This window comes from Agromyces kandeliae, from assembly GCF_009674665.1.
Taxonomy (GTDB): Bacteria; Actinomycetota; Actinomycetes; order Actinomycetales; family Microbacteriaceae; genus Agromyces; species Agromyces kandeliae.
On sequence record NZ_WKJD01000012.1, the window covers coordinates 1 to 111,360 of the forward strand.

Annotated in this window: 110 protein-coding genes (1 of these 110 only partly in view); 42 read left to right on the forward strand and 68 right to left on the reverse strand. The window is 72.5% G+C overall.

The genetic code is table 11. The features are described 5' to 3' along the window. Positions 1 to 421: 421 nt before the first annotated feature. Entirely contained in the window at positions 422 to 2,035 is a 1,614-nt protein-coding gene (locus GJR97_RS07090) for a solute symporter family protein (protein ID WP_154345816.1), read from the reverse strand. Continuing rightward, complete coding sequence (locus tag GJR97_RS07095) at positions 2,035 to 2,403, reverse strand: DUF485 domain-containing protein (protein WP_154345817.1); 369 nt, start codon at positions 2,401 to 2,403, stop codon at positions 2,035 to 2,037. Before GJR97_RS07095 ends, GJR97_RS07090 begins: the two co-directional genes overlap by 1 nt. Positions 2,404 to 2,583: 180 nt before the next feature. Between GJR97_RS07095 and GJR97_RS07100 the strand changes: the two genes are divergently transcribed. The 4 genes from GJR97_RS07100 to GJR97_RS07115 are packed head-to-tail and all read left to right on the forward strand — an operon-like array spanning position 2,584 to position 6,432. After that, on the forward strand, positions 2,584 to 3,816 hold the full coding sequence (locus tag GJR97_RS07100) for a sensor histidine kinase (RefSeq protein ID WP_154345818.1): 1,233 nt from the start codon (positions 2,584 to 2,586) through the stop codon (positions 3,814 to 3,816). Then, positions 3,813 to 4,550 carry a LytR/AlgR family response regulator transcription factor gene (locus tag GJR97_RS07105; RefSeq protein WP_324613255.1) on the forward strand — a complete coding sequence of 246 codons (738 nt, stop codon included), beginning with the start codon at positions 3,813 to 3,815 and terminating at the stop codon, positions 4,548 to 4,550. The genes GJR97_RS07100 and GJR97_RS07105 overlap by 4 nt, the downstream gene beginning before the upstream one ends. Next, on the forward strand, positions 4,547 to 4,969 hold the full coding sequence (locus GJR97_RS07110) for a DUF485 domain-containing protein (protein ID WP_195760632.1): 423 nt from the start codon (positions 4,547 to 4,549) through the stop codon (positions 4,967 to 4,969). The genes GJR97_RS07105 and GJR97_RS07110 overlap by 4 nt, the downstream gene beginning before the upstream one ends. Beyond that, complete coding sequence (locus tag GJR97_RS07115) at positions 4,966 to 6,432, forward strand: sodium/solute symporter (RefSeq protein WP_324613256.1); 1,467 nt, start codon at positions 4,966 to 4,968, stop codon at positions 6,430 to 6,432. Before GJR97_RS07110 ends, GJR97_RS07115 begins: the two co-directional genes overlap by 4 nt. Before the next feature lie 73 nt (positions 6,433 to 6,505). Here the strand turns inward: GJR97_RS07115 and GJR97_RS07120 are convergent, their stop codons facing one another. Both GJR97_RS07120 and GJR97_RS07125 read right to left on the reverse strand, forming a co-directional pair. Beyond that, positions 6,506 to 7,690 (reverse strand): choice-of-anchor L domain-containing protein, encoded by a 1,185-nt coding sequence (locus tag GJR97_RS07120; RefSeq protein ID WP_154345819.1) that lies wholly within the window; start codon positions 7,688 to 7,690, stop codon positions 6,506 to 6,508. Between the two features lie 207 nt (positions 7,691 to 7,897). Then, entirely contained in the window at positions 7,898 to 8,551 is a 654-nt protein-coding gene (locus GJR97_RS07125; protein WP_324613257.1) for a GNAT family N-acetyltransferase, read from the reverse strand. A gap of 507 nt (positions 8,552 to 9,058) precedes the next feature. On the opposite strand from GJR97_RS07125, the gene GJR97_RS07130 reads away from it, so the two are divergent. Then, positions 9,059 to 10,171, forward strand: a complete 1,113-nt coding sequence (locus GJR97_RS07130) for a hypothetical protein (protein ID WP_154345821.1) — start codon at positions 9,059 to 9,061, stop codon at positions 10,169 to 10,171. A gap of 85 nt (positions 10,172 to 10,256) precedes the next feature. Here the strand turns inward: GJR97_RS07130 and GJR97_RS07135 are convergent, their stop codons facing one another. The 4 genes from GJR97_RS07135 to GJR97_RS07150 form a co-directional block, all read right to left on the reverse strand. Continuing rightward, complete coding sequence (locus GJR97_RS07135) at positions 10,257 to 11,543, reverse strand: adenylosuccinate synthase (protein ID WP_154345822.1); 1,287 nt, start codon at positions 11,541 to 11,543, stop codon at positions 10,257 to 10,259. Between the two features lies 1 nt (position 11,544). After that, on the reverse strand, positions 11,545 to 12,084 hold the full coding sequence (locus GJR97_RS07140; protein ID WP_324613258.1) for a DUF3151 family protein: 540 nt from the start codon (positions 12,082 to 12,084) through the stop codon (positions 11,545 to 11,547). Between the two features lie 61 nt (positions 12,085 to 12,145). After that, complete coding sequence (locus GJR97_RS07145; RefSeq protein ID WP_154345824.1) at positions 12,146 to 12,925, reverse strand: NAD(P)H-hydrate epimerase; 780 nt, start codon at positions 12,923 to 12,925, stop codon at positions 12,146 to 12,148. Between the two features lie 118 nt (positions 12,926 to 13,043). Further along, complete coding sequence (locus GJR97_RS07150) at positions 13,044 to 14,486, reverse strand: S8 family peptidase (RefSeq protein WP_154345825.1); 1,443 nt, start codon at positions 14,484 to 14,486, stop codon at positions 13,044 to 13,046. Between the two features lie 208 nt (positions 14,487 to 14,694). Here GJR97_RS07150 and argG point away from each other — a divergent pair, with 208 nt between their 5' ends. Both argG and cls read left to right on the forward strand, forming a co-directional pair. Further along, positions 14,695 to 16,122 carry an argininosuccinate synthase gene (gene argG / locus GJR97_RS07155; RefSeq protein ID WP_154345826.1) on the forward strand — a complete coding sequence of 476 codons (1,428 nt, stop codon included), beginning with the start codon at positions 14,695 to 14,697 and terminating at the stop codon, positions 16,120 to 16,122. Positions 16,123 to 16,260: 138 nt separating this feature from the next. Continuing rightward, positions 16,261 to 17,736 (forward strand): cardiolipin synthase, encoded by a 1,476-nt coding sequence (cls, locus tag GJR97_RS07160; RefSeq protein WP_324613259.1) that lies wholly within the window; start codon positions 16,261 to 16,263, stop codon positions 17,734 to 17,736. A gap of 28 nt (positions 17,737 to 17,764) precedes the next feature. On the opposite strand, the gene GJR97_RS07165 is transcribed toward cls, so the two are convergent. The 3 genes from GJR97_RS07165 to GJR97_RS07175 all read right to left on the reverse strand — a co-directional run bounded on the left by GJR97_RS07165 (position 17,765) and on the right by GJR97_RS07175 (position 19,534). After that, on the reverse strand, positions 17,765 to 18,133 hold the full coding sequence (locus GJR97_RS07165; RefSeq protein ID WP_154345827.1) for a DUF4440 domain-containing protein: 369 nt from the start codon (positions 18,131 to 18,133) through the stop codon (positions 17,765 to 17,767). Between the two features lie 109 nt (positions 18,134 to 18,242). Next, entirely contained in the window at positions 18,243 to 18,875 is a 633-nt protein-coding gene (locus GJR97_RS07170) for a TetR/AcrR family transcriptional regulator (protein ID WP_154345828.1), read from the reverse strand. Positions 18,876 to 18,922: 47 nt separating this feature from the next. Continuing rightward, on the reverse strand, positions 18,923 to 19,534 hold the full coding sequence (locus GJR97_RS07175; RefSeq protein WP_154346201.1) for a TrmH family RNA methyltransferase: 612 nt from the start codon (positions 19,532 to 19,534) through the stop codon (positions 18,923 to 18,925). A 171-nt stretch (positions 19,535 to 19,705) separates the two neighbouring features. On the opposite strand from GJR97_RS07175, the gene GJR97_RS07180 reads away from it, so the two are divergent. The 7 genes from GJR97_RS07180 to GJR97_RS07210 all read left to right on the forward strand — a co-directional run bounded on the left by GJR97_RS07180 (position 19,706) and on the right by GJR97_RS07210 (position 25,962). Next, a complete protein-coding gene (locus tag GJR97_RS07180; RefSeq protein ID WP_154345829.1) occupies positions 19,706 to 20,623 on the forward strand; it encodes a metal ABC transporter substrate-binding protein in 918 nt (305 codons plus the stop codon). Next, complete coding sequence (locus GJR97_RS07185) at positions 20,620 to 21,408, forward strand: metal ABC transporter ATP-binding protein (RefSeq protein WP_154345830.1); 789 nt, start codon at positions 20,620 to 20,622, stop codon at positions 21,406 to 21,408. The genes GJR97_RS07180 and GJR97_RS07185 overlap by 4 nt, the downstream gene beginning before the upstream one ends. A gap of 1 nt (position 21,409) precedes the next feature. Continuing rightward, positions 21,410 to 22,306, forward strand: coding sequence for a metal ABC transporter permease (locus tag GJR97_RS07190; RefSeq protein ID WP_154345831.1), 897 nt, complete (start codon positions 21,410 to 21,412; stop codon positions 22,304 to 22,306). 33 nt (positions 22,307 to 22,339) lie between these two features. After that, on the forward strand, positions 22,340 to 22,999 hold the full coding sequence (locus GJR97_RS07195; protein ID WP_154345832.1) for a metal-dependent transcriptional regulator: 660 nt from the start codon (positions 22,340 to 22,342) through the stop codon (positions 22,997 to 22,999). A gap of 52 nt (positions 23,000 to 23,051) precedes the next feature. After that, the gene (locus tag GJR97_RS07200; protein ID WP_154345833.1) at positions 23,052 to 24,695 is read left to right on the forward strand and encodes an FAD-dependent oxidoreductase; all 1,644 of its coding nucleotides are present in this window, start codon (positions 23,052 to 23,054) and stop codon (positions 24,693 to 24,695) included. Next, positions 24,692 to 25,087 carry a UBP-type zinc finger domain-containing protein gene (locus tag GJR97_RS07205; RefSeq protein ID WP_154345834.1) on the forward strand — a complete coding sequence of 132 codons (396 nt, stop codon included), beginning with the start codon at positions 24,692 to 24,694 and terminating at the stop codon, positions 25,085 to 25,087. Before GJR97_RS07200 ends, GJR97_RS07205 begins: the two co-directional genes overlap by 4 nt. 77 nt (positions 25,088 to 25,164) lie before the next feature. Then, positions 25,165 to 25,962 (forward strand): HAD-IIA family hydrolase, encoded by a 798-nt coding sequence (locus GJR97_RS07210; protein ID WP_154345835.1) that lies wholly within the window; start codon positions 25,165 to 25,167, stop codon positions 25,960 to 25,962. Positions 25,963 to 25,966: 4 nt separating this feature from the next. Here GJR97_RS07210 and GJR97_RS07215 read toward each other — a convergent pair whose 3' ends face one another. The 8 genes from GJR97_RS07215 to GJR97_RS18490 all read right to left on the reverse strand — a co-directional run bounded on the left by GJR97_RS07215 (position 25,967) and on the right by GJR97_RS18490 (position 34,009). Then, positions 25,967 to 26,674 carry an NUDIX hydrolase gene (locus GJR97_RS07215; RefSeq protein WP_407643581.1) on the reverse strand — a complete coding sequence of 236 codons (708 nt, stop codon included), beginning with the start codon at positions 26,672 to 26,674 and terminating at the stop codon, positions 25,967 to 25,969. A gap of 28 nt (positions 26,675 to 26,702) precedes the next feature. After that, positions 26,703 to 26,906, reverse strand: a complete 204-nt coding sequence (locus GJR97_RS07220; protein WP_154345836.1) for a hypothetical protein — start codon at positions 26,904 to 26,906, stop codon at positions 26,703 to 26,705. A 10-nt stretch (positions 26,907 to 26,916) separates the two neighbouring features. Further along, positions 26,917 to 27,864, reverse strand: a complete 948-nt coding sequence (locus GJR97_RS07225; protein ID WP_154345837.1) for a nucleoside hydrolase — start codon at positions 27,862 to 27,864, stop codon at positions 26,917 to 26,919. Further along, positions 27,861 to 28,799, reverse strand: a complete 939-nt coding sequence (locus tag GJR97_RS07230; protein ID WP_324613261.1) for a ribokinase — start codon at positions 28,797 to 28,799, stop codon at positions 27,861 to 27,863. Before GJR97_RS07230 ends, GJR97_RS07225 begins: the two co-directional genes overlap by 4 nt. Then, complete coding sequence (locus tag GJR97_RS07235; RefSeq protein WP_154345838.1) at positions 28,796 to 31,588, reverse strand: septum formation family protein; 2,793 nt, start codon at positions 31,586 to 31,588, stop codon at positions 28,796 to 28,798. The genes GJR97_RS07230 and GJR97_RS07235 overlap by 4 nt, the downstream gene beginning before the upstream one ends. Then, positions 31,585 to 32,154, reverse strand: coding sequence for an orotate phosphoribosyltransferase (gene pyrE, locus GJR97_RS07240; RefSeq protein ID WP_324613262.1), 570 nt, complete (start codon positions 32,152 to 32,154; stop codon positions 31,585 to 31,587). Before pyrE ends, GJR97_RS07235 begins: the two co-directional genes overlap by 4 nt. 101 nt (positions 32,155 to 32,255) lie before the next feature. Next, complete coding sequence (locus GJR97_RS07245; RefSeq protein WP_154345839.1) at positions 32,256 to 33,662, reverse strand: threonine/serine exporter family protein; 1,407 nt, start codon at positions 33,660 to 33,662, stop codon at positions 32,256 to 32,258. Between the two features lie 224 nt (positions 33,663 to 33,886). Next, positions 33,887 to 34,009, reverse strand: coding sequence for a hypothetical protein (locus tag GJR97_RS18490; protein WP_267873409.1), 123 nt, complete (start codon positions 34,007 to 34,009; stop codon positions 33,887 to 33,889). 138 nt (positions 34,010 to 34,147) lie between these two features. Here GJR97_RS18490 and GJR97_RS07250 point away from each other — a divergent pair, with 138 nt between their 5' ends. After that, positions 34,148 to 35,095 carry a LysR family transcriptional regulator gene (locus GJR97_RS07250; protein WP_154345840.1) on the forward strand — a complete coding sequence of 316 codons (948 nt, stop codon included), beginning with the start codon at positions 34,148 to 34,150 and terminating at the stop codon, positions 35,093 to 35,095. Between the two features lie 7 nt (positions 35,096 to 35,102). Here GJR97_RS07250 and GJR97_RS17850 read toward each other — a convergent pair whose 3' ends face one another. Further along, the gene (locus tag GJR97_RS17850) at positions 35,103 to 35,210 is read right to left on the reverse strand and encodes an SHOCT domain-containing protein (protein WP_195760633.1); all 108 of its coding nucleotides are present in this window, start codon (positions 35,208 to 35,210) and stop codon (positions 35,103 to 35,105) included. Here GJR97_RS17850 and GJR97_RS07255 point away from each other — a divergent pair. After that, on the forward strand, positions 35,209 to 36,003 hold the full coding sequence (locus GJR97_RS07255; protein ID WP_154345841.1) for an enoyl-CoA hydratase/isomerase family protein: 795 nt from the start codon (positions 35,209 to 35,211) through the stop codon (positions 36,001 to 36,003). The two genes, GJR97_RS17850 and GJR97_RS07255, sit on opposite strands and share 2 nt — an antisense overlap. 59 nt (positions 36,004 to 36,062) lie before the next feature. On the opposite strand, the gene GJR97_RS07260 is transcribed toward GJR97_RS07255, so the two are convergent. Genes GJR97_RS07260 through GJR97_RS07275 form a run of 4 tightly spaced genes read right to left on the reverse strand, consistent with a single transcriptional unit; the run spans position 36,063 to position 39,230 of the window. Continuing rightward, positions 36,063 to 36,827 carry an HPr family phosphocarrier protein gene (locus GJR97_RS07260; RefSeq protein ID WP_154345842.1) on the reverse strand — a complete coding sequence of 255 codons (765 nt, stop codon included), beginning with the start codon at positions 36,825 to 36,827 and terminating at the stop codon, positions 36,063 to 36,065. Then, on the reverse strand, positions 36,824 to 37,483 hold the full coding sequence (dhaL, locus tag GJR97_RS07265) for a dihydroxyacetone kinase subunit DhaL (RefSeq protein WP_154345843.1): 660 nt from the start codon (positions 37,481 to 37,483) through the stop codon (positions 36,824 to 36,826). The genes GJR97_RS07260 and dhaL overlap by 4 nt, the downstream gene beginning before the upstream one ends. Before the next feature lie 2 nt (positions 37,484 to 37,485). Beyond that, complete coding sequence (gene dhaK, locus GJR97_RS07270) at positions 37,486 to 38,478, reverse strand: dihydroxyacetone kinase subunit DhaK (protein WP_154345844.1); 993 nt, start codon at positions 38,476 to 38,478, stop codon at positions 37,486 to 37,488. After that, complete coding sequence (locus GJR97_RS07275) at positions 38,475 to 39,230, reverse strand: MIP/aquaporin family protein (RefSeq protein ID WP_154345845.1); 756 nt, start codon at positions 39,228 to 39,230, stop codon at positions 38,475 to 38,477. The genes dhaK and GJR97_RS07275 overlap by 4 nt, the downstream gene beginning before the upstream one ends. 136 nt (positions 39,231 to 39,366) lie before the next feature. On the opposite strand from GJR97_RS07275, the gene GJR97_RS07280 reads away from it, so the two are divergent. Beyond that, positions 39,367 to 40,152, forward strand: a complete 786-nt coding sequence (locus tag GJR97_RS07280; RefSeq protein WP_154345846.1) for an IclR family transcriptional regulator — start codon at positions 39,367 to 39,369, stop codon at positions 40,150 to 40,152. 25 nt (positions 40,153 to 40,177) lie between these two features. On the opposite strand, the gene GJR97_RS07285 is transcribed toward GJR97_RS07280, so the two are convergent. From GJR97_RS07285 to GJR97_RS07325, 9 genes are all read right to left on the reverse strand, one after another. After that, a complete protein-coding gene (locus GJR97_RS07285; protein ID WP_154345847.1) occupies positions 40,178 to 41,713 on the reverse strand; it encodes a CoA-acylating methylmalonate-semialdehyde dehydrogenase in 1,536 nt (511 codons plus the stop codon). Positions 41,714 to 41,801: 88 nt separating this feature from the next. Then, entirely contained in the window at positions 41,802 to 43,121 is a 1,320-nt protein-coding gene (locus tag GJR97_RS07290; RefSeq protein WP_154345848.1) for an aspartate aminotransferase family protein, read from the reverse strand. A 73-nt stretch (positions 43,122 to 43,194) separates the two neighbouring features. Continuing rightward, positions 43,195 to 44,337: an ABC transporter substrate-binding protein gene (locus GJR97_RS07295; protein WP_154345849.1), complete on the reverse strand. Its 1,143-nt coding sequence runs from the start codon at positions 44,335 to 44,337 to the stop codon at positions 43,195 to 43,197. 119 nt (positions 44,338 to 44,456) lie between these two features. After that, on the reverse strand, positions 44,457 to 45,332 hold the full coding sequence (locus tag GJR97_RS07300; protein WP_229276088.1) for an ABC transporter permease: 876 nt from the start codon (positions 45,330 to 45,332) through the stop codon (positions 44,457 to 44,459). Next, on the reverse strand, positions 45,329 to 46,222 hold the full coding sequence (locus GJR97_RS07305) for an ABC transporter ATP-binding protein (protein ID WP_154345850.1): 894 nt from the start codon (positions 46,220 to 46,222) through the stop codon (positions 45,329 to 45,331). Before GJR97_RS07305 ends, GJR97_RS07300 begins: the two co-directional genes overlap by 4 nt. Beyond that, a complete protein-coding gene (locus GJR97_RS07310; RefSeq protein WP_154345851.1) occupies positions 46,219 to 47,148 on the reverse strand; it encodes an ABC transporter permease in 930 nt (309 codons plus the stop codon). Before GJR97_RS07310 ends, GJR97_RS07305 begins: the two co-directional genes overlap by 4 nt. Then, positions 47,145 to 48,161: a TIGR03842 family LLM class F420-dependent oxidoreductase gene (locus GJR97_RS07315; protein ID WP_154345852.1), complete on the reverse strand. Its 1,017-nt coding sequence runs from the start codon at positions 48,159 to 48,161 to the stop codon at positions 47,145 to 47,147. Before GJR97_RS07315 ends, GJR97_RS07310 begins: the two co-directional genes overlap by 4 nt. Positions 48,162 to 48,180: 19 nt before the next feature. Then, complete coding sequence (hydA, locus tag GJR97_RS07320; protein ID WP_154345853.1) at positions 48,181 to 49,617, reverse strand: dihydropyrimidinase; 1,437 nt, start codon at positions 49,615 to 49,617, stop codon at positions 48,181 to 48,183. Between the two features lie 27 nt (positions 49,618 to 49,644). After that, positions 49,645 to 50,493: a nitrilase-related carbon-nitrogen hydrolase gene (locus GJR97_RS07325; protein ID WP_129234631.1), complete on the reverse strand. Its 849-nt coding sequence runs from the start codon at positions 50,491 to 50,493 to the stop codon at positions 49,645 to 49,647. 262 nt (positions 50,494 to 50,755) lie between these two features. Here GJR97_RS07325 and GJR97_RS07330 point away from each other — a divergent pair, with 262 nt between their 5' ends. After that, positions 50,756 to 52,153, forward strand: a complete 1,398-nt coding sequence (locus GJR97_RS07330) for an aminotransferase-like domain-containing protein (RefSeq protein ID WP_324613266.1) — start codon at positions 50,756 to 50,758, stop codon at positions 52,151 to 52,153. A 13-nt stretch (positions 52,154 to 52,166) separates the two neighbouring features. Here the strand turns inward: GJR97_RS07330 and GJR97_RS07335 are convergent, their stop codons facing one another. The 3 genes from GJR97_RS07335 to GJR97_RS07345 form a co-directional block, all read right to left on the reverse strand. Then, the gene (locus tag GJR97_RS07335; protein WP_154345855.1) at positions 52,167 to 54,227 is read right to left on the reverse strand and encodes an elongation factor G; all 2,061 of its coding nucleotides are present in this window, start codon (positions 54,225 to 54,227) and stop codon (positions 52,167 to 52,169) included. A 110-nt stretch (positions 54,228 to 54,337) separates the two neighbouring features. After that, entirely contained in the window at positions 54,338 to 55,207 is an 870-nt protein-coding gene (locus GJR97_RS07340) for an LLM class flavin-dependent oxidoreductase (protein WP_154345856.1), read from the reverse strand. Positions 55,208 to 55,216: 9 nt separating this feature from the next. After that, on the reverse strand, positions 55,217 to 55,864 hold the full coding sequence (locus GJR97_RS07345; protein ID WP_154345857.1) for a phosphoribosyltransferase: 648 nt from the start codon (positions 55,862 to 55,864) through the stop codon (positions 55,217 to 55,219). Between the two features lie 183 nt (positions 55,865 to 56,047). Between GJR97_RS07345 and GJR97_RS07350 the strand changes: the two genes are divergently transcribed. Further along, a complete protein-coding gene (locus tag GJR97_RS07350; RefSeq protein WP_154345858.1) occupies positions 56,048 to 57,037 on the forward strand; it encodes a zinc-dependent alcohol dehydrogenase family protein in 990 nt (329 codons plus the stop codon). A gap of 29 nt (positions 57,038 to 57,066) precedes the next feature. After that, on the forward strand, positions 57,067 to 58,128 hold the full coding sequence (gene cofD / locus GJR97_RS07355; RefSeq protein WP_324613267.1) for a 2-phospho-L-lactate transferase: 1,062 nt from the start codon (positions 57,067 to 57,069) through the stop codon (positions 58,126 to 58,128). Between the two features lies 1 nt (position 58,129). On the opposite strand, the gene GJR97_RS07360 is transcribed toward cofD, so the two are convergent. From GJR97_RS07360 to GJR97_RS07390, 7 genes are all read right to left on the reverse strand, one after another. After that, the gene (locus GJR97_RS07360) at positions 58,130 to 58,603 is read right to left on the reverse strand and encodes a hypothetical protein (protein WP_154345859.1); all 474 of its coding nucleotides are present in this window, start codon (positions 58,601 to 58,603) and stop codon (positions 58,130 to 58,132) included. Positions 58,604 to 58,761: 158 nt separating this feature from the next. Next, on the reverse strand, positions 58,762 to 59,109 hold the full coding sequence (locus GJR97_RS07365) for a hypothetical protein (protein ID WP_129235066.1): 348 nt from the start codon (positions 59,107 to 59,109) through the stop codon (positions 58,762 to 58,764). Beyond that, entirely contained in the window at positions 59,109 to 59,951 is an 843-nt protein-coding gene (locus tag GJR97_RS07370) for a DODA-type extradiol aromatic ring-opening family dioxygenase (protein ID WP_154345860.1), read from the reverse strand. Before GJR97_RS07370 ends, GJR97_RS07365 begins: the two co-directional genes overlap by 1 nt. 32 nt (positions 59,952 to 59,983) lie before the next feature. Then, positions 59,984 to 60,847 (reverse strand): amidohydrolase family protein, encoded by an 864-nt coding sequence (locus GJR97_RS07375; protein ID WP_129235070.1) that lies wholly within the window; start codon positions 60,845 to 60,847, stop codon positions 59,984 to 59,986. Beyond that, positions 60,844 to 62,064 (reverse strand): CaiB/BaiF CoA transferase family protein, encoded by a 1,221-nt coding sequence (locus tag GJR97_RS07380; RefSeq protein WP_154345861.1) that lies wholly within the window; start codon positions 62,062 to 62,064, stop codon positions 60,844 to 60,846. The genes GJR97_RS07375 and GJR97_RS07380 overlap by 4 nt, the downstream gene beginning before the upstream one ends. Beyond that, positions 62,061 to 62,657, reverse strand: a complete 597-nt coding sequence (locus tag GJR97_RS07385; protein ID WP_154345862.1) for an OsmC family protein — start codon at positions 62,655 to 62,657, stop codon at positions 62,061 to 62,063. Before GJR97_RS07385 ends, GJR97_RS07380 begins: the two co-directional genes overlap by 4 nt. After that, positions 62,647 to 63,654 (reverse strand): alcohol dehydrogenase catalytic domain-containing protein, encoded by a 1,008-nt coding sequence (locus GJR97_RS07390; RefSeq protein WP_154345863.1) that lies wholly within the window; start codon positions 63,652 to 63,654, stop codon positions 62,647 to 62,649. The genes GJR97_RS07385 and GJR97_RS07390 overlap by 11 nt, the downstream gene beginning before the upstream one ends. A 228-nt stretch (positions 63,655 to 63,882) precedes the next feature. Here GJR97_RS07390 and GJR97_RS07395 point away from each other — a divergent pair, with 228 nt between their 5' ends. Beyond that, entirely contained in the window at positions 63,883 to 64,968 is a 1,086-nt protein-coding gene (locus GJR97_RS07395; protein WP_154345864.1) for an ABC transporter substrate-binding protein, read from the forward strand. Between the two features lie 142 nt (positions 64,969 to 65,110). Here GJR97_RS07395 and GJR97_RS07400 read toward each other — a convergent pair whose 3' ends face one another. Then, on the reverse strand, positions 65,111 to 65,737 hold the full coding sequence (locus GJR97_RS07400; RefSeq protein ID WP_154345865.1) for a hypothetical protein: 627 nt from the start codon (positions 65,735 to 65,737) through the stop codon (positions 65,111 to 65,113). 134 nt (positions 65,738 to 65,871) lie between these two features. On the opposite strand from GJR97_RS07400, the gene GJR97_RS07405 reads away from it, so the two are divergent. Then, entirely contained in the window at positions 65,872 to 66,546 is a 675-nt protein-coding gene (locus GJR97_RS07405) for a hypothetical protein (RefSeq protein ID WP_154345866.1), read from the forward strand. A gap of 284 nt (positions 66,547 to 66,830) precedes the next feature. Here GJR97_RS07405 and GJR97_RS07410 read toward each other — a convergent pair whose 3' ends face one another. Genes GJR97_RS07410 through GJR97_RS07440 form a run of 7 tightly spaced genes read right to left on the reverse strand, consistent with a single transcriptional unit; the run spans position 66,831 to position 73,197 of the window. Beyond that, positions 66,831 to 67,277, reverse strand: a complete 447-nt coding sequence (locus GJR97_RS07410) for a RidA family protein (RefSeq protein ID WP_154345867.1) — start codon at positions 67,275 to 67,277, stop codon at positions 66,831 to 66,833. 8 nt (positions 67,278 to 67,285) lie between these two features. Next, a complete protein-coding gene (locus GJR97_RS07415) occupies positions 67,286 to 68,125 on the reverse strand; it encodes an ABC transporter permease (RefSeq protein WP_129234293.1) in 840 nt (279 codons plus the stop codon). Continuing rightward, complete coding sequence (locus tag GJR97_RS18170; protein WP_129234292.1) at positions 68,122 to 68,955, reverse strand: ABC transporter permease; 834 nt, start codon at positions 68,953 to 68,955, stop codon at positions 68,122 to 68,124. The genes GJR97_RS07415 and GJR97_RS18170 overlap by 4 nt, the downstream gene beginning before the upstream one ends. Beyond that, positions 68,952 to 69,788 carry an ABC transporter ATP-binding protein gene (locus GJR97_RS07425; RefSeq protein ID WP_129234291.1) on the reverse strand — a complete coding sequence of 279 codons (837 nt, stop codon included), beginning with the start codon at positions 69,786 to 69,788 and terminating at the stop codon, positions 68,952 to 68,954. Before GJR97_RS07425 ends, GJR97_RS18170 begins: the two co-directional genes overlap by 4 nt. Before the next feature lie 39 nt (positions 69,789 to 69,827). Continuing rightward, positions 69,828 to 70,835: an LLM class flavin-dependent oxidoreductase gene (locus GJR97_RS07430; RefSeq protein ID WP_229276089.1), complete on the reverse strand. Its 1,008-nt coding sequence runs from the start codon at positions 70,833 to 70,835 to the stop codon at positions 69,828 to 69,830. Positions 70,836 to 70,837: 2 nt separating this feature from the next. Next, positions 70,838 to 72,250 (reverse strand): dihydroorotase, encoded by a 1,413-nt coding sequence (locus tag GJR97_RS07435; protein ID WP_324613268.1) that lies wholly within the window; start codon positions 72,248 to 72,250, stop codon positions 70,838 to 70,840. Next, entirely contained in the window at positions 72,247 to 73,197 is a 951-nt protein-coding gene (locus GJR97_RS07440) for an alpha/beta hydrolase (RefSeq protein ID WP_154345869.1), read from the reverse strand. Before GJR97_RS07440 ends, GJR97_RS07435 begins: the two co-directional genes overlap by 4 nt. A gap of 234 nt (positions 73,198 to 73,431) precedes the next feature. Here GJR97_RS07440 and GJR97_RS07445 point away from each other — a divergent pair, with 234 nt between their 5' ends. From GJR97_RS07445 to GJR97_RS07465, 5 genes are all read left to right on the forward strand, one after another. Further along, complete coding sequence (locus tag GJR97_RS07445) at positions 73,432 to 74,442, forward strand: putative F420-0 ABC transporter substrate-binding protein (protein ID WP_154345870.1); 1,011 nt, start codon at positions 73,432 to 73,434, stop codon at positions 74,440 to 74,442. Next, entirely contained in the window at positions 74,442 to 75,557 is a 1,116-nt protein-coding gene (locus GJR97_RS07450; protein WP_229276091.1) for a putative F420-0 ABC transporter permease subunit, read from the forward strand. The genes GJR97_RS07445 and GJR97_RS07450 overlap by 1 nt, the downstream gene beginning before the upstream one ends. Next, on the forward strand, positions 75,554 to 76,486 hold the full coding sequence (locus GJR97_RS07455; protein WP_195760657.1) for an ATP-binding cassette domain-containing protein: 933 nt from the start codon (positions 75,554 to 75,556) through the stop codon (positions 76,484 to 76,486). The genes GJR97_RS07450 and GJR97_RS07455 overlap by 4 nt, the downstream gene beginning before the upstream one ends. Before the next feature lie 348 nt (positions 76,487 to 76,834). Then, on the forward strand, positions 76,835 to 77,320 hold the full coding sequence (locus GJR97_RS07460; protein ID WP_154345871.1) for a hypothetical protein: 486 nt from the start codon (positions 76,835 to 76,837) through the stop codon (positions 77,318 to 77,320). 34 nt (positions 77,321 to 77,354) lie between these two features. After that, positions 77,355 to 77,981, forward strand: a complete 627-nt coding sequence (locus GJR97_RS07465; protein ID WP_154345872.1) for a pyridoxamine 5'-phosphate oxidase family protein — start codon at positions 77,355 to 77,357, stop codon at positions 77,979 to 77,981. A gap of 33 nt (positions 77,982 to 78,014) precedes the next feature. Here the strand turns inward: GJR97_RS07465 and GJR97_RS07470 are convergent, their stop codons facing one another. The 9 genes from GJR97_RS07470 to cofE form a co-directional block, all read right to left on the reverse strand. Then, complete coding sequence (locus tag GJR97_RS07470) at positions 78,015 to 78,824, reverse strand: ABC transporter permease (RefSeq protein WP_229276093.1); 810 nt, start codon at positions 78,822 to 78,824, stop codon at positions 78,015 to 78,017. 94 nt (positions 78,825 to 78,918) lie between these two features. Next, positions 78,919 to 79,938, reverse strand: coding sequence for an ABC transporter ATP-binding protein (locus GJR97_RS07475; protein WP_324613269.1), 1,020 nt, complete (start codon positions 79,936 to 79,938; stop codon positions 78,919 to 78,921). Positions 79,939 to 79,948: 10 nt separating this feature from the next. Next, the gene (locus tag GJR97_RS07480) at positions 79,949 to 81,259 is read right to left on the reverse strand and encodes a LolA family protein (protein WP_154345874.1); all 1,311 of its coding nucleotides are present in this window, start codon (positions 81,257 to 81,259) and stop codon (positions 79,949 to 79,951) included. A gap of 157 nt (positions 81,260 to 81,416) precedes the next feature. After that, positions 81,417 to 82,451, reverse strand: a complete 1,035-nt coding sequence (gene fgd / locus GJR97_RS07485; protein WP_324613270.1) for a glucose-6-phosphate dehydrogenase (coenzyme-F420) — start codon at positions 82,449 to 82,451, stop codon at positions 81,417 to 81,419. Next, complete coding sequence (gene cofC, locus GJR97_RS07490) at positions 82,448 to 83,221, reverse strand: 2-phospho-L-lactate guanylyltransferase (RefSeq protein WP_154345875.1); 774 nt, start codon at positions 83,219 to 83,221, stop codon at positions 82,448 to 82,450. Before cofC ends, fgd begins: the two co-directional genes overlap by 4 nt. Then, positions 83,218 to 84,069 (reverse strand): coenzyme F420-0:L-glutamate ligase, encoded by an 852-nt coding sequence (locus GJR97_RS07495; RefSeq protein WP_154345876.1) that lies wholly within the window; start codon positions 84,067 to 84,069, stop codon positions 83,218 to 83,220. Before GJR97_RS07495 ends, cofC begins: the two co-directional genes overlap by 4 nt. Further along, on the reverse strand, positions 84,066 to 85,037 hold the full coding sequence (locus tag GJR97_RS07500) for a TIGR03557 family F420-dependent LLM class oxidoreductase (protein WP_229276148.1): 972 nt from the start codon (positions 85,035 to 85,037) through the stop codon (positions 84,066 to 84,068). The genes GJR97_RS07495 and GJR97_RS07500 overlap by 4 nt, the downstream gene beginning before the upstream one ends. 169 nt (positions 85,038 to 85,206) lie before the next feature. Beyond that, the gene (locus tag GJR97_RS07505) at positions 85,207 to 85,977 is read right to left on the reverse strand and encodes a GntR family transcriptional regulator (RefSeq protein WP_154345877.1); all 771 of its coding nucleotides are present in this window, start codon (positions 85,975 to 85,977) and stop codon (positions 85,207 to 85,209) included. 91 nt (positions 85,978 to 86,068) lie between these two features. Beyond that, a complete protein-coding gene (gene cofE, locus GJR97_RS07510; RefSeq protein ID WP_324613272.1) occupies positions 86,069 to 86,851 on the reverse strand; it encodes a coenzyme F420-0:L-glutamate ligase in 783 nt (260 codons plus the stop codon). Between the two features lie 98 nt (positions 86,852 to 86,949). On the opposite strand from cofE, the gene GJR97_RS07515 reads away from it, so the two are divergent. From GJR97_RS07515 to GJR97_RS07540, 6 genes are all read left to right on the forward strand, one after another. Next, positions 86,950 to 87,315: a hypothetical protein gene (locus GJR97_RS07515; protein ID WP_154345878.1), complete on the forward strand. Its 366-nt coding sequence runs from the start codon at positions 86,950 to 86,952 to the stop codon at positions 87,313 to 87,315. 9 nt (positions 87,316 to 87,324) lie between these two features. Further along, positions 87,325 to 87,834, forward strand: coding sequence for a DUF6328 family protein (locus GJR97_RS07520; protein ID WP_229276098.1), 510 nt, complete (start codon positions 87,325 to 87,327; stop codon positions 87,832 to 87,834). Between the two features lie 118 nt (positions 87,835 to 87,952). Beyond that, the gene (locus GJR97_RS07525; protein WP_154345879.1) at positions 87,953 to 89,443 is read left to right on the forward strand and encodes a cell wall-binding repeat-containing protein; all 1,491 of its coding nucleotides are present in this window, start codon (positions 87,953 to 87,955) and stop codon (positions 89,441 to 89,443) included. Between the two features lie 123 nt (positions 89,444 to 89,566). Continuing rightward, positions 89,567 to 90,412, forward strand: coding sequence for an exodeoxyribonuclease III (locus GJR97_RS07530; RefSeq protein ID WP_154345880.1), 846 nt, complete (start codon positions 89,567 to 89,569; stop codon positions 90,410 to 90,412). Between the two features lie 64 nt (positions 90,413 to 90,476). Next, positions 90,477 to 91,739, forward strand: coding sequence for a serine/threonine-protein kinase (locus tag GJR97_RS07535; protein ID WP_154345881.1), 1,263 nt, complete (start codon positions 90,477 to 90,479; stop codon positions 91,737 to 91,739). Beyond that, positions 91,736 to 92,203: a hypothetical protein gene (locus GJR97_RS07540; protein WP_154345882.1), complete on the forward strand. Its 468-nt coding sequence runs from the start codon at positions 91,736 to 91,738 to the stop codon at positions 92,201 to 92,203. The genes GJR97_RS07535 and GJR97_RS07540 overlap by 4 nt, the downstream gene beginning before the upstream one ends. Positions 92,204 to 92,209: 6 nt before the next feature. Here GJR97_RS07540 and GJR97_RS07545 read toward each other — a convergent pair whose 3' ends face one another. After that, on the reverse strand, positions 92,210 to 93,046 hold the full coding sequence (locus GJR97_RS07545; RefSeq protein ID WP_154345883.1) for an SDR family NAD(P)-dependent oxidoreductase: 837 nt from the start codon (positions 93,044 to 93,046) through the stop codon (positions 92,210 to 92,212). A 70-nt stretch (positions 93,047 to 93,116) separates the two neighbouring features. Between GJR97_RS07545 and GJR97_RS07550 the strand changes: the two genes are divergently transcribed. The 4 genes from GJR97_RS07550 to GJR97_RS07565 all read left to right on the forward strand — a co-directional run bounded on the left by GJR97_RS07550 (position 93,117) and on the right by GJR97_RS07565 (position 96,716). Further along, positions 93,117 to 93,599 (forward strand): GNAT family N-acetyltransferase, encoded by a 483-nt coding sequence (locus GJR97_RS07550; protein ID WP_195760634.1) that lies wholly within the window; start codon positions 93,117 to 93,119, stop codon positions 93,597 to 93,599. A gap of 128 nt (positions 93,600 to 93,727) precedes the next feature. Then, on the forward strand, positions 93,728 to 94,591 hold the full coding sequence (locus tag GJR97_RS07555) for an ABC transporter ATP-binding protein (RefSeq protein WP_154345885.1): 864 nt from the start codon (positions 93,728 to 93,730) through the stop codon (positions 94,589 to 94,591). Between the two features lie 69 nt (positions 94,592 to 94,660). Continuing rightward, positions 94,661 to 95,686, forward strand: a complete 1,026-nt coding sequence (locus GJR97_RS07560) for an aliphatic sulfonate ABC transporter substrate-binding protein (protein WP_324613273.1) — start codon at positions 94,661 to 94,663, stop codon at positions 95,684 to 95,686. 118 nt (positions 95,687 to 95,804) lie between these two features. Then, positions 95,805 to 96,716 (forward strand): ABC transporter permease, encoded by a 912-nt coding sequence (locus GJR97_RS07565; protein ID WP_407643587.1) that lies wholly within the window; start codon positions 95,805 to 95,807, stop codon positions 96,714 to 96,716. 28 nt (positions 96,717 to 96,744) lie between these two features. On the opposite strand, the gene GJR97_RS07570 is transcribed toward GJR97_RS07565, so the two are convergent. From GJR97_RS07570 to GJR97_RS07585, 4 genes are all read right to left on the reverse strand, one after another. Further along, positions 96,745 to 98,394: a DUF5671 domain-containing protein gene (locus GJR97_RS07570; protein ID WP_154345887.1), complete on the reverse strand. Its 1,650-nt coding sequence runs from the start codon at positions 98,392 to 98,394 to the stop codon at positions 96,745 to 96,747. Then, complete coding sequence (locus GJR97_RS07575) at positions 98,391 to 98,855, reverse strand: nuclear transport factor 2 family protein (protein WP_154345888.1); 465 nt, start codon at positions 98,853 to 98,855, stop codon at positions 98,391 to 98,393. Before GJR97_RS07575 ends, GJR97_RS07570 begins: the two co-directional genes overlap by 4 nt. Before the next feature lie 186 nt (positions 98,856 to 99,041). Then, positions 99,042 to 99,389 carry a hypothetical protein gene (locus GJR97_RS07580; RefSeq protein ID WP_154345889.1) on the reverse strand — a complete coding sequence of 116 codons (348 nt, stop codon included), beginning with the start codon at positions 99,387 to 99,389 and terminating at the stop codon, positions 99,042 to 99,044. A 116-nt stretch (positions 99,390 to 99,505) separates the two neighbouring features. Then, positions 99,506 to 101,080, reverse strand: coding sequence for a polysaccharide deacetylase family protein (locus GJR97_RS07585; RefSeq protein WP_154345890.1), 1,575 nt, complete (start codon positions 101,078 to 101,080; stop codon positions 99,506 to 99,508). 242 nt (positions 101,081 to 101,322) lie between these two features. Between GJR97_RS07585 and GJR97_RS07590 the strand changes: the two genes are divergently transcribed. Together GJR97_RS07590 and GJR97_RS07595 are read left to right on the forward strand one after the other, a co-directional pair. Further along, positions 101,323 to 102,786 carry a DUF6421 family protein gene (locus tag GJR97_RS07590; protein WP_154345891.1) on the forward strand — a complete coding sequence of 488 codons (1,464 nt, stop codon included), beginning with the start codon at positions 101,323 to 101,325 and terminating at the stop codon, positions 102,784 to 102,786. A 106-nt stretch (positions 102,787 to 102,892) separates the two neighbouring features. Next, on the forward strand, positions 102,893 to 103,552 hold the full coding sequence (locus GJR97_RS07595) for an SDR family NAD(P)-dependent oxidoreductase (protein WP_324613274.1): 660 nt from the start codon (positions 102,893 to 102,895) through the stop codon (positions 103,550 to 103,552). Here GJR97_RS07595 and GJR97_RS07600 read toward each other — a convergent pair. Then, positions 103,521 to 103,988, reverse strand: coding sequence for a hypothetical protein (locus GJR97_RS07600; RefSeq protein WP_154345893.1), 468 nt, complete (start codon positions 103,986 to 103,988; stop codon positions 103,521 to 103,523). The genes GJR97_RS07595 and GJR97_RS07600 overlap by 32 nt on opposite strands. 198 nt (positions 103,989 to 104,186) lie before the next feature. Here GJR97_RS07600 and GJR97_RS07605 point away from each other — a divergent pair, with 198 nt between their 5' ends. After that, on the forward strand, positions 104,187 to 105,020 hold the full coding sequence (locus GJR97_RS07605) for an alpha/beta fold hydrolase (RefSeq protein ID WP_324613275.1): 834 nt from the start codon (positions 104,187 to 104,189) through the stop codon (positions 105,018 to 105,020). A 9-nt stretch (positions 105,021 to 105,029) separates the two neighbouring features. On the opposite strand, the gene GJR97_RS07610 is transcribed toward GJR97_RS07605, so the two are convergent. After that, positions 105,030 to 106,430, reverse strand: coding sequence for an FAD-binding oxidoreductase (locus tag GJR97_RS07610; protein ID WP_154345894.1), 1,401 nt, complete (start codon positions 106,428 to 106,430; stop codon positions 105,030 to 105,032). Positions 106,431 to 106,463: 33 nt separating this feature from the next. Next, entirely contained in the window at positions 106,464 to 107,861 is a 1,398-nt protein-coding gene (locus tag GJR97_RS07615; protein WP_229276100.1) for an MFS transporter, read from the reverse strand. A 283-nt stretch (positions 107,862 to 108,144) separates the two neighbouring features. On the opposite strand from GJR97_RS07615, the gene GJR97_RS07620 reads away from it, so the two are divergent. Further along, a complete protein-coding gene (locus tag GJR97_RS07620) occupies positions 108,145 to 109,287 on the forward strand; it encodes a sugar phosphate isomerase/epimerase family protein (RefSeq protein ID WP_154345895.1) in 1,143 nt (380 codons plus the stop codon). Between the two features lie 129 nt (positions 109,288 to 109,416). After that, on the forward strand, positions 109,417 to 111,360 hold the 5' portion of the coding sequence (locus tag GJR97_RS07625) for a PQQ-dependent sugar dehydrogenase (RefSeq protein ID WP_154345896.1). The gene runs 819 nt beyond the window's last position; only the first 1,944 of its 2,763 coding nucleotides appear in the window; the start codon lies at positions 109,417 to 109,419; its stop codon lies beyond the right edge, outside the window.

Here is a 111,360-nt window from a genome sequence, read left to right on the forward strand (position 1 = left end):
TGGGTCGGGCTGGCCCGGCGTCGCCGATCGCGCTGAGCGCCGCCGCCGACCGCCTCGCACCCCACCCCGCCCCACCGCGCCCCACCCCACCGCACCCACCCCACCGCACCCACCGCGGCGCACCCACCGCGTGCTGCCCGCGCTCGGGAGGAACTTCCGGCCGACACGCCGGCAGCTCCGGGTGCCGAGCCCGCGTGTCCTCGGGAACTTCCTCCCGAGGGATGGTGAGCCCGACTTCCGCGGCACGGCGGTCGGCGGTGATGGGCACCGGCCGCAGCGCAACGGGGGCGGATGCCGGGCCGTGGGCCCGAGGCATCCGCCCCCGTCGTGCCGGCGACGAGGTCGTGGGCAGGCGGTCCCACCCCGTCGCAGTCGTGTCCGGCGGCCGCCGCTCCCCCATCCCGGGCGGCCGCCGGAGTCTCTAGTGGCTTACCGCCTTCTCGGCGCCGAGGCCGGTGAGCGAGCGGACCTCCATCTCGGCCTGCTTCTCGGGGCTCTCGACCGTCTTGTCCATGACGCTCACGATCCACCCGAGGAGGAAGGCCAGGGGGATCGAGACGATGCCCGGGTTCGACAGCGGGAAGATCGCGAAGTCGATCGCCTCGGTCTTCAGCATCGACGTCTCGGAGCCCGAGACCACCGGCGAGAAGACGATGAGCACGATCGCCGAGATCAGGCCGCCGTACATGCTCCAGAGGGCGCCCTTGGTGGTGAACCCCTTCCAGAACAGCGAGTAGACGATCGTCGGCAGGTTCGCCGACGCGGCCACCGCGAACGCGAGCGCCACGAGGAACGCGACGTTCTGGCCGTTCGCGCCGATACCGCCGATGATCGCGACGACGCCGATGATGACGACCGTGCGACGGGCCACCTTCACCTCGGCGCCCGGCTCGGGCTTGCCCTTCTTCACGACCGACGCGTAGATGTCGTGCGCGAACGACGCGGCGGCCGTGATGGTGAGGCCCGCCACGACCGCGAGGATCGTCGCGAACGCGATCGCGGAGATCAGGCCGAGGAGCACCGGGCCGCCGAGCGCGAAGGCGAGCAGCGGGGCCGCCGAGTTCGGGCCGCCCGGGGCGCCGGCGATGACGGCGGGACCCACGAGGGCGGCAGCGCCGTAGCCGAGCACGAGCGTGAACACGTAGAAGATGCCGATGAGCCAGATCGCCCAGACGACCGACTTGCGGGCTTCCTTGGCCGTGGGCACCGTGTAGAACCGCATGAGCACGTGCGGGAGCGCGGCGGTGCCGAGCACGAGCGCGAGGCCGAGCGACATGAAGTCGACCTTGCTGATCTCGGAGACGCCGTACTTCAGGCCCGGGTCGAGGATCGCCGGGTTCTCCGCCACGGCGACGGCCTTGTCGAGCAGCGCCGAGAAGTCGAAGCCGTTGAGCGCGAGCACCCAGACCGTCATGACACCGGCGCCCGCGATGAGCAGCACCGCCTTGATGATCTGCACCCACGTGGTGCCCTTCATGCCGCCGACGAGCACGTAGAGGATCATCAGCGCGCCGACCACCGTGATGACGACGGCCTGGCCGACCTGGTCGCCCACGCCGAGCAGCAGCGACACCAGGCCGCCGGCGCCCGCCATCTGCGCGAGCAGGTAGAAGAAGCACACCACGAGCGTGGTCGTCGCCGCGGCGATCCGGACGGGCCGCTGCTTCAGACGGAACGAGAGCACGTCGGCCATCGTGAACTTGCCGGTGTTGCGGAGCAGCTCGGCGACGAGCAGCAGGGCGACGAGCCACGCGACGAGGAAGCCGATCGAGTAGAGGAACCCGTCGTAGCCGTTCAGGGCGATCGCGCCGACGATGCCGAGGAACGACGCCGCCGACAGGTAGTCGCCCGCGATGGCCGAGCCGTTCTGGCCGCCGGTGAACGAGCGTCCGGCCGCGTAGTAGTCGGCCGCGGTCTTGTTGTTCCGGCTGGCGCGGAACACGATGACCATCGTCACCGCGACGAACGCGCCGAAGATGCCGATGTTGAGCCAGGGGTTGCCGGGCGAGCTGGTCGCCGCTTCGAACGCGATCATCAGCGCACCGCCTTCTCGGTCTCGAAGTCGCCGGACTCGATCTCGGTGCGGATCCGCTCCGACTGCGGGTCGAGCCGCTTGTTGGCGTAGTGGACGTACCACATCGTCACGGCGAAGGTGGTGACCACCTGTGCCAGCCCGAGCACCATCGCCACGTTCACGCTGCCGAACACGCGCGTCGACATGAAGTCGACCGCGTAGACGGCGAGGAGGACGTAGGCGAAGTACCAGACGAGGCACGCCGAGAGGACGGGGAAGACGAAACTGCGGTGGGTCTTGCGGAGTTCCTGGAACTCCGGGGATTGCTGCACGGCGGGGTAGTCGACGTGACTCAGGTCGACTTCCGCACTCAGGGCGTCGTTGCCCATGGCGTCTCTCCTTCGAGGGGATGCGGCCGGGGCAGGCCCCGCGCCGCTGCGGTCGCAATGCGTCCATGCTGACCGCGCGGATGCCTCGCATGGGGCCCGGACCGCTCGTCGTCGGTGAGCGGCGCCGACCGTGCGACGAACGGCGCGGGGCGGCGACGAACGACGGCTACAGTGACGTGCATGCCCGAGTCGATGCTGCTCGCCGCCGCTGCCGGCGTCGTCGCGGGCGCGCTCGCGGTGGGCGTCGTGGTGCTGCTCCGGCGCCTCGCCGTGCAGTCGAAGGACCTCGGCACCGACGCCGAGCGGGCCACGTACGAGACGCTGCACCTGGCCTCCCGCGCCGCGAAGCACCTGCGGGGCGACATGACCGGGACGGATGCCGCGCGCGCCGCGCGGCACCTCAAGGCGATGCTCGGCGCCGACACGCTCGCGCTCGTCATGACGGGCGGTCCGGTCGCGGTCGACGGCGACGAGACGCTGGTCTCCGCCGCGGAGCGGCTCGCCGACGAGGCCGTCGAGACCGGCCGGTCGCAGGTCGAGCGGCGCGTGCCGTCGCCGTCCGGCGAGACGGATGCCGCGGCCGCGCCGATCGTCGCCGACGGCGTCGCGGTCGGTGCGGTGGTCGCGTTCGCAGGGCGCGTCCGCGCGGGCCTCGTGCGTGCCACGGGGGAGGTCGCCGAGTGGGTCGCCGCGCAGGTCGAGCTCGGCGAGCTCGACGCCTCGCGTGCGGCGCTCGCCGAACTCGAGGTGCGTGCGCTCCGCGCGCAGATCAGCCCGCACTTCATCTACAACTCGCTGAACGCGATCGCGTCGTTCATCAACACCGACCCGGCGAAGGCGCGCGAGCTCGTGCTCGAGTTCGCAGACTTCACGCGCTACTCGTTCCGCCGGCACGGCGACTTCACGACCGTCGCCGAGGAGCTGCGCTCGATCGACTCGTACCTGAAGCTCGAGCGCGCACGGTTCGGCGACCGGCTGAAGGTGACCCTCCAGGTCGCGCCCGAAGTGCTCTCGACCGTCATCCCGTTCCTGTCGATCCAGCCGCTCGTCGAGAACGCCGTGCGGCACGGCCTCGAGGCGAAGGAGGGCGGCGGAAGAATCACGATCACGGCCGAGGACCGCGGCGCCGTCGCCGAGATCACCGTGGAGGACGACGGCGTCGGCATCGACCCCGAGGTCGCCGCGCAGGTGCTCGCGGGCGGCACGCCGGGCGAGCACGTCGGGCTGCGCAACGTCGACGCGCGGATGCGGCAGGTGTACGGCGACGAGCACGGGCTCGTCGTCGAGACGAACGTGGGCGCGGGCACCCTGGTGCGGATGAGCGTGCCGAAGTCGCAGCCCGGTCGCTCCGCGGCATCCGTCGACGTTCGCCCAGGCCGGCCCGCCGAACCCGATGGGAGACTGGTGCCGTGATCTCGGTCCTCATCGCCGACGACGAGCAGCCCGCCGTGGACGAGCTCGCGTTCCTGCTCGGCCAGGACCCGCGGATCGGGACCATCCACCGCGCGACCTCGGGCGCCGAGGCCATCCGCATCCTCACGCGCGAGCCCGTCGACGCCGCCTTCCTCGACATCCACATGCCCGGGTTGTCGGGCTTCGACCTCGCCCGCGCACTGCAGCGCTTCGAGCACAGGCCGGCCTTCGTGTTCGTCACGGCCGACGAGGAGGGTGCGCTCGAGGCGTTCGACCTCGCCGCGGTCGACTACCTGCTGAAGCCCGTGCGCACCGAGCGACTGCACCGGTCGATCACGCGGGTCGTCGAGTCGATGGGCCAGGCGCAGGCGACGGATGCCGCGCCCGCGCGCCCCGAGATGGTCGCCGTCACGCTCGGCGGCACGACCCGCATGATCCGCCGCGACGACGTGCGCTACGTCCAGGCGCAGGGCGACTACGCCCGCCTGCACACCGACGAGGCGAGCTACCTCGTCCGCGTGCCCATGTCCGACCTCGAACGGCAGTGGGCGGAGGCCGGCTTCGTGCGCGTGCACCGGTCGTACCTCGTCGCGCTCCCCCATGTCACGCGGGTCCGGCTGGGCGGCGATCGGCCGACGATCGTGGTCGGGCAGGCGGAACTGCCGGTGAGCCGGCGGCTGCTGCCCGGGCTCCGCGAACGACTCGAGGCGGCGACGCCGCGGGCCAGGCCGTGAGCGGGGGAGCGCCGGGCGGCGACGAGCACGCACCGGCGGCGCCGCCGCCCCGGGTGCGGGTGACCGCTCCGCGGAACGGCGGCCGCGCGGCATCCGACCGCCGACCCGCGGCGCGGGGGCGCAGGCCCGGGACCGACACCGGCCCGACCGACATCCACTCGGTCTACGTGCGCTCGCTGATCCGGTCGCAGCTCCGTCTCGCGCTGATCTGCGCCGGCGGGTTCGTGCTCGCGACCGTCGTGTTCGTCCTCGCCGTCGTGGCGCCCGCGCTCGACGGCGCGTTCGTCGCCGGCGTGCCCGTCTCGTGGCTGCTCCTCGGCTTCGGGGTGTACCCGCTCGCGATCACCGTCGCCGCGCTGTACGTGCGCGCCGCATCGCGCAACGAGGCCCGGTACCGCTCCCTCGCGGAGGAGGAGTGAGCCCCGCGGTCGGCTACGCGGCGATCGTCGCCGTGGCCCTCGTGTCGGTGCTGATCGGGTTCTACGGGCTGCGGATCTCGCGCACGACGAGCGACTTCTACGTCGCGAGCCGCACGGTGCGGCCGTGGTGGAACGCGTCGGCCATCGGCGGCGAGTACCTCTCGGCGGCGTCGTTCCTCGGCATCGCGGGGCTGATCCTGCTCACCGGCGCCGGGGGCATGTGGTTCCCGATCGGCTACACGGCCGGGTACCTCATGCTGCTGCTCTTCGTCGCCGCCCCCCTCCGGCGATCGGGCGCGTACACGATCCCCGACTTCACCGAGGCCCGGCTCGAGTCGGTCGCCGTGCGGCGCGTCACGAGCGTGCTCGTCGTGGTCATCGGATGGCTCTACATCGTGCCGCAGCTCCAGGGCGCGGCACTCACGGTCCGGATCACCACCGGGCTGCCGAGCTGGGTCGGCTCGGTCGCCGTCGCGGCGCTCGTCGCGGTCGTCGTCGCGTCGGGCGGCATGCGCTCGATCACGTTCGTGCAGGCGTTCCAGTTCTGGCTGAAGCTCGCGGCCATCGCGGTGCCGGTCGTCGCCCTGCTCCTCGTCACGGGCGCCGTCGAACCCGAGCTCGCGCCGCCGCAGGCCTTCCCGGCCTCCGACGGACCCGGCGCGCTCGACGTGTACCGCACGGTCTCGCTCATGGTCGCGCTGCTCCTCGGCACGCTTGGCCTCCCCCACGTCCTGGTGCGGTTCTACACGAACCCCGACGGGCCCGCGGCCCGCCGCACGACCGTCATCGTGCTCGTGCTGCTCTCGGTGTTCTACGCGTTCCCGACCCTGTTCGGGCTGCTCGGCCGGGCGTTCGCCCCCGATCTCGCGACACCGGGCGACGCCGACGCCCTCGTGCTCGTGCTGCCCGACCGCCTGCTCCCGGGCGTCTGGGGCGACCTGCTCACCGCGCTCGTGATCGGCGGCGCGTTCGCGGCGTTCCTCTCGACGTCATCGGGCCTCGTGGTCTCGGTCGCGGGCGTCATCTCGCAGGACCTCCTCGGCGGGAGCGTCCGCGGCTTCCGCATCGCGGCGTTCGCCTCGACCGCGGTGCCGCTCGTCGTCGCGTTCGCGACCGAACCGGCAGGGCTCGCGGGCAGCGTGGGCCTCGTGTTCGCGTTCACGGCGTCGACGCTCTGCCCGGTGCTGCTGCTCGGCATCTGGTGGCGCGGGCTGACCGCGCGCGGCGCGATCGCGGGCATGGCCACCGGTGCGACCCTGTCGGGCGCGGCGATCCTCGGCGGCGCCCTCATCACGGCGGCGGCTCCCGCCATCCGCCCGCTCATCGAGCAGCCCGCGGCCTGGACGGTGCCCATCGCCGTGCTCGTGACCGTGCTCGTCTCGCGAGCCGACCGTCGACGGATGCCGCGCGGCACCGACGCGTTCCTCGCGCGGTTGCACCTGCCGGAGCGCGATCGGAGCTGAGGCGGTCGCGCCGCGGTGTCCACGCATGCCGCGGCCCCGCCCGCGGCGGCGGACGGGGCCCGGCACCCCCGGCCTAGTGGTGGACGGTGATGTTGCCGCGAAGCAGGTCGACCGCCGGGTCCATGCTCCAGACGACCGCTCCCGTGTCATCCATGATGACGATCGAGATGGTGTCGGGCGCACCCTTCTTGGCCGCGTTGCCGTTGCGGTTGTCGACGACGGTCACCTCGAACGAGTAGCCGTCCTCGCCGTTGAAGCGCCCGTCGCCCGACCAGGTCGCCTCGCTGCCGCTCGTGGAGAACGCGAGCACGTCGTACCCGTGGAACCGGTCGCCCGTGCGGTGGTCGTTCACCTGCAGGTTGCCCCGCATGCCCTGCTCGTCGTGGATCACGGTCGTCCCGAAGGTCACCGTGCCATCGGCGAGGTCGACGCGTCCGCCGCCGGTCACCTTGCCGCTGCCCGCGGGCGGCGTGATCGAGAGCGAGCCGGCCTCGATGAAGACCGCGCTGTCGAGGATCCGATCGCTCGCGTCGGCGATCGCCAGCTTCATGTGGTTCGTGATGTTCGGGTCGACCGGCGCCATGCAGGTCAGCGGGATCGTGAGCCCGTCGAGCTCGGTCGGGTACGGGTTCGGGCTGGCCGTGTTGTCCTTGAACAGGGCGCCGTTCACGCCCGAGTTGATCGAGTTGACCGTCACCGGCAGCGTGCCGCCCGGCACGTTCGGGTCCGGTACGACGGCGCAGTTCACGCCGTTCACGAAGAAGGCGAAGGCATCGTTGTACGGGCTCCCGACCCACTCGTTGTACTCCTCCGACCCGAAGGCGTACCGGAAGTAGATGGTCGTCGCCCCGGCCGGGACCGTGAAGTCGAACTCCATCACGGCGGCGTCGTAGGTGGTGAATCCGGAGAGCGCATCCAGGTCGGCGTCTCCGCCGGCACCGGTCTGCGTCCCGGTGCCGCCGGCATCGTTGGTCGGGCCGACGGTGTCGGCGATGTCACCGCTGCCGAGCGTGACTCCCGAGTCGAATCCGACGGAGGCCGCGCCGCCGCTGAACGATCCGGCGCTGACCGGATCGCCGACGTAGGTCACGTTCGAGATCCCCACTCCTGCCCCCACCAGCGTCTGGGCGAGCGCAGCCGGATCGACGGGATCGACGTAGGTGGTCGCGCCGATCGCGACCGCCGGCGTCGCGCCCCCGATGAGCGCGGCGATCGAGAATCCGGCGACCGCGATGGTCGCCGTTGTCGTGCGTTGCATGTTCGTGCCTTTCGACGTCGAACGGGCATGCGGATGCCGCCGGCATCCGCATCGCGAGCGTTCCCCCGAGCGCTCGCCCCCCGTGTCCGATGCCAGAGAGTCCCCCCTGACACGGACTGCCTACTCCCGGCGATCCGGGGCGGCAATGCGGAGCGGAGCATTTCCCCCGTTCTGGGGGCGCGACCTCGGACGGCCCGGCCGGTGGGGCTACTCGGAGCCGTTCGCACCGGCGAGGGTCATTGGTCGATCCCCCCACGCCGCGAGCCGCGCCTCGAGGCCGGCGCGCACGGCGGGCCACTCGTCGACGAGGATCGCGTACACCGCGGTGTCGCGCCACGTGCCGTCGGGGCGACGCATCGCGCGGCGGTGGACGCCCTCGAAGCTCGCCCCGAGCTTCAGGATGGCGGCGCGCGAGCGCGAGTTCACGGCATCCGCCTGCAGCTTCACCCGGCCGAAGCCGTGGTCGAACGCGAGCCCGAGCATGAGCAGCTTGACCTCCGGGTTCACCACGGTGCCCCACACGCGCGGGTCGAAGCCCGTCCAGCCGATGTGGGCGGACTCGTTCGGCAGGTCGAGGTCGCCGAGCTTGGTCGCGCCCACGAGGGCGCCGTCGTCGGGCCCGCCGCGCAGCCGCACCCCGAACGGGATCGCGTCGGCGGCGGGGGTGTAGGACGCGCGGGCGAAGGCCTCGAACGCCGCGTCATCGGCGGGCAGCCCGGACGGGCCGCCGCCGAACCCGCCGGCGAACACCTCGGGGCGTCCGATCGCCGTGCGCAGGGACGGGAAGTCGTGCTCGGTGATCGGCGTCAGCGCGAGGTAGCGGCCTTCGAGGGTGTGGACGAGCGGACGACTGGCGGGCACCCGGCAAGTCTGGCACGCGCCGACGCGGGGGGTCGGCCCCGCAGCACTCGGCGATCCACGACCCGCTCGCCTCGGCATCTCCGGGCGCGGCTCGCTCCGATTCGCAGGATGACGCGTGCCATGCCCACGCGCATTCCGCGGCCCGATCGGGCACCGCATGCGGCCGCGCATGCCCGTTCGGCCCTACCCTCGGCCGCGAGGGGGTCGTACTGTCGAGCCGTGCGCGGTTCCCGGCCGGCGCGAGCCGATGCAGAAGCCATGGCCGCCGCCGACGGCATCCGGAGGCGGCCTCCGACTCCCGTCACGCCTCACGCGACACCGAGCGGAACCGACCTGCCCACGACGTCGGCGTCCACGTTGATGCGTCTGCAGCGAACCGCCGGCAACACCGCCGTGACCGCTCACATGCAACGCGACGACGGAGCAGCCCCGGCGGTCGCACCGGCGGCGCCCGTCGCAGCCCCCGTTCCCGCCACGGCGCCACCGAGGATCGACTACGTGTTCCTGATGGGGAGTTCGAGGCGGGACTCGTTCTACGCGGCGGCCGACCTGTACTTCCGTCAGCACGAGCCGGGCGCCCAGATCAATCGCGACAAGCGCACGCTCGCGGACGTCATCGCCCACGTGAACGCCGGTGCGGCACCGGCGCTCAGGATCATCATCGTGTCCCACGCCAACGAGGAGGGAAACCTCGGATTCTCAGTCGACGCCGCCGACCTGCGGCGGGACACCCGTCGAGGCGACCGGAAGCCGAGGATCGAGTTCAAGGAGCTCCGGGATGCCGTCGCCGGAGGCGCGTTGCCGATCGCGGATGTCGCGAAGATCGACGGCTCTACGAGGGTCGAGATCCGCGGCTGCAATATCGGACGCTCCACGCGGATGCTGGACGCCCTCGATCAGGCATTCGGCGGCGCCACGCAGGTCACGGCTCCGACGCACAAGCAGGAGTACTCCGCACGAAGCGGCGGCCGGGGCAGGCCGAGGGTCACCGATGAAGCCCTCTTCCAGTACTCGATCGAGGACCCCGGGCACCCGACGGTGAGTTCCGCCGACCGAGGGGCGCGCTTCCGGGCGAAGTACCCCGATGTACCGGCACGGCTGTGGCCGGCCCTGCTCGCCGCCGCCAGGGAGAGGCACGTGAAGCGGAAGGCCTACGAGTGGACCGGCGTGAACCCCCCGGCCGACGACGCGGCCTCCGTATTCGCGCGGCTCGGCACCAATCGGATGTTCCCGGCCCGGCGTGGTTGGGTCGTCACCTACAAGGGACGGACGACGGTCGGAGACAACTGGCGTTTCGAGGTGCAGGCCGACCGCGTGACGTCGACCGCCTCCGAAACGAGGACGAGCTTCGTCCAGACGGCCATCCCTCCCGACGGTGCAGTGCTGAGGGAGCGGGAGATGGCGGACTCGGGCCGACCCGATGCCGCCGACTGGACCGTCGTGGACCGCATCGTCGGCAGGAGGCTCGTGCGAACGGTGTATGCGGAGCACACCGAGTGGGTCATCAATCGACGGATCGTCGGGGCATCGGGTACGGCGCACCCGCCGATGACGGACCCCACCTTCTTCGGGCAGTCGACCTTCACCCCGACGGTGGCGCCGAACCCTCCATCGCCGTGATCCCCGACTGACGTCCGCCGTCGACGCACGCATCGGCCGGCCCGCGCCCGGCCGCGATCCACACGGACCGTGGCGTCGGCGCCGGCTAGTCGAGCAGGTCGTGCAGCTGCACGATCTCCTCGCGGCCGGGGCCGACGCCGATCGCCGAGAAGCGCGCGCCCGACATCGCCTCGAGCTCGCGCACGTAGCTCTGGGCGTTCGCGGGCAGGTCCTCGAACGAGCGCGCTCCCGAGATGTCCTCGGTCCAGCCGGGGAACTCCTCGTACACCGGCTTGGCGTGGTGGAAGTCGGACTGCGAGACCGGGACCTCCTCCATGATCACGCCGTCGACGTCGTAGGCGACCGCGACGGGGATCCGGTCGATGCCGGTGAGCACGTCGAGCTTGGTCAGGACGAAGTCGGTCACGCCGTTGACGCGAGCCGTGTATCGGGCGATGGGCGCGTCGTACCAGCCCGTGCGACGACGACGCCCCGTCGTGGTGCCGAACTCGTGGCCCTTCTCGGCGAGGAACTCGCCCCATTCGTCGAAGAGCTCGGTCGGGAACGGACCCGAGCCGACGCGGGTCGTGTACGCCTTCACGATCCCGATGACGCGGTCGATGCGGTTCGGCGCGATGCCCGAGCCCGTGACCGCGCCGCCCGACGTCGCATTGGACGAGGTCACGAACGGGTACGTGCCGTGGTCGACGTCGAGCATGGTCGCCTGGCCGCCCTCGAACAGCACGGTCTGGCCGGCCTCGAGCGCGCGGTGCAGCAGCAGCGAGGTGTCGGTCACCATGGGGCGAAGGCGCTCGACGTAGCCGAGCAGGTCGTCGACGATCTCGTCGACGCCGATGGCGCGGCGGTTGTAGACCTTGACGAGCAGGTGGTTCTTCTGGTCGAGGGCCCCCTCGACCTTCTGCCGCAGGATGTTCTCGTCGAAGAGGTCCTGCATGCGGATGCCGACGCGATTGATCTTGTCGGCGTAGCTCGGGCCGATGCCGCGGCCCGTCGTGCCGATCTGGCGCTTGCCGAGGAAGCGCTCGGTGACCTTGTCGAGCGTGCGGTGGTACTGCGTGATCACGTGCGCGTTCGCCGAGATCTTCAGCTGCGACGTGTCGACGCCGCGCGACTCGAGTCCCTCGATCTCCTCGAAGAGCACCTCGATGTCGACGACGACGCCGTTCGCGATCACGGGCGTGACGCCCGCCGTGAGGATGCCGGAGGGCAGCAGGTGCAGGGCGTACTTCTCGTCGCCGACGACGACCGTGTGCCCGGCGTTGTTGCCGCCGTTGAACTTGACGACGTAGTCCAGGCGCGAGGAGAGCAGGTCGGTCGCCTTGCCCTTGCCCTCATCGCCCCACTGTGCTCCGATCAGCACGACTGCGGGCATGTCAGTCCTCTCGTGCCGCACCCGGCGCGGCGGATTCGTCGGACGGGTCGCCGTCCGTCGCCTCGGGCGACGGCAGGGGCGGCAGGGGATCCGTGATGACGCTGATGACCTGCGTGGGCGTGAACTCGGAGGCGATGCGCGCGGGCGCCTCGGCGTCGGCGGCCTCGAGGTCGGAGGCGGCGCGCGCGGCGCGCTCGTCGAGCCCGAGCCGCGCTGCGGCCCTGCGCTCGGCGTCGAGGGCGCGGAGGTACGCCCGGTTCGGCTCCTCGGACCACGAGACGGGCGAGCCCGGCTCCCAACCGGATGCCTCGAGCGAGCCGCGCGCGAGGTCGACGGCGACGACGGCGTACGCGAACGCGTCGAGCGCACGGCCCTCGGAGTCGGCGAGGTCGGCCAGTTCCGCCCAGGCGAGGGGCGATGACGGATGGTCGGCGACGACCCCGGCGACCGACGCCCGGTCGGCTTCGCTCAGTGCCCGCCTGACCTCGGGTTCGTCGGCGAGCACCGCCTCGGCCTCCGATGGGGTCTGTTCCTGAGTCACACTCAACCGTAACGCATGGGGTTCCGGCGGCCCGGGAGCGCGGCGCGGTCGTGCGCGCGCCTCAGGGCCTGCGCCGCACGACCGGCGTCACCTCGGCCAGCGCGGGCCCGAGCCCGAGGTCGACGAGGACGACCCGGCCGGCGAGCGCGGCGGCGGGGTCGAGCAGCAGGCCCGCCTTCACGGCGCCCATGGTCACGGTCACGTCGGCGGGCAGCACCGTCGGGTCGGGCACGCGGCCGTCGTCGGGCGAGATCCCGCTCGGCAGGTCGACTGCGACGACGAGCGGATGCCGCGTGCCGCGCCCCGCACGCGCGACCCATCCGGTGCCGAGCGTCGCGCGCACGCGCGCCACGACCTCGCGCGCCCTCCCCCGCAGCGCGGGGCTCGCGGCGGCGCCGATGCCGAGGATGCCGTCGATGAGCACGTCGGCCGCCGCGACGACCTCGGAGAAGGTCACCGGGTCCGTGTCCGGGTCGAGGTCGCGGGCCCCCGCGGCGTGCGCGGCCTCGGCGCCGCCGTCGTGCAGGCGCGAGCCGATCGCCGCGATCCGGACGTCGGCGCCGCGTGCGGCGAGGTGCGCGCCCGCGAAGAGCGCGTCGCCGCCGTTGTCTCCGGACCCGGCGAGCACGAGGACCAGCGGTCGCGCTGCGGCATCCGTCCCTCGGTCGCTGGTGATGCCGTTCGCGCCGAGGAGCCCGGAGACCTCGTCGGCGAGCGCCTCGGCCGCGCGCCGCATGAGGGGCTCGCCCGCCTCGAGCAGCGGTCGCTCAGCCGCGCGGACCTGCTCGGCCGTGTAGCCGTCGCGCGGCGACGGGGCGGCGGAGCGGGCATCGGCGTCCATGCGCCCGAGCCTACGCCGAGGCATCCGCATCGCCACCGGTTCGTGAGCTCGCGGGCCCGCGCACGCGAGAGGGGCCGGGCCGGTCGGCCCGACCCCTCACGGTCGATCGCTCAGCGCGTCACTGGACGACGTTGAACGCGTTGACGTTGCCGGCTCCGTAGAAGCCGTTGCGCTCGCCGCCGGTGCAGGTCGCCGGGTAGCCGGGACGCGGCTCGTAGACGCCCTCCGGGCACTCGAGTGCGGTGGCGGTGCGCTCGAGGAACGATGCGAGCTGGCCGACCTTCATGTCGGGGTGCGCCGAGATCGCCAGCGCCGCGACGCCGGCCGCGTGCGGCCCCGCCATCGACGTGCCCTGCGACCAGCCCCAGCCGCCCGGGACGGTCGAGAGCACGGCGTCCGTGATGGTGGACGACGCGCCACCGGTGCGGAAGCGCGTGTCACCGCCGGGTGCCGTCACGTCGACGACGCCCTGGCCGTACGAGGAGTAGTAGCTCTTCTGCTCGGTCGGGCCGACGGCCGACACGGTCACGACGCCGGGCGCCTCGGCGGGCAGGTCGCGGCACGCGCCGTTGACGGTGCGCTCCTCGACCGGGCCGCTGCCGTCGTTCGGGCTGCCGTCGTCGATGAACTTGTGCTGCAGGTCGACGTTGCTGTTGCCGGCCGAGGCGATCGTCAGGGTGCCCTTCGACTGCGAGTAGCTCAGTGCGCGCTGCACCGCCTGCCAGACCGGACGCTGGCGCGGGTCGTTCACGCAGTTGAACTCCCACGGGTCGATGTAATAGCTGTTGTTCGTGATCGGCATGCCGTGGTCGGCCGCCCAGAGGTACGCGCAGACCGCGGCCTCGGGGAAGATGTAGCCGTCGTCGTTCACGACCTTCACCGAGGCGACCTTCACGCCGGGCGCGACGCCCGCGATGCCCACGCCGTTGATCGCCGCGGCGATCGTGCCGGCGACGTGCGTGCCGTGCGACGACGTCGTGTTCTTCCACGCGGCCGGGTCGGTGTCGACGACGCCGCCGAGGCACGAGGCGCTCTGGTCGAACGCGACCTGCGACGCGAGGTCGGGGTGCGTGTAGTCGATGCCCGAGTCGAGCACGCCGACGACGACCGACGGGTCGCCCGTGGTCACCGCGTGCGCCTCGGGCACGTCGATCTGCTCCATGTCCCACTGGTAGCTCCAGTAGGGCTCTGCCGTCGGGTCGCCGGTCGCCTCGAGGGCGGACTCGTCGAGCACCTCGATGGTCTCGTCGTCGATCAGCGTGGTGCCGAGCCCGTCGGTCGAGGCGACGGACTGCACGCCCGCCCCGACGACCGAGGTCTCGAACGACGTGTTCGTCGACGACGCGACGAGCACGCCGATCTGGTCGTAGCTGGCGACGACGGTGCCGCCGGCCGCCGCGACGCGCTTCGCGGCGGCCTTCGTGTTCGCGCCCTGCGGCGCGAGCACGAGGTAGGTGCTCTCCGGGCCGACCGCGGCGGCGGGCACGGCGGCCGCCGTCCCGACCAGGCCCACGGCCAGGGCGACGGCGGATGCCGCGCCGATCACCTTGTGGTTCCTCATCCTGTCTCCGTTCGATGTGCGTGGAGTGGTGCACCGACGGCAGCTTGGGCCGTCGGACCGGCGTGTCCAGTGGATGCGACGATCGGCGGCGTCGGTGTAGGGCCGCGCGGCCGGTTCGGCGAGCCTATCGGCGCGCCCCCCGTCCGGGGGATAGCCGGTGCCGTCGGCGCGTCGTCTCGCGCGCATGCGCGCAAGTAGGCTTGACGGCATGTCGAAAGTCCTCTCGAGCCTTCCCGTCGGCGAGCGCGTCGGCATCGCCTTCTCCGGGGGTCTCGACACCTCCGTGGCGGTCGCCTGGATGCGCGAGAAGGGCGCCGTGCCCTGCACGTACACCGCCGACCTCGGCCAGCCCGACGAGCCCGACGTCGAGGCCGTTCCCGGCCGGGCGGTCGAGTACGGCGCCGAGATCAGCCGACTCGTCGACGTGAAGACCGCGCTCGTCGAGGAAGGCCTCGTCGCGCTGCAGTGCGGTGCGTTCCACATCCGCTCGGGCGGGAAGACGTACTTCAACACCACGCCCCTCGGACGCGCGGTCACGGGCACCATGCTCGTGCGCGCCATGATGGAGGACGGCGTCGACATCTGGGGCGACGGCTCCACCTACAAGGGCAACGACATCGAGCGGTTCTACCGCTACGGCCTCATGGCCAACCCCCGGCTGCGCATCTACAAGCCCTGGCTCGACAGCGCGTTCGTCACCGAGCTCGGCGGACGCAAGGAGATGAGCGAGTGGATGCAGGCCCGTGACCTGCCCTACCGCGCCTCCGTCGAGAAGGCGTACTCGACCGACGCCAACATCTGGGGTGCCACGCACGAGGCGAAGAAGCTCGAGGACCTCGACGCGGGGGTCACGATCGTCGAGCCGATCATGGGCGTCCGCTTCTGGGACGAGGCCGTCGCGATCCCGACCGAGGACGTCTCGGTCCGCTACGACCAGGGCCGCCCGGTCGCGCTCAACGGCGTCGAGTTCGACGACCCGGTCGAGCTCGTGCTCGAGGCGAACCGCATCGGCGGACGCCACGGCCTCGGCATGAGCGACCAGATCGAGAACCGCATCATCGAGGCGAAGTCCCGCGGCATCTACGAGGCGCCGGGCATGGCGCTGCTGCACATCACCTACGAGCGGCTCCTCAACGCCGTGCACAACGAGGACACCGTCGCGAACTACCACAACGAGGGCCGCCGCCTCGGGCGTCTCATGTACGAGGGCCGCTGGCTCGACCCGCAGTCCCTCATGCTGCGCGAGTCCATCCAGCGCTGGGTCGGCTCGGCCGTGACCGGCGAGGTCACGCTCCGCCTCCGCCGCGGCGACGACTACACGATCCTGAACACCACGGGCCCCGCGCTCAGCTACCACCCCGACAAGCTCTCGATGGAGCGCGTGGGCGACCAGGCGTTCGGCCCCGAGGACCGAATCGGCCAGCTGACCATGCGCAACCTCGACATCGCCGACTCGCGTGCGCGCCTCGAGCAGTACGCGACGCTCGGCATCGTCGGCGGCGCGACCGCGCAGCTCGTCGGCGAGATCGCGGCGGGGCAGGCCGCGCAGATCGCGGCGGGCGAGGTCGAGACCGCGCTCGACGCCGCGACGGATGCCGCGAACGAGGCGGCCGCGTTCGACCTCGGCACCGACTGAGGTCGCCCGACCCTCGCGCGCACGCCCGATCGGGTGGGATACTCGGGCGACATCCGCTGCCCCGCGCCGGGGCCGCGTGATCGCGACCGCTCGGGAGGCTGCGATGGACGACCGATTCGACCGACGGGGTGGCCGGGCGTGAGCGGCGGGGAGTGGTCGGCGCTCATCGGCGGCATCGTGATCGTCGCCGACTGGGTGATCCGCATCGCGGCGCTCATCATCATCCCCCGGGAGCGGAAGCCGACGGCGGCGATGGCGTGGCTGCTTGCCATCTTCCTGATCCCCTTCATCGGCATCCTGCTCTACCTCCTCATCGGCAACATCCGCCTGCCGAAGCGACGGATGGAGCGCCAGGAGGAGGCCGACCGCATGATCGCGGAGCGGACCGCGAACGTCGACCTCGTCGCCGACCACGACGCCTGGCCGGCGTGGTTCGACTCGGCGGTCGCGCAGAACACCCGGCTGACCGGCCTCCCCGCGACGTCCGGCAACCGCGCGACCCTCATCGACGACTACCAGGGCTCGATCGACGCGATGGCGGCGGACATCGCGACCGCGACGCGCTTCGTGCACGTCGAGTTCTTCATCGTCGCGCTCGACGACACGACCCGGGGCTTCTTCGCGGCCATGGAGGACGCGGTGCGGCGCGGCGTGACGGTCCGGCTGCTCATGGACCACATCTCCTCGGCGAAGGTGCCGGTCCACAAGGAGACGATCGCCGAGCTCGACCGGATCGGGGTCGAGTGGCACTACCTGCTCCCGGTGCGGCCGTTCAAGGGCGAGTGGCAGCGGCCCGACCTGCGCAACCACCGCAAGATCGTGGTCGTCGACGGCCTGGTCGGGCACATGGGGTCGCAGAACCTCATCGACCGCAGCTACGACTCGCCGAAGAACCTCAAACGCGGCCTGAAGTGGCAGGAGCTGGTCGCCCGGGTCACCGGTCCGGCCGTGGTCGAGCTCAACGCGGTCTTCCGCTCCGACTGGTTCGCGGAGACGGGCGTCGTGCTCGGCGACGAGGCCAACACCCGGGTGGAGGAACTGGCGATCGACACCTCGCCCGAGGCGCTCGATTGCCAGGTGGTCCCGAGCGGTCCGGCGTTCGAGGCCGAGAACAACCTCCGCCAGTTCCTCACGCTCGTGAATTCGGCCCAGGAGCGCGTCATCATCACCAGCCCCTACTTCGTGCCCGACGAGGCGATGCTGTACGCGATCACGTCCGCGCGGCTGCGGGGGCTCGACGTCGAGCTGTTCGTCTCGGAGATCGGCGATCAGGGCGGGGTCTGGCACGCCCAGCGCTCGTACTACCGCGCCCTGCTGACCGCCGGCGTGCGGATCTGGCTGTACCCGGGCCCGTTCATCCTGCACGCGAAGCACCTGTCGATCGACGAGGACGTCGCGGTGATCGGCTCGAGCAACATGGACATCCGGTCGTTCGCGCTGAACTTCGAGGTCACGATGCTCGTGCGCGGGGCGTCGTTCGTGGCCGGCATGCGCGACGTCGAGGCGCGCTATCGAGAGCTCGGCCGCGAGCTCACGCTCGAGGAGTGGAACCGCCAGCCCGCATCCGCGACCTTCCTCGACGGCATCGCGCGGCTCACCTCGGCGCTGCAGTAGGTCGTCGCCGATGCCGTGACGGATGCCGCTACGCCGGCGTCTGCTGGTGCGCGGCCACGTGCCACGCGCCGTCGGCGTAGAGGTAGGTCGTCGACATCCTGAGGTCGGCGACGTCGTCGCCGCGCCGCGCGACCGCTCGGTAGGCGAGGATGCCGGCGCGGTCGCCGAGTCGGACGATCGCCGGCTCGCGGATCTCGTAGGCGTCCCACGGCGGGGCGCTCCGGAATGCGGCGATGACGTCGTCGCGGCCGAGGACCGCGCCCTCGACGATCATGAGCGCGTCACGGGTCATGGCGCGGGCGTAGTGCTCGCCGCCGTGGCCGTCGAGGATGGCGCGCCATCCGGCGTGCTCCTCGTGCAGGAGTCGGGCGGGCAGATCGTCGGTGATCTCGGTCATGGCAGCCACGCTACGCCCACATCCGCTCGCGGCGCTCGGAGATCGCGGAACGCGCCGCGGCGAGCACGGCTCCGTCCGCGTGTGCGGCGCCGCGGAGCGCCGCGATCGGTCAGTGCGTGACGGCCCAGCGGCTCCGGTCCGGCGTGGCGCGCGAGCGGACGAGCATGCCCGGCTCGAGCCCGAGCCGCTCCTCGGCGGTACGGAAGGCGATGCGGTCGGACTCCTCCTCGTCGATGAGTCCGAGCGCGTGGTGCTGCACGGCGAGGCCGTCGATGAGGGCCGTGAGCGTGCGTGCGTCGGCGTCCGGGTCCGCGCTCGTGCCGTCGCCGGCGGCGACGATGCGACGGATGATCCCCGCCAGGCGCAGGTCCGACTCGCGGTGGTGGCGCGTGAGCGAGGCGTGCAGCTCCGGGTTGCGCGGTGCCTCGCTCCACGCGTCGATCCAGACGAAGTAGTGGTCGCGCGGGGTCGTCGAGAGCCAGTCGGCGAGCGCGGGGATCGGCTCGAGCCGCGTCGCGAGTTCCTCGTCCTCGGCGGCCTCGGCGAGCACGGCCGCGTCGAACGCCGCGGCGACGAGCTGCTCGCGCGTGGCGAAGTAGTGGCGGATGAGGCCGTGGACGACCCCCACCTCGGCGGCGACGTCGCGGAGGGTGACGCGCGCGAAGCCGTCGCGGGCGACCAGGCGGAGCGTCGCGGCGATGATCTGCTCGCGGCGCTCGGCGGGGTCCAGTCGGGTGGCCATCCTCCGATGGTAGGCCGCTCTTGTCCGCGCGGCCAATCACTCCCGCGTCACGGGCGTGCGTGCCGCCTCGCCCATTCGTGCATGACGATCGCCGCCGCCGCGCTCGCGTTGATGGATCGGGTCGACCCGTACTGCGTGATCTCGACCACGCGATCGGCGGCGGCCAGCGCCTCCTCGCTCAGGCCGGGACCCTCCTGCCCGAAGAGCAGCATGCACCGCTCCGGCAGCTCCACGAGATCGACGGGCTGCGAGCCCTCGACGTTGTCGACGGCGATGATCGGCAGCCCCTCGGCCTCCGCCCACGCGGTGAAGTCGGAGACGTCCGGATGGTGCATGAGGTGCTGGTACCGATCGGTGACCATCGCCCCGCGTCGGTTCCACCGGCGACGGCCGATGATGTGCACGGTCTCGGCGGCGAAGGCGTTCGCCGTCCGCACGATGGAGCCGATGTTGAGGTCGTGCTGCCAGTTCTCGATCGCGACGTGGAAGGGGTGCCGCCGGGTGTCGAGGTCTGCGACGATCGCCTCCAGCGACCAGTAGCGGTAGCGGTCCACGACGTTCCGGCGGTCGCCGTGCTCGAGCAGTTCGGGGTCGTAGCGCGGATCGTCGGGCCAGGCCGCGCGACCGCCGGCCCAGGGGCCGACCCCGTGCAGCGGCAGTTGGGGCTCCTCGCGCGGCGCCTCGTCGTCCGCGCCGGGCGCGCCGGGCGCGGCAGCGCCATCCGCTCGCTCTTCGACCACGCGACCACGCTAGCCGCAGGCGCACCCGAGCGCCGTGGCGCGTGAGCCCGAGGTGCTTTCGGGTCACCGAAAAGACGCTACGATTTCGGTATGCCGAAACGTGTCGCCGTCGCCACGACCCTGACCGCCGCCGCCCTCGCGCTGAGCGGGTGCTCCGGCCTGCCGGCGAACGGCGAGGACGACGGTCGACCCGTCGTGCTCACGACGTTCACGGTGCTCGCCGACATCGCCGACGAGGTGGCCGGCGGCCACCTGCGCGTCGAGTCCATCACCAAGGTCGGCGCCGAGATCCACGGCTACGAGCCGACGCCCGGCGACCTGCGACGCGCATCCCGGGCCGACCTCATCCTCGACAACGGGCTGAACCTCGAGGCGTGGTTCGAACGGTTCGTCGCAGACCTCGACGTGCCGCACGTGGTCGTCAGCGAGGGCGTCGAGGTCATGTCGATCGCCGACGGCGAGGCCGAGGGCCTGCCCAATCCCCACGCCTGGATGTCGGCGCTCAACACCCAGGTCTACGTCGACAACATGGTCGACGCCTTCTCCGAGCTCGACCCCGCGCACGCGGCGGACTTCGCCGCCAACGGCGAGGCCTACCGGGCGGAGCTCCAGACCGTGCACGACGAGATGATCGCCGAGCTCTCGGCGCTGCCGCCGAACGAGCGCGCGCTCGTGACCTGCGAGGGCGCCTTCTCCTACCTCGCACGAGACGCCGGACTCACCGAGCAATACCTCTGGGCCGTGAACGCCGAGCAGCAGGCGACGCCGCAGCAGGTCGCCGCGACGATCGAGTTCATCGACGACCAGGGCGTCCCCGCGGTGTTCTGCGAGTCGACCGTCTCCGACGAGGCCATGCAGCAGGTGGTCGAGGCGACGGATGCCGCGTTCGGCGGCGTCCTCTACGTGGACTCGCTCTCGGAGCCCGACGGCCCGGTGCCCACCTACCTCGACCTGCTCCGCCACGACGCGGACGTCATCACCGAGGCGCTCACCGGGGGCGCGCGATGAGCGGCCCCGCGACATCCGCCCGCCGCCCGGAGACGGGCGAGGCCGCGCTCGACGTGCACGGGATCACCGTGCACTACGGCGACGTGCTCGCACTCGACGACGTGAGCCTGACGCTCCGCCGCGGCACGATCTGCGGACTCGTCGGCATGAACGGCTCCGGCAAGTCGACGCTCTTCAAGGCGATCATGGGCAACGTCCGCCCCGACCGCGGGACCGTCTCGATCGGCGGGAGGCCGCCGCGCCAGGCGCGGAGGGCGGGCGTCGTCGGCTACGTGCCGCAGAGCGAGGACGTCGACTGGTCGTTCCCACTCAGCGTGCACGACGTCGTGATGATGGGCCGGTACGGGTTCCAGGGGTTCACGAGGCGGCCCCGGCGCGCCGACCGCGAGGCCGTCGCCGAGGCGCTCGATCGCGTCGAGCTCGCCGACCTGGCCGACCGCCGCATCGGCGCGCTCTCCGGCGGGCAGCGCAAGCGCGCCTTCGTCGCCCGCGGCCTCGCGCAGGGGGCCGACCTGCTCCTGCTCGACGAGCCGTTCGCGGGCGTCGACAAGCGCAGCGAGGCGACCATCACCGACCTGCTGCGCGAGCTCGCGGACGGTGGCGCGACCGTGCTCGTGTCCTCCCACGACCTCGAGGCGCTGCCCCGCCTCGCCGACGAGGCGATCCTCCTCCTGCGACGCGTGCTGCTCCACGGCACGCCGGCCGAGGCGCTGCAGCCGGAGCAGCTCGCCCGCGCGTTCGGGCTCGACCTCGCGACGCGACGACCGACCGACGGAGGCGACTGAGATGCTGCTCGACCTGCTGCTCGAGCCGCTCGGCTACGACTTCATGCAGCGCGCCTTCCTCGTCACGATCACCGCCGCGATCGTGTGCGGCGTGCTCAGCTGCTGGCTCGTGCTCATCGGGTGGTCGCTCATGGGCGACGCGGTCTCGCACGCGGTCCTGCCCGGCGTCGTGATCGCCTACCTGCTGGGCACGCCCTTCGCGGTCGGCGCGCTCGTGTTCGGCCTCGGGGCGGTCGCGCTGATCTTCCTCGTCCGCTCGACGAGCCGCGTCAAGGAGGACGCCGCGATCGGCGTCGTGTTCACGACGCTCTTCGCGCTCGGCCTGGTGCTCATCTCGGTCGTGCCGAGCCAGACCGACCTCGGGCACATCCTGTTCGGCAACCTGCTCGGGGTGAGCGCGGCCGACCTGGTGCAGGTGCTCGTGCTCGGCGCGTTCACGCTCGTCGTCCTCGTGCTCAAGCGCCGCGACCTCACGCTGTACGCGTTCGACCCGACGCACGCCCACGCGATCGGGCTCAACCCGAAGGTCCTCGGCGCGCTGCTGCTCGGGCTCCTCGCACTCACGGTCGTGGTGGCGCTGCAGGCCGTCGGCGTCGTGCTCGTCGTCGCCATGGTCATCATCCCGGGGGCGACGGCGTACCTGCTCACCGACCGCTTCGCACGGATGCTCGTGATCTCGCCGGCCATCGCCGCGGCGTGCGCGATCATCGGCATCTACGCCAGCTACTACCTCGACGCGGCGTCCGGCGGCATGGTCGTGCTGACGATGGGGGTCGTGTTCGCGCTCGTCTACCTCTTCGCACCGCGGCACGGCGTCATCGGCCGGAGCCTGGCCGCCGCCCGCCGCCGACGGGCGAGCGCGGCGAGGACCGCCCAGGCCGAGCGCCAGCCCGCCTGACGCGCCGAGCCGACGCGGGTAGGGTTGGGGCCGATGCCCGCGACCAGCAGCCCTGCCGTCGAGGATTACCTCAAGACGATCTACGGCCACACCGAGTGGCAGCCCGACGCGATCACGCCGTCCGGGCTCGCGGCGGCGCTCGGCATCGCCCCCTCGTCCGTCACCGAGATGGTGAAGAAGATGGCCGCGCAGGGCCTCGTGCAGCACGTGCCCTACGGCGCCATCCGCCTCACCGACGACGGCCGCGCCCGGGCGCTCGCCGTGGTCCGCCGCCACCGCCTCATCGAGACCTGGCTCGTCCGCGAGATGGGCTACGCGTGGGACGAGGTGCACGACGAGGCCGAGGTGCTCGAGCACGCGGTCTCCGACCGGCTCCTCGAGGCGATCGACGCCCGGCTCGGCCGGCCCGAGCGCGATCCGCACGGCGACGCCATTCCCCGCGCCGACGGCACGCTCGTGAGCGAGCCCGCCGTGCGCCTCGACGAGGCGGCCACGGGACACGCGGGCCGGGTCATCCGCATCAGCGATCGCGACCCGGCTGTGCTTCGCGAACTCGAGACGGCCGGGGTCGGCCCGGGCAGCGAACTCCGGGTGACGGATGCCTCGGCACCCGCCGCCGTCGGCGTCGCGCTCGACGGGGTCGACCACGCCATCCCGCGCACTGCGGCGGCCGGCATCTGGATCACCGCCTGAGCAGTCGCTGAACCCCCTCCCGCACGCGCCTTCCGTCGGCGAGGATGGGGGGATGGGCGGTGCCGGCGAGAAGATCACCCCGGAACTCACTGACGCGCAGTGGTCGCGACTCAGACGCTACGGCGTGCCGCAGGACGTCGCCGAGGGCGACGTCCTCTTCGCGGCCGGCGACCGGTCGTACGACCTGATCCTCGTCGAGACCGGCGAGGTGGAGGTCGTCCGCGAGGCGCTGTGGTGGACCGAGGAGACGCAGCTCGCGCGCCTCGGCCCCCGCACGTTCGTCGGCGAGCTCGGCCTGCTGAACGGGCAGCGCGCGTTCCTCACCGCGCGCGTCATCGAGCCCGGGCGGGTGCTTCGCATCGACCACGACGCGCTGCAGAGGATGATGGCCGAGGACGACGAGCTCTGCGACCTCATGCTTCGGACGCTCTGGGCCCGCCGCGAGCTGCTCCGGCACGGCCCGGCAGCGTGGACGCTGAAGCTCGTCGGCTCCCAGTCGCAGGAATCGCAGGCCCTCCGCCGCTACGCCGAGCGGCTCGAACTCGTGCACACGTGGATCGACGTCGACGACCCCGAGCTCTCCCACGACATCTGGTCGCACGGCTACACGCGCGACGACCTGCCCGTCGCCATCGTGCAGGGCGAGATCGTCCGCAACGCCACGCCGGGCCAGGTCGCCGAGATGCTGGGACTCGCCTACGCCTCGGAGGACGACACGGAGTTCGACCTCGCGGTCGTCGGCGCCGGGCCCGCGGGCCTCGCCGCGGCGATCTACGGCGCCTCGGAGGGGCTCCGCACCGTGCTGCTCGACGCCGTCGCGCCGGGCGGCCAGTCGGCGACGACGTCGCGCATCGAGAACTACCTCGGCTTCCCGTTCGGCGTGAGCGGCGACGCGCTGACCTCGCAGGCCTCGCTCCAGGCGTTCAAGTTCGGCGTGCGCATCGCGGCGCCGTGCCCGGTCGTGAAGCTCGATGCCGAGGCCGGCGTGCACCGACTGCTGCTCGCCGACGGCGCGATCGTCCGGGCACGGGCGGTCGTGGTCACCACCGGCGTCGCGTACCGCGGCCTCCCGATCGCCCGATGGGACGAGTTCGAGGGGGCGGGCATCCACCACGCTGCGACGGCGCTCGAGGTCCGGCAGGCCTCCGGGTCCGACGTCGTGGTCGTCGGCGGCGCGAACTCGGCCGGGCAGGCCGCGCTCGCGCTGGCGCAGGGCGGATGCCGCGTGCGGCTCGTGGTGCGCTCCGGCGAGCTCGGCGACCGGATGTCGAGCTACCTCGTCGATCGGATCCGCGAGGACCCGCGCATCGACGTGCACACGGGCACGCAGGTGTCCGCGCTCGACGGCGACGAGACGCTCGCGCGCGTGACGCTCACCGGCGCCGTCGACGAGACGGTCGACTGCCGGGCGCTGTTCTGCTTCATCGGCGCGGTCCCCGCCACCGACTGGCTCGCCGACCTCGAGCGCGACGACGACGGCTTCGTCCGCACCGGTGCCGACGTGCTCGCCCTCGGCGACGCGTGGCGCACGGCGGGGCGGATGCCGCTGCCGTTCGAGACCTCGGTGCCACGCGTCTTCGCGGCCGGCGACGTGCGCCGCGGGTCGATGAAACGCGTCGCCGCCGCGGTCGGCGAGGGCTCGAGCGCGGTAGCGTCGGTCCATCGGGCGCTCGCCACGGCGGAGGTGTACGCATGAGCCACACGGAGCACGGCGACGGTCGCGGCAGCGACGCCGAGGTGACCGCCGACCCGGCGCCCGAGCTCGCGCCCGCGCCATCGGGCACGGGCTGCACCGAGTGCCTCGACCTCGGGGGCTGGTGGTGGCACCTGCGGCGCTGCGTCGAATGCGGGCACATCGGGTGCTGCGACGCCTCACCCGGGCAGCACGCGCGCCGGCACGCCGAGGAGACGGGACACGTCGTCGCGGCGTCCTTCGAACCCGGCGAGGAGTGGTTCTGGGACTACGCGGCCGAGCGCGGGGCGCGGCACGTGCCCCTCGCCCCGCCGCGCTGGCGGCCGGAGGACCAGGCCTGCCCCGGTCCGAACGGCAGCGTCCCCGAGAACTGGCAGGAACTGCTCCACCCGTGACCCCAGCCCCGTCGAGCGTCGCGCACGCGGCATCCGCCGTTCATCGCGCTGTGATGCGCGCGGCCTAGGCTGTGCCCATGGCGAAACGCGAAGAGGTCGAGGCCTGGCTCACCGACATGGACGGCGTGCTGGTGCATGAGAACCACGCCCTCCCCGGTGCGGCGGACCTGCTGCAGCAGTGGGAGGACTCCGGCACGCCCTACCTCGTGCTCACCAACAACTCCATCTTCACGGCACGCGACCTGTCCGCGCGCCTGCGCTCGTCGGGGCTGCACGTGCCGGAGCACCGCATCTGGACGTCGGCGCTCGCGACGGCGGACTTCCTCAAGCAGCAGGTGCCCGGTGGATCCGCGTTCGTCATCGGGGAGGCCGGCATCCTCACCGCGCTGCACGAGGCCGGCTTCATCATGACCGAGACCGACCCCGACTTCGTCGTCGTCGGCGAGACCCGCAACTACTCGTTCGATGCGATCACGAAGGCCATCCGGCTGATCGGCGCGGGCGCCCGGTTCATCGTGACGAACCCGGATGCCACGGGGCCGAGCGCCGACGGGCCGCTGCCCGCGACCGGCGCGATCGCCGCGCTCATCACCAAGGCGACCGGACGGGAGCCGTACGTCGTCGGCAAGCCCAACCCGATGATGTTCCGCTCGGCGCTGAACAAGATCGGCGCGCACTCCGAGCACACCGCGATGATCGGCGACCGCATGGACACCGACATCGTGGCGGGCATCGAGGCGGGGCTGCACACCGTCCTCGTGCTCACCGGCATCAGCGACCAGCGCGAGATCGAGAAGTACCCGTTCCGGCCCGACGAGATCCTCGACGGCGTGTTCGAGCTCGTCGCAAGCGAGCCCGTCGAGTCCGACCTGTAGGCGGTCAGGCGAGGTCGATCTCGCGGCGACGGTCCCACGGCTCGGTCCACGCGAGCGCCTCGAACATCACGTCGAGCACCATCGCCGTGAAGCCCCAGACCAGCCGGTCGGCGCCGCCCGACGTGACGAGGAAGCCGGGCCCGCGCCACTCCTCGCCGTCGCGGCGGAGCACCGTCGTCCGCCGGTTCTCCGGGTCGAGCAGGTCGGCGACCGGGGTCCGGAACACGGCCGACGACTCGGCGACGTCGACGGCGTGCACCGGGCTCGGCTGCGCCCACCACCCGAGCACCGGGGTCACCAGGTGGCGCGAGTAGGCGAGCGGGATGGGATCCAACTCGCCGAGCACCTCGACCCCCGTCGGGTCGAGCCCCGTCTCCTCGCGCGCCTCGCGGAGCGCCGCGGCGACGATGTCGGCGTCGCCGGGCTCCACGCGTCCGCCGGGGAACGCGATCTGCCCCGCATGGGAGCGCAGCGTGTCGGCGCGCGCGAGCAGCAGCACGTCGAGGTCGCGGGAGACGGCCGCGGCCTGCGCCTCGTGGTCGCTCGGCAGGCCGTCGAGCACGCCGAAGAGCACCAGGACCGCCGCCGCACGGGCGGCCTCGGGGTCGAGCGGCGGCCGAGCCGACCGCCAGAGCTCGCGCAGCTCCTCGTCGCCGACGAGCGCGGTCAGCTGCGTGCGCGCCGATCGGATCGCGCCGTCGCGAGAGGTCACCCGACGAGCGTAGCCCGGGTCGTCGTGGTCAGCGCGACCGGTCGTCGTCGGCCGACCCGTTCGGGGGCGGATCGGACGGCGGATCGCCGGGGGAGTCGTCGCCCGACGCCTCCGCGTCGACCTGCTCCTCGTCGCGCGGCCGGCGCGACCACCGGCTCTCGTGGAAGAAGACCTGCGTCACGATCACGAGCCCGACGATGACGATGCCGGCCACCCAGAACGTCCAGTCCATGCGCGCCCCCTCAGGCCAACCGTGCCACGGCGGCCTCGACGCCCGCCCAGAACCGCTCGACGTCGATCCCGACGGCGACGAACGCATTCGGTTCGCGTCCGAGCATGCCGTCGAGGTCGACGCTCGTCGCGCCGACCGTCTCGGACCCGATCAGCTCGACGTCGAGTCGCGTGCGCGCGACCTCCACCGAACCGGGATCGGCGAGCACGGCGACCGCGACCGGGTCGTGCAGGGGACCGTCGGGCATGCCGAAGACCTCGTCGTTGGTCCGGCAGAAGAACTCGAGCAGCTCGTCGCCGAACGCCGCCGTGCGAGTGCCGATCGCCGCGAGGCGCTCGCGCACGCCCGCCGTGACGAGCGCGCGGTGCGTGACGTTGAGTCCCACCATCGTGAACCGGATGCCGCTCTGCAGGACCAGGTCGAGCGCCTCGGGGTCGACCCACGCGTTGAACTCGGCGTAGGGCGTCGCGTTGCCCCGTTCGGTCGAGCCGCCCATCCACACGACCTCGCGGATCCGCGGGACGAGGTCGGGCCGTTCGCGAAGCAGCACGGCCACGTTGGTGATCGGTCCGGTCGCGATGATCGCGACGGGCTCGGATGCCGCGGCGAGCGTGTCGGCGATGAGCTCGGTCGCGCCGCGCGGATCGAGCGGGACCGGCGACGCGCCCGCGTCGGGATCGGGCAGGTCGGGTCCGCCGAGGCCGTTCTCGCCGTGGATCCACTCGGCCGTCGACAGCTCGCGGGCGAGCGGGCCGGGAGCGCCGGCCGCGACGGGCACGTCGGTCACGCCGGCGACCGAGAGCGCGATGCGCGCGTTGCGACTCGTGTGCTCGAGCGGCACGTTGCCGCCGACGGTGGTCACGGCGAGCAGGTCGAGCGCGGGGTGCCCCGCGGCCAGCCAGAGCGCCATGACGTCGTCGTGGCCCGGGTCGCAGTCCACGATCACGGGCACGGTCATCGGAGCTCCGTCCGGTCGGCGAGGGCGAGGACGTCGGCACGCCCCGCATACGAGTCCACGGTGCCGCGGGACTGCACGGCGATGGCGCCGGCGGCGACCGCGATCCGGACGGCCTCGGGCAACGACCTGCCCTCCGCGAGCATCGCGGCGAGCGCCCCGGTCGCGGCATCCCCCGCACCCGTCGTGTCGACGGCCTCGACCTCGGGCGCCGCCACGACCCACGAACCGTCGGCGTCGGCCGCGACCGCGCCGCGCGCGCCGAGGGTCACCACGATCGATCGCGCCAGGTCGCCGACGACGGATGCCGCGGCATCCCGCCACGCCTCGGCCGGCGCCTCGTCGGACAGGGCCGCACCGATGCCCACCGCGCGTGCCTCGTGGACGTTGACGACGAGCGGATCCGCGATCGCGACGGCCGCGGCCGCCACCCCGACGGGGGGCGCGAGGTTCAGCGCGAACCGGGTGCCCGCCGCCCGGCACGCGGCGGCCAGCGACTCGATCGTCGGCACGGGCAGCTCGCCCTGCGTGAGGACGAGGTCGGCGGCGGCGATGCGCTCGTGCTCGGCGGCGATCAGGTCGGCTCCGATCGCGGCGTTCGCGCCCGCCGTGACCACGATCGTGTTCTCTCCCGACGCGGCCACGGTGATCTGGGCCACCCCGGTCGGCGTTCCGGGCACGGTCGCGACGGCCCCCGCCGGAAGCCCGAAGCGGGCGAACGCCGCACGGGCCACGTCGGCCGCGGCGTCGTCGCCGAGGCGCGCGAGGAACTCGACGTCGGCCGAGCAGAGGTGCGCCGCGATGGCCTGGTTCGCGCCCTTGCCGCCGAGCGCGATGCGGTGGCCGTGCGAGTGGATCGTCTCGCCGGGCTGCGGGAAGGCGTCGACGTAGCTCGTCGCGTCGATGTTCACCGACCCGACGACGACCAGCCGGCTCACGGCGCGGCGGGTCCGGCGCCGGCGAGGCTGACCGTGAGCGGCTCGCCGCTCACCTGCTCGACGAAGCAGTAGTAGCTCCGCTGGCCCGCATCCCACTGCTCGGCGGTCACCGGGAACGCGGTGAGCATCTGCAGCTCGCCGACTCCGCCGGCCGCGGCCGGATCGATGACGCCCTCGGCGGCGCAGAGCTCCTGCGACTGCGTCGCCAGCGCCTCCTCACCCGGGAACTCGGTCGCCTCGTCACCTGCGAAGGTGCCGCGGTAGGCGAGTTGCGCCGTGTGCGGGCTCGCGCAGTCGACGACGGTGAACTCCTCGGCCCACGCCGAGTCGAAGGGCTCGAGGCACTCGGTGCCGTACAGCGCCTGCCACGAATGCACGCCGGCCGGCTGCGGCGCCGTCGGAGCCGCGACGGGCTCCTCGGTCGCCACGGGTGCGGCCGTGCCGGCATCGCCGGGCGCGAGGAATCGCGTGCCGAACGCCACCACGGCGACGATGAGCACCACGAGGGCGAGCGCACCGGCCGCCCACGTCAGGATCCTGACGGGAGACCGGTCGCGACCGGCGTCGTCGGTGCGTGCGGCCGGGGTCGCGCGGTATCCCCCGCGGTCGTCGTCGCCGGCTCGAGGCCGCGCCGCGCGTGCATCACCGGAGTCGTCCCAGCCGCCGCGCTCGTCGCGCGCGAACGGATCGTCGGCGACGGCCCCGTAGCCGTACCCCGTCTCGCGGGCGTGCGGCCGATCGTATTCGGTCTCGACGGCGGATGCGTCGACCACCGACATGGGCCCCGTCGCTCCGAAGCCCGCGCCGCCGAAGAGCGCTGCGAGACCGTCGTCGCGCGTTCCGTCCGCCTCGGTCCCGGGGCGACCCTGGACTTCGGTCGTGCGCTCGTCGACGTCGTACGCGGCCCAGGGGTCGTCGAAGGCCGGCCGACCGGCGTCGGCGGCTCGCTCGTCTCGGGCGCCGAGGCCGAACGGGTCGTCACCCGGGTCGTCGGCGGCGACCGGAGCACCGGCGCCGCGACGCGGGCCGGGCGCCTGCTCGTCGTCCGCCGCCTCCTCGGTCGGGACCTTCGGGTCACGACCGGCGGGGTCCGGGGTCAGGTTCCAGAGAAAGCCCGCCTGCGCGAACTCGCGCGCGCGGGGCGACTCGTCGGCGTTCCACGGGTCGTCCCCGGACGGCGCGTCGGCGGACGGCCGGTCGGACGCGGGGCCGCCTCGCCGGTCGTCGAGGTCGTCGGCGTACCAGCGCACGTCGTCGGCCGGATCAGCGGCCGGCCGGCCGACATCCTCGCGCCAGTCCGTCGGCTCGTCGGACCAGGTCCCGTCCGACTGCGCACCGCCGCCCTGGCGCCACAGCTCGCGCAGGTCGTATCCGTCGTCGTGCGCCGAGGCCTCGTCGTGCGCGCCGAACTGCTCCTCGCCGAACGCCCCGGTGTCCGCGTAGGCGTCCGGGCCGAACCCGTCCTCGTCGAGGGGGCCGTTCGCGTCGCCACCCTCGTCGTACCCGTACGCGCGACCGTCGTAGCCGCCGTTCTCGTCGTAGGCGGGGGCATCGTAGGCCTGCCGGGCATACCCCTGTCGGTCGTATCCGTCGCGGTCGTAGCCGTCCTGGTCGTACCCGTCGCGGTCGTAGCCCTGGCGGTCGAAGCCCTGGCGGTCGAACCCGTCGCCGTATCCGCGGTCGCCGCCGCGGCCGGCATCGCCGTCGTGCCCGCCCCCGCGCGCGGCGAAGTCCTGGACGTACCCGGCCGGTCCGACGCCGGCCGAGCCGGTGCCCACCGCCTCGCCCGGGCCGACGGGGTCGGCGAAGCCGGCGCCATCCGTCCAGCCGGGCGCGTAGCCGCCCTGCTCGTACCCGCCTCGGTCGTGGCCGCCCTGCTCGTAGGCGCGCTGTTCCGCATAGGCGCCCTGCTCGGCGTACGCCGCGCGGTCGTCGAACGCCTGCTGGTCGGCGTACCCGTCGAGGTCGTGTCCGACCGACTCCTGCTCGGTTCCTGCGGGCTGGTCGTCCTCGTGCAGCGCCGACCAGAGCTCCTCCGCGAAGTCGTCCGGCGCACCCGGCGCAGCGGACGGCGACACGGGCGTGAAGGAGCGACGTGCGACCGGCGGCGGCGCGAATCCGGCGAACGGCGATTCGTCCCCGTACTGCTCCGGTCCCGGCCCGGAGTTCGGATCGGGCTGTCGGGCGGGCGGGGTGTTCGAGGGGTCGGCGAGCCGGCGGAAGGCCGCGCGCAGCCCCTCCTCGGTGTCGAGCGGCTGCTGCTCCTGCTGCTCGCCCCAGGTCAGGGCGAAGTTCGCGGGCGGGGTGACCGGCCCGGGCGGAGCAGGCGGGGGCTCGGGCTGTCGCGTGAACGCGGGCGGCACGGTGCCGCCGACGGGCGGCTCGACGGAGGTGAGGCGATCGTCGGCCGGCGGCTCGGCGGGAGCGCTGCTCCACGCGGGCGCATTCCACGACGGCTGGTTCCAGGCGGGCGCCGCGGGCGGCTCGGCGGGGGCGGGCGCGGTGCGCTCGATCGGCTCGCCCACGACGGGCAGCGCCCGGGTCGGCGCGTCGTCGACCGGTGCGGGTTCGGCCACCGAGAACCAGTCGAGCGACTCCTCGCTGCGACGGCGGGGACGTGACTGGGGCGCCGGCTCCGCCCGCGGTGGCTCGGGAGCGGGTGCGACGGGCGGCTGCGTGGCCTGACGGCCCTCGAGGTCGGGTCGACGACCGCTGCCGAGCTGGCTCATGAGCCAGTCGGTGTCGTCGTCGAATCCGTTCGCGTCGTAGCGTCCGTCGCGTTCCGTCATGACAATCCCAGATCCTTCAAGCCGATGGCCGCGAGGTAGGGGACTCCCGCGGCTTCGATGACCTCGCGTGCGCCCGTGTCGCGGTCGACGACCACCGCGACGGCGGCGATCTCGGCACCGACGGCGCGGAGCGCCTCGATGGCCTTGAGCGGCGAACCGCCCGTCGTCGACGTGTCCTCGAGCACGATGACGCGCTTGCCTGCGACGTCCGGCCCCTCGACCTGCTTGCCGCGGCCGTGGTCCTTCGGCTCCTTGCGCACGACGAACGCGTCGTAGGCGAGGCCGCGCGCGGCGCCCTGGTGGAGCACGGCGGTCGCGATGGGGTCGGCACCCATCGTCATGCCGCCGACGGCGACCACGTCGGGGACCTCGGCGATGAGGTCGATCATCACCTGGCCGATGAGCGGCGCGACGCGGTGGTCGAGGCTCACCTTGCGGAGGTCGACGTAGTACGAGGCCTTCTTGCCGCTGGTCAGCGTGAAGTCGCCGTGGAACACCGCCTCGTTCGAGATGTGCTCGATGAGCTGTCGGCGGGCCTCGGCGGACTGGGGATTCCGGGACGTCACCCGAATACTCTAAGTCTCCACCGCCTGAGAGGAACGTGCGGATGTCCCGGTGGACGCTCCGGCGCCCTCGACCGGGCGCGTCCGCGACCGCCTCGGCGCGCTCAGGCGTCCGGGTCGCGCCGCGGCGGCGTCGGCGCGGCGTCGGTGTCGCGCCGGGGCGGCTTCGGCGCGGCGTCCGTGATCCGCGAGAGCACCGAGTCCTCCGACGGGCCCAGCACGGACGGGAGGTCGATGTGGAACTCGGCGATCCCCGCCGCGCTGCGTCGGATGAACCGGTAGATCGCCGAGCCGATGAAGACGCCGAGCGCGATCGACATCACCGTGACGAAGGCGGCGGCGACGTCGTCGATGCCCGCCGACTCCTCGACGGCGCCCTCCGTCAGCCCGATGAGCCCGGCGGCTCCGGGCACGAGCACCCAGAACGCGGGCAGGAAGGTGATCTGCGACGGCACGCCCCGAGGCAGGTCCTCGATCCAGAGCACGAACGGCGTGACCACGAGCGCACCGAAGAAGCCGCTGACGGGCGCGCCGAGCAGGAACACGCCGAGCTGCTGCGCGCCGTACGCGACGACGAGCGCGAGGATCACCCAGCCGTACGATCGCCCGGGGGCGGCGAAGTGCAGGTACACGCCGATGCCGTAGAGCACGAGCCCGATCCCGGCGATCCACCAGGGCAGCGTCTGCTGCACCTCGCGCGGCACGTACTCGTCGTCTCCGATCCCCACGACGGTGCCGGCCGCGAGGATGCCGAACGCGAGCAGGGCGAGCTGGACGATGCCCGCGCCGAGTCGCGACGTCCCGGCGACCATCTGCCCGGCCGCGAGCTCGCGCACGCCGGTGGTGAGGAGGGCCCCCGGGAGGAAGGTCGCGAGCGGCGCGATCAGCACCCGCAGCGGATCGCCGATCTGGACGACGGGCGCGAGCAGGAACACGATCACGGCGCAGGCGAACGAGGCCGCGACCGGCAGCACGAGCGAGAGCGTCTGGGAACGCGTCAGCTTCGCGACGCCGATGAGGACGCCGAGCCCGAAGCCCACGACGACGCCCTGCCAGCTGGGAGCGAGGAGCAGCGCCAGGCCGGCGGTGAGGAGGGCGTGGCCCAGGGTGCGCATGAACCAGTGCCGGGTCGGCGGCATGGCGCCGATCTCGTTGAGGCGGCGGATGCCGTCCGCCGGGCTGATCCCGGCCGATCGCGCGGATCGGACGAGGGCCGCCATGGCGGCGATCTGGTCGAACCGGAACGACGCCCGGACGGAGGTCAACGAGATGCGCCCGGTCTCGCCCTGGCCCGTCTGCACGAGCGCGATCGTCGGGAGCACGACGACGTCGACCTCGTCGACCCCGTACGCGTGCGCGACGTCGACGATCTCGGCGCGGATGCGGTCGGTGGACTCGGCCGAGGCCGTGAGGCCCTCCGCGAGGCCGAGCAGGAAGGTCCGGATCAGGGTCCGGTCGCCGGGCGGGGGTTCGGTCTCGCGGGACTCGGGCGGCGTCGGGGTCGTCGGCATCCGTTCGCTCCTCGGTTCGCGTCGGAGCGCGGTGCAGGGCGGGCGCCGCGGCGCCCCGGCGGTGCGGTCACGCTATCCCCGGACGCGATCGGATGTCGAGGGCCGACGCGACGCGCGGCGAAGCCCGAGGTGCGGCCGGAGGGACATGCGAAGGGCCGCCCTGCGGGGTGTCCCTCCCCCGCACGGCGGCCCTGCTCGGAGCCTCCGGCTCCGCGACGCGCGACCTAGACGGTGCGTGCGAAGGTCTCGCGCGGCTGGCGACGGTATCCGTCGCGCGCGGTGACGACGATGGAGCTGACGATGCCGGCGATCGAGGCGGCGGCGAGCATGGCGAAGACGGTGAACACGGCGGTTCCTTTCGAGGAGTTCGTTGGAATGTCGGGCGACCGGGTGCGCCCTTGCACGTGTCCGACATCACCTATTGTGCCCTCGAAAACCGTTCAGCACAATTCCACAGAACTACATGAACAATGTAGCATCACTACATGGATGTGCGCCGACTCGACCTCCTCCGCGAACTCGCCGAACGCGGCAGCGTGACCGCGGTCGCCGAGGCGACCGGGCGGACCCCGTCCGCCGTCTCACAGCAGCTCAAGGTGCTCGAGCGCGAGGCCGGGATGCCGCTCACCGAACGGAGCGGTCGCGGGGTCGTGCTGACGAGCGCCGGGCACGCGCTCGCACGCAGTGCGACCGAGGTCGCCATCGCACTGGAGCGCGCCTCGTCGCTCTGGGACCAGTTCCGCAACCACCCGAGTGGCGAGGTCACGCTGCTGACCTTCCCCACGATCGGCGCGACGCTGCTGCCGCAGGTGCTCGCCGACCTCCGCTCGGTCGCGGGACTCGTCGTGCGCGCCACCGACCTCGATCCCGAACTCGCCGAGTTCCCCGACCTCACGAACGAGTACGACATCGTGCTCGCCCACACCATGCCCGGCGAGCTCCCGTGGGGCGGGCGGGGCCTCCGCGCCCTCCCCCTGCTGACCGAGCCCCTCGACATCGGACTGCCCGCCGATCACCGACTCGCGTCGCGCTCGCACGTGACCCCCGCCGACCTGGTCGAGGAGACCTGGCTCGGCGTGCCGGCGGGCTTCCCCTTCGAGCGGATCCTGCACGCGATCGAGCAGGCCGGCGGCCGGCGCGTCGAGGTGAGCCAGCGCTTCAGCGACATGCGCATCGTCGAGGCGTTCATCGGCGCCGCCCTCGGCATCGCGTTCGTGCCCCGCTACACGTCGGGCGTCCTCCCCGAGAACATCGTGCTGAAGCCCCTGCGGGGCGTCGCGTCCGTGCGCCAGATCTTCGCGCTCGTGCGGCCGGATGTCGCGGAGCGGCTCGCCGTGCGGACGGTGCTCGAGGTCCTGGTGGACCGGGCCGCGCGTCTCCAGGAGTCCCACGAGACCGCCGCGCGCGACCTGGCCGCGGCGGCCTCCTCCTGACCCTCCGTCAGGAACCCGACGCCAGCGCCTTCGCCTTCAGCGCGTCGAACTCCGCCTGGGTGATCGTCCCCGCGTCCAGCGATGCCGCGACGGCCGGCGAGTAGCATCCGATCATGCCCGACGACGTGATCCTGTTCGATGTGCGCGACGGCCTCGCGCACGTGACGCTGAACCGCCCGGCCCGGCTCAACGCGGTCGACCCCGAGGCCATCGCGAGGTGGCAGGAGCTGGCGCACGAGATCGCCGGGCGCGACGACATCGGCGCAGTGCTCTTCGATGCGGCGGGTCGCGCGTTCTGCGCGGGCGGCGACGTGGTCGCGATGTCGCGGCTCGCGGAGTCCGGCGCCGGCGGGGCGAGCCCGGCCGAGGTCGTCCGCGGGCTCGCCGACCGGATCCACGACGGGCACCGCGCGCTGCGCGAGAGCACGAAGCCCATCGTCGCCGCCGTGCAGGGGCCCGTCGCCGGTGGCGGCCTCGGGTTCATGCTCGTGGCCGACCTGGTGATCGCGTCGGAGCGCGCGACCTTCGCGAGCCGCTACAGCGACATCGGGCTCACGCCGGACTGCGGCGTGAGCACGCTGCTTCCCGAGGCGGTCGGGGTGCGCCGCGCGCTCGAGCTCACGCTCACCTCGCGCACGCTCTCCGCGACCGAGGCCCTCGACTGGGGCCTCGTCGCCGAGGTCGTCGCACCCGAGGCGCTCGAGGCGCGGGCGCGCGAGATCGCGGACGGATGGCTCGCCGGCGCGACGCACGCGTTCGGCCAGGCCAAGCGGCTCGTGCACGCCGGCGGGGCACGGTCGTTCCAGGCGTCGCTCGACGACGAGGCCGCGACGATCGGGGCGGCGATCGAGACGGCGGACGCCCGCACCGCGATCGCTCGGTTCGCCGCCGGCTCGGCCTCCCGCTGACCACGCGCCGGCGCGGCGGGCCGACGGTGCTGTCGGCCCGCCGTGCCCCGGCGGTCGGCTCAGGGTGCGACGGACTCCGGCACCTCGCCGAACCCGTCGGCGAGCAGCCGTCGCAGCGCATCGACCGCCGTGGCGGCGTCGGGCCCGCTGCCGTCGAACCTCACCGCGTGACCCTGCTTCGCGCCGAGCGACATCAACCCGATCATGCTCCTCGCGGGCACCGGTCCGGTGCCCGTCGTGAGGTTCGTCACGTCGACGACGGCGTCGAACCCGCCGACCGCCTGGACCAGGAGCGCCGCCGGCCGGGCGTGCAGCCCCTCGGGATTGACCACCACCTCGTCCGCCGTCCGCGGCTCGATCGGCTCGGCGGGCGCCTCGGCGGGCACCGGATCGGCCTGCTCCGCGGGCGGCGCCGCGGGCGCCGGAGCGACCTGTTCCCGCTTCGCGTCGAGCGCCGCCGCGGACTCGCGGGCGACCTCGTCGAGCGGTGCGCCCGTCGCGGCCAGCACCAGGCCCGCGGTGATGCCTTCCACGAACGGACCCGCACCGACCACGACCTCCGTCGACGACTCCCTGAGGTCGAGGGCGAGCCCGGCGCTCAGCACGGCCGAGCCGAGGTCGGTGACGACGAGCACGCCCGGGACTCCCTGCCCGGCGAGATCGTCGATCGCCGCGGCGACCGCGGTCGCATCCGTGCCGAAGCGGCCGTCGGAACCGGCGGCGATGCGCACGGGCGGCGCATCGCCGTGCACCATCTGCAGGCCCAGGTCGACCGCGGCCTCGGCGAGCGCCGGGCTGTGCGAGACCACGACGAGCCCGATCATCCGACGCGCTCCGATCGCGCGTCGGCGAGGGCCTGGACGAGGATCGCGGCCGAGGTCGCGCCGGGATCGAGGTGATCGGCGCTCCGCTCGCCGAGGTAGCTCGCCCGCCCCTTGCGGGCGACGAGCGGGATGGTCGCGTCGCGCCCGACGGCCGCGGCGGCGGCCGCGGCGCGGAGCGACTCGAGGAGCGGGCGACCGCCGGCCGCGGCGACGCTCAGCGCCTCGGCGGCCGGCTGGAGCGCGTCGACCATGGTCTTGTCGCCGGGCTCGGCCCGGCCGCGGGCCACGACCCCGGCCACGCCGGCGCGGAACGCGTCGGCGAGGACGGCGGTGTCGAGCTCCGGAGCCGGTCCGACGGACTTGGCCATCTCGAGGAACAGCGTGCCGTAGAGCGACCCGCTCGCACCCCCGACGGTCGACACGAGCGCCATTCCGGAGGACTTCAGCAGCGCGCCGGCGTCGCCGGGCGGTGCGTCCGCGAGACGCCGGCGCACCGCCCCGGTGCCACGGGCGATGTTGGTGCCGTGATCGGCGTCGCCGATGGCGGAGTCCAGCTCGGTCAGGTGCTCGGCCTCGGCGGCGATCCGCTCGTCGAAGCGGAGCATCCACGCCGTGAGGTCGTCGACCGTCAGGCGGCCGTCCTCGGTTCCCGTCATGGCTACGCTCCCCACCGGAGCGCCGCGGTGCTCACGGGAGCGTCCCAGAGCCGCAGCATCTCGTCATCCGCGCGCAGCAGGGTGAGGGAGCATCCGGCCATGTCGAGGCTCGTGATGTAGTCGCCCACGAGCACCCGGGCGACCGTGATCCCGCGCTGCTCGAGCAGGGAGGCGACGGCGCCGTACACCAGGTAGAGCTCGATGAGCGGCGTGCCGCCGAGTCCGCTGAGCATCGCGATCACGGGCGCCCCGGTGAAGTCGTGGTCGGCCAGGATCGCCGAGACGAGCGTGTCGGCGATCTCCGAAGCCGGGGCCAACGGGGCGCGCGTGCGTCCGGGTTCGCCGTGGATGCCCACGCCCATCTCGATCTCGTCCTCGGGGAGGTCGAAGCTCGGCTTGCCCACCGACGGCAGCGTCGCGCTCGTGAGCGCCACGCCCATCGACCGGCCGTTCTCCGCGACGCGCGTCGCGACGGCGTGCACGGCGTCGAGGTCGGCGCCCTCCTCCGCGGCGGCGCCGGCGATCTTCTCGACGAGCACGGTCGTGCCGACGCCGCGACGGCCGGCGGTCCAGGTCGAGTCCTCGACGGCGACGTCGTCGGCGACGAGCACGGTCTTGACCGCGATGCCCTCCGCGTCGGCGAGTTCGGCGGCCATCTCGAAGTTGAGCACGTCGCCCGTGTAGTTCTTGACGATGAACAGCGCCCCGGCGCCGGTGCTCACCGTCTGCGCGGCGGCGAGCATCTGATCGGGCGTCGGCGAGGTGAAGACCTCGCCGGCGCAGGCGGCGTCGAGCATCCCGGGGCCGACGAAGCCGCTGTGGAGCGGTTCGTGGCCCGAGCCGCCGCCCGAGATCAGGGCGACCTTGCCGGGCTTCGGCGTCGCTCGCGCGACCACCCGAGCGGCGAAGTCGACGGCGAGTTCGGGATGGGCCGCCGCGACGCCCTTCAGTGCGTCGGCGAGCACCTCCGACGGTGCATCGATGAGCTTCTTCATGCGCGTGCCTCCTCTTCGACGAGCGCTTCGGTCAGGGTGGTGCGGTCGGCCCGGGTCCGGGAGACCAGGCCGAAGGCGAGGCCGGCGAGGACGCCGCCCGCGAGTTCGGCGATGACGTAGACCGGCCACTGCTCCCACTGCACGGTGCCCCCCAGGAGCTGCTGCACGAGCATCGGTCCGGTGGTGCGGGCGGGGTTGATGGACGCGCCGGTCGCGGGCGCCACGGGGATGATCGCGGCGAACACCACGAGGCCGATGACGAGCCCGGCGAAACCGGGAGCGGCCTTGCGGTGGATCACGCCGAAGACGGTGAAGACGAGCAGGAACGTGCCGAGGAACTCGGCCGTGAACGCCTGCCAGATCGGGATGTCGCCGTAGGAGGCGACGCCGAGTCCGAGCTCGCTCGCCCGCGGGCCGAGGGCCCCGACGATCGCGAACGCCCCGACGGTCGCGCCCAGGAGCTGCGCGATCACGTACCCGGGCACGTCGCGCCAGGCGAACTTGCCGGTCACCGCGAGGGCGAGGGTCACCGCCGGGTTGATGTGGTTGCCCGAGATGTAGCCGAACACGTACACCGTCGCGATGACGATGGTGCCGAAGGCGAGCGAGATGAAGCCGAGATCGGCGGGGGCGAAGGGCGCGTCGCCCCTCACCAGAGCGAAGGCCGGCACGGAGCCGACGCCGACGAACACGAGGAAGGCGGTACCGAGGAACTCGGCGGCGAGCCGCTGCCAAGTCCGGTTGTCATCCATGATCTGCGTTCTCCCTTGAACGAGGTTGCCACCAGACGATTCGGTATTATCGAATGGCTTTCGGTAATACTGAATGTTGGACCACCCGTCCCGCGCTGTCAAGAACCAGACAGAATGGGGATGCACCGTGGGCGCGATGACGGAGGGGGAGTCGGTGATCCAGTCGATCGACCGCGCGGCGAAGATCCTCGCGCTGTTGCAGGGCTCGCGCCGCATGGGCATCTCCGAGCTCGCCGCCGCGCTCGACCTGCCGCCCTCGACCGTGCACGGCATCGTGAAGTCGCTCCAGGCGCACGGGCTCGTGGCCCAGCAGCCGAGCGGGAACCGCTACGTGCTGGGGCCGGCGCTCCTGAAGCTGTCGAGCGTCTACCTCGACACCCTGGACGTCCGTGCGCGCGCGATGCGCTGGATGCACGAGCTCTCCAGCCGCACCGGGTTCGCGACCCGCCTCGGCGCGGAGCTGTTCGGCGAGGTCATCGTCATCCACCACGACCGCCGCCCGGACGGCACGGAGCAGATGCCCGAGACGGGCCTGACGATCCCGAGCCATGCATCGGCGCTCGGGAAGGTGCTGCTCGCGTACGACGCGGCGCACGCGACGGACGCCCTCTCGCGCCCGCTCGCGGCGCTGACCGCGGACACCGTCACGGACCCCGACCGCGTCCGGGAGGGTCTCGAGGAGGTCAGGCGGCAGGCGCTCGGCTTCGAGAACGAGGAGGCCGTCATCGGCGAGTCATCCGTCGCCGCACCGATCTGCGCGGAGGACGGCGAGGTCGTCGCCGCCGTCGCCGTCGTCATGCCCTCGAACGAGTGGCCGCCCACGGACGCCGTCGTCGGCGCGCTCCGCGACGCCGCACGGAGCATCTCGCGCGACCTCGGCGCGCCGACCTGGCCGCCGCGCCCGCCCGCTCCGGCGGGCTGACGCGGCGGAGCGCGCCGACAGCCGGTCAGTCGTGCTGCGGGAAGCCCAGGTTCAGCCCGCCATGGCTGGGGTCGAGCCAGCGCGACGTAATCGCCTTCTCCTGCGTGAAGAAGTCGAAGCCGCGCGGGCCGTACGCCTTGGCGTCGCCGAAGAGCGAGTCCTTCCACCCGCCGAACGAGTGGTAGGCCACGGGCACGGGGATCGGCACGTTGATGCCGACCATGCCGACCGTCACCTCGCGCTGGAAGCGCCGCGCGGCGCCGCCGTCGTTCGTGAAGATCGCCGTGCCGTTGCCGTAGCGCGACGAGTTGATCAGCTCGAGGCCGTCCTCGTAGCCGTCGACGCGCACGACCGAGAGCACCGGCCCGAAGATCTCGTCGCGGTACACGGCCGACGACGTCGGCACCCTGTCGATGAGCGTCGGGCCCATCCAGAACCCGTCGGGCTCGCCGTTCACCTCGGGGTCGCGGCCGTCCACGACGACGGATGCCCCGTCCTCGCCGGCCACGTCGAGGTACCCGGCGACCTTGTCGCGGTGCTCGCGCGTGATGAGCGGACCCATGTCGCAGCCGCGGGTGCCGTCGCCCGTGACGAGCCGCGACATCCGCTCGCTGATCTTCGCGACGAGCTCGTCGGCGATCGAGTCGACCGCGACGACCGCCGAGATGGCCATGCAACGCTCGCCGGCCGAGCCGAAGCCCGCGTTGACCGCGGCATCGGCCGCGAGGTCGAGGTCGGCGTCGGGCAGCACGAGCATGTGGTTCTTCGCGCCGCCGAGCGCCTGGACCCGCTTGCCGTTCGCCGTGGCCGTCGCATAGATGTACTGCGCGATCGGGGTCGAGCCCACGAACGAGATCGACCGGACGGTCGGGTGCTCGAGCAGCGCGCCGACCGCGACCTTGTCGCCGTGCACGACGTTGAAGACGCCGTCGGGCAGCCCCGCCTCCTGGAACAGCCGTGCGAGCCAGACGGAGGCCGACGGGTCCTTCTCCGACGGCTTCAGCACGACCGTGTTGCCCGTCGCGATCGCGAGCGGGAAGAACCACAGCGGCACCATCGCCGGGAAGTTGAACGGGCTGATGATGCCCACGACGCCGAGCGGCTGGCGCAGCGAGTAGACGTCGATGCCGGTCGAGACGTTCTCGGAGTACTCGCCCTTCGTGTAGGCGGGCATCGCGCAGGCGAGCTCGACGACCTCGAGGCCGCGGGCGATCTCGCCGAGCGCGTCGGCCGTCACCTTGCCGTGCTCGCTGGTGAGGATCGCGGCGAGCTCCTCCGTCCGCGACGCGAGCAGCTCGCGGAAGCGGAACATGACCTGCTGGCGCTTGGCGATCGACGCGTCGCGCCAGGCCGGGAACGCGCGCGCGGCGGCCTGCACCGCGACGTCCACGTCGTCGGTCGAGGCGAAGCGCACGCGTCGCTGCTCGACGCCGTGCGCGGGGTTGTACACGGGGCCGGTGCGGTCGGAGTCGCCCGCGGCCGGCGCGCCGTCGATCCAGTGCTCGACGAGCTCGGCGGTCGCGGTGCCCCCGGCGCTGGGGGCGGTCTGTGTGTCGGTCATGGTCTCGTTCCTTCCGAATCGAGGTGTCCGGGTCGTTTCGTAGGGTGCGGCTGCCGCGGCGCCCCGGACGGAGGCCGCGGCATCCGGCTCACACGGCGACGGTGCCGAGCACCTCGTCGTAGATCTGGGTCGCCTGCTCGACCTCCTCGGCCGTGACCACGCAGGGCGGCACGACGTGGATCCGGTTCTCGGCGACGAACGGCAGCAGGCCGCGCTCGACGAGCGCGCCCTTGATGCGACCGACCTCGGCGGCGGGCAGCGGCGCACGAGACTCGGGGTCGGCGACGAGGTCGAGCGCCCAGAAGACGCCCTCGCCGCGCACCTCGCCGATCACGGCGTGCTTCTCGGCGAGTTCGGTGAGCGCGGGCGCGATCGACTCGGCTCCGACGCGGCGCGCATGGTCGACGATGCCCTCGGACTCCATCGCGTCGAGCGCGCCGACGATCGAGGCCATCGCGAGCGGGTGGCCCGAGTAGGTGAGCCCGCCCGGGAAGATCCGCTCGTCGAAGTCGGCGGCGATCTCGTCGGAGATGACGACGCCGCCGACGGGCACGTAGCCCGAGTTGACGCCCTTCGCGAAGCTGATGAGGTCGGGCCGCACGTCGTAGCCGTCGAACGCGAACCAGCGCCCGGTGCGCCCGAAGCCGCACATCACCTCGTCGAGGATGAGCAGGATGCCGTGGCGGTCGCACAGTTCGCGGACGCCGGCCAGGTAGCCGGGCGGCGGCACGAGCACGCCGGCCGTGCCGGGCACGGTCTCGAGCAGCACGGCCGCGATCGTCGCGGGGCCCTCGGACTCGATGACGCGGCGCAGGTGCTGCAGCGCGCGCGCCGACTCCTCCTCGGGCGTCGTCGCCCAGAACTCGGAGCGGTACAGGAAGGGGCCGAAGAAGTGCACGTGTCCGCGTGCGAACTCGTTCGGGATGCGCCGCCAGTCGCCGGTCGAGACGATCGCGGCACCGGTGTTGCCGTGGTACGACCGGTACGTCGAGAGCACCTTGTCGCGGCCGGTGTGCAGGCGTGCCATCCGGATCGCGTTCTCGTTCGCGTCGGCGCCGCCGTTGGTGAAGAACACCTTGGACATGCCGCTCGGGGCATGCGACACGATCCGCTTCGCGGCCTCGCCGCGGGCGAGGTTCACGGTCGGCGGGCCGATGGTGGTGAGGAGCTCGGCCTGCTCCCGGATCGCCGAGACGACGGCGGGGTGCTGGTGGCCGATGTTGACGTTGACGAGCTGGCTCGAGAAGTCGAGGTACTCGCGGCCGGAGTGGTCCCAGACGCGGGTCCCGCGGCCGCTCGCCACGACGAGCTGCGGCGGGCTCCCCTGCGCCGACCAGGAGTGGAAGACGTGTGCTGCGTCGAGGTCGCGCGCGAGCGCGTCGAGGTCGGCGGTGAGGTTCTCGGTCATGGGCGTCGTCGCCTTTCGTGGGGTGGATGCCGCGGGGCGGGGCGTGCGGGCCGCGCCCCGCGGCATCCGTCGGTCAGTTGCCGCCCTCGGTGAGGGTGACCTCGATGGGCTCGTAGTCCTCGCCCTGGATGTCGACGCCGTCGGCCTCGAGGTTCGCGAGGGCCTCGTCGACGTACTCGTTGGTGTACGAACCGTCCGGCGGGTCGGTCGTGATGACCTGCGCGCCGTCCTGGTTCTTCGTCATGAGGGCCATCTCGACCGTGGCGTCCCACTGGTCCTCGTTGATGTGGCCGATGCCGCTGGTCGAGGGCCAGATGAGCTTGTTGATCTCGTTGGCCATCCACAGCTGGTGGCTCGTGCCGAGCGTCGACCCGGCGGCGGTGACCGCGTCGGCCGCGGCCTGCGGGTCGTCGCGCTGGTCGATCCAGCCGAGGATCGCGCCCTGGATCAGCTTGACCGCGGTCTCGGCGTACTCGGGGTCGGACTCGAGCCGCTCGCTGTTGGCCCAGATCGCGTCCTGGAGCATGGCCGTGCCGACCTCGTTCCAGTCGATGACCGAGAAGTCCTCGGGCTGGTAGAGCTCGCCCGTCTCGGGGTTCACGGCCTCGAGCAGCTGCGCGTACTCGTTGTAGGTCATCGCCTGCGCGGCGTCGATCTCCTTGTTGAGCAGCGCGTTCATGTCGAAGTTCTGCTGCACGATCGTGTAGCCCGACGCGTCGACCTCGGTGAGGCCCGCGAAGAGCTCCCACTCGTTGCCGAAGCCCCAGCTGCCGATCTGCTTGTCCGAGAGGTCCTCCGGCCCCTCGATGCCGCTGTCGGCCCACGCGACCTGCAACGTGCCGCTGCGCTCGAAGATCTGCGCGATGTTCGTGATGTTCGCGCCGGCCTCGATCGAGGCGAGCGCCTTCGGCACCCACGCGATCGCGAAGTCGACGTCGCCGGCGGCGAGCACGTCCTGGGGGACGATGTCGACCGCGCCCGGGATGATCTCGACGTCGAGGCCGAGCTCCTCCCAGTAGCCGTTCGCCTCGGCGAGGTAGTAGCCGCCGAACTGGGCCTGCGTGAGCCACTGCAGCTGCAGGGTCACGGGTGTGAGCTCGCCGTCGGCGGTGTCGCCGCCGTCGCCCGAGTCGCTGCTCCCGCTGGAGCAGCCGGCGAGCACGAGCGCGGTCGCGGCTGCTGCCGCCGCGCCCGCGAGGATCCGGTTGCGCTTCATGTGCATTCCTCTCTTGGTGGTGGTGCTCGTGGTGCGGGTTCCGACCGGCGATGCCGGTGGCTGGGGCCGGACGGCGTCGGCCGGCGGGGTCGGGGTCCCGGGTTCGGCCGGGGTCGGGGTCATCGGTGACGCGAGGCGATCCTCTCGATCAGGCTGGTGAGGACGAAGAAGACGAGGCCGAGCAGGATGGCGCCGATGACGAACGCCCACGCACGGGCGTACGCGCTCGATGCGGCGGCGGTCGTGATCGCCGAGCCGAGGCCCTGGCGCGGCCCGCCGAAGTACTCGGCGACGAGGGCGGAGATGACCGCGAGCGACGAGGCGATGCGGAGACCCGTGAAGAAGTGCGGCAGCGCCGACGGGATCGTGACGAGCCGGGTCAGCTGCGACGGCGTCGCCGCGTACGACCGCATGAGGTCGCGATGCACGGGCCGCACCTGACGGAGTCCGCGCAGCGTATTCAGGAACACGGGCACGAACGCGGCGATCGACGCGATCAGGATGCGCGCGACCTCCGACGTCGAGCCGAACAGCGTGTAGAACACCGGGGCGAGCGCCACGATCGGCACGACCGCGACCGCGGCGACGACGGGGGCGAGCATGCCGTCGATCGGCCTGGCGACGGATGCCGCGATCGCGAGCAGCACCCCGATGATCGCGCCGATCAGGAGGCCGATGAGGGCGTTCAGGCCGGTCGCGAGGGTCGCCGCGAGCACCTGCGGGGCGTACTGCACGAGCTGGTCGAAGATCGCGGAGGGGCTGGCGAGCACGAACGGCGGGATGCCCGCGGCGACCACGACGAGCTCGACGAGCACCACGAGCACCACGAAGAGGGCGATCGGCGGCAGGACGAGCTTCGCGAAGGTCGCGAGCGGCCCGTCGCCGACGGGGCGACGGCGGCGCGGCGGGGCGGATGCCTCGAGCCCGGGCATCGCGACCGTCGGGTCCGCCTGCGACGGCGCGGCCTCGACGCGCTCCGGCGCTGCGCTCGTCATCGCACGTCCACCCCCCGGGCCGCACCGGCGGCGGGCGTCGCCTCCGGGCCGTGCAGCGCCTCGCGCACGGCGGTCACGCCGGCGAAGAACGCCGCGTCCTCGCGAAGGTCCTCCCCGCGCTCCGCCGCGCCGCCGAGGCGCACGTCGATCTCATCGGTGATGCGGCCGGGGCGGGGCGACATCACGACGACGCGGTCGGAGAGGTAGACCGCCTCGGGGATCGAGTGCGTCACGAACACGACCGCGGCGCCGGTCTCGGCGCGGATCTTCAGGAGCTCGGTCTGCATGCGCTCGCGGGTCATCTCGTCGAGCGCGCCGAACGGCTCGTCCATGAGGAGCAGCCGGGGCTGCTCGGCGAGCGAGCGGGCGATCGCGACGCGCTGCTGCATGCCGCCCGAGAGCTGGTCGGGGTAGTGCTTGGCGAAGTCGGCGAGGCCCACGAGCTCGAGCAGCTCGGCGACACGTGCGCGGCGGGTCGAGGCATCCGCCCCGTGCAGTTGGAGCGGCAGCTCGATGTTCGCCGCGACGGTTCGCCACGGCAGGAGGCCGGCCTGCTGGAACGCGATGCCGTACGACTGGTCGATGCGGGCCTGGCGGGAGGTCTTGCCGAAGACCCGGATCTCGCCCGCGGTCGGTTCGTCGAGGTCGGCGATGAGCCGGAGCAGGGTCGACTTGCCGCAGCCGGACGGGCCGATGAGCGACACGAACTCGCCGTCGTGCACCGTGAGCTCGATGCCCGTGAGCGCGGTCACCTCGGCGCCCTTGGCGCCCGTGAAGACGCGCTCGACGCCCCGGGCGACGACGGCCTCGGTCGCGTCGGCGGTGGCCGTCGTCGCGCCGCCGGAGGCCGAGGGATGGGGGGCGGGCGTGCTCGGGTTCGGGGTGCTCATGCGACGGTCTCCTGTCGGCGGAACGGGCTGAGGAAGGCGGCGAGGAGGGCGACGAACCCGGCTGCGACGAGGCCGAGCAGCACCGCGCCGAGGATCGGGGCCCAGGGCTTCGCCGGGTCGCTCGACGCGGCGACCGCGGTCTCGAGGATGAGCCGGCCGATGCCGCCCGTGAACCCGACCGAGATCTCGGCGACGACGGTGCCGACGACGGCGTTGGCGGCGGCGAGCCGCAGCGCCGGGATGAGGAACGGGACGCTCGCGGGCAGGCGGAGCCGGAACAGCGTCGTCCACCACCCCGCCGCATAGCTGCGCATGAGGTCGAGGTGCGCGGCATCCGGCGACTGCAGGCCCCGCAGGGCGCCGACGGCGACCGGGAAGAACGCGAGGTAGCTCGCGATGATCACGACCGACATCCAGCTCTCCCACGAGAACGCGCCGAACTCGAGGCGCGAGCCCCAGTTGCGGATGAGGGGCGCGAGCGCGATGAGCGGAACGGTCTGGCTGAGGATGACGAAGGGGAGCACCGCGCGCTCCGCGATGCGGAAGCCGAGCATCAGCAGCGCGAGCACGAAGCCGACGACGACGCCCACGAGCCAGCCGAGCGCGGCGACGCCGAGGCTCGTGAGCGCCGCGAGCAACACGACCACGCCGAGCGGCAGCGCGCCCGACGCCCGGGTCACGGGCTCGACGATGCGCGCGAACATCTCCCAGATGTGCGGCATCGCCAGGTCGCTCGTGCGCGGCAGCAGGCGGATGCCGCTGCCCGTCACGCCCTCCTGCGCGCCGACCAGCCACCCGTCGGCTGGGCCGACGAGCTTGTACAGCTCCCAGAGCGCGGCGAGCGCGATGACGCCGACCACGCCCCAGGCCACCGCGCGCCAGCGGTGCGCGCGCCTGGCCCGGGGGGTCGTCGCGGTCGTCGTCATGCCTTCGCCGTGAGGTGCTCGGTCATGGCGGGGATCACGGTCTCGCCGTACACCCGCATCGTCTCCTCCTTGTTGTCGTGCTGGAGGTAGCCGGCGAACTGGTCGACGCCGAGCTCGGCGAGCTGCTTGAGCTTCTCGATGTGCTCCTCGGCGGTGCCGAGGACGCAGAAGCGCTCGACGATCTCGTCGGGCACGAAGTCGACGTGGTCGTTGTCGGCCTTGCCGTGGGTGTTGTAGTCGTAGCCCTCGCGACCGCGGATGTACTCGGTGAGCGCGTCGGGCACGCTGCCGTGCTCGCCGTACTTGGCCACGATGTCGGCCACGTGATTGCCGACCATGCCGCCGAACCAGCGCGACTGGTCGAGCATGTGCGCGCGGTCCTCGCCGATGTAGAACGGCGCGGCCACGCAGAACTTGATCGACATCGGGTCGCGCCCGACGGCCTCCGCGGCGTCCCGCACGGTCTTGATCATCCACGCGGCGATGTCGACGTCGGCGAGCTGCAGGATGAAGCCGTCGCCGACCTCGCCGGTGAGCTTCAGGGCCATCGGGCCGTACGCGGCGACCCAGACCTCGAGCTCGGAACCCGTCGACCACGGGAACCGCAGCGTCGAGCCCTTGTACTCGACGGCCCGCGAGTTCGCGAGCTCGCGGATGACGTGGATCGACTCGCGCAGCTCGCGCATCGTCACCGGCTTGCCGTTGGTGACGCGCACGGCCGAGTCGCCGCGGCCGATGCCGCAGACGGTGCGGTTGCCGTACATCTCGTTGAGCGTCGCGAACGTCGACGCGGTGACGGTCCAGTCGCGCGTGGCCGGGTTGGTCACGAACGGGCCGACGGTCACGCGCCGCGTCTCGGCGAGGATCTGCGAGTGGATGACGTACGGCTCCTCCCACAGCAGGTGCGAGTCGAAGGTCCAGACGTGGCTGAACCCGAACTGCTCCGCGAGCTTGGCGAGGTGGACCGCCCGCGAGGCGGGCGGGTTGGTCTGCAGGACGACTCCGAAGTCCATGGCGGGGTTCCTCTCCCGATCAGATGAGGTATTGGCTCAGGCCGCGCTTGAGGTAGCGCCCGTCGCCCTTGGCGCCGACGTAGGCGTCGCCATCGACGACGACCTTGCCCCGGCTCATGACCGTGTCGACCTTGCCGTCGATCTCGTAGCCCTCCCACGCGGAGTAGTCCATGTTCATGTGGTGGGTCTTGTCGAGCCCGATCGACGTGTGGCCGTTGGGGTCGTAGACGACGATGTCGGCGTCGGCGCCGGGCTGGATGACGCCCTTGGTGCCGTACAGGCCGAACATGCGCGCCGGCGTCGTGCTCGTGAGCTCGACCCAGCGCTCGAGCGTGATCTCGCCGGTCACGACGCCCTGGTACATGAGGTCCATGCGGTGCTCGATCGAGCCGATGCCGTTCGGGATCTTCCGGAAGTCGCCGAGGCCGAGCTCCTTCTGGTCCTTCATGCAGAAGGGGCAGTGGTCGGTCGAGACCATCTGCAGGTCGTTCGTGCGGAGGGCCTGCCACATCGAGTCCTGGTGGCCCTCGGCGCGCGAGCGGAGCGGCGTCGAGCAGACCCACTTCGCGCCCTCGAAGGCGCCCCACTGGTCGCTCCGTGCACCGAGCTGGTCCTCCAGCGAGAGGTACAGGTACTGCGGGCACGTCTCGCCGTAGACGTTCTGGCCCTTGTCGCGAGCCCAGGCGAGCTGCTCGACGGCCTGCTTCGCCGACACGTGCACGACGTAGAGGGGCGCGCCCGTGAGCTTCGCGAGCATGATCGCGCGGTGCGTCGCCTCCTCCTCCATCTCCCAGGCCCGGGCGATGCCGTGGTAGTACGGGTCGGTCTTGCCCTGGTCCACCAGCTGCTGGGCGAGCACGTCGATGGCGGGACCGTTCTCGGCGTGCATCATCGTGAGCATGCCGGTGTCGCGCGAGACCTGCATGGCCTTCAGGATCTGCGCGTCGTCGGAGTAGAAGACGCCCGGGTAGGCCATGAACATCTTGAAGCTCGTGACGCCCTCGTCGGGCAGCTTCTTCATCGCCTCGAGCGACGCCTCGTTGACGTCGCCGACGATCTGGTGGAACCCGTAGTCGATCGCGCAGTTGCCGCCGGCCTTCTCGTGCCAGGCGGCCAACCCGTCTTCGAGTCGCTGGCCGAACGTCTGCACGGCGAAGTCGATGATCGAGGTCGTGCCGCCGTGGGCGGCGGCGATCGTGCCCGACTCGAAGGTGTCGGACGCCTCGGTGCCGCCGAACGGGAGCTGCATGTGGGTGTGGGCGTCGATGCCGCCGGGGATGACGTACTTGCCGGTGGCGTCGACGACGCGGTCGACGGATGCCGCGACATCCGTGCCGAACAGCTCGCTGCCGGGCTGCAGGACGGCGACGATCTTCTCGCCGTCGACGAGCACGTCGGCCGCGGAACGGCCGGTGGCGCTGACGACGGTGCCGCCGGAGATGAGGGTGGTGGCCATGGACTTCGCTCCTTCGCGTCTCGTCGGCTACGGCTTCGGGATGGACGTGTACGACTCGGGCCGGCGGTCGCGGTAGAACTGCCACGCGTTGCGGACCTGGCGGATCATGTCCATGTCGAGGTCGCGGACCACGACCTCCTCATCGGTCTCCGATCCGTACTCGCCGACGATGTTGCCCTGCGGGTCGACGAACTGGCTCTTGCCGTAGAAGTTCACGGCGAGGTCGCCGTACTCGTTGTCCTCGAGGCCGACGCGGTTCGCGGCGCCGATGAAGTAGCCGTTCGCGGCGGCCGCCGCCGGCTGCTCGATCTCCCAGAGGCGGTTCGAGAGGCCCGGCTTGGTCGCGTTGGGGTTGAACACGATCTGCGCGCCGTTCAGGCCGAGCTCGCGCCATCCCTCGGGGAAGTGCCGGTCGTAGCAGATGTAGACGCCGATGGGGCCGACGGCGGTCTGGAAGACCGGGTAGCCGAGGTTGCCGGGCCGGAAGTAGAACTTCTCCCAGAACTTGTCGAGGTTCGGGATGTGGTGCTTGCGGTACGAGCCGAGGATCGTGCCGTCGGCGTCGACGACGACCGCGGTGTTGTAGTAGACGCCGGGCTGCTCCTCCTCGTAGATGGGCAGCACCATGACCATCTCGAGCTCCTTGGCGAGGGCCGCGAAGCGCTGGACGATCGGGCCATCGGCGGGCTCGGCGTAGTCGTAGTACTTCACGTCCTCCGTGATGCCGAAGTAGGGCCCGTAGAAGAGCTCCTGGAAGCAGATCACCTGGGCGCCCTGCTCCTTCGCCTGGCGCGCGAACTGCTCGTGCTTGTCGAGCATCGACTCCTTGTCACCCGTCCACGTGGTCTGGGTGATGGCCGCTCGAACGATCGTCATGGTGCCTCCTGAGTCGGTCGGCGTCGTTGCCGCCAGCGGTGCAGGCGTGGAGCTCAGTGCCTGCCGTGCGCGCGGTGACGCCGAGCAGTGGTGCCGAGAATCGACGCCGGGTGGGGACCGGCGGCGGGTGCCAGATCGGGGTTGCGACCCGTTCTGTTATTCTTCGGCGTGAACATTTCCCTTTTGTTTCACTCTGTGACGTGGTGGTTAAACATCCTGTCCCTTGCTTCGTGAGGAGGCAATGGTGCGATCAGGTATTCGAGTGGATGTCTCCGAGCTGACCTCGCTCGCGCCCTTCGCCGACACGACCCCGCGCGGCATCGCCGCCGACCTCGCGCGGCTCGTGAACAACGGGGAACTCGAGGCGGGAGTCCGCCTGCCCACGGTGCGAGAACTCGCCTCGTCGCTCGGCGTGAGCCCCGCCACCATCAGCCAGGCGTGGCAGGCGCTCGCGCGGGCCGGGCTCATCGAGTCGCGCGGCCGGGCGGGCAGCTTCGTACGACGGGACGCCTCGGCCGGCCCCGCGATGCGCATGCGCGGCATGGCCCCGCCCGACGACCCCGTGCGGCTCGACCTCTCGCGCGGCACGCCCGACCCGCTGCTGCTGCCGGCGCTCGGCCCCGCACTCTCGCGCGTGTCGGCACGGGCCGACGTCGGGAGCTACCAGGCCGAACCCGTGATCCCCGCGCTCGCGGCGGTCCTGCGCCGGTCCTGGCCCAGCGAGGCCGAGTCGATCGTCGTCGTCGACGGTGCGCTCGACGCCATCTCGCGCACGCTCGACCAGGTCGTGCGATTCGGCGACCGCGTCGTCGTCGAGCACCCCGGCTTCCCACCGTTCCTCGACCTCCTCGACCTGCTCGGCGCCGAGGCCGTGCCGGTCGCGATCGACGAGCAGGGCATGTCTCCGGAGGGGCTCGCCGTCGCGCTGCGTCGCCGGCCCGCGGCCATCCTGCTGCAACCTCGCGCCCAGAACCCGACGGGCGCGTCGATGACGCCGGCCCGTGCCGCGGCGCTCGCGGGAGTCATCCGCTCGGCCGTCGACGAGCACGGCCTCGACCTCGTCGTCGTCGAGGACGACCACTCGGGACTCATCTCGACCGAGGGCGACGTCACGCTCGGCACGCACCTGCCCGACCGCGTCGTGCACGTGCGCAGCTTCTCGAAGTCGCACGGCCCCGACCTGCGCATCGCCGCCGTCGGCGGCCCGCGCGACCTCATCGGCCGGATCATGGCGCGGCGCATGCTCGGCCCGGGGTGGACGAGCCGGATGCTCCAGTCGATCCTGCTCGACCTGCTGACCGACGGCGCGGCCATCGACGCCGTCGCCGAGGCGCGCCGCGCGTACTACACGCGCCAGCGCGCGCTCGGGGACGCGCTGCGGTCGCGCGGCATCCCGGTGATGCACGCCGACGGCATCAACCTGTGGATGCCCGTGCTCTCGGAGCGGTCGACGCTCGTGCAGCTCGCGGCGGCCGGCATCCGCGTGGCGGGCGGGACCCCGTTCCTCGCGGCGGCCAACGGTGCACCCGTCGCCGGCGCCTCCCGCCGGAACGGCCACGAGTTCGTGCGCGTGACGGTGGGCGCGGTGCGCGAGGACGCCGCGGCGGTCGCGGACGCCCTCGCCGTCGCAGGGCAGCACCTGGCGGCGGGCGGGTACTAGCCCCCGGCCCCGATCACGCGCGCGCCGCGCTCGGCGCCTTCGCGTAGTGGTCGGGCGTGATCGTCAGCTCGGCCTGGCCGGCCGTGATCGATCGGAGGTCGAGCACGTACCGCGTGAGCTCGGCCTCGGGCACGTGCGCCACGACCCGCGCACGGCCGTCGCTCGCCGCCTCGGTCGCGCTCACGCGACCTCGACGCCCCGACAGGTCGGTGAGCACGGCGCCCTGCAGGTCGTTCGGCACGGTCACGGTCACGCTCGAGACCGGTTCGAGCAGCACCGTCCCGGCCTCGGCGAGCGCCGCCTTGACGCCGATCGACGCAGCGGTGCGGAACGCCATGTCCGACGAGTCGACCGAATGCGACTTGCCGTCGGTGAGCTCGACCCTCACGTCGACGACCGGGTGCCCCTGCGGGCCGCCCGAGGCGAGCGCATCGCGCGCGCCCTTCTCCACCGCGCTGATGTACTGCCGCGGCACCGCGCCGCCCGTGACCGAGTCCACGAACTCGAACCCCTCGCCGGGCGGAAGCGGCGAGACGTTCAACTGCACGACCGCGAACTGGCCGTGCCCGCCCGACTGCTTCTTGAGCTTCCCCTCGACCGAGGCCGACCCCGCGATCGTCTCCCGGAACGCCACCGGCGCCGGCGCGGTCTCGACGTGCACGCCGAACACGCGCGCGAGCCGTTCGACCGCGACCGCGACGTGCGTGTCGCCGAGCCCGCGGAGCACCGTGTACTCGCCAGCCCGGTCGACGACGAGCGTCGGATCCTCGGCGGTGAGCCGCGCGAGCGCGACCGGCAGCTTCTCGTCGTCGGACTGCGACGCCGGCTCGAGCGCGACCGCGTAGACGGGCGGGCGGGGCGGCATCGCCGCCGGTCGGGCCGTGCCCGACGACCGCGTCCAGAGCAGCGAGCCCGACGGCGACCCCGTGAGCTTCGCCACCGCACCGACCTCGCCCGCGGCGAGCGTCCCGGCGGTCACGTGCTCCGCCCCCCGGAGCCGGAACAGTCCGTGGATCCGCTCGTCGGCGCCGGTCGTCGCGTTCCGCAGCTTGTCGCCGGTGCGGAGCGTGCCGGAGAGCACCTTGAGCATCGAAACCTGGCCGACGAACGGGTCGGCGACCGTCCGGAAGACGTGCACGAGCGTGTCCCCGTCCTCCTTGGGCGCGACCTTCAGCTCCGACCCGCCCGACCCCTCCCCGACGAGGATGCGCCCGTCGCGTTCGGTCGCGGCGGGCGTCAGTTCGCAGACGAGGTCCGCGACCCGGTCGACGCCCGTCCCGCTGGCCCCCGAGCACACGAGCACCGGCACCGCCTCGCCCTCGGCGACCTCGCGCGCGAACGTCCGCTCGAGCTCCGCGGCCGACGGCTCCTCGCCCTCGAGGTACGCCTCGAGCTGCGCGTCGTCGTGCGAGACGATGTCCTCCGTCACCTCGACGTGCATCGCGTGCTCCTCGGCCTCGGCCTCGGGCGGGAGCGGCTCGTCGTGGTGCGTCCCGTCGCCGTCGTAGACGTGCGCCTCCTCGCTCAGCACGTCCGCGATCGCCCGGAACGCCGCCTCCTCGCCGATCGGCAGCTCGAGCGCCCAGAGGTGCTCGCCGAACTCCGAGCGGAGCTGCGCGAGCGCGCCGCGGAAGTCCGCCCGCGCCTTGTCCTCCTGCGTGACGACGACGACGCGCGGCACGCCCGCGGCCTCGGCGGCGTCCCACGCCGAACGCGTCCCGGCGACGACGCCGTCGACCGCGCTGACCGCGATGAGCGCGACGTCCGCCACCGACAGCGCCGCGTCGACGGCGCCCACGAAGTCCGGGTGCCCGGGGGTGTCGGCGAGGGTCACCGTGTACGCGGTGCCGTCGGGACCCGTCCAGTCGAGGTGGGCGAGCGAGAGCCCGAGGCTCGTATGGCGGGCGATCTCCTCGGGCTCGTGGTCGCAGACGGTGTTCCCCTGTTCGACGGATCCCGTCCGCGGGATCGCGCCGGCGCGATGCAGGAGCGCCTCAGCGAGTGTGGTCTTCCCCGAGCCCGAAGCGCCCACGAGGGCGACGGTCCGGTGGGTCTGGGGCGATGCCGAGTTCATGGGGCCTCCCGCGCCGGTGCGGTTCCGTGCGTCCATCGTTGCGCGCCGAGGCCGCGAGGTCCAGAGGGCGGAGGTCCCGATCGCGGTGGATGCCGGATTCCGCGCGCGGTTCAGCCCGCCGCGGCCCGCCGTTCGGCGACGATCGCCCGGGTCTCCGGGGCGATCCGGGCCCCGAGCTCCTCGATGAGCGCCTCGTCGTCGCCGACGACGACGAACGTGTCCACGCCGTGCCGGGTCGCCAGCTCGGCGAGCGTCTCCGGGTCGGTGGTGCGAGGCCCGACGTTGAGCAGGCGACGGATGCTCCGGGGCTCGCGTCCCGCGGCGCGCGCCGCGCCGTCGATGACCTCGTGCCCCGCATCGAGGGAGTCCGCGCCGTGCTCGAGGCGCCCGAGCGACGGCAACCACCCGTCGGCAGCGCTCCCGAGGAGCCGGAGGCCCTTCGGCCGGAGCACGCCGAGCCAGATCGGCATGGGCCGCTGCACGGGGGCGGGCCCGCGCTTGGCGCCGCGGATCGGATAGTGCTCGTTGTGCAGGAACACGCCGCCCGAGGCATCCGTGTCCTGCAGTTCGCGGATGACGGTGATCGCCTCGCCCAGCGCGCCGACCTGCTCGGCGGGCGTGCGGCTCGGCGCGCCCATCGCGACCGCGGCCGGTGCGAACCCGCCCGCGCCGAGGCCGAGCACGACGCGACCGCCCGTGAGCAGGTCGAGGGATGCCGCGGCGCGGGCGAGCACGGCCGGCGGCCTGAGCAGCAGGTTGTGCACGTTCGCGGAGATGCGGATGCGACTCGTCCGTGCGCCGACCCAGCTCATGAGCGTCCAGGTGTCGAGGAACCGCGGCTGGTACGGGTGGTCCTGGAACGTGACGAACTCGAGCCCGGCCCGCTCGCTCGCGAGCGCGAGCTCGACCGTGTGCTCGGGCTCGAGGGCCGAGGGCGTGATGAACGTTCCGAACTCGATCGGGCGGCCGTAGTCGGGCATGCGGCCACGCTACGCGAGACCCGACCGACGCGCCCGGGCCGCCTCGAGGAGCGCGAGGACCTCCTCGTCGGTCGTTTGCCGGAAGTCGGCGTAGGCCTGCCCGACCGCCATGAACCAGTCCGGGACCTCGACCGCGACGAGGGCGTCGGCCGACGGCACGCGGGACGCGGCATCCTTCGGCGCCACCGGGACCGCGAGCACGACGCGACGGGCGCCGCGGGCGCGGGCCACCTCGCACGCGGCCTCGGCGGTCGCACCGGTGGCGAGGCCGTCGTCGACGACGAGCGCCGTGCGGCCCGCGAGCGGCTCGGGTTCGCGGCCGCCCCGCAGCTGCGCGACGCGGCGGTCGAGGGTCCGCTGCTCCTCGCGCTCGACATCGGCGAACCGCCGATCCGACACGCGCGCGCGCCGCACGAGGCCGTCGTCGACGACCCGCACGCCACCCTCGCCGATGGCCCCCATCGCCACCTCGGACTGCCCCGGGATGCCGAGCTTCCGGACGACGATCACGTCGAGCGGCGCGTCGAGGCCCTCGGCGACCGCGGCGGCGACCGGCACGCCCCCGCGCGGCAGCCCGAGGACCACGACGTCCTCGTCGCGGAACGCCTCGAGCCGCTCCAGCAGGGCGGCCGCCGCGTCGGCGCGGTCACGGAACATGCCTCCAGCATGCGCGCCCGTCGCCGCGGACGCGAGGCCGTTGGTCCTCGCCATCGAGCCGGTCCGGGCGGATGCCGCGGGGTGACCTTCGTCCCCGACGCGCGCCGCCGTCCGGCGCACGCTGGCAGTCGAGGCGACGGGCGACGGCCCGACCGCCGCCCGAGCCGGGAGGGGGACCGGGAGATGGATGCCTGGACGACGTACGGCGACGGACGGCTGATGCCCTCGACGCTGCCCGAACCGGAGCCCCTCGGGGACGAGCTCGTCGTCGAGGTCACCGCGTGCGGCGTCTGCCGCACCGACCTGCACGTGATCGACGGCGAGCTCGAGGCGCATCGGAGCCCGGTCGTCCCGGGGCATCAGGTCGTCGGCCGGGTGGTCGCGACCGGACCCGGCGTGCGGCGCAGTGCGGTCGGCGACCTCGTCGGGATCGCCTGGCTGCGCGGGACGTGCGGTGCGTGCCGGTGGTGCCGGTCGGGCCGGGAGAACCTCTGCCCCGACGCGCGGTTCACGGGATGGGACGCCGACGGCGGCTATGCGCGGTTCGCCACCGTGCCCGAGGCGTTCGCGTACGCGTTGCCGTCCGACGCGGACCCCGTCGCCGTCGCCCCGCTGCTCTGCGCGGGCATCATCGGCTACCGCGCGCTCCGCCGCGCGAACCTGCCGCCCGGCGGTCGACTCGGGCTCTACGGCTTCGGGTCGAGCGCGCACCTGACCGCGCGGCTCGCGATGGCAGCGGGAGCCGACGTGGTCGCGATGACCCGCGGCGAGGCGAACCGACGGCTCGCGCACGAGCTGGGCCTCGGGTTCGTGGGCGACGAGCGGGATGCTCCGCCCGAACCGCTTGACGCGGCGATCGTGTTCGCGCCGGCGGGCGACCTGGTCCCGGTCGCCCTCGAGGCGACGACGCGCGGCGGCACGGTGGTGCTCGCGGGCATCCACATGACCGACGTCCCGTCGATGACCTACGCCGACCACCTCTTCCTCGAGCGCGACCTGCGGACGGTCACCGCGAACACGCGGGCCGACGGCGACGAGTTCCTGCGGCTCGCGCTGCGACTCGGCATCGGGCCCACGGCGACGCCGTACGGGTTCGAGCGGGCGGATGCCGCGGTCGACGACCTCCGCTCCGGGCGCGCGTCGGGCTCGCTGGTGCTGGTTCGCGACGCCTGAGCCGCGCCCGCCGGCGCTAGCGTGGAACGGTGAAGATCACGGTGCTCGCGGGCGGGGTCGGTGGAGCGCGGTTCGTCCGCGGGGTTCGCGAGGAGTGCGCACGACGGTGGCCGGCGGAGGCAGGCGCCGAACCCGCCGCCGACGGCACGGCGGCGACCTCGGCCGACGTGACCGTCGTGGTGAACACCGGCGACGACCTGTGGCTCTCGGGCGTGCGCCTCATGCCCGACTTCGACTCGCTGCTCTACGCGCTCGCGGGCGTCAACGACGCCGAACGGGGCTGGGGTCGCGCGGGCGAGTCCGAGCGGGTCGCCGCGGAGCTGCGCGAATGGGGCGTCGGCTGGCCCTGGTTCACCCTCGGCGACCTCGACCTCGGCACGCACCTCGCGCGCACGTCGTGGCTGCGGGACGGGCTCACCCCCTCGCAGGTCGCCGAGCGCCTTCAGCGACGCTGGCGACTCGGCGTCCGGCTGGTCCCCGCGACCGACGCCGAGGTCGACACGCAGGTGCGCATCGACCCCGGCCACCCCGATGCCGGCGGGCGCGCCGAACTCCACTTCCAGGAGTGGTGGACGCGCTACCGCGCCTCCATCCCGGCGCTCGGCTTCGCGCAGCGCGACCTCGCCGACGCCCGGCCGGCACCCGGCGTCGAGGCCGCGATCGCCGAGGCCGACGTCGTACTCCTCGCCCCGTCGAACCCGGTCGTCTCGATCGGCACGATCCTCGCGATCCCGGGCGTCCGCGGGGCGCTCGCCGCGACGCGCGCGCCCGTCGTCGGCGTCTCCCCCATCATCGGCGGACGCGTCGTGCGCGGCATGGCCGACGCCTGCCTGTCGGCGATCGGCGTCGAGACGGATGCCGCGGCGGTCGCGCGGCACTACGGGGCCCGCACGGCGGGCGGCGTGCTCGACGCGTGGCTCGTCGACGAGGCGGATGCCGCGGCGGTGCCGGGGCTCGTCGCCGACGGGTTCGCCGCGGCATCCGCCCCGCTCTGGATGCGCGACACGGACACCTCGGCCGCGCTCGCGGGTGCGGCGCTCGACCTGGCCGTGGAGGCCGCGGCCGGCACCGCACCCGAGGGTCGCGACTGACTCAGCCGCCGCTCCGCGGCAGCGGGATCACCGGGCACTCGAAGTACCGGAGCACCCCGCCCACGGCGAGGTCGCCCGCGTCGGCCGCCGCCCACAGCTCCTCGTCGGAGTCGAGCACGCCGTCGCCGTCGAGGTCGCCGGAGGCGAGCGCCGCCGGATAGCCGTTCGGCAGCAGCACCTCGGTGACGACCCAGCGCCCGCCGCGGTACCCCGGGTCGCCCGGCGCGGCCGTCGCGACGTTGGTCTGCGTCCCCTCCGGGAAGGCGTAGATCGGCTGGAAGGATCCGGCGGGCGCGCCGGTTCCCGAGAAGTCGGTCGGCGTGCCGACCGTGCGGTACTGGGTGCCGTCGACCCAGAACGACGCCCCGCCCACGCCCGCGGCGTTCGCGGCCGGGGCCGCGGCCAGGACCCCTCCGACGGTGAGGGCGGCAGCGGCCGCCGCACCGAGCAGCTGGCGGATCCGAGTGGTGTGCATGAGGTTCCCCTTCCGTTCGACCGCCGGTTCCGACGGCCTTCCAGCAGTCAATGCCCGACCGGTCGCGGCGGCGACGGGGAAGCGGTGACGGTGCGCTTACCGTCCGCTTACGCGCGGATTACGGCGATCGCCGGGGCCGCCGTGCCCGATCGGCGGGTTCAGGGGATGTAGTCGACGAGCCCCTGCGGTGCGACGGCGGCACGGTAGCGCTCGACGAGCTCGCGCCATCCGAAGCCCTCGGTGTACTCGTGCTCGTAGACGGCCTCGGTGAAGTGCCACAGGAGGTACGGGTGCGCGCCGAGCGAGTACAGCGCCCCGAAGTCGCGCGCGGCGAACGCGGCGCGCTCGGCCTCGGTGAGCACCCGGTCGTCGGTCGGCCCGGCGGGCGTCCCGCCGCCCGCGAGCCAGCGTTCGACGAACGCGGGCGGATCGGCGACGTACTCGGCGACGGTCGCGTCGCCGAGCTCGACCGCCCGGATGAACTTGTCGACCATGTACCTGCTCATCAGTGGGTGCTCCAGAGGAAGAACGGGCTCGTGGAGAAGCGCGACTCGGGCACGTCGACGACATCGGCGGCGCGGCCGCCCATCGCCGCGAGCGCCGCGACCGCGTTCAGGAACTGCGAGGTCATGCTGCCGGCCTCCGTCAGGCGGTCGACCTCGCTGCACACTCGGATCGCGCCGTCGAGGTCGCCGTCGCGCATCCATCCGGCGGCGAGCGCGTCGAACGCGGGGTCCGGTGACCCGGCGAACGTGCGCGGGCCGCCCACGTCGTTCGCCATGTGTCCGGACGTGAGGATCCCGACCCGCGCATCCGAGTCCCACTCGTCGATCGCGCGTCGCAGGTGCTCCCCCAACGCGACGAACCGGCGCACCGACGGCACGGGCGGCATCGACGCGTTCGCATGGATGGGCACGACCGGGATGTCGAGTTCCGGCCGCACGTACTGCAGCGGGATGACGAACGCGTGGTCGAGGCGCCACTCCAGGCTCACCGAGAAGTCGATCGCGTCGGGCTGCACGCTGCGCCCCGCGATCCGATCCGCGAGCTCGCGGTGGCCGGTCAGCTCGGCGTACTCCATGCCGAACGTGCGCACCTCGTTCTCCCAGGTGCCGTGGTAGGCGTCGGCCTTCCCGATGGCGAAGGCGGGGGAGTTGTCGTAGAAGAACTGCCGGAGATGGTCGGTGCCGATGACGACGAGCACGTCGATCTCGTGCGAGACGACCGCCTCGCGGATGCGGGCGAAGTTCGCCGCGATCGGCTGCAGGTCGTCGGGCACGGGATCGGTCATGGCCCGCCAGAGGAGCGGGTTGTGCGGCGTAACCGCAGCGAGCACGAGCTCGGCCATCGGGTTCCTTTCCTCGGTCGCGGGGTCGGGTCTCAGATCCCGAACAGCCCGCGGGCGTTGTCCAGCAGGATCTTCCGCCGCGACTCGTCCTTGAAGGGCAGCTCGGCGAACTCGTCCATCCAACGATCGGCGGTCATCACGGGCCAGTCCGAGCCGAACAGGACGCGGTCGGTGATGAGCGAGTCGGCGTAGCGCACGACCTCGGGCGGCAGGTACTTCGGCGCCCAACCGGACAGGTCGAGGTAGACGTTCGACTTGTGCCACACCATCGCGAGGTTCTCGAGGTGCCACGGCCAGGCCGGGTGCGCGCTGATGATCTTCAGCTCGGGGAACTCGGCGGCCACGTCGTCGATGTAGGGCACGGGCCTGGCGTTCTCGAGCCGGTAGCCGCCACCGCCCGGAGTGCCGGCGCCAGCGCCCGGGAAGCCCGAGTGGAACATGACGACGAGCCCGAGCTCGGCGCAGGCCTCCCAGATCGGGAAGAACCGCGCATCGTTCGCGAGGAACTTCTGCCGCGACGGGTTGAGCTCGCCGACGCCCTTGATGCCGTACTCGTCGTGCATGCGCCGGATCTCGGCGATCGCCGCCTCGCCCTTCCACGGGTCGATGCCCGCGAACGCGAGGAACACGTCGGGGTGATCGGCCTGCGCGCGCCCGAGCAGGTCGTTGGGCGCTCCCTTGATGCCCGACGTGGTCTCGGAGTCCGAATTCACGATGACGGCCATCATGCGCCGCTCGCGGTACTGATCGGCCTGCTCGGCGAACGAGACCACGGGCCGCTCACGCCCGAAGTGCTTCGCCATCTGCTGGTGGCGCTTGCCCATCGCGGCGAGGAACTCCTCGGTCTGCGGGTGGGTGTGCACGTCGATGGCGACGAGGTCGTCGGGGCTGGTCATGCGCGGGTCCCTTCCGGTGCGAGGTCGTGGGCGGGGGCGACGGATGTCGCCCCGCGGGCGAGCGAATCGGCGTCGCCCGCGCCGAGCATCGGCGCCGCCCGCAGCGCGGGCCGTCCGCTGACGTGGAACACGGTGCTCGGTGCGGGAACGCGCAGCGGCGCGCCATCCGGCCCCTCGATCTCCTCGACGAGGCCCATCGAGGCGATCTGCGGGTCGTCGAACAGGTCGGCGACGGTGTTCAGCGGCCCGTGCGGGATGTCGTGCGCGGCGAGCCGGTCGAGCCAGTGCTGCCGCGGCATCCGCTCGGTGATCGCCTTGAGCTCGGCGTCGAGCTCGTCGTAGTTGCGAACGCGGGCCTCGCGCGTCGCGAAGCGCGGGTCGTGCGCCAGTTCGGGTCGTTCGAGCACGTCGAGGAGGCCCGTCCAGAACTTCTCGGGCACCGACATGTGGATGACGAACGCCTTGCCGTCGGAGCCGACGCAGGCATACGCCTGGGCGCGTCGCGGGCGCGAGTCCGGCCCGGCGACCTGCCCGGTCTCGAGGTAGGTCGACGCGGCCTCGGTGAGGAAGTCGATGAGCGAGCCGACCATCGACACCTCGACGTGCTCGCCCCCGCCGCCCGGGCGCCGCCCGCGGGCGTGGAGCGCCGCGAGGATCGCCTGCGACGCGGAGAGACCCGAGAGCAGGTCGGAGAACGCCGGGCCGAGCGGGCGGAGCGTGTCGGCCGGCACGACCTGGCTGTACATCGCGCCGACGGCCGAGATGACCGTGTCGTACGCGGGCCGCGCGGCGTAGGGCCCGTCGGGGCCGAAGCCCGTGATCGAGCAGGTGATGATGCTCGGGTTCAGCTCGCGCAGCGCGTCGGGGCCGAATCCGAGCCGGTCGGCGACGCCGGGACGGAAGTTCTCGATGAGCACGTCCGCCCCGCCCGCGAGCTCGCGCAGTGCGGCGAGCCCCTCGTCGCTCTTCAGGTCGAGCGACACCGCGCGCTTGCCGCGGTTGTACGCGGCGAACTGCGGGCTCATCGCCCCGCGACCCTCCCAGCGCCGCATGGGGTCGCCGTCCGGCGACTCGACCTTCACCACGTCGGCGCCGAGGTCGGCGAGGAGCTTGGCCGCGTAGGGCCCGGAGATGTACTGGCCGAGTTCGATGACGCGGATGCCCGCCAGCGGGCCCGCGCCGTTCACCCCGTCGCCGGTGTCGTGATCGCGATTCATCGGGCCTGCTCCTCTCGGTGCTCGTTCCTGAGGTCGTCGGGGCGGGTGTCGAGCACCGTCCAGCCGCGCTGGACGAGCACGAGGTGCAGCGGCACGGCCTTCGACACGAGCGACGTCGTCGGGCACCGCCGCGCCGCCTCGCGCAGCAGCGCAACGGCCTGCTCGGGCGGAGCGTCGTCGTCGATGCGGAGCTCGACCACGAACCAGAGCGGATGCGCCGGCGCGCCCTCGACGAGGTGCTCGCCCCGGAGGTCGAGGCACGTCCGCACCTCGGCCTCGAGCGAGCGCACCGCGACATCCGCCGCCGCCCAGGTCTTCGCCGCCCAGCCGAGCATGCAGAACGCGATCGAGCTGAGGAGGTACCGCATCGGACTCGGTGCGGAGTCGTGCCCGCCGCGCTCGGCGGACTCGTCGGATCGGAACGAGTAGTGCGTGCCGTACTGCTCGAACTCGGAGATCGACGCGACGTCGCCCTCGAGTCGCGCGGCGACCCAGGGGCGCATGCGGGCGGATGCCGCGTCGGCGCGGGTGCGCTCGGAGATGCGCTGCAGCGAGGCGCGCAGTCGCGGTCGGTCGATGAGGTCAGCGGACATCGAGGATCACCTTGCCGGGGGTCGTGGTCGGGAACTCGCGGTACGCGCGCCGGACGTCGTCGAGTGGGTACCGGGCCCCGATGCGCGGTCGGACGGCCCCGGCGCGCACGAGGTCGAGCGCGCGGCGCACCTGGTCGAGGTCGGCGCTCGCGACGCCTGCGAGGCGCTTGCGGGCGAGGTAGAACTCGCGCGCGTCGATCGAGAGACGCGTGTCGACGGATGCCGCGCAGAAGGCCGCGCGACCGCCCCACCCGAGCGCGGCGATCGCCTGGCCGAGGAGCGCGGCACTGCCGCTCACGTCGACGACCGCGTCGAAGCCGTCGGCGGGAGCCAGCGCTCCGGTCAGGTCGGCGTCGGGTCCGGTGACGAGCACCCGCACCCCGTCGGGCGCGTCGTCGAGCGGATGCCGCGTGGCCGCGGTGACCTCGGCGCCGAGGTGTACGGCGTACTCGAGGGCGGCCCGGCCCAACACGCCGCCCGCGCCCGTGACCAGGAGGCGATCACCGGCGCGGACGGCGGCGGCGTCGAACGCGTTGACGACGATGGGGAGGCTGTGCACGGTCGCCGTGGCGACCTCGGCGGGGAGCCCCGTGCGGTCGAATGCGACCTCGGCCGGGACGGTGACGAACTCGGCCGCGCCGCCGTCGCGATGCACGCCGACCACGCGCTGGGCCGGGCAGGTCGACTCGCGGCCCTCGGCGCAGGCGTCGCAGCGACCGCAGGGGATGTTCGGCTTGACGACCACCGCTTCCCCCACGCGGTCGCCCGCCACGCCGTCGCCGACGGCGACGATCACGCCGGCGGGGTCGATCCCGAGCACGCGCGGGAGCGTGGCGGCTGCGCCGGGCCCGTGGCCCGCGATGACGTTGAGGTCGAGCTGGTTCACGCCGACGGACTCGACCCGGATGAGCACCTCGCCCGCGCCAGGCTCGGGCACGTCGACTCGCGCGACGTCGAGTCCGTCGAGGCCATGGGCCTGGAGGAGGGCTGCACGCACGGTTCGCCTCGTTTCCGGTCGGTCGCGGCATCCGCGCCGCTTTGGATACCGTATCCAAAAATGGCCGAGTTCGTCCAGACCGATGTCGCTCCCATCGTCCTCCGAAGACGAACGTCAGGAAACCGTGGACAGCAGCGCGCGTTTTGGATACGGTATCCACCAATTCGCGAGAGGCTCCGCTCTCCGCGGGACGCCGACCGCGAGTCAACCCGCCAAGAATGGAGAGTCATGCGCAGATCCATCCCTCGCTCCGGCCTCGCAGCGGCCGCCGGCATCGCAGTGTTCGCACTGCTCACCGGCTGTGCCGCGGGCGCGCCCGCAGCAGACAACGACACCGAACCGGTCGAACTCGCCGACGGCGAGCCCGGCGCGGCCGAGGACACCGACATCACGGTGGCCATCCCCTTCCCCGACATCACCATGTACTCGATGTACGTGCTCGCCACCGACCTCGGCTACTACGAGGAGGAGGGACTCGAGGTCGAGGTGATCACCGCCGACAACGTCACCGCGGCCGTGGCATCCGGCAGCGCCGACATCGGCGTGGAATCGACCGGAACCGTCATCGAGGCCGTGCGCGGCGGCGTCGAGGTCGACCTCGTCTCGGGCCACTACTGCCGGCAGAACTTCGACTTCGCGGTGCAGCCCGACATCGACTCGGCCGAGGACCTCGAGGGCACCTCGATCGTGCTCGCCGGCACCCCAGGCGACCCCGCCGAGTTCCAACGGGCCCGCGTGCTCGCAGAGGAGGGCTGGGACCTCGAGGGCGTGAACGTCGAGGTCGTCTACCCCGGACCCGGCTCGGAGTCGTGGACGGAGTTCTTCGTGAACGACCGGATCACCCTCCAGCCGTTCTACGGCGACGACCGTCCGGCGCTCGAGGAGGCCGGTGCGGAGTTCCCCGTGGAGGCGCTGCGCAACTGGGCGAACGACCTGATGGTCGCCGGCAGCGGCTACGTCGAGGAGAACCCGAACACGCTCGTGCGGTTCCTGCGGGCGACGCTGAAGGCGGTCGACTTCGTCACCGCCCCGGCGCCCGGTGAGTTCCCCGAGAACGTCGACGAGGTGCTCGACATCTACGAGGCGAACGACTTCGACGTCGAGGCGCTCCGCGGCTCCGACAGTCCCTGGGTCCTCGACGGTCACCTGGCATGCCAGAACCTGTACTTCGACGCCGAGGCCTGGGACACGACCGTCGAGACGCAGAGCCTCGAACCGATCGAGTTCGACGAGTCCCAGCTCGTCTACCTCGAGAAGGCGCAGGAACTCCTCGGGCTCGACAACGCCGGCCCGGAGACGCTCCCCTACCCCTGACCCCGACACCTCACGATGCCCACGCGGCATCACGACGGGCCCCGCCGCAGCGCATGACGGCGGGGCCCGTCGCGTGTCCCGTGCCCCGTGGTGCGTGCGACGATCCCTCAGTGCGAGCGGAACCTGGAAGGGTCGTGCATGGTCACCCGGGGGCGGAATCGCTCATCATGACCGGGATCCCGCATCGTCGGAGGCGTGCCTCGATCGCACGGCGCAATTCAGTTCGATCGAGCGCCCCGCCGGTCGACCACGCGGGCGCGAACGGACCGCCGGCTCGCGCCGATATCGAGAGCTCGAAGCAGCGGTCGTGGGCGAAAAGCACCACGCCGACCGCGTTGCCGAACCGCCTGAGCGCGACCGCGTCGATCTCCTTCGCACGCCACCTGCCGAGCAGCGATCCGCGGCGATCGAACGCCACGATGCATTCCTCCGTGACGAACAGGTACGTCCCGGCGAACGGCGTTGCACCCATGACGAACAGATCGCCGCCGTTCTCGGCCGCGATGATCCGCAGTCGTCCATGCAGGTTGGGGAGGAGCGCGAGCACGGCTCCCGCCACCAGACCGACGCTCAGCATGAGAAGGCCCGGAGCGGGTGTGCCGACGATGAGGAGGACTTCGCCGTCGGACAGCGCGAACCAGAGGGAGACGGCCATCGCGACGATGAACAACGCGGCCCAGAACACCCCGATGCAGTAGCGCCAACCCAGACCGGTTCTCGCGAACGGGCGATCCGGGTCGATCCGATATCGGGAATCTGCGCTGACCATCTCGCAGGATCCAGCGACCATGGCGGAGACGGCGTCAACGCTCACCATCTCTCACCGGCTCCGCGGGGATATGCCACCACTGGACCCTACTTCGAGACCAGCCCCACCTGCGCCGTCGCACTTCGGTCATCCGCGTGCCGAACGCGGCAGCCCAGCCCTACGCCGATCCTCTTGCGCAACGTCATGGGCTGGCTGCCTTGGGCCCTTGCGTAGCAACGGCGTCGACAACGCTTGTCCGCCTGCATCTCGTCTCGCGCGTTCCGCAGGAGCTGCTCGACTCGCTCGCGGGGCAACCGCAACTGCAGCAGGTGCACGTGAAGTGGGGCCCGTACCGTGACGTGACCGCCCTCGGCCGCCACGATCAACTCCGCGCGCTGGGGCTCGGCGGGGCGACGAGCCTGGTCAGCTTGGCACCGCTCACCGCCCTGGAGAACCTGACTGATCTGAGCGTCGAGGCCGCACACCGACTCGACGATCCGACCTCGCTCGGCGCGTTCACGCGACTCGCCGCGCTCGAGTTCGGCAACGGACACCCCGGATCAGACACGAGCGTCACCCTGCCCGACCTCGGATGGGTCAGATCCCTCACCCGCCTTCGGACACTGGCACTGCCCGGCATCCGCCTGCTCGACGCCGATCTCTCACCCCTCCTCGACCTGCCCGAGCTCGAACACCTCCGACTGCCGCTGCGGCGGCAATACCGAAAGCAGGTGTTCGACCTCGCCGACAGCAGCGACGTCTTCGCCGACATCGCAGCGCAATACGAAGCCCTCGACAGCTGGCGCGCCAGTCTGCCAAACGCCCGGTAGCCGGTCGCTCAGAGCGGCCCCGCCTGCTGCCACGCTGCCGCGCCGCAGCGAGACCAGGTGGGACCGACCGTGAGCGCGGATCGGCGGCGGCGGTCGTCGTCAGTTTCGGTGGGTCCAACGGGATTCACACCCGCCGATGGTGACGTCGTTCCCACCCGGCAGCGGAGCCCGGAAGCCGGTCCCAGAGACGAGAGCCGAGCGGTGACGGGCGAACGCCGGCAGCCGGCCCCCGTCATCGCGCATGAGACGAGGGCCGGCAGTCTTGGGGGCGGGCGGATGCCGCGTCAGCCGCCCGACGCGCGGGCGGGCGCAACGACCGCCGCCGCGGCATCCGCCCGCGACGGCACCGCCGCGATCGCCTCGATCTCGAAGCGGTACTCGGGGCCGGCGAAGCCGGCGACCTGCACGAGCGTCGACACCGGGAAGTCGTGCGTGAAGTACCGCGCGCGGATCTCGCGCACGTCGTCGCGGACGAGGCGGAAGTCGTCGCGGACGAACACGTTCACCTTGACGACATCGGATGGCGTCGCGCCCGCGGCATCCAGCACCGCGGCCAGGTTGGCGAACGCGAGCTCGACCTGCTCGCGGGCGGCGGCGGGCATCGTGCCATCCGGTCGCATGCCGATGATCCCGCTCACGAAGACGAGGTCGCCGCCCGAGACGCGGATGGCCTGGCTGAAGTCGGCCGTCGGCGGGTAGACCCCGACGGGCTCCACGATCTGCTTCTCCATACGTGCTCCTACGACGCCCCGACGATCTTGCGATCGTCGTACCAGGGGGCGAGTCGGCGCCGCAGCGCCGAGATCAGCCACAGCGTGAGGTTGGCGATGATGACCATGACGATCACCATCGCGATCGCCTCGGCCATCATGAACTGGTACGCCGCGAACTCGAGCAGGTGCCCGAGACCGCCCGTGCCGCCCAGGAACTCGCCGAGCACCTCGCCCGTGAAGCCGAGCGCGGCACCGCGCTGGATGCCCGACAGGCTGTACGGCAGCGTCGCCGGGAAGATCACCTTCCAGCCCAGGTACACGCCGTTCACGCCGAAGACCCGGCCGGCGTTGACGAGCGACGGGCTCACCGTGACGGCGCCCTCCATCGTGTTGAGGATGATCGGGAACACCGCGAGCAGGAACACCAGCGCGATCTTCGACTCGTTGCCGAGCCCGAGGACGAGGATGAACAGCGGCGCGAGTGCCACCTTCGGCGTCGAGTACAGCAGCCACAGGAACGGCGCGACCGTGAACCGGAGCACCGGCGACCAGCCGACCGCGAGGCCGACCACCACGCCGACCACGATCGCCATCGCGAGGCCGATCAGCACGTTGGTCATGCTGTAGGCGAACGCCGCCCAGAACTCGGGCTCGCCGAGCAGGCGCACGAACGCGACGATGATCTCCGACGGCGGTGGCAGGAACGCGGCGGGCACCAGCTGGAACCAGCTGACCGCCGCCTCCCAGACGAGCACGATGCCGGCCACCACTGCGAACAGCAGCAGGCCCCACTTGGCCTCGCCCGTGCGCACCACGCGCCGCGGACGGACGATCCGGTTGGTCCCGGTCGCTGACGTGACGCTCATCGTCGGCCCTTCCTCGTCCACGGTGCGACCCAGCGTTCGATGAGGGTCACCACCTGGGTCATGCCGACGCTCCACACCACGACGACTGCGATCGCCGCGAACGCCTGGTCGGTCTGGTACGTGTTGGCGGCGCGGATGATGAGCGCCCCCATGCCCGACGACGACCCGGCCAGCTCGGCGACGACCATGCCGATCGTCGCCAGCACGACCGCCTGCCGGAGCCCCGCGAACAGGAACGGCACGGTCGACGGCAGGAACACCGAACGGTACAGCTGCAACCGGTTCGCTCCGTAGACGCGGCCGGCGTTGATGATCGACTGGTTCGTCGTGCGCATGCCCGCGGCGATGTTGAGCAGGATCGGGAACAGCGCGCTGATCGTCACGAGGAAGATCACCGGGCCGATGCCGAACCCGAACCACGCCTTCGCGAGCGGCTGGTACGCGATCGTCGGGGTCGCGTAGATCGTCCACGCGATCGGGCCGACGATCCGGTCGACCGGGAGCACCGACCCCATCAGCAGGCCCACGGGGATGCCGATGACGACCGCGATCGCGAAGCCCGTGAGCCACGCCTGGATCGACACCGTCAGGTTCGCGGCGAGCGCGCCGCTCTGGACGAGCTCGACGAAGCCCTGCGCGACGGCCGACGGCGGCGGGAAGAACACCGGGTTGATCCAGCCGAACACGCCGACGACGAGTTCCCACACGACGAGCATCACGACGACCTCGCCCGCCAGGACGAGCGCCTTGCCGCGCCCGCTGAGCCCGGCGAGCCACGCCGCGATGCCGCCCCGTCCGAGGTTCGGCCCCGAGGCGAGGAACGTGCTCACTTCGACACCGCCGCTGCGGCCGCCTCACCCTGCAGGGCGTCCCAGAGGTGATCGCGGAGCTCGAGGAAGCGCGGGTCGCTCTGGATGCTGCGCTCGGAGCGCGGGCGATCGAGTCCGGTCTCGATGACCTCCTTGATCGCACCCGGGTGGCTCTTGAACACCACGATCCGGTCGCCGAGCAGGATCGCCTCCTCGATGGAGTGCGTGATGAACAGGACCGTCTTCCCCGTGGCCGCGATCAGCTTCTCGATCTCGGCCCGCATGACCTCGCGCGTCAGCGCGTCGACCGCGCCGAGCGGCTCGTCCATGAGCAGGATCCGCGGCTGCGCCACGATCGCGCGGGCGAGTCCCACGCGCTGCTGCATGCCGCCGGAGAGCTCGCGCGGGTAGGAGTGCTCGAACCCGCTGAGGCCGACGAGCTCGATCGCCTCCTGCACGCGGTCGCGCCATCCGCCGCCCCGCAGGCTCTTCTGCATCTCGAGCCCGAACTTCACGTTGTCGAAGACCGTGCGCCACGGCAGCAGCGCGTAGTCCTGGAACACGACCGCCCGGTCGGGGCCGGGGCCCGTGACCGGTTCCCCGGCCACGAGCACCTGCCCCGCGGTGGGCTTCACGAGCCCCGCGATCACGTTCATGAAGGTCGTCTTGCCGCAGCCCGACGGGCCGAGCACGGTCACGAACTCGCCCTCGCGCACGTCGAGGTCGACGCCCTCGATCGCGATGAGCTTCGATCCGGTGCGTGCCACGTCGTAGCTCACCGTCAGGTCGCGCACCGATATCAGCGGGGCAGCGGATGCCTCGCCTCCGGCCGGCTCGATGGTCGTCGTCGTCATCGCAATACCCTCTTCCACGCTCACGGGAGCTCCCATCGCCTACGTCAGGGCCGGCTCGGCCGCGTGCTCGCGCATCTTCGGCAGCACCTCCGTGCCGAGCAGCTCGATCTGCTCGAAGAAGCGGTCGAACTTGAACCGGAAGTCGAAGACGACGTGCTCGGTGCCGATCGCCTCGAACTTCCTGAGCTCCTCGACGGCCTCGTCGGGGTTGCCGACGATGAGCTGGCCCGACAGGTCCTCGACGGTCTCGAACGTACCCGAGGGCGGGCGGACTGCGAACTTCGCCTTGTTCGCCCAGGCCAGCAGGCCCGGGATGTTCACGTGCTTCAGCGCCTCCTCGCGGGTCTCCTCGATGGAGGTCGGCGGAATGACGGCGACGGTCGGCAGCGGGCGGCCCGAGGCATCCGTCATGTCGCGCATCGTCGCGATGCGCTTCTCCATCGTCGCCAGCGAGATGCGGCCGGGCATCCAACCGTCGGCGTACTCCGCCGCGAGGCGCGCCGACCGCGGCGTCGCACCGCAGTACCAGAACGGCACGCGTCCGCCGACGGGCTTGGGCTCGATCGTGACGTTCTCGAACGAGAAGATCCCGTCGTCGTAGGTCACGTCGTTCTCGGTGAAGACGCGCTTCAGGATCTCGGCGTTCGAGCGCACGGCCTCGACCCGGTCGAGGTCGCCCCATCCGATCGCCTCGAACTCGTGGTCGAACGTTCCGGCGCCGAAGCCGAGGATCAGCCGCGGTCCGACGAGCTGCGTGATCGTGCCGGCCATGAGCGCCGTGACGAGCGGATGCCGGAACGGGATGAGCGAGCCCGTGCCGAGCTCGATCCGATCGGTGACGGCGCCGATCGCGGTGAGGGTCGTGAGCGCGTCGTAGAAGGTGCGGTTGGGCTTCTCCATCTCACCGTGCGGCTCGAAGACGAGGTGGTCGCGCACCCACACCGAGTCGAAGCCCATCCGCTCGGCGAGCTTGGAGCCCTCGAGCAGCTTCTCGCGGCTCGCCTCCTCGCCGAAGTGGGGCAGCAGCAGTCCGAACTTCATCGCCATGGTCAGTTCCCTTCCGTTCCGGCCGTCTCGGCCGCGAGTTCGGCCGGAGCGGCCGCGAGCTTCCCGTACCCGGGTTCGCCGACGACGGCGCCGTCGGCGTAGACGTCCCGGCCGCGCACGAGGGTGCGCTCGATCCGGGTGCTGATGGTGCGGCCGTCGTACGGCGTCCAGCCGATCTTCGAGAGCACGTCGTCGTTCGTGATCGTCCACTCGTGCTGCATGTCGGCGATCACGATGTCGGCGTCCGCGCCGACCTCGAGCGCACCCTTGACGCCCGCCAGGCCGAACTTCTCGGCCGGGATGCGGGCGACCATGTCGACCGCGCGCTCGAGGGTCAGCTCGCCTCGGTTGACGGCGTCGAGCATGAGCTCGTAGTAGAACTGGATGCCCGGCGTGCCGGTGTGCGCGCTCCACATCTCGGTCCAGCCGATCTCCTTCTCCTCGCGCGTGTGCGGCGCGTGGTCGGAGCTGGCGATGTCGATCGTGCCGTCGCGCATGCCCTCCCAGATCGCCGCGCGGTTCTCGTCGGGCACCCAGTACGACAGCGCGTACGGACCGAGCGTCTCGACGTCGCCCCACGTGGAGAGGAACGGCGCCCAGTGGTTCACCTCGCAGGTCACGTCGACGCCGGCGGCCTTCGCGCGACGGACCGCCTCGATCGAGCGGCGCGTCTGGATGTGCGCGATGTGCACGGGGCATCCGGATGCCTCGGCCAGGCGCAGCACGACATCGATCGCCGTGTCCCAGATGACGCCCTCGCGCGCGGCGTACGCCGACGCGTAGCCCTGCGGAGTGTTCTCGCCGCGCGCCAGCACCTCGCCCTCGATGTAGTCCATGAGCGCCTGGTCATGCGGGTGGACGATGAACCGCTTGCCGGTGCCGGCGATGCGGTCCATGATCTGCAGCAGGTGGCCGTGGTCGTGGATGCCAGTGCCCGCCGGGTGCGGGTAGGTGCGACCGGTGTCGACGACCATGTAGATCTTGTAGGCGTTGATGCCCATCTTGGCCATCGGCACGATGTCGTCGAACTTCGTCGGCGCCGGGTTGTGGTTCCAGTCCACGATCGAGGTCGACGCGTAGCGCTCGAAGACGTCGGTGAGCGTCTCGACGTCGACCGTCGGGGGGTTGAGGTTGGGCATGCCGAAGATCGTCGTCACGCCGCCCGCGGCGGCCTGCCGGGTGGTGGTGAGGATGTCGTCCTTGTGCTCGTAGCCCGGTTCGCGGGTGTGCACGTGGACGTCGACCATGCCGGGCAGCACGAGCCGTCCGGTCGCGTCGATGGTGCGGGCGGCGTCGACGGCGACGCCCGGCGCGACGAGGCCGGCGATCCGGCCGTCGTCGACGAGCAGGTCTGCGGTGGTCGGGCCGGACGGCGTCACGACGACGCCTCCGGCGATCCTGAGGTCGATGGTCACTGCGGTGCCTCCATGCGCTGGATCGACTCGCCCTCGCCGGGCGAGCGGGTGGTGCGGACGTCGACGTGGCTCGGTCGCACGTGGCGGTCGAGCCAGTCGACGATCAGCGGGGTGGTCTGCTCCCAGTAGCGGTCGTACGCGGCGTAGTGGGTGGTGTGCCGCTGCATGACGAGCTGCTTGGGGCCTCGCGCGGCGGCGTAGAGCCGCTCGGCGTGGTCGGTGGGGGTGGTCGCGTCGCCCTCAACGCCGATGACGAGCAGCGGCGTCGTGAGTCGGGCCGCCGCGTCGATCGGCCGGTAGCCGAGGATCTCCTCGGCGCACGAGAGCGGGATGGCGGACGGGATGCGATCGTCGACGTCGGCCTTGATCGTGGTCGCGCGCCGCTCGGGAGTCGGCACCATGATCTCCTCGCGGGGATGCACGAGCCGGCCCGTGCCGGTCGTGACGCGCTGTCGGCGGTCTGCGTCGAGCCCGGCCAGGAAGGCCAGCCACTCGTGCTCCTGCCGCATCCGGTGCAGCCAGTCGGTGCCGTCGGCGACGGGCACCTGGCTGACGGCGGCCTTGACGCGCGGGTCGGCATCGGCGAGGAGCACGGCGTTGCCGCCGCCGGTGCCTCCGGTGCCGAACACGCCGATCGCGTCCGCGACGACGTCGTCGCGCGTGGTCAGGTACGTGACCGCGTTCACGAGGTCCTGCAACTGCCGCGCCGGTGAGAGGATGCCTCGGTCGCCGCCCGAGTCGCCGAAGCCGCGGTAGTCGAACACGAGCACCCCGAATCCGGCGGCGACGAGCGCCTCGTGGTAGCGCACGTAGAGCCTGGCGTCCTTGAGCCCGAGCCATCCGGGGCCCTGGACGATGGCCCGGTGCGGGCCGGGGCCGTCGGGGGTGCGCCAGAGCCCGGCGAGGCGGTCTCCCTCGCTGTGGAACTCGACCGGTGTCGTCTGCATGGATGCGACGTCCTTCCGTTGAACGCTGCGACGCGTGGTTCGGGTGCATTCCGTCACCCGTGTTCTGGATCATGCCCTATTTTGGATCCAGAATCCAGTATTGAATCCCTTTCGATCGCGTGGAATGATGACGAGTGACCGCCGGCTCGGATTGGCCGGTCGGGCCGGCCCGGGATTGGGCCGCGAGTCGCCGACGTTCGTCGGATCACGCACGCACGCCATCCCGGAGGTCCCATGCACACGTCCACCCGACACCGAACCCGCACCGCGCTCGTCATCGCGCCGCTCGCAGCCGCGGCATCCGTCGCCCTGCTCGCCGGTTGCGCCCAGACGGCGAACGCCGGCGGTGCCGCCGAGGCGGAGCCCGCCGCCTCCGGCTTCCCCGTCATCGTCGACAACTGCGGCACCGAGGTCACCTTCGAGTCCGCCCCCGAGCGCGTGATCACGGTCAAGTCGTCGACGCTCGAGCTCCTCCTCGCGCTCGGCCTCGAGGAGCGCGTCGTCGGCGCCGCGTTCACCGACGGTCCCGTCCCCGACGAGTACGCCGACGCGGCCGCGGGCATCGAGATCCTCTCCGACAAGGTGCCGTCGCAGGAGGCGACGCTCGCCGCCGAGCCCGACCTCGTCTTCGCCGGCTGGGAGTCGAACCTCACCGCCGAGGGCGCGGGCGACCGCGACACGCTCGAGCAGCTCGGCGTGCACACCTACGTCGCGCCCGCCGCCTGCAAGGAGGAGGGCTACATGCCCGACCCGCTGACCTTCGACGGAGTGTTCGCCGACTTCGAGGAGGCCGGCGCGATCTTCGGAGCGACGGATGCCGCCGCCGACCTCGTCGCGGAGCAGCGCGCGGCGCTCGAGGCGATCGAGCCGAACGACGAGGACCTCACCGCGCTCTGGTACTCCTCCGGCGACGACCAGCCGTTCGTCGGCGCCGGCATCGGCGCGCCGCAGATGATCATGGATGCCGCAGGGCTGACGAACGTCGTCGCCGACGTGCACGACACCTGGACCTCGCTCTCCTGGGAGGCGGTCGTCGACGCGAACCCCGACGTGATCGTGCTGGTGGATGCCGCATGGAACACCGCCGAGTCGAAGATCGAACGGCTCGAGGCCAACCCCGCGACGGCCGCGATGCCCGCGGTGCAGGCCGGTCGCTACGTGATCGTGGACTTCCCCTCCACCGAGGCGGGCGTCCGCAACGTCGACGCGGTCGCCGCGATCGTGGAGCAGCTCGGAGCGCGCTGATGGCGATGCAGGTGGGCAGGGCGACGGCTGGCGCGACGCGGCCGTCCGGCGACCCCGCCCGCCGGTCGCCGTCTCCGTCGGGCCGGTCGTCGGCCCCTCGGCGCACCGGGACGGCGACCGCGTTCGGCGTCGGGGTCGCGCTGGTCGCGCTGCTCGCGGCATCCGTCGTGCTCGCCGTGACCATCGGGCCGGCCGGCCTGGCCCCCACCGACGTGCTCGCCTCGATCGCCGCGCATCTCGGGCTCGGCGAACCGACGCTGACGCCGCTCCGCGACGCGATCGTGTGGGAGCTGCGCATGCCGCGCGTGCTCACCGCCGCGGCCGTCGGCGCCGGGCTCGCGATCTGCGGCGTCGTCATGCAGGCGCTCACGCGCAATCCGCTCGCCGACCCGTACCTGCTCGGCCTCTCCTCGGGTGCGTCCGTCGGCGCGGTCGTCGTCCTCGTGCTCGGCATGGCCGTCGCCCTGCCCGTCGCCGCCTTCGCCGGCGCCCTCGCAGCCCTCGCCGCGACGCTCGGCCTCGCCCGCGCCGCGGGCGGCCTCAGCCCGACCACGACCGTGCTCGCCGGACTCGCGGTCTCGGCGGTGTTCGGCGCCGTGACGAGCCTCGTCATCTTCTGGAGCGCCACGACCGACAGCTACCGCGAGATCCTCAACTGGCTGCTCGGCTCCCTCTCCGGGGCGGACTGGCCCGCCGCGGCACTCGCGGGCGCCGCGATCGCGGTCGTCGGACTGCCGCTGCTCGCGACCGGGCGCACGCTCGACGCGTTCGCGTTCGGCGACACCGCGGCATCCGCCCTCGGGGTGCACGTGACGCGCACGCGCGCGCTGCTGCTCGTCGCGACCGCGCTGCTCACGGGCGCCCTCGTCGCGGTGAGCGGGGCGATCGGGTTCGTCGGGCTGATCCTGCCGCACGCCGTGCGGCTCGTCGTCGGCTCCCGTCACCGGGCGCTGCTGCCCCTCTCGGCGCTCGCGGGTGCGGTCTTCCTGGTCTGGGTGGACACGGGCGCACGGACGCTGTTCGACCCGCGCGAGCTGCCGGTCGGGATCCTCACGGCGCTCGTTGGCGGCCCGGTGTTCGCCGCGCTGCTGCTGCGCGCCCGGAGGGCCTCGTGAGCGCCGGGGCCCAGCCGGGATCGGCCCAGCCGGGTGCGGGCCGGGCGGGCGACGGGCTCGAGGGCTCGCGCGTCTCGTTCGCGCGCGGATCGCGGCTCGTCGTCGACGGGGTCGACATCACCGTGCCGCGCGGCGCCGTCGGCGCACTCCTCGGACCCAACGGTGCCGGAAAGTCGACCCTGCTCCACCTCGTCGCGGGCGTCGAGCAGCCCGAGGTCGCGGCGCTCACGCTCGACGGCGACGACCTCGTCTCGCTGCGGCGGCGCGACCGGGCGCGGCGCATGGCGCTCGTCGAACAGGACGCGCAGGCGCCCGACGGCCTCGACGTCGAGCACGTCGTGGGCCTCGGGCGCATCCCGCACCAGTCGGCGTGGGGCGGCGACTCGGCCCGCGATCGCGAGGTCGTGGCACGTGCGCTCGCCGCCGCCGACGCGGCCGCGTTCGTCGGCCGGCGCTACGACGAGCTGTCGGGCGGCGAGCGCCAGCGCGTGAACCTGGCGCGGGCGCTCGCGCAGGAGCCCGAGCTGCTGCTGCTCGACGAGCCCACGAACCACCTGGACATCCGGTCCCAGCTCGCGACGCTCGGGCTGCTCCGCCGGCTGGCCGACGATGGGCTCAGCGTGCTCGCCGCCCTGCACGACCTCTCGCTCGCGGCGTCCTACGCCGACCACGTCGTCGTGCTCGCGAACGGCGTGGTCGTCGCGGCCGGCGAACCGTCCGACGTGCTCACCCCGCCCCTCATCCGCGCGGTCTGGGGCGTCGAGGCGAGCGTGCTGCGCCATCCGTCGACCGGACGGCCGCTGCTCGCGTTCGCGCCGGCCGGCGCGGATGCGCCCCCAGCCCCAGGGGCGGGCGGCGCGGATGCGCCCCCAGCCCGAGGGGCGGACGAGCCGGCCCGACCCCTCGGTTCGGCCTCCGCTCCCGCCTGATCCGGCCCTCCGCCCGCCGGGCCGGCTCTGCCCTGCTGCTGCGCTGGCCCGATCCCGCGCCTGCCCGGCCCGGCCTGCCAGGGCCGCCTGCCAGGGCCCGGCGCTCCGTGGCCCGCCCGCTCGGTCTGCGCCACATCCCGTTCGGGAGGAACTTCTCCACCGTGCCCGGCGTGTCGCGGTCGGACACGCCGCCGAGTGTTCGGAAGTTCCTCCCGAACGAACGGCGGGCGCGGCAGGTGGCGGAGCGCGGGGCGAGCGCGGCGGGCAGGGGCGAGCGCGGCCGAAGGCCGGCCGGCCGGCGGGCGCGACGGATGCCACGGGCGCGCGCATCGGCGTAGCGTGTCCGCCATGGCACAGGTGACGGAGGACCGCCGAGCGCTGCTCGAGTCGGTCGCGGAGGAGTTCCTGCACAACTCGTGGCGCGGGAGGCGCCTCGTGGCGGTCGAGGGCGCCTCGGAGGCGCCGGCAGCTCGATTCGCCGACGCCCTCGCCGCGACCCTCGTCGAGCGCGGGCAGCGCGCCGTGCGGGTCTCGGTGGGCGACATCGACGAGGCCACGCTCCGCTCCGCGACCGTCGAGCCGTTCCGCGCCGGCACGCTCGCGGGCGCCGAGGACGACGACGCCGTCCTCGTCATCGACGGCCGACGACTCCTCAACGACGGCGTCCGCGGCATCTGGCACTTCACGGTGTGGACGCTCGCGGCCGACGAGCTCCCCCACGCCGCGACCAACGTCATCATCGACCTCACCGACGAGGCGGCGCCCACCCGGTACTTCTACGACCTCTGCAGGCTCCCGCCGAGCATCGGCGAACGGCGGGCCGAGGCCGGCTGAGGAACCCGGCCGCGCCGGGTGCAGGATGGGAGCCATGAGCGAACGCGGCATCCCCGTGACCAGTGCCGGAGAGCTCGAGGAGATCCTCGGCGCCCCGACGAAGGCGGCGGCCGAGAAGGTCCGTGACCGCCTGGACGAGATCGATCGGGAGTGGCTGGCCGCGGCATCCCTCGCCTTCGTCGCGACGAGCGACGAGCACGGAGACCTCGACGTCTCGCCGAAGGGCGACCCGGCCGGGTTCGTGCACGTGCTCGACGACACGAGCATCGCGATCCCCGAACGGCCGGGGAACCGGCGCGCCGACGGCTTCCACAACGTGCTGCGGAACCCGCACGTCGGACTCGTCTTCATCGTGCCGGGGCGCGGCGACACGCTCCGCATCAACGGGCGCGCCACGATCGTGCGCGATGCGCCGTTCCTCGACGGCATGGTCGTGAAGGGCCATCGCCCTGCGCTCGCACTCGTCGTCGACATCGACGAGGTGTTCTTCCACTGCTCGAAGGCGTTCCTGCGATCGCAGGCCTGGAGGCCCGAGACCTGGGCGCCCGACGCCGTCCGACGGCGGGCGCTCATCGCCAAGGCCCTCGAACGACCCGAGGCGGATGTCGCCGAGCTCGACGAGTACTACGGGCCGTCGTACGCCGAGCGCATCTACGGGTAGCGCGCGGGCGCGCCATCCGTCGCCCCGACCGCGCTACGACAGGATGTCGCGCGTCGCGAACCGCCAGGCCGCGAGCCCGCCGAACACCGCGATCCACGCGGCCTGCAGCAGCGCGTTGTCGCCGAAGGACTCCCACGACGGGGGTGAGCGCAGCAGGTCGTCGAAGTCGAACCAGCGGTCGGAGAACAGGAAGGGGTGCACCCACTCCAGCTGCGGGATCGCGCCCACGATCTGCGCGACGACGGCGAGGATCGCGGTCGCGGCCATCGCGCCCACCGGCACGACGGTGAGCGTCGAGGCGAGCAGCCCGATCGCCGAGAGGCCGAGCATCGACACCGCGACGTACGCGCCGATCGCGAGCAGGCGGAGCAGCCCCTCGCCGACCGGGATCTGCCCGCCGGAGAGCAGCGTCACCGGGCCGATCGGGAACAGCGCCCAGCCGATGAGCGTACCGACGACGATCACGGTCAGGGCCGCGGCGAGGCAGAACACGGCCGCGACCGCGTACTTGACCGCGAGCAGTCGCAGCCGGCCCGCCGGGGCGATGAGCAGGTAGCGCAGCGTTCCATGGCTCGCCTCGCCGGCGATGGCGTCACCCGAGACGACCGCGATCGTGAGCGGGAGGAACAGCGGGGTGGCGACCACCAGCGCGGTCATCCCCACGAAGAGGCCGTTGCCGGCGACCTGGTCGAGGAACGCCGGACCGCGGCCGGGGCCGGACGGGCCGGCGATGCGGATCGCGATCGCGATGAGGATCGGGATGAGCCCGAGCGACGCGAGCATCGCCCACGTCCGCCATCGGCGGAAGAGCGTCGCCGTCTCGGACGCGAAGAGCGAGGCCATGCCGCCTCGTCGCAGCCGTCGGACCGCCGGCGGGACGGGGGGTTCGGACGCCGCAGCGTCGCCGGCACCCAGCGCGCCGACGGTGGCGGATGCCTCAGCCGACGACATCGAAGCCCTCCCCCGTCAGCTCGACGAAGCGCTGCTCGAGGCTCGTGCGCCGGATCGCGAAGCCGCGCACGCGGACGCCGTCGCGCACGAGCGCGGCGACGACGGCCTCGGCCGCGGGCTGGTCGGCGGCCGGGTCGTCGGCGGCACGGCCGCCGGGAGCTCGGTCATCGGACAGCGCGGCGGTGACGAGCGCGTCCCCGTCCCCGGCAGACGCCGCCGCCTCCACCGGGGCGGCCGCCGCGGCATCCGTCACCAGGCCGATCCGGGCCAGGACGGCGCGCGCCGCGTCGGGATCGGGCGTCAGCACCTCGACGCGCGACGCGCCCGAGCGGCGGAACTCGTCGAGCGTGCCCTGGGCGACGAGCCGCCCCGCGCTCATCACGCCGACGTGCGTGCAGAGCTGCTCGACCTCCGCGAGCAGGTGGCTCGAGACGAACACCGTGGTGCCGTCGGCCGCGAACGAGCGGATCAGGGATCGCACCTCGCGCGTGCCCTGCGGATCGAGTCCGTTCGTCGGCTCGTCGAGCACGAGCAGGTCGCGCGGCATGAGCAGCGCGTTCGCGAGCCCGAGGCGCTGCTTCATGCCGAGCGAGTACGCGCCGGCCTTCTTGCGGGCGGCGTGCGAGAGGCCGACCCGGTCGAGGGCCTCGGCGACCCGGCGGCCGCGCGTGGACGGCGAGGCGTGCCGGTCGGCGGCGTCGAACCGCGCGAGGTTCGCCGCACCCGAGAGGAACGGCGCGAACGCGGGCCCCTCGACGAGCGCGCCGACCCGGGGCAGCACGTCGTCGAGCCCCTTCGGCATGTCCGTGCCGAGCACGCGGGCGGTGCCGGCGGTCGCGCCGACGAGCCCGAGCAGCATGCGGATGGTCGTCGTCTTCCCCGACCCGTTCGGCCCGAGGAACCCGAACACCGACCCGCGCGGCACGGCGAGGTCGATGCCGTCGACCGCGACCTGGGCGCGGAAGCGCTTGGTGAGCCCGTGCGTCTGGATCGCGAGGTCGCTCACCGGCGGCCCGTCAACGACCCGACTCGGCGTACGCGACGAGGGCGTCGACCGGAACCGACCCGGCGAACACGCGGCCGTCGTCGGTGAACAGCACCGACATGAGCGACGTCTGGAGTGCCCGGCCGCCGTCGACGGGGGTCGTGAGCGCGCCGAGCAGGTCGAGCGCCTCGCCCTCGGCGAAGGGCGGCTCGGTGGCGGGCGCGACCGAATCCGCGCCGTCGGCGTCCGCGGAGTCGCCGCCCCCGGCTCGGTGCCCGGCCGTCATCTCCGCGACCGTCGCGGCATCGAGCTCGACCACCGTCGCCCAGCCCTGGCCGTGCACGATCGGTCGCGGCAGGTCGGCCGTGGCATCCGCCTCGGACTCGGCCCGCGCCTGCGCGTCGGCGATCCACTGCCTGAGCTCGTCGACCGTCGGCAGCGGCAGCGCCTCCTCCTCGACCGCGAACGCGTCGCTCGGCTCGAACGCGAACACCGCCGGGTCGGGCGCCGCGAACGAGACGTCGGTGAACCCGGTCTCGAACGCCGGTGCGTCGGCACCGCGCGCGGTGACGGATGCCGCGAGCGCCGCCCCGTTCTCCCCGTCGATCGCGACGCGGATCTCGCCGACGAGCGTCTCGTCGGTTCGCGGCTCGAGCACGAGCTCGTACGCGTCGCGGCCCGCGACGCGCCCGTCGGTCCCGACGGAGACCGCCGTGGTCTCGTCGAGCCGATCGAGCGCGCGGTCGAGCAGTTGCTGGGGGGTGGGCAACTGCTCGCCGTCGGGCAGTCCGGCCTCGGCCTCGGCCCTCGCCTCGTCGGCGAGGCGATCGAGCTCGGCCTCCAGCCCCTCGACGTCGGCGTCGTCCGCGACGCCCAGCCGGGTGGCGGTCTGCGTCTCGGAGTCGACGAACCATGCTTCGCCGGGGCTCAGGTACACGTTGCGCTCGGCCATCCGGTCGAGCACCTGCAGGCGTGCGTGGTCGCTGTCGAGGTAGACGTTCGCGTCGAAGCTCCCGGTCGCGAGGGACACCAGCTCTCCGAGCGTGTCGGATGCCGCGGCATCCGCCTCGGAGTCGTTCGCGCCGCTCGCGCCGCCGCCCATGAGCGTGCCGAGGTCGGGCAGGCCCAGCTCGGAGCGCTGCTCGATCGTGCCGGACAGCGCGTCGACGTCGCCGGCCTTCGCGAACGCGACGAGCTCCTCGGGAGTCTTGTCGGGCAGGTCGACCGACGCGTTCGCCTGCATCGGGACGAGGATGGCGAGCGCGATCGCGACGGGCACCCCGATGGCGGGAACGACGGTGCGGGCTCGGAAGCGGGACGGCCCGGTGCGGCGTGGGCTCATGTCCTCAGGCTACGCCCGCGCCGCCCGGCTCCGCCCGCTGCGGAGCGAACTGACAGGATGCCGACGAGCGTTCGGGAGGAACTTCCTGCCGGGGCCCGGCGTGTCGCGACGGGACACGCCGGGCGCCGGGCAGAACTTCCTCCCGAGGCCGTGCGGCTCAGGCGCCCGGGAGCGCCCGCAGCCGCGGCGCGAGGTCGCGCTCGAACAGCTGCAGGAAGCGACGCTGGTCATGGCCGGGCGCATGGAACACCAGGTGGTCGAAGCCCCAGTCGACGTACTGCCCGACCTGCGCGACCACCTCATCGGGGTCGGTGCCCACGATCCAGCGCTTCGCGATCTGCTCGATCGGCAGCGCGTCGGCGGCCCGCTCCATCTCGACGGGGTCGGTGATGTCGTGCTTCTGCTCCTTCGAGAGCGACAGCGGCGACCAGAACCGGGTGTTCTCGAGCGCGGCGTCCTCGCTCTCCTCGTACGAGAGCTTGATCTCGATCATCCGGTCGTACTGCTCGAAGGTGCGGCCGTCTGATCGGGCCGAGAGCCCCTCCTTCACGGCTGGCATGAGCTGGTCGGCGTAGAGCTCGGCCCCCTTGCCCGACGTGCAGATGAACCCGTCGCCGGCCCGGCCGGCGTATTTCGCGACCTGCGGCCCTCCGGCGGCGATGTAGATCGGCACGCCGCCGTCCGGACGGTCGTAGATCGACGCGTCGTGCGTCGAGTAGTACTCGCCCTCGAAGCTGACCTGGTCCTCGCCGCTCCAGAGGGCTCGCATGAGCCGGACCGCCTCGCGGAGGCGTGCGTAGCGCTCGCGGAACTCCGGCCACTCCTGCGCTCCGGCGCCCTGGAAGCCCGTCGCGATCTCGTTGAGCGCCTCGCCGGTGCCGAACCCGGCGATGACGCGGTCGGGGTACAGCACGCCGAGCGAGGCGAACGCCTGGGCGAGCACCGCGGGGTTGTACCTGAAGGTCGGCGTCATCACGCTCGTGCCGATCCTCACGTTCGAGGTGCGCTCGCCGACGGCCGCCATCCACGTGAGCGAGAACGGGGCGTGCCCGCCCGTGTGCCGCCACGGCTGGAAGTGGTCGCTCGTCCACACCGACTCCATGCCGTGCGCCTCCGCGGCGACGGCGATCTCGACGAGCTCGCGCGGGTCGAACTGCTCGGCGCTGGCCTTGTATCCGAGGGTGAGGGTCACGATGCTGCCTTCCTGTCTGCGCCGTGGGGCGCGATTGCGGCGCCCGTGGGCGCGGTCGGTGGGTCGAGCGGATGCCGCGGGCCGCGGCCGTCGTCGGGGCTGAGGCGCTCGGCGAGACCGCGGACCACCGCTGCGGTCCGGGCGCGGACGCCGAGCCCGATCGCCTCGCGCAGTTCGTCCCCGGTGTCGACGTCGCGTCGGAGCCCCGGCGCGATCGACGTGGGCTGTTCGGCGACGAGGTCGGCGAAGCCGGCCGCGCGGTGGAGTGCCGCCGAGTCGGGGCCGAAGTGCGCCGTCATCGGCACGTCGGCGAGCGCGGTCGCGAGCGTGGTGCCCGTCCCATCGGCGTCCGCCACGAACGCGAGCGGATGCCGCGCGGCCGCCTCGAGCGCCGCATCGAGGTCCCGGGCGCCGACGCCTGGCAGGTCCCCGAGCAGCACCGCGACTGCTCCCGCCCGTCCCGCGCCGCGGGCGACGGCGACGCCATGCGAGATCGCGGCGGCGAGACCGCGCGGACCGAACTCGGGCACGACGTCGACGCCCGGGACGCCGCGCAGCTCGTGCTCGACGACCGGCTCATCGGACACGACCACCACGCGCTCCACGGCGCGCGCCGCACGCGCGGCGTCGATCGTGTCGAGCGCGAACGCGCGAGCGAGCGCCGCCCGCTCCGCGGGCCCGAGCTCCGGCGCGAGCCGCGTCTTCGCGGCCGTGAGCGACTTGACCGGCACGACGACCGTCCAGCCGGGCGCTTCGCCTCGTCGGGTCATCGGTGCACCCGCTCCCGCTCGGTCGCGGCGAGCGCCGCGGCGAAGCCCTCGGCGAAGCCGATCGAGCGGCCCGCGGAGTACCCGGCGGTGCGGCCGGCCACCGCGCCCTGCGCCATGGCCTCATCCGTGCCCAGGCGGAACAGGTCGCGTTCGGCGGGCCTCGCGATGGACCGAGCGCCCGGCAGGTCGAGCGGTCCGACGAGATGGCCGAGTCCCGAGACGACGGCGACGGGACATCCCCTCGCCTTGCCCTTCACGAGGTCGCCGGCTGCGGCGAGCTCGTCGGCGACGCACGGCATGGTGACCGAGAGGGGCTTGCCCGCGGCATCCGTCGTGCCCCTGAGGTCGTCGAAGACGTGCACGCCGGCGGCGCCGATCGCGATGTCGGTCTGTCCCTCGCGCCACGGCCGGCCGAGGGTGTCGCTGAGGATCACCCCGACCCGGTGACCGGTTCGCGACCGCAGGCCCTCGGCGATCGAGCGGGCGGATGCGTCGGGGTCGGCCGGGAGCAGGAGCACGGTGCCGTCCTCGGTGTTGCTGGCATCGACGCCCGCCGCGGCGGCGACGATGCCGAGGCGGTTCTCGACGATGCGCGTGACCCCGCCCTCGTGCGCCCGGGTCGCCACGACTCGCACCGTCTCGTCGGTGATGGCCTGCTCCCGGTCGGCCGCACGCACGATCCGCCCTTCGGCCTTCGAGACCACCTTCGAGGTGACGACGAGGATGTCCCCCTCGGCGAGCGTCTCGCCGGCGGACGCGAGGATGACCTCCACGAGGTCGTCACCGGGGCGGACCTCGCCGATGCCCTCGAGCACGCGTACGGCGAGCGCCGGGGCTGCCGGCCTCATGCGCGCAGCCCCGGCAGGACCTCGCGGCCGAAGACCTCGAGGAACTGCTCCTGGTTGCGGCCGACGTTGTGCAGGTAGATCCGGTCGAATCCGAGATCGAGGTGGCGCTGGAGGTGCGCGCGATGCGCGTCGGGGTCGGAGGATACGAGCATCCGCCCCTGGAAGTCCTCGGGCCGCACGGTTCGGGCAAGCTGCTCGAACTCGAAGGGCGAGCGGATGTCGCTGCGGGAGAATCGCATGCCGCCGATCGGCCACTCGGTCAGGGCGTTCCGCATCGCCTCGGCGTCGGTCTCGGCCCACGACACGTGCAGTTGCAGGACGCGGGGCATCGTGCTCGCGTCGCGGCCCGACTCGCGCGCACCCTCGGCGAACCTGGCGATGAGCGCGGCGAGTCGGTCGTACGGCCCGCCGGTCGTGATGAGCCCGTCTGCGATCTTGCCGGCTCGCCGGGCCGTGACCGGACCTGCAGTTGCGACGAGCACCTTGGGTGCCACCGGCGGCATGGTCCAGAGTCGCGTCGTCTCCATGCGGAAGTGCGGGCCGTGGTGACGGACCTCGCGCCCGGCGATCGACGCGGCGAAGAGCTTCCGGATGACCTCGACCGCCTCGAACATGCGTGCGATGCGCTCGTGCGCCTCGGGCCAGTACTCACCCACCACGTGCTCGTTGAGGGCCTCGCCCGAGCCGATCCCCAGCCAGTGGCGACCCGGGTACATCGAGGCGAGCGTGGCACTGGCCTGCGCGACCACCGCGGGGTGCGTGCGGAAGGTCGGCGTCGTCACCCCCGGGCCGAAGTCGCCGCTGGTGCGTGCACCGATCGCGCCCAGCACGCTCCAGACATGCGCGGACTGACCTTGCTGCGGCAACCAGGGCTGGAAGTGGTCGGTCGCCATGACGCCGGAGAACCCGTGCCGCTCCGCCAGTTCCGCGTACGCGACCGCGTCGGATGGAGGGAACTGCTCGAGCATCGCGGCGTAGCCGATGTGCACTGACACCCCTCCATCCTGACGCGTCGTCGCAGTGGTGTCATTCGGGGCCGGTCGGCCCGAACGGCGGGTCCACTCCCACATTCTCATTATTCCGGATACTGGATCCAGAATGCAACCACAAGTCGTCAAGGGCGTGCGATCGCTCGCATCAGCTCCGCGATCGCCGCCGGGTCGGCGCCGCCTTCGCGAGCGACTCCGCCTCGAGCATGTCGAGCACTCCGTCGCGCACGCCCTCGAGGTGATGGCGCAGCAGCGCCACGGCCTGCTCGACATCGCCGGCCGCGACGGCGTCGGTCAGTTCGTCGTGCGAGTGATGGTGCGTGTCGTCTCCGACCAGCCGCCATCCGAGCATGTACCTGCCGACCTTGAGGCGGAGCTGCTCGATGAGCTCCCACTGGATCGGTCGCCGAGCTGCGTCGTAGAGCTCCGCGTAGAACGCGGTCCTGGCGTCGACGAAGTCCCCGCCCTCCTGCTTCGCGTCAGCGGTTCGCCCGAGTTCGCGCAGGCGGGCCAGGCGCTGGTCGGTCATGTCGGCCATCGAGTGGCGCAGCGCCTCGGTCTCCAGCAGGATCCGGAGCTGGTAGACCTCACGGGCCTGCTCGGACGACAGCGACTTGACGACGGCACCCCGTCGATCATGGAACTCGACCAGTCCGTCGGACTCGAGTTGGATGAGCGCGGACCGGACGGGCAGCCTCGAGACCCCGATCAGCTCGGCGAGCGTCTCCTGTCGCAGCTTGTGCCCGGGAGGGAGCGTCCCGTCGAGGATGGCCTCGCGGATGATGTCGTAGGCCATGACCCCCACCGACCGATAGCCGGCGGCGTGGCGGCCGGCGAGCCTCGCGAGGGCGGATTCCGGATCGCGCGGCGCTTCGGTCCCGATGAGCTCGTCCGCTCCGTTGCTTTCGCCTGCCGTCATGGGTCCCGAATGTATCGGAAAGATCACGACGAAGTCTGCATCTTGGATCCAGAAATCTCGGGGCGCGATGAACGGGCACGCGCCACCAGCGTCACTCCGGGCGCAGCGGCCCCTCGGCCTGCGCCTCGTCGAAGCCGGCGCGATACCCCTCGTCGTACGCCTCCTCGGCCCCCTGGCGGAACATGTCGCGGTCCGCGGGCCGGACGATCGACCGCGCACCGGGCAGGTCGAGGTCGCCGACGAGGTGGCCGAGCCCGCGGACGATCGCCACCGGCACCCCCGCGGACTTTCCCTTCACGAGTTCGGCCGCTCCGGCGAGCTCGTCGGCCACGCACGGCATCGTCACCGCGAGGGGCTTGCCCGAGGCATCCGCCTGCCCCCGCAGGTCGTCGAAGACGTGCACGCCCGCAGCGCCGATCGCGATGTCGGTCTGACCCTCGCGCCACGGCCGGCCGAGCGTGTCCGAGAGCAGCACGCCCACCCGGGCGCCGGTGAGCGAGCGGATGCCGGTGGCCAACGCCCGCGCTGACGCGTCGGGATCGACGGGCAGGAGCAGGACGGTCCCCTCGGGGGCGTTCGACGCGTCGACGCCCGCGGCGGCGCCGATGATGCCGAGCCGGTTCTCGACGATCCGGGTCGTGTACTCACCCGTCTGGCGGGTCGCGACGACGCGGACGGTCTCGTCGGTGATGGCCTGCTCGCGATCATCGGCGCGGACGACGCGCCCCTCAGCCTTCGACACGATCTTCGACGTCACGACGAGGATGTCGCCGTCGGCGAGCGGCTCGTCGACCGCGCCGACGATGAGCGCCGCCAGGTCCACGCCGGCGCCGACCTCCGGCAGCCCGCCGACGCCCTCGATGCTGTACCTCACGCTCCGCCCTCCGCTCGACCGTCCTCACATCTTGGCAGCAGCCCCGGCCGCTGCCAGACTTCGGGTGTGCGTGCGGGGGCGCGCCGTAGGGGGGTCGGATGTCCGAGGTCGTCGCCGCGCCGGCGAAGCGGCCCGTGATCGTGTGGGACCTGGTGCTCACCATCGTGCTCCTCGTGGTCATGGCCGGGCTGGCGTTCGTGCTGCTCTTCTTCTCGTTCTTCCTCGCGTTCGCGGGCGACTCGTGCGGGGCTTCCTCGGTCTGCGATGTCGACCGCATCGGCACGGGGATGCTCGTCGCGATGATCCTGCCGATCGTCGTCGCCGTGCTCGCGCTCGTCGCCGCGGTCGTCGTGCTGGTCGTCAAGCGCCTCGCCTTCTGGATCCCGCTCGTCGGGATGGTGCTCATGGTCGGCGCTTTCGCGCTCGGCGCGGCCATCACCGCGTCGGGCGTGCAACCGGCGTAGCATCCGGCCATGCCCTCTCACGCGATGGACGGCGCGGACCGCACGACCGCCGCCGAAGAGCGCCACGAGACCGAGGCGGAACGCCAGGACCGGAAGTTCAACGACATCCTCCAGGAGCTCCGCGTCGTCATGACGGGCACGCAGCTCATCACGGGGTTCCTGCTGGCGGTCGCGTTCCAGCCGAAGTTCGCCGAACTCGAGGCGCAGGAGGTGGTGCTCTACCTCGCGCTGGTCGTGCTCGCGACGACGGCGACGATGCTGGGGCTCGCGCCCGTCATCCTGCACCGGCAGCTCAGCGGCAAGAAGCAGAAGGACCGGGTCGTGCGCATCGCGAACACGCTGCTGCTCATCCTGCTCGTCGTCGTGTCGCTGGTGGCCTCGGGCGTCGCGATGCTCATCTTCGACGTGACCGTGAACCGACAGGCGGGCTACATCGCCGGCGGGGTCGCGCTCCTGCTGCTGCTGGCGTTCTGGACCGTGGTGCCGCGCATCGGCGAACGCGAGCCGCGGAGGGGCTGAAGCGCGCGCCGAATGCGCCTCGAGCGGGGGTGTGGCGCACCGGATCGTCGGCCGCATAGCATGTGGCCGAGGGGCCGCCCGAGCCCCGAAACCCTACGACCCTGAAAGGGATCCGACGATGGTCTCTGCCGCCCCCACGGGGCTGCGACACGCTTCCGTGTTCGCTGCAATCCTCATCCTCGCCGGCGCCGGCGCACTGCCCGCGCATGCCGCCGAACCCGACCGCCCGCTGGCGCAGTCACACGCCGCGGAGGCCGAGCAATCGCCCACCGACCCGCTCGCACCGCGCGACGGCCGATCGCTCGGCGTCTCCGCCACGACCGCCGCTGCCGGATCCCCGGATGCGTCGATGAGCCTCCGCGCCGCGGGGACGGGTTCGATCTCGGGGACGATCGGGGAGCTGATCGACTACAACACGGCGGCGCCGCTGGACGGCGCGACGGTGACGGCGTTCACCTACGACGACGTGACGGACACCCTCTCCGCCCCGGTCGCGAGCGGAACGAGCGCCTCCGACGGGTCCTACTCGATCGCCGGACTGGAGACCGGCGAGTACGTCGTGCTGGTGGAGGACGGTACGGCCGGCTCGAAGCTGCTGCCCGACTTCTACCCCAACCAGGCGTTCGCCGCCTATGCGACGCCGGTCGCCGTGACCGACGGCCAGGACTCCCCCGGCATCGACGAAGTACTCGCGCCGATGCTGAGCGACTACATCGCCGGCGCCACCCGGTACGAGACCTCTGCGGCGATCTCGGCGGAGTTCCCGTCGGGGGTGGACTGCGTGTACGTCGCGTCGGGACAGAACTTCCCCGACGCGCTCAGCGCGGCACCGGCGGCGGCAACCTGCGGCGGCCCGCTCCTGCTCGTGCAGCCGACCGCGGTCCCCACCGCCATCGCAGACGAGCTCACTCGCCTCAGCCCCGAGACGATCTACATCGCCGGCGGGACGGTCGCCGTCTCGGCGGGCGTGCAGTCCACGCTCGCGGGCCTCGTCCCGGGCGCCGACGTGGTGCGGTACGCAGGTGCCGACCGCTTCGCCACCTCGCGCATGATCGTCGACGGCGCGTTCGGCTCGACCACGTTCGTCTGGATCGCGACCGGCCTCAACTTCCCTGATGCGCTCGCCGCGAGCAACGCCGCGGCGGCGTACCGCGAGCCCGTGCTGATCGTCCCGGGCACTGCGGCATCGCTCAACGCCGCGACGATGACGACCATCGCGAACCGTTCCCCTGAGGCCATCGCCATCGCGGGCGGCACCGCCGTGGTGTCCACGGGCATCGAGAACCAGCTGTGGGCGCTGTACGGGATGATCCGCCTCGCCGGCGCGGACCGGTACGCCACGTCGGTGGCGATCAACGAATGGGCCTGGAGCGTGCCCGACGGGGCGTACTCGGTGTTCGCGTTCGTCACGAACGGCACCAAGTTCCCCGATGCGCTCTCGGGGGCGGCACTCGCCGGCGGCCTGGCGTATGCGCCGATGTACACGGTTCCGCCGCGGTGCGTGCCCGACGCCGTGCAGGACCACATCGCCGCCCTCGGCGTCTACGAGACGTACCTGCTGGGCTACTTCTCCGAGATCTCGTTCGAGGAGCCGCTCAAGCGCTGCTGACCCGCTGCGCCGACGTGGAGGGGGTGCCGACGGCTCGGCGCCCCCTCCCTCCGTCGGACGCCCCGTCGATCGGCGCGGTCGGCCCGGCGAGCGCGGTCGGCGGCCGACCATAGGCTTGCATCCATGCGCATCGCCACCTGGAACGTCAACTCGATCCGCACCCGATACGGCCGTGTCGTCGACTGGATGGTGCGCGAGGACGTCGACGTGCTCGCGATGCAGGAGATCAAGTGCAAGCCCGAGCAGTTCCCGCACGAGGCGTTCGAGCAGGCCGGCTACGAGCTCGCCCTCCACGGCCTGAACCAGTGGAACGGGGTCGCGATCGCCAGCCGCCTGCCGATCGCCGACGTCGAGACCGAGTTCCCCGGAATGCCCGGCTTCCTCAAGGGCCATGAGGGTCCCGACCTGCCGAAGGAGGCGCGCGCGATCGGCGCGACGGTCGACGGCATCCGACTCTGGAGCCTCTACGTTCCCAACGGCCGCTCGCTCGGCGACCCGCACTACACGTACAAGCTCGACTGGCTCGCGGCGCTCGCCGACCTCGCGCGCGCCGAGACGTCGGCGCACCCCGGGCGCCCGTTCGCACTCATGGGCGACTTCAACATCGCCCCGCTCGACGAGGACAACGGCGACCCGACCGTCATCGAGGGCGTCACCACGCACGTCTCCCCGCCCGAGCGGGCGGCGTTCCGCGCCCTCGAGGACGCGGGGATGACCGACGTCGTCCGGCCCATCGTCCCGACGGGCTACACGTACTGGGACTACAAGCAGCTCCGCTTCCCGCGCAACGAGGGCCTGCGGATCGACTTCGTGCTCGGCTCGACGGCGTTCGCCGACCGGGTGACGGATGCCTCGATCCACCGCAACGAGCGCAAGGGCGACGGGCCGAGCGACCACGTGCCCGTGCTCGTGGAGCTCGCGCACGAGGAGGCCGGCGACGACGACGACCTGCCGATGATCTTCGGCTGAACGACTGGGCCGCCGGTTCGCAACCCCGGACGGACATCCAGCGCGAGGGGTTACCCTTCGTCAGATGGACTCCCCCACGGAACAGGTCGCGAACTCGGCGACCGACCCGGTCCTCGGCTCGACGCTCGCCGACCGGTACCGCGTCGACGGCCTCATCGGGCGCGGCGGCATGGCCGCCGTGTACCGCGCCGACGACCTCGCACTCGGCCGGCGCGTCGCCGTGAAGGTCTTCACGGCCTCGACCGAGGGCATCGACGACGCCGACCGCCGTCGTTCCGAGACGGCGCTCCTCGCGAGCCTCACCCACCCGGCCCTCGTCACGCTCTACGACGCGGCCAAGGATCCGGCGAGCCGCCGCGAGTTCCTCGTGATGGAACTCGTGGAGGGCGAGGACCTCAGGAAGGTGCTCGAGCGCGGCCCGGTCTCCCGGCGCGACGCGGCGCGGATGCTCGCGGACCTCGCCGAGGGGCTGCACGTGATCCACGCGCGGGGCATCGTGCACCGCGACGTGAAGCCCGCGAACGTGCTGCTCGCGCCCGCGCACCTGCCGACCCGGCGCTGGAACGCGAAGCTCGCGGACTTCGGCATCGCGCGGCTGCTCGACGAGTCGCGGCTGACCGCGACGGGGCGCATCATCGGCACCCCCGGCTACCTCAGCCCGGAGCAGGTCCGAGGCGAACCGGTCGGCAGCAGTGCCGACGTGTACGCGCTCGGACTCCTCATGCTCGAGTCCCTCACCGGCGCCCAGCCGTTCCCCGGTCCGGCGCTGGAGTCGGCGAGTGCACGCCTCGTGCGCGATCCGGCCATCCCGTCCGAGCTCCCGCGCGACTGGCGCGACCTCCTGGCCGCGATGACGGCTCGGAATCCCGCGGATCGGCCGACCGCGCTCGACGTTGCGCTCGCGACGGAGTCGCTCGGGGTCGACGACGGCGCGCAGACTCGTGGAGATGAGCCGACCGTCGCCCTCACCCACGCCCCGGCGACGGAGGACGACACGCGCGTCCTCCCGGCGACCCGGGTCGTCCCCGCGGCATCCGACGACGCCACGGCGGCCACGCGCGTCATGACCGGGGTCGCCGCGCCGACGCCCGCCGCCGACCGAGCCGAGGACCCTGCCGGACGCAGGCGCCTGCCGCGGCGCATGATCCTCGCACTCGCCTCCGCGGCGGTGCTCATCGGTGCGCTCGTGGTCGTGCCGATCACCGTCGGCGCGCTCACGGGGGGCGATGCCGGAACCGGCCCCACCCCGTCCGAAGCCCCGATGCCGAGCGTCGACGGAGACCTCGGAACCCATCTCGACCAACTGGAGGAGGCGGTCTCGCCATGACGATCCGACTGCGCCGCGCGCTGTCCGCGGCATCCGTCACGGTCGCGCTGGCCGTCGGCCTCGCCGGCTGCGCTGCCGGGCCGGGGAGTTCTGCGGGCGACGCGAGCGGGTTCCGGGCACAGGTCGTCTCGATCGCCGAGTCGTCCTCGACCGGCGACTTCGCAGACGCCCTCGCACGCCTCGACGCGCTGCAGGCCGAGGTCGACGCGGCAGCCGCCGACGGTGGCCTCGATGCCGACCGCGCGGCGAGCATCGCCGAGGCGATCGCGCTCGTGCGAGCCGACCTCGAGGCGGCGATCGCCGCGGCCACGCCGAGCCCCGAGCCGTCCCCGACGCCGACCGAGACCTCGGACGACGGGGATTCGGACAACAGCGGACCGGGCAACTCGGAGGACAACGGCGGCGAGGGCAACGGCGACGACAAGCCCGGCAAGGGCAAGGGTCGCGACAAGGGCGGCGACTGAGTCGGCTCAGTCGCGCCCCGTGAACCGCTCCATCGAGCGGTAGACGCCGAAGCCGTCGCCGACGACGCGGTCGAACACTCGGGTCGGAAGGATGCCGCGCAGCCCGCGGGAGAGCCGGACGCTCGCCGGCAGTTCCACCAACGGGCGCCCGGCGAGCATCGCGCGCCAGACGCGATCCACGACGACGTCGGGCTCGAGCACGGGCGCGAGCAACGGGCCGCGCGCGCCGCGGAACATGCCCGTCGAGATGTACGAGGGCGTCACGGTGGTGACGGTCACGTGCCGGTGACCCGCCTGCTCGAGCTCGAGCCGCAGCGAGTCGCTCCAGCCGTTGAGCGCGGCCTTCGACGCGGCGTAGACGGCCATGCGCGGGTTCGCGAGCGTTCCCGCGGCGCTGCCGACGTTGACGATCCGCGCCGGCCGCCCCCGCGCGATCATCGCCGGCAGGAACTCGCGCGTGACGTACATCGGCGCGAGCGCGTTGACGAGCATGGTCGGACGCACGTCCTCGCCGCTGTCGGTCTCCCAGAAGTAGGCGTTCCCCCGGACGATGCCGGCGTTGTTCACGAGCACGTCGGGCGTGCCGAGCTCCCGCCGGACCCGGTGCGCGGCCTTCGCGATCGCACCCGACTCGGCGACGTCGACCACGTAGGAGCGCACCCGGGTGCGGCCCTTCGCCTGCCGGCCGAGTTCGTCCGCGGTCCGCGCGAGCGATGCGGCGGCACGGTCCCAGAGCACGACGGATGCCGCGCCCTCCGCGACGGCCCGCTCGGCGTACATGCGCCCCATGCCGCCCGCCGCGCCGGTGATCAGGAGGTTCGCGCCCCGAACGGTTCTCGCCATGGGGTTCATTCTCGCAAGGCCGGCGGGCCGAGTCGCATCGCGGGGGAGTCGGCACGGCAGAATCCACCGTATGGATGACCCCGAGGTGCGACTCGTCCGGATGACCGACGCAGAGGTCGCCGCGTGGCTGCCCGGCGCGATGGCGCACTACGAGCAGGCGCGTCGCGAGGCCGGCGACACCCCCGAGCAGGCGGCGGCGGGCCGGAGGGCGTCCGAGGAGCGGTTCTTCCCCGGGGGCCGGCCGGTCGAGGGGCAGCTGCTGCACTCGATCCGACTCGGCGACGAGGACGCCGGGTGGCTCTGGCTCGGTCCGTGGGACGAGCACGGCGAGCTGTGGTGGGTCTGGGACCTCGAGGTGCATCCGTCGTTCCGTCGGCGCGGCGTCGCCCGCCGGGCGATGCTCGCGGGTGAGGAGGTCGCCCGGGAGCACGGCGCGTCCCGGCTCGGGCTGAACGTGTTCGGCTACAACGACGGTGCGATCGCGTTGTACCGCGACCTCGGCTACGAGGTCGCCTCGCTGCACATGGCGAAGGCGCTCCGAACCGACCGGTGAGCCGCCCCGTGCGACGCCGCGTGTGACGCCGCGTGTCGTGCGGTGTTACGTCGTGCTTCACGCGCACGACGGCGGAGAGCGCGTTCCGGTTAGCGTCGAGCATCCACCCGCCTCGACCAGGAGCTGAGATGACGCCCGCACCCGCCGCACCCGCCGGAGCAGCGACCGCCGCACCCGCGGCGCCCGTCGCGCTGCGCGGTGTCGGCCGGGCGTTCACCGCACCCGACGGAGGCACGCGCGACGTCCTCCGCGACGTCGACCTCGACGTCGACGCGGGCGAGATCGTCGCGATCCTCGGTCCGAGCGGATGCGGCAAGTCGACCCTCCTGCGTATCGTCGCGGGCCTCGATCACCCGACGGCCGGCGAGGTCGCGATCGACGACGACGCGGTGCGCCCGTACGACGTGCGTTGCGCGGTCGGCTTCCAGGAGCCGCGCCTGCTGCCGTGGCGGAGCATCGAGCGGAACGTCGCCCTGGGCCTGCCGCGCGGCACCGGTCGCCGCGACGGCCGTGCGCAGGTCGCGCGCCTGCTCGAGCTCGTCGGCCTCGCCGAGTTCGCCGGGCACCGCCCGCACGAGGTCTCCGGCGGCATGGCGCAGCGTGCATCCCTCGCCCGCGCACTCGCGCGCAACCCCGAGGTCCTGCTGCTCGACGAGCCCTTCGGCGCCCTCGACGCCCTCACCCGCCTGAAGATGCAGGACCTCCTGCTCGACGTCCACTCGGCCGAGCCGACCACCGTGCTGCTCGTCACGCACGACGTCGACGAGGCGCTCCAGCTGGCCGACCGGATCGTCCTGCTCGGTGCCGACGGCGACGCGCCGGGGGCTGGCGTCCGCCAGACCGTCGTCGTGCCGGGCCACCGGCCCCGCGACCGCGGCTCCGCCGAGCTCGCGGAGCTCCGCGGCCGCCTGCTCGACGGACTCGGCATCGACCGGCACGGCGCCGCGCGCGGCATCCAGGCCACCACGACCATCCCGCACTACCCGTACTGACCGGCGACGACGGCTCGACCACAGCACCGCCGTCGACGTCGCACCCCACCCACCGAGAAGGAGCCACCCGTGTCCCGCACCACCGTCTTCCGAACCGCGCTCGTCGCGGGCGCCGCAGCCACCGCGCTGCTGCTGTCCGGCTGCGTCGCCGGCGAGAACCAGCCGGCCGAGGCCGTCGCCGAGGGCGACTCGCTCGAGGGCCAGGCGCTGAACATCGACTTCGCGACCTACAACCCGCTGAGCCTCATCATCAAGGACCAGGGCTGGCTCGAGGACGAGGGCCTCGAGGTCACCTGGGTCCAGTCGGCAGGCTCGAACAAGGCCAACGAGGCGCTCCGCGCGGGCGCGATCGACGTCGGCTCGACCGCCGGCTCGGCGGCGCTCCTCGCCCGCGCGAACGGCTCGCCGATCAAGACCATCGACATCTACTCGCAGCCCGAGTGGTCGGCCATCGTCGTCGGCCCCGACAGCGACATCGACGAGGTCGCCGACCTGACGGGCAGGACGATCGCCGCGACCAAGGGCACGGACCCGTACTTCTTCCTCCTGCAGACCCTCGAGGCCGAGGGCCTCGAGCCGGGCGACATCACCGTCGAGAACCTGCAGCACGCCGACGGCTGGGCCGCGCTCCAGAACGACGCGGTGGACGCGTGGGCGGGCCTCGACCCGATCATGGCCGGCGCCGAGGAGGCGGGCGCGACCCTCGTCTACCGCAACGTCGACTTCAACAGCTACGGCTTCCTGAACGCGACCGAGTCGTTCCTCGAGGAGAAGCCCGCGCTCGCGCAGCTCGTGATCGACGCGTACGAGCGGGCACGCGTCTGGGCGGCCGAGAACCCCGAGGAGACCGCCGCGATCCTCGCCGAGGTCGCCGGCCTCGACGAGTCCATCGCCTCGAAGGTGATCCTCGAGCGCTCGAACCTCGACGTCGACCCGGTCCCCGGCGACGCCCAGGTCGCGCTGCTCGAGAAGATCGGCCCCGTGTTCGTCGAGCTCGGCGACGTGGCCTCGCAGGACCAGGTCGACGACGCGCTCGCGACCCTCATCGACGACTCGTTCGTCACGCAGGCGGACCCCGAGCGGTTCGCGAAGTAACCGGGAGCAGACCATGACGACGGATGCCGCGAAGACGACGGACACGGAACGCTCGGGCCTGCCCGACGGCTCGGTCGGGTCGGGCTTCGCGGCACCCGTCGCGGTCGGCGGCCGGGCGGTGGCCGCGGCGGATGCCACGGGGCCGGCCGGCGCCGACCCACGCCCGCCGGGCCGCGAGGAGCGCGGCGCCGCGGCATCCGTCGCCCGGCGCCCGCGCCGCCCCGCGCGCCCGGGCGGTTCCGCCGGGAGCGACGGCGGCGATCGGCGGCCGCTCAGCTCGAGACGCTGGTTCCGGATCGTCGGCGGGGCGCTCATCCCGCTCGCGCTGCTCGCCGCGTGGCAGGTCGTCTCGACCACGGGCGCGGTCCCCGTGTCCCAGCTGCCGAGCCCCGAGATGGTGTGGCTCGCCGCGGTCGACCTCGCCGAGCGGGGCCTGCTCGGGCTCTACATCGCGATCTCGACCCAGCGCGTGTTCATCGGCTTCGCGTTCGGCGCGCTGTTCGGCCTGCTCGCGGGCGCCGTCGTCGGGCTCTCGCGCCTCGGCGACGTGCTGTTCTCGCCGACGCTCGGCGCGGTCCGCGCGGTTCCGTCGCTCGCCTGGGTGCCGCTGCTCATCCTGTGGTTCGGCATCGGCGAGGACTCGAAGGTCATCCTCATCTCGATCGGCGCGTTCTTCCCCGTCTACACCATCGTCGCCGCGTCACTCCGGCACGTGGATCGGCGCCTCCTCGAGGCCGGCCGCGCGTTCGGCCTCCGCGGCGCGACCCTGTTCGCGACCGTGCAGCTGCCCGCGGTCGTGCCGTCGGTGATCGCGGCGCTCCGCCTCGCGCTCGCGCAGGCGTGGCTCTTCCTCGTCGCCGCGGAGCTCATCGCCTCGTCGATGGGCCTCGGGTTCCTCCTCAGCGACTCGGGCAACACGGGCCGCATCGACCGGATCTTCCTCGCGATCATCCTGCTCGCGGTGCTCGGCAAGCTGAGCGATGCGCTCGTCGGGTTGCTCGAGCGGTGGGCCGTGCGCCGCTGGGCGTGAGCCCGGCACGGCGGAGCGCGCCGCGAGCTCAGTCGACGAGCGGGACCGCCTCGACCCGGTCGCCGGGCCCGACGAGCACCAGCACCCGTTCCGCGGTCACCCCCTCGAGTGCGGCGAGGACGACCGCGGCATCCGGCCCTGGGGCCTCGACGTCGACGCCGTCCTCGCGGCCGCCGTCGCGACGCCGCCACACGACCACGCGGGCACCCGTCGCCGCCGCGATCGCGCGCTCCGCGGCCTCGGTGTCGCCTGAGGCGACGAGCACGATGCGCCCGATGCGGCGCTCGGCCGAGACCCCGGTCTCCGAGATCATCGCGCGGTCCCGACGCCAGACGGCGAAGTGGTAGGCGAACACCAGGGCGGTGGCGACGAGCAGGCCGAGCGGTGCACGGATCCGGTCGACGAGCGCGAAGCCGGTCCCGGGATCGAGCACGAATTCGAACACGCGGTAGCCGACGACGAGGAGCGTGATGATCGCGACGACGGCGCTCGCGCCGAACACGGCGACCAGGTAGACCCGCCGGCCGACGTCGACGGCCTCCGCCGGGTCGGGCCGATGCGCGGGACGCCAGTTCAGCCACCAGATCGGCCCGCCGACCACGATCGCGCTGAGGCCGCCGAGCAGCAGAGCACGGTTGCCGGACGAGGCGAGCGGGGACGAGAGCTCGGCGAGCAGCGCGTTGACGACGACCCCGATGCCCGATGCCGCGGCGATGAGGCCGAGGCCCGACATCACGAGCACCGCGGCGCGGCGCGTGCCTTCGGAGTGCGCGGCGGCGATGCGGGCGTGCAGGAGCCACACGAGCGAGCCCACGCCGGCGGCGGCGATCGCCGTGCCGAGCGGGATGAGGATGGCGCTCGCAGGCTCGCTCGGGTCGAAGGCGAGCCGGAGCCCGACGAAGACGACGGTGCCGATCCCGCCGAGCATCGCCGCCCCACCGCCGAGGACGCCGACGACGACGAGCGCGACCGCGGCGAACCCGGTCGGGATGCGTCGGACGCCGTCGCGGAACCAGTGCCACCACCACACGGCGAAGCCGATCGCGGCCCAGACCAGCGCGTCCACGGCCGCCTGCGCCCACGAGTCCCGGCCGACCAGCACCGTCTCGGAGGCACCGCGGATCGCCGCGTCGAACACCGCGGCGAGCGCGGAGACCGCTCCGCTCGCGCCGACCACGAGGCCGTATGCCGCCCCGATGACGAGCGGCACCGTCGACATGCGCGTCGGCCCCTTCGCCGGATGCCGCAGCATCCATCGATGCCACAGCCAGACGAGTGCCCAGACGAGGCCGATCGCGAGTCCGCCGGCCGACCACCGGCCGTCGACGAGGGTCGCGATGCTCACCGCGATCGACGTGGTCGCGACGATCAGCGAGACCGTCGTCATGGCCGCGAGGTAGAGCGGCCAGGCGATCGAGCCCCGCTCGCCGGGCGCGTCGAGACGGCGCCAGGCGCCCCACCAGAGGAGGGCCGCAAGCGGGCCGGCGATGAGTGCGAACGCGAGCTGGAGCGCGAGCTCGGCGGTGCCGCTGCCCGCGAGGGTGCGGTCGACGTCGAACGCGCGATCGAGCAGGCCGCTCACGCCCACCGCGGCGATGGTCACGAGCACGAACAGCAGGATGAAGACGATGAGCCGGCGCACCGCGCCCTGCGCCGAACCGCCCGACGCGGCGCTCATCCCCTGACCACCGTCGGGTCGCAGATCGTCAGCGGCCAGGGCGCCGACTCGATGCGCCACTCGCCGTCGACGCGGACGAGGTCGAACACCCCGCGTTCCTCGTACTCCGACGATCCGAAGGGTCCGTCGCCGTAGGTGGTGACGATCAGCACGTCGACGTCGGCGGTGTCGTCGCGCACGGTCGTGTCGACCAGGGTGACCCGGATGCCCGCGGGTTCGGCGGCCGGCATCCTCGTGCAGTCCTCGGCGAGCTCGGGGACGAGCAGCTCCATCGCGGCCGCCTCGTCGCCGTCGATGACGGCGGCGGAGTACTGCTGGACCACCCCCTCCGGGGTGTCGGCATCGAGCTGCTCGGGCTCTCCTCGCGTGAAGACGGCGACGAGCGCCAGGACGACGAGCGCCCCGAGCACCGCGAGGATGACGACGAGCGTTCGATCGGGTCTCGGGCGTTGGGCCTCCATGCACGTATCCTCGTGCGGCGCGACCATCGATGTCGGACCGAAGGTCACCCCACGTGGGCATGCGGTCACGGCGACCCGCCGACGGCACGGGCCCCGCCGAACGGGCGGCCGCGGGCTCCCCCGCGTCCGCCCGCCGTCGGCGGGCGCGGCCGTGGGCCGTGGTTCGAGCGGTCGACGCCCGTCCGCCTAGTCGGTCGCGCCCATCGCCTCGGCGAGACGCGCGAGCCGTTCCCCCTGCAGGTGCGCGGACGCCGATGCTCCGCCGAGCGCTGCCGCGTACGCGGTGAGGCGCTCACCCTGCGCCGTGCTCGCGCCGGTGCCGTCGCTCGCCGAGGACGCGGCCTCGGCGTACGCGGCGAGGCGATCGCCCTGCGCGGCCGCGGCGTCGCCGAAGTCGGCCGACGCGGCGCGCAACGCCGCCGAATCGGCCCGCGCGCGGTCGTCCCCGACCGTCGCCTGCGATGCGCACGCTCCGAGTGCGCCGACCACGCCCGCTGCGAGCGCGACGGCGACGACGTGCTTCCGGATCTCCATGATGGCCCCCCATTCATCGGACTCGAACAGGGCGAAGGTAGGACCGGTGCGGGCGCGCCGCATCGGGAGCCGACCCTCAGATCACGGGCGTGCACTCCTCATGTTCCCGGGGGGAGTCAGCGCGGCCCGTGGCTCACGAGTACGCCGCGCCCCGGCAGTGCGCCGCCGAACTGGTCCGCGACGCTCACCAGCGCGAAGCCCCTCGATCGGAGTCGGTCGATGATCGACGGGACCGCGTCGATCGTGTCCTGGTGGGTGTCGTGCAGGAGCACGATACTGCCGGGCGCCGCGCCGCCGGCCGCCCGATCGACCACGACGTCGACACCGGGATCCTGCCAGTCGCGCGTGTCGATGTCCCACACCACGAAGGGCAGCGCGACGAGCTCGCGCACCTTGGCGTTCGACGCGCCGTAGGGCGGACGCAGGCTCGTCGCCCTCACGCCGGTGGCGGCCGCGATCGCGTCCTGCGTGCGGCGCACCTCGTCGCGCACCTGCTCGTCCGTCAGCTTGGTCAGGTTCGGATGGGCCCACGTGTGGTTCGCGATCTCGTGCCCCGCGGCGACGATGCGGGCCGCCGTCCCGGGGTTCCGCGCGACCGAGGAGCCCTGGACGTAGAACGTCGCCGCGGCACGCTCGCGATCCAGGACGTCGAGCAACGACGGGGTGAGCGACGTCGGTCCGTCGTCGAACGTCAGGGAGGCGCACGGCAGGAGCGTGCAGTCGACCGGGTCGTCGCCTCCGGGCGCGGACGGGGGCTCGTACGGGTCGCCGGAGACCGCGGCGGACCGCACGGTCGCGCCCGGCTCCGAGAGGAAGGGTTCGAGCAGGCGCCACGGCATGTGGACCGAGGTCGGGCGCGACCGCTCCGTGCCCGGCACGGCGAGGGTCACGACGACGCCGGCACCCCCCGCCGCCGAGTCGACGAGCAGCGCCCGTGCGGCCTCGGGCGCCGTGCCCGCGAACGGGTCCTCACCCGTGTCGACGCGACCGGCGGCTCGGAGCGCCTCGGCGACGAGGGCGAGCACGCGCTTCTCGCTGCCGGCCGCGTAGAGCCCCGCCCCGTCGTGAACGCCGCCGTCCGCGCCGTCCGCGTACCAGACCTCGCGCGCGGGCTGCGCCGCTCCGTCGGGACCGATCTCGGCGATGACGAGTCGCTCGCCGATCACGGTTCCCGATGCGACGACGATCGAGCAGTCGATGGACAGTCGTGTCGGCGTCACCGCGAATGCGCTGCCGCCGGAGCACGGAGTGCTCGCGCCTCCCGCCACGAGGTCGACCCCCGGCGTCCAGCCCGCCCCGTTCGCGTCGGCGAACCCGCGCACCGCCGCGGCGACCCGGGCGGTCAGCGCCTCCCCGAACGCGGTCGTGCCGGGCGGCACGGTCCATCGCGCGGAGACGACGAAGCCATCCGTGCGCATCGCCGCGAGGCGAGGGACCAGTCCCGCGACGCGGTCGCCGCCGAGTGCCACCGGGCCCGGGACGACGCGCGGCCCGCGGTCCGCGACGACCGGCGGGGCTCCTTCCGACCCGGGGGCTGCCGGCGCGCTGGACGGCGGAGCGGTCGGCGGAGCCGATTCGCCGGAGAACGGCGGCACGAGCGCCGAATCGCAGGCGGACAGCGACGCGGCGATCGCGATCGCTGCCGCGACCGCGGTCCGCGTTCGTCGGCGTCGCTCCGTCGCCGCCCCCATGCCTTCAGGCTACGCGCGACCCCCGGCGCCGGCGCCGCGCCCGGCCGCCCTCCAGGTGAGACCTCGTGCGACCGGGCCGCGTCGCAGGAAGCGCGCGTCGGACCGTGGTTCCACGCAATATTCCCGCGCCGGGCCGCAATCAATCGCGGAGGCCGCGAACGTAGCCTTGGACTGGGCGCGGATTCGCCGCGCCGCTGGATGCCGCGTCGAGCGGCCCGACCCATGAGGAACGGAGGTTTCCGATGTCACAGAGCACCATTGAGACGATCGTTGGCGAACCCGAGGTCCTCGAGGACGGGGCCCGCATCCGCATCACGCCCGAGCTCATCGCCCTGGCCGACGGCGTCGAGTCCGACCCCGCCTGGGTCCGGCTGAAGGAGTCGGCCACGAGGCTGCAGGCGCTCCAGGTCAAGGACGGCTCGATCGCCGAGGAGTCCGACCGGCCGGAGGCATCCGCCCTCGTCGACGCCATCGTCGAGTCGGTCGCCGCCCTCGCGCCCCGCTTCCCGCACGAGGCGGCCTACCTCGAGGCCCTCCGGGCCGACTTCCGCAACTGGCAGGCCGGCGGGCTCGGCGTGCCCGACTTCCTCGACTCGCTCGTCGAGTTCCAGCCGCAGCTGCACCGCGTCGACGGCATCCGCCACCTCGTCGTGTTCCCCATGTACACCCAGAACGGCTCGACCGACCGGCACGTCGAGGCGCTCGTCGTCGAGACGATCTGGCCGGAGTTCATCGCGCACCTCGAGGCGGGCGACTACGGCAACAAGCTCTTCGTGAGCCTGCGCCTGGTCGACTTCACGCCGGGCTACGACACCAACTCGGCCGTGCTGTTCCCCGAGACCGTCGCGATGCGCGAGATCCCGCCGTTCACGTGGGGGGCGATCTTCCAGGACCGCGAGGCCGCCCGGTACCGCCGGGTCGTCCGCGCGGCATCCGAGATCACCAAGCTCGAACTGCCGGACGACGCGGCGAGCCTGCTGGAGGACCAGGACCTCGCCGAGCGCACGTTCGTGATGTGGGACATCATCCACGACCGCACGCACATGCGGGGCGACCTGCCGTTCGACCCGTTCATGATCAAGCAGCGCATGCCGTTCTTCCTCTACTCGCTGGAGGAGCTCCGCTGCGACCTGACCGCCTTCCGCGAGTCGGTGAGGATCGAGCGCGGGCTGCGTGCGCGCGTGGCGGAGGGCGATGAGCTCGACGCCGTCGACGCGCAGCTGCTCGAGCACGCGAAGCTCGTCCAGTACGCCGTGATCTTCGACCGGATCTTCCGGTTCGCGATCACCGGCTCGCGCGTGCGCAACTACGACGGGCTCGGCGGGCAGCTGCTCTTCGCGTGGCTGCACCAGAAGCACGTGCTCGACTGGACCGACGTGAAGCTCACGTTCGACTGGGACGCGGTGCCCGACGCGGTCGTGGAGCTCGGCGACGCGATCGACGAGCTGTACTGGAAGTCGATCGACCGGCCGAAGACGTCGCACTGGCTCGCCGCCTACGAGCTGGTCCGCGGCGTGCTCACCCCGAACCCGGCGTCCGTCTGGGCCGAGGGCCTGCCGCGCGAGGTGCTCGCCGGCCCACCCAAGGGCTACACCGACCTCGTGATGGACGACGAGTTCCCGCTGTCGATGTTCTACGAGGCGCTCGACAAGAAGATGAAGCCCGTCATCGAGTCGACGGTGGGCATCACCGCCGCCGACGCCTGACACCCTGCCGCCTCGCCCCCGGAGGCACCCGAGTCACCCCGGACGACCGACCTGACATGTCAGCACGTTGTCCGGGGTGGCTCGCGGCATGAGAGGATGCCCTACCGTGAACACCCTGCAGGACAAGGTCGTCGTCATCGCCGGCGCAACGAGCGCCTCCGGTCGTGCCGTGGCGCGCACCCTCGTCGAGAACGGCGCGAAGGTCGTCGTCGTCGGCACGCACCAGGGCCGCCTCGACGAGCTCGAGGTCGAGATCCCCGGCGTCGTCGGCGAGCGCGCCGACCTCACCGACGGCGACGACGTGCTCGAGCTCGCGATGCGCGTCCACGCGAAGCTCGGCGACGTCGACGGCGTCGTCCACCTCGTCGGCGGTTGGCGCGGCGGAGGCGGCATCCCCGGCCAGACCGAGGAGGACTACCGCCTGCTCGAGCGCTCCCTCACCGCACTGCGGTACGCCAGCCGGGTCTTCTGGGAGGATCTCGTGGCCTCGGACGCCGGACGTGTCGCGATCGTCTCGTCGACGACGGTCGAGAAGCCGACCGCGGGCGGCGCGAACTACACGGCGATCAAGGCCGCGAGCGAGTCGTGGATGCGCTCGCTCGCCGACGGCTTCGCGAAGGCCGACTCGCCCGGCGCGGCCGTCACCTTCCGGGTGAAGGCGCTGGCCGGGCTCGAGCAGCGGCTCGCCGACGAGGTCGTCGCGCTGTGGTCGACGGATGCCCCCGCCTCCGACCTCAACGGGCGGGTGACGACGCTCCAGGCGTGACGTCCCGGCCGTCGTCGACGGACTCGGCGGCCGAATCGTCGCGCGCGGCATCCGCGACGTCGTCGACGTCCCGCATCTCGTCCAGGTCGTCCAGGTCGCCGAAGTCGTCGGCGTGGTCCGCTTCGGTCGTGACCGACGCGGCCGTCTCGAACCGCGGCGCGAACGCACGGATGCTGCCCGTGATCGCGATCGTCGCGAGCGAGACGATGACGGCGAGGATGCCGGCCGTGAGGACCGCGGCGGCGACCACCACGCGCGACTGCCCGCCGTACACGTCCGCGGCAGTGCCCTCCGGGCTGTTCAGCGCGGAGACGAGCGCGTCGTTCTCCGCGATCGTCATCGCGATGCCGATCACGAGCACGACGACCGACGCGACGAGCGCGACCGGTGGGATGACGAGTGCGGCGAGGGAGATGGAACGGCGGGATGCGGGCATGGAGACCTCGGTTTCTTCGGGCGACGCGACGCGTCGGTTCGGACCCGTCCGACCATACGGCCGCCGCTTATGCGCAGGCTGTGCATCGCCGATGAGCGCTCGACGGCGCTCGCCGTGCGCGACCTCGAGGACCACCCGCTCGCCTGGCCGGATGCGCCCCGGTAGGGTGCATCCACACGACCCGGAAGGGGGCGGAGCGTGGTGGACCTCATCGCATCCGACGGCACCCGGCTGAACTACCTCGAGTACGGCGATCCGGCCGGTCGGCCGGTGGTGCTGATCGCCGGCTTCGCGGCGCCGGCGACGAGCTGGCGGTACCAGGTGAAGCCGCTGGCCCGAGCCGGGTATCGCGTCCTCGCGCTCGACCGACGCGGGCACGGGACGTCGGAGCCCGGCGACGGCGAACCGACGATGGAGCGGCACGGAGGCGACATCGGCGACCTGCTCGAGGCGCTCGACCTCACCGACGCCACCCTGGTCGGCCAGTCGATGGGCGGAGACGCGATCTGGGCGCTCGTCGCAGGGCACGGCACCGGACGCATCCGCGACATCGTGATCGTCGACCAGACGCCGTGCATGCTCAACTCCGACGACTGGCCCCACGGGTTCTACGACTACGACGACGCCAACCGCGACACGTTCTTCGCGACCGGCATCCCAGACCCCGGGCGCTTCCCGGCGAAGTCGAAGGGGCTCGTGCGCATCGCGCGGCTGCTCACGTCCCTCGAGGTGCCGCGTGGCGGGGCACCCGCGTTCTCCGAGGCCCAGCTCGCGCTCCTGGACGACCACGCGAAGCGCGACTGGCGGCCGGTCGTGGCCGGGTGCGACGTCCCGATCCTCTTCGTCGCCGGTGCCGAGAGCGAGTTCTGGCCGGCCGAGCACGCCGCGGCCGCGGCCGCGCTCAACCCGCTCGCGGACTCGGTCGTGATCGCGCGCGACGGGCACGCGGCCAACATCGAGCAGCCGCTCATGTTCAACCGGATCCTGCTCGACCGGCTGCAGGGGGTCGACGCGGGCCGGGCTGGGGGCTAGGGCGCGGTCTCACGCCGGGAACGCCTTGCCCGGGTTCAGCACTCCCTCCGGGTCGAGGGCGAGCTTGATCGCCCGGTGGAGCTCCACCACGCGCGGGCTGAGTTCGTGGACCGCGCCCGGCAGCTTCAGCAGCCCCACGCCGTGCTCGCCCGTCACGGTGCCGCCGAGGGCCCGGCAGTCGTCGACGATGCGATCGAACGCGAGCTTCGCCCGCGCCTTCGCGGCGCCGTCGCCCTCGGGCGCGATGATCAGCGGGTGCAGGTTCCCGTCACCCGCGTGGGCGATGTTCGCGATGACGACGTCGTGGTCGCGTGCGCTCGCCTGGATCCGAGCCAGCATCTCGGGCACGCGTCCGCGCGGCACGCAGATGTCCTCGGTGAGCACCGGGCCGAGGCGCTCGAGCGAGGGGTACGCGAGCCTCCGCGCCAGGAAGAGCCGGTCCGCCTCCTCGGTCGATGCGCCCCGCTCGACCGTCAGGGCGTCGGCCCGTGCCATCCGCTCTGCCATCGCACCGGCGAGCGCCTCCCCCGCCGCTCCGACCTCGTCGACCCGGGCGAGCAGCATGGCCTCGACGCCGTGCGGCAGTCCGAGGGACTGCCAGGCGTCGACCGCCTCGATGCAGTTCCGATCGATGAGCTCGAGCGCCGACGGCACGATGCCCGCCGAGGAGATGGCGGCGACCGCCTTGCCCGCCGCCTCGAGCGAGTCGAACGAGCCGACGATCGCACGGTCCTCGCGGCCGCCGAGCGGCAGCAGCTTCAGCGTGAGCTCCACGATGATGCCGAGCGTGCCCTCCGATCCGACCATGAGCGCCGTGAGGTCGTAGCCGGTGACCCCCTTCGCCGTCCTGCGACCGAGTCGCACGACGTCGCCGTCGGCGAGGACGACCGTCATGCCGAGCACGTAGTCGCGCGTCACGCCGTACTTCACGCAGCAGATGCCGCCCGCGTTCGTGGTCGCGTTGCCGCCGATCGTCGAGATCCGGTGGCTCGCCGGGTCGGGCGGATACCAGAGCCCGTGCGCGGCGACCGCCTGCCGCAGGTCGTCGTTGAGGACCCCGGCCTCGGCGACCACGAGTCGCTCGTCCGCGTCGACCTCGAGGATGCGGGTCATGCGCTCGAGGGAGACGACGATCGAGTCCGCCATCGCGTTGGCCCCACCCGAGAGCCCCGTTCCCGCACCCCTGGCCACGACGTGCAGGCCGGATGCCGCGGCCGCGCGCACCGCGACGGCGACGTCGTCGACGGTCTCCGCGAGGACCACGGCGAGCGGGTCGGTGAAGTCGGCCCACTCGGCGTCGTCGTGCGCATAGCGCGCGAGATCGGCCGGCTCGGTGAGCACGCGGTCGGGCGCGAGGTCCCGTCGGAGGCGGGCGACGGCGTCGGTGGGCGACGAGTTCGGGTGGGGCATCGAGCGGGGCTCCTCGGGCGGCGGCGGGTCGGGTCAGGTCGTGGGCGGCAGCGTGGCATCCGCCGCCGGACCGTCGCCGGCGTCGCCATCGCCGGCCGCCGGCTCGGCGGCATCGCCCTCGCCTGCGGCGACCTGTCGCGCGGTGTCGGCCGGATCGTGCTCGGCGCGGCTGAGCAGCACGAACGGGGCGGCGAGCAGCTGCACCGCACCGCTGCAGAGCAGCGAGAAGCCGTACCCGCCGAGGTCGGCCGCGCGACCCATCGCGGGCTGGATCACCGCGCCGCCGGCACTGCCGAGGAGCGAGTCGAACGAGAGCACGGTGGCGCGCTGCTTCGACGGGATCATGTCGTTGAGGTAGGCGCGGTGCACCGGGTCGTCGATCGACGACGCGATGCCCCAGAGTGCGATGAGCACGACCGCGAGCCAGAAGTCCGCGACGAGCCCGAGCGCGAGCAGCACGAGCGTGCTGAGGACGGTGGCGAGGAGGATCACCGAGGTCCGCTTGCGGAAGCGGCGGCGGACGATCGGTGCGAGCAGGCCGCCCACGATTCCGGCCCCCGAGAGCAGGGCCGCGGCCAGGCCCGCGATCGAGTAGGCGCCCTCGTCGCCCCACAGCTCGAGCAGGTACGGCTGGAGCGCGTAGAACGCGTAGAAGCCGACGCCCGTCGTGAAGGGCGTCGTGAACATGAGCCACCGCACCGGCCTGCGGCCCAATCCGTACTTCACCGAGGCGCGGAAGACGTCGCCGGTCGCCTTGACCGGACCAGCTCCGCGCTCCGGCGTGAAGCCGAGGTCGTGCATGAGCATCGCGGCGACCGCGAACATCACGATGAGGATGCCGGCGCGGATGAGGAAGGGCACCCCGAGGTTCGTCAACTGGGCGATCACTCCGCCGAGGACCGAGCCGCCGAGCATCGCGACGTTGCCGACGACCAACGCACGGCCGAACACCGCCTCGAGGCTGCCGCGGTAGCCGGTCGCCTGCAGCGCGTCGACGAGCCATGCATCGATGGCGCCGGAGAAGAACGTGAAGCCGAGCCCGAGCAGCACCGAGACGATCGCCCAGGCCCAGAACGGGGACTGCCACACCCAGAGCATCCAGTACATCGCGGTCGTGGCCGCGAGGGTCAGGGTGCCGAGCAGGTACGACGCCCGGCGGCCGACCGTGTCGGCGACGACGCCGGTCGGGATCTCGAAGACGAACATGCCGACGCTGAAGAACGCGTTCGCTGCGAACGCCTCGAGGTTCGTCAGTCCCGCGTCCAGCAGGAACAGGGTGTTGATGCCCCAGATGAACGAGGCGGCGAGGGTGTTCCCGAGCGTCAGCGTGTAGTACGTGCCCTGCACCCGGCGCGCCGCGCGGTCGCCGTCATCGCCCGAACCGGCGGCGGCCCCGGCCGAACGCCTCGGACTCCACACGCGCTCCATCATGCCCGCAGGGAACCCGGCCCGCCAGCATTCGGCGTTCACCCACCGGGCACCCCCCGTTCGCGGTTCTTTTGCCGTAGAACGTGAAAAGCCGCGCGTCACGCGAATTCTTTTGCTTGACCGCAGAGAGACAAATGCCGTAGTGTCCGAAAAAGTTCGTGGACGCCAACTCACGAGCAACGGTGCGAAGAGTGGCTACGGTCGACCTCCGCATTCGGCGCGGTCCCGCCGCGTCACGGGCGTTCCAGCCCGATCTCAGGAAAACGGTTCAGTGCAAGGGAGCATCATGGATGAACTGACGGAACAGGCCGAGCACGACGCGCGGCTCCTCGGGACCAGGCTCGGTCTCACGCGCCGACAGCTGCTCGCCGCCACGACGGGCATGGCCGCCGCTGCTGCGGTCGGCCTGGCCGGCGGCCACACGCACGCCCACGCCGCCCAGGCGGCGACGGGCGGCAACGGGGTGCTCGTCCCGCCCGGCAAGCGGGGCATCATCCTCTACACGGTCCGCGACGCGATCGGCCGCAACCCGCTGACGAACCCGGGGCTCCCCTCGGGCTTCAAGCAGGTGTTCGAGGAGCTCGCGCGACAGGGCTACAAGCAGATCGAGTTCGCCGGGTACAACCAGAACTCGAACTCCGAGGGCGGCAACGTCAACAACGTCGCCGGTGCGCAGCTGCTGCGGACGTGGCTGGACGACAACGGGCTCGAGGCCGAGGGCAACCACGGCTCGATCCCGAGCGCCGTCACCGACGCCACGCTGGCGCAGTTCGACCAGCAGTGCGAGATCGCGAACATCCTGGGCTTCGGCCACATCGGCACGGGCAACGACCCGACCCGGAGCTCGTACCTCGCCGACTGGGAGACGGCCGCAGAGGTCTGGAACACCTTCGGAGAGCGCGCCGCCTCGCACGGGCTGAAGCTGTACACGCACAACCACGACCAGGCGTACAGCTTCCTGCTCGACAGCGGCCCGCTCGACGCGGCCGGCAACCCCACCCGCTCGAGCGGCCTGCGTCGCCTCGAGTGGTTCCTGCAGAACACCGACCCGAACTACGTCTACCTGGAGATGGACATCTACTGGGCGCACGTCGCCCAGCACCGCTACCAGAGCTACACGGCTCCGGACGGCAGCGTCGTGGAGGACTGGTTCGACCCCGCCGGGCTCGTCTCCGAGCAGACCACCCGGTTCCCGCTCTTCCACGCGAAGGACGGCGCGAAGAACGACAGCGCCGCGGGCTACTCGATCGTGCCGTTCGGCGCCGGCGACATCGACTTCACCACGTTCTTCCAGCGGATCGGGGCGAAGGGCTACCACAACGCGATGTACGAGCAGGACAACGCCTCGAGCGTGCCCATGTCCTCGCCGACCATGTCGCTCGAGAACGCCGCATCCTCCTACACCAACCTGGCCGCGCTCCGCGGCTGACCGCACCACCCGGCCGCTCCCGGCCGGCGCACGACCCCGGGCCGCGTGGGTGACCAGAACCCCCCGCGCGGCCCGGAAACCACATGGATCCCGCCGAACCTCCTTCCATTCGTTGACTGGAGCACATCCATGCATCTCACACGTTCACGCCTCACGGCGCTCGTGGTCGGAGCCGCCGTCGCGGCATCCGTCCTCGTCGCGGGGCCCGCTGTCGCCCATGACGGCGAAGACCACGGCGACGAGGTCTCGGCCACGACCTGGGCCAACTACGAGCGCGTCCGGCTCGCGGGAACCCAGGGCGTCGGCGAGCCGATCGACCTCGCCGTCCTCCCGGACCTGCGGGTCCTGCACACGACCCGCAACGGGCAGGTCCGCCTCACGGACCCGGCCCAGGGCACGACGACGGTCGTCAACCAGCTCGACGTCTACTCGAACTCCGAGGACGGGCTGCAGACGATCACGCTCGACCCGGACTTCGAGGAGAACGGCTGGGTCTACCTCTACTACGCACCCCGTGTCATGGAGGCGCCCTACCCCGAGACGACCCCGGTCGGCTCGGCGCCGCGCGAGCTCCCGGCAGGCGAAGACGCCTCGTACTGGGACATCTGGAAGGGCTACAACCAGCTCAGCCGGTTCCAGTGGGATGCCGAGTCCAACTCGCTCGACGTCGCGTCGGAGCAGGTCATCATCAAGGTCGAGGTCCAGCGCGGGCAGTGCTGCCACGTCGCCGGCGACGTCGCCTTCGACAACGACGGCAACGTGCTGCTCTCGACGGGTGACAACACGCCGGCGAGCACGCCCGGCGCCAGCGGCTACGCCCCGAACAACGACCGTTCGGGATGGAACCCCGGGTTCGACGCGCGTCGCGGCGCCGGCAACACCAACGACCTCCGCGGTGCGATCCTCAGGATCTCGGTCCAGGAGGACGGCAGCTACACGATCCCCGAGGGCAACCTGTTCGCGCCGGGCACGGCCGACACGCGTCCCGAGATCTTCGTGATGGGCCTCCGCAACCCGTTCCGCATGGACTACGACACCGAGACCGGCGCCGTCACGTGGGGCGACTACGGTCCCGACGCCGGAACGGCGAACGAGCTCCGCGGGCCGATGGGCTACGTCGAGTGGCAGTCGACCACCGGGCCGATCAACGGCGGATGGCCGTACTGCCACGGCCCGAACGCGAACTACAACGACTGGGACTTCGAGACGGCGACCCAGGGCGAGTGGTTCGACTGCGAGGGCACGCTTCTCAACACGAGCACGTACAACACCGGGCTCGACCAGCTCCCGACGGCGACCGCACCGCAGATCTGGTACGGCGACCGCCCCGAGCACCAGCCGTGGCCGGAGTTCGGCTCGGGCGGCCAGGCGCCGATGGGCGGCCCGACCTACCGCTACGACGCGGAGAACCCGTCGGAGACGAAGTTCCCGGCGTACTGGGACGGCAAGGCGTTCATGGCCGAGTTCTCACGCGACCGCGTCTTCGTCTTCTCACAGGACGACCCGGACGGGCCCGTCACGAAGATCGAGGACTTCCTGCCCAACGCGTCGCTGAACGCGGCCGGGATGCCGCCGTGGGACAACGTGATCGACTTCGAGTTCGGTCCCGACGGCTCGCTCTACGTGCTGGACTACGGCGACGGCTTCTTCCGCCCGAACCCCGACGCCGGCCTCTACCGGGTCGACTACGTCGAGGGCACGAAGGGCCCGCGCGTCATCCTCGACGCCTCGCCCACGTCGGGTGAGGGACCGCTCGAGGTCGACTTCGACGCATCCGAGTCGACCCACCCCGACGGGCTCGCACTGAGCTACGCGTGGGACTTCGAGGGCACCGGCACCTTCGAGGAGGGTGACGCGACCGCGTCGCACACCTTCACCGAGGACGGCCAGTACCAGGCCCGGGTGCGGGTCACTGACGAGGGCGGGCGCGTGAGCCTCGCCTCGGTCGCGATCACGGTCGGCAACACGGCGCCCGTCGTCGAGATCGTCACGCCGGCGAACGGCTCGTTCGCCGACTGGGGCGACGAGATCGAGTTCGAGGTCCGCGTGACCGACCCCGACGAGGAGATCGAC

Bases quoted from the DNA above. Each gene is read 5' to 3' on its own strand.
- GJR97_RS07090 (WP_154345816.1), bottom strand. From the start codon at position 2,035: ATGATCGCGTTCGAAGCGGCGACCAGCTCGCCCGGCAACCCCTGGCTC.
- GJR97_RS07095 (WP_154345817.1), bottom strand. From the start codon at position 2,403: ATGGGCAACGACGCCCTGAGTGCGGAAGTCGACCTGAGTCACGTCGAC.
- GJR97_RS07100 (WP_154345818.1), top strand. From the start codon at position 2,584: ATGCCCGAGTCGATGCTGCTCGCCGCCGCTGCCGGCGTCGTCGCGGGC.
- GJR97_RS07120 (WP_154345819.1), bottom strand. From the start codon at position 7,690: ATGCAACGCACGACAACGGCGACCATCGCGGTCGCCGGATTCTCGATC.
- GJR97_RS07130 (WP_154345821.1), top strand. From the start codon at position 9,059: ATGGGGAGTTCGAGGCGGGACTCGTTCTACGCGGCGGCCGACCTGTAC.
- GJR97_RS07135 (WP_154345822.1), bottom strand. From the start codon at position 11,543: ATGCCCGCAGTCGTGCTGATCGGAGCACAGTGGGGCGATGAGGGCAAG.
- GJR97_RS07145 (WP_154345824.1), bottom strand. From the start codon at position 12,925: ATGGACGCCGATGCCCGCTCCGCCGCCCCGTCGCCGCGCGACGGCTAC.
- GJR97_RS07150 (WP_154345825.1), bottom strand. From the start codon at position 14,486: ATGAGGAACCACAAGGTGATCGGCGCGGCATCCGCCGTCGCCCTGGCC.
- argG (WP_154345826.1), top strand. From the start codon at position 14,695: ATGTCGAAAGTCCTCTCGAGCCTTCCCGTCGGCGAGCGCGTCGGCATC.
- GJR97_RS07165 (WP_154345827.1), bottom strand. From the start codon at position 18,133: ATGACCGAGATCACCGACGATCTGCCCGCCCGACTCCTGCACGAGGAG.
- GJR97_RS07170 (WP_154345828.1), bottom strand. From the start codon at position 18,875: ATGGCCACCCGACTGGACCCCGCCGAGCGCCGCGAGCAGATCATCGCC.
- GJR97_RS07180 (WP_154345829.1), top strand. From the start codon at position 19,706: ATGCCGAAACGTGTCGCCGTCGCCACGACCCTGACCGCCGCCGCCCTC.
- GJR97_RS07185 (WP_154345830.1), top strand. From the start codon at position 20,620: ATGAGCGGCCCCGCGACATCCGCCCGCCGCCCGGAGACGGGCGAGGCC.
- GJR97_RS07190 (WP_154345831.1), top strand. From the start codon at position 21,410: ATGCTGCTCGACCTGCTGCTCGAGCCGCTCGGCTACGACTTCATGCAG.
- GJR97_RS07195 (WP_154345832.1), top strand. From the start codon at position 22,340: ATGCCCGCGACCAGCAGCCCTGCCGTCGAGGATTACCTCAAGACGATC.
- GJR97_RS07200 (WP_154345833.1), top strand. From the start codon at position 23,052: ATGGGCGGTGCCGGCGAGAAGATCACCCCGGAACTCACTGACGCGCAG.
- GJR97_RS07205 (WP_154345834.1), top strand. From the start codon at position 24,692: ATGAGCCACACGGAGCACGGCGACGGTCGCGGCAGCGACGCCGAGGTG.
- GJR97_RS07210 (WP_154345835.1), top strand. From the start codon at position 25,165: ATGGCGAAACGCGAAGAGGTCGAGGCCTGGCTCACCGACATGGACGGC.
- GJR97_RS07220 (WP_154345836.1), bottom strand. From the start codon at position 26,906: ATGGACTGGACGTTCTGGGTGGCCGGCATCGTCATCGTCGGGCTCGTG.
- GJR97_RS07225 (WP_154345837.1), bottom strand. From the start codon at position 27,864: ATGACCGTGCCCGTGATCGTGGACTGCGACCCGGGCCACGACGACGTC.
- GJR97_RS07235 (WP_154345838.1), bottom strand. From the start codon at position 31,588: ATGACGGAACGCGACGGACGCTACGACGCGAACGGATTCGACGACGAC.
- GJR97_RS07245 (WP_154345839.1), bottom strand. From the start codon at position 33,662: ATGCCGACGACCCCGACGCCGCCCGAGTCCCGCGAGACCGAACCCCCG.
- GJR97_RS07250 (WP_154345840.1), top strand. From the start codon at position 34,148: ATGGATGTGCGCCGACTCGACCTCCTCCGCGAACTCGCCGAACGCGGC.
- GJR97_RS07255 (WP_154345841.1), top strand. From the start codon at position 35,209: ATGCCCGACGACGTGATCCTGTTCGATGTGCGCGACGGCCTCGCGCAC.
- GJR97_RS17850 (WP_195760633.1), bottom strand. From the start codon at position 35,210: ATGATCGGATGCTACTCGCCGGCCGTCGCGGCATCGCTGGACGCGGGG.
- GJR97_RS07260 (WP_154345842.1), bottom strand. From the start codon at position 36,827: ATGATCGGGCTCGTCGTGGTCTCGCACAGCCCGGCGCTCGCCGAGGCC.
- dhaL (WP_154345843.1), bottom strand. From the start codon at position 37,483: ATGACGGGAACCGAGGACGGCCGCCTGACGGTCGACGACCTCACGGCG.
- dhaK (WP_154345844.1), bottom strand. From the start codon at position 38,478: ATGAAGAAGCTCATCGATGCACCGTCGGAGGTGCTCGCCGACGCACTG.
- GJR97_RS07275 (WP_154345845.1), bottom strand. From the start codon at position 39,230: ATGGATGACAACCGGACTTGGCAGCGGCTCGCCGCCGAGTTCCTCGGT.
- GJR97_RS07280 (WP_154345846.1), top strand. From the start codon at position 39,367: ATGACGGAGGGGGAGTCGGTGATCCAGTCGATCGACCGCGCGGCGAAG.
- GJR97_RS07285 (WP_154345847.1), bottom strand. From the start codon at position 41,713: ATGACCGACACACAGACCGCCCCCAGCGCCGGGGGCACCGCGACCGCC.
- GJR97_RS07290 (WP_154345848.1), bottom strand. From the start codon at position 43,121: ATGACCGAGAACCTCACCGCCGACCTCGACGCGCTCGCGCGCGACCTC.
- GJR97_RS07295 (WP_154345849.1), bottom strand. From the start codon at position 44,337: ATGAAGCGCAACCGGATCCTCGCGGGCGCGGCGGCAGCAGCCGCGACC.
- GJR97_RS07300 (WP_229276088.1), bottom strand. From the start codon at position 45,332: ATGACGAGCGCAGCGCCGGAGCGCGTCGAGGCCGCGCCGTCGCAGGCG.
- GJR97_RS07305 (WP_154345850.1), bottom strand. From the start codon at position 46,222: ATGAGCACCCCGAACCCGAGCACGCCCGCCCCCCATCCCTCGGCCTCC.
- GJR97_RS07310 (WP_154345851.1), bottom strand. From the start codon at position 47,148: ATGACGACGACCGCGACGACCCCCCGGGCCAGGCGCGCGCACCGCTGG.
- GJR97_RS07315 (WP_154345852.1), bottom strand. From the start codon at position 48,161: ATGGACTTCGGAGTCGTCCTGCAGACCAACCCGCCCGCCTCGCGGGCG.
- hydA (WP_154345853.1), bottom strand. From the start codon at position 49,617: ATGGCCACCACCCTCATCTCCGGCGGCACCGTCGTCAGCGCCACCGGC.
- GJR97_RS07325 (WP_129234631.1), bottom strand. From the start codon at position 50,493: ATGACGATCGTTCGAGCGGCCATCACCCAGACCACGTGGACGGGTGAC.
- GJR97_RS07335 (WP_154345855.1), bottom strand. From the start codon at position 54,227: ATGAACTCGGCATCGCCCCAGACCCACCGGACCGTCGCCCTCGTGGGC.
- GJR97_RS07340 (WP_154345856.1), bottom strand. From the start codon at position 55,207: ATGCCCGACTACGGCCGCCCGATCGAGTTCGGAACGTTCATCACGCCC.
- GJR97_RS07345 (WP_154345857.1), bottom strand. From the start codon at position 55,864: ATGTTCCGTGACCGCGCCGACGCGGCGGCCGCCCTGCTGGAGCGGCTC.
- GJR97_RS07350 (WP_154345858.1), top strand. From the start codon at position 56,048: ATGGATGCCTGGACGACGTACGGCGACGGACGGCTGATGCCCTCGACG.
- GJR97_RS07360 (WP_154345859.1), bottom strand. From the start codon at position 58,603: ATGCACACCACTCGGATCCGCCAGCTGCTCGGTGCGGCGGCCGCTGCC.
- GJR97_RS07365 (WP_129235066.1), bottom strand. From the start codon at position 59,109: ATGAGCAGGTACATGGTCGACAAGTTCATCCGGGCGGTCGAGCTCGGC.
- GJR97_RS07370 (WP_154345860.1), bottom strand. From the start codon at position 59,951: ATGGCCGAGCTCGTGCTCGCTGCGGTTACGCCGCACAACCCGCTCCTC.
- GJR97_RS07375 (WP_129235070.1), bottom strand. From the start codon at position 60,847: ATGACCAGCCCCGACGACCTCGTCGCCATCGACGTGCACACCCACCCG.
- GJR97_RS07380 (WP_154345861.1), bottom strand. From the start codon at position 62,064: ATGAATCGCGATCACGACACCGGCGACGGGGTGAACGGCGCGGGCCCG.
- GJR97_RS07385 (WP_154345862.1), bottom strand. From the start codon at position 62,657: ATGTCCGCTGACCTCATCGACCGACCGCGACTGCGCGCCTCGCTGCAG.
- GJR97_RS07395 (WP_154345864.1), top strand. From the start codon at position 63,883: ATGCGCAGATCCATCCCTCGCTCCGGCCTCGCAGCGGCCGCCGGCATC.
- GJR97_RS07400 (WP_154345865.1), bottom strand. From the start codon at position 65,737: ATGGTCAGCGCAGATTCCCGATATCGGATCGACCCGGATCGCCCGTTC.
- GJR97_RS07410 (WP_154345867.1), bottom strand. From the start codon at position 67,277: ATGGAGAAGCAGATCGTGGAGCCCGTCGGGGTCTACCCGCCGACGGCC.
- GJR97_RS07415 (WP_129234293.1), bottom strand. From the start codon at position 68,125: ATGAGCGTCACGTCAGCGACCGGGACCAACCGGATCGTCCGTCCGCGG.
- GJR97_RS07425 (WP_129234291.1), bottom strand. From the start codon at position 69,788: ATGACGACGACGACCATCGAGCCGGCCGGAGGCGAGGCATCCGCTGCC.
- GJR97_RS07430 (WP_229276089.1), bottom strand. From the start codon at position 70,835: ATGGCGATGAAGTTCGGACTGCTGCTGCCCCACTTCGGCGAGGAGGCG.
- GJR97_RS07440 (WP_154345869.1), bottom strand. From the start codon at position 73,197: ATGCAGACGACACCGGTCGAGTTCCACAGCGAGGGAGACCGCCTCGCC.
- GJR97_RS07445 (WP_154345870.1), top strand. From the start codon at position 73,432: ATGCACACGTCCACCCGACACCGAACCCGCACCGCGCTCGTCATCGCG.
- GJR97_RS07450 (WP_229276091.1), top strand. From the start codon at position 74,442: ATGGCGATGCAGGTGGGCAGGGCGACGGCTGGCGCGACGCGGCCGTCC.
- GJR97_RS07460 (WP_154345871.1), top strand. From the start codon at position 76,835: ATGGCACAGGTGACGGAGGACCGCCGAGCGCTGCTCGAGTCGGTCGCG.
- GJR97_RS07465 (WP_154345872.1), top strand. From the start codon at position 77,355: ATGAGCGAACGCGGCATCCCCGTGACCAGTGCCGGAGAGCTCGAGGAG.
- GJR97_RS07470 (WP_229276093.1), bottom strand. From the start codon at position 78,824: ATGGCCTCGCTCTTCGCGTCCGAGACGGCGACGCTCTTCCGCCGATGG.
- GJR97_RS07480 (WP_154345874.1), bottom strand. From the start codon at position 81,259: ATGAGCCCACGCCGCACCGGGCCGTCCCGCTTCCGAGCCCGCACCGTC.
- cofC (WP_154345875.1), bottom strand. From the start codon at position 83,221: ATGACCCGACGAGGCGAAGCGCCCGGCTGGACGGTCGTCGTGCCGGTC.
- GJR97_RS07495 (WP_154345876.1), bottom strand. From the start codon at position 84,069: ATGAGGCCGGCAGCCCCGGCGCTCGCCGTACGCGTGCTCGAGGGCATC.
- GJR97_RS07500 (WP_229276148.1), bottom strand. From the start codon at position 85,037: ATGCTCGAGCAGTTCCCTCCATCCGACGCGGTCGCGTACGCGGAACTG.
- GJR97_RS07505 (WP_154345877.1), bottom strand. From the start codon at position 85,977: ATGACGGCAGGCGAAAGCAACGGAGCGGACGAGCTCATCGGGACCGAA.
- GJR97_RS07515 (WP_154345878.1), top strand. From the start codon at position 86,950: ATGTCCGAGGTCGTCGCCGCGCCGGCGAAGCGGCCCGTGATCGTGTGG.
- GJR97_RS07520 (WP_229276098.1), top strand. From the start codon at position 87,325: ATGCCCTCTCACGCGATGGACGGCGCGGACCGCACGACCGCCGCCGAA.
- GJR97_RS07525 (WP_154345879.1), top strand. From the start codon at position 87,953: ATGGTCTCTGCCGCCCCCACGGGGCTGCGACACGCTTCCGTGTTCGCT.
- GJR97_RS07530 (WP_154345880.1), top strand. From the start codon at position 89,567: ATGCGCATCGCCACCTGGAACGTCAACTCGATCCGCACCCGATACGGC.
- GJR97_RS07535 (WP_154345881.1), top strand. From the start codon at position 90,477: ATGGACTCCCCCACGGAACAGGTCGCGAACTCGGCGACCGACCCGGTC.
- GJR97_RS07540 (WP_154345882.1), top strand. From the start codon at position 91,736: ATGACGATCCGACTGCGCCGCGCGCTGTCCGCGGCATCCGTCACGGTC.
- GJR97_RS07545 (WP_154345883.1), bottom strand. From the start codon at position 93,046: ATGGCGAGAACCGTTCGGGGCGCGAACCTCCTGATCACCGGCGCGGCG.
- GJR97_RS07550 (WP_195760634.1), top strand. From the start codon at position 93,117: ATGGATGACCCCGAGGTGCGACTCGTCCGGATGACCGACGCAGAGGTC.
- GJR97_RS07555 (WP_154345885.1), top strand. From the start codon at position 93,728: ATGACGCCCGCACCCGCCGCACCCGCCGGAGCAGCGACCGCCGCACCC.
- GJR97_RS07570 (WP_154345887.1), bottom strand. From the start codon at position 98,394: ATGAGCGCCGCGTCGGGCGGTTCGGCGCAGGGCGCGGTGCGCCGGCTC.
- GJR97_RS07575 (WP_154345888.1), bottom strand. From the start codon at position 98,855: ATGGAGGCCCAACGCCCGAGACCCGATCGAACGCTCGTCGTCATCCTC.
- GJR97_RS07580 (WP_154345889.1), bottom strand. From the start codon at position 99,389: ATGGAGATCCGGAAGCACGTCGTCGCCGTCGCGCTCGCAGCGGGCGTG.
- GJR97_RS07585 (WP_154345890.1), bottom strand. From the start codon at position 101,080: ATGGGGGCGGCGACGGAGCGACGCCGACGAACGCGGACCGCGGTCGCG.
- GJR97_RS07590 (WP_154345891.1), top strand. From the start codon at position 101,323: ATGTCACAGAGCACCATTGAGACGATCGTTGGCGAACCCGAGGTCCTC.
- GJR97_RS07600 (WP_154345893.1), bottom strand. From the start codon at position 103,988: ATGCCCGCATCCCGCCGTTCCATCTCCCTCGCCGCACTCGTCATCCCA.
- GJR97_RS07610 (WP_154345894.1), bottom strand. From the start codon at position 106,430: ATGCCCCACCCGAACTCGTCGCCCACCGACGCCGTCGCCCGCCTCCGA.
- GJR97_RS07615 (WP_229276100.1), bottom strand. From the start codon at position 107,861: ATGATGGAGCGCGTGTGGAGTCCGAGGCGTTCGGCCGGGGCCGCCGCC.
- GJR97_RS07620 (WP_154345895.1), top strand. From the start codon at position 108,145: ATGGATGAACTGACGGAACAGGCCGAGCACGACGCGCGGCTCCTCGGG.